Below are 112,210 nucleotides of genomic sequence, written 5' to 3'. Positions count from 1 at the left end.
GGACGATCTCACTCATGCTGGTCGACCTGAGTCCGGTTCCGGCCTCAGGACTCGTCGGGCTCGATGTCCTCGACGGTCAGCAGGTCGGCGTTGATCTCGCGCATCGCGATCGACAGCGGCTTCTCCTGGACCTGGGTCTCCAGCAGCGGGCCGACGTACTCCAGCAGGCCCTCGCCCAGCTGCGAGTAGTAGGCGTTGATCTGCCGCGCACGCTTGGCGCTGTACAGCACCAGCTTGTACTTGGAGTCGGCCTTCTCGAGCAGGTCGTCGATCGGCGGATTGGTGATACCGGCGGCGACCGAGCGCGTGGTGGACACAGAACCTCACAGGAGAACTAGGAGATGGAGCAGGGAAGCGGCCCCTCAGGGGCCGGAACGGAACAACTCTACCAAGGATCGGCACGCAGCCTCGACATCGGTGTTGACGATCGTCACGTCGAACTCGTCCTCGGCGGCCAGCTCCTCGCGCGCCGTGGCCAATCGCCTCGACCGTTGTTCGGCGTCCTCGGTGCCCCGGCCGAGCAGTCGTCGCTCCAGCTCCTCGAACGACGGTGGCGCCAGGAAGACCAGCAGGGCGTCGACCATCGACTCGCGGACCTGCCGGGCTCCCTGCAGGTCGATCTCCAGGAGGGCCGGGCGGCCGGCGGCCAACTGCTTCTCGACCGGCGCCCGAGGGGTGCCGTAGCGGGCGGCGCCGTGCACGACCGCCCACTCCAGGAGTCCGTCGTGCGCGAGGAGGTGGTCGAACTCCGCGTCGGAGACGAAGTGGTAGTGCACCCCGTCGACCTCCCCCGGCCGCGGCGGACGCGTGGTGACCGACACCGAGATCCAGATGTCGGGGTGGTCGCGGCGCACGCAGTCCGCGACGGTGCCCTTGCCGACGGCGGTGGGACCGGCCAGCACGACGAGCCTGGACCGCTGCAACGGGGCTCGGTCAGTCACGGTGGCCGAACTCGCGGAGCAGGGCCTGGATCTGGTTCGCCCCCAGCCCCCGCAGCCGGCGACTGTCGGCGATGCCGATGCGGTCCATGATCTCGCGGGCCCGGACCTTGCCGACGCCGGGCATCGACTGCAGCAGGTCGATGACGCGCAGCTTCGCGACGATCTCGTTGGCCCGGGACTCGGCGATGACGTCGGCCAGCGAGGCACCGGAGTGCTTGAGCCTGTTCTTGATCTCGGCCCGCAGCTGTCGTGCGGCGGCCGCCTTCTCCAGCGCAGCCCGACGCTGTTCCGGCGTCAGTTGAGGAAGTGCCACGAGAGGGACCTTTCTGTCGGTTCCGGCGACGCCGCGCCGGTCGGGTGGTTCATGAGAGGGTCACGCCGCACTCGTCGACGACGCTCGCGACGATCGCCTCGCGCTGGTCCGCCGTGTCGTTGAACGCCTGGTACGCCGCGTCGAGGTCCGCCAGCTGCTCGCTCGTCAACGGAGCGACCGCGGCCTGGTCGGTCATCTGCTCCAGCGGGACGCCGACCGCCGACTGCGCGTCGAGCACGGCCCGGGTGACGCTCTCCAGATCGGCGTAGTCGTCGGCGACGTCGTCGGGTGCGACCGCACCGATCGTCCGCAGGGTGTCGGCGTAGGTCGTGTACGCCTCCGTGGTGCGCTCGGCGCCGAACCCCGACAACGTGTCGAGGTCGGCCTCGACCGCTGCACAGTAGTCACCCGCGCCGCAGCCGGACACCAGGGCCAGACCGGTCGCCGCCGCGCCGACGGCGACAAGAGCACGACGCATGGTGACGGCTCCTTCCGGCGGGGACGAGAATGTCACGAGCCTACAAGTTCGGCATTGACCGAGGCGGCCGACGCACGGAGCGCCGCGACGTCGGGTCCGGCCGCCAGGACCTGTCGCGAGGTGGACGGGATGACGTGGTCGAGGACCGACCCGAACAGCCTCCGGATGTCGGCGACGGTCCCGCCCTGGGCACCGAACCCCGGCACGAGCAGGGGTCCGTTGATGTCGAGGTCCCAGTCGGCGTCGCCGATGGTGGCCCCGACGACGGCACCGAACGGACCCATCGGACGGGCGTCGCCGTTGAGGGCGCGGAGCCGCGCGAGCACGTCACCGGCGACCGTGGTGTCGCCACGACGGGCGTGCTGGACCTCGTGTCCGTCGGCGTTGGAGGTCAGCGCGAGGACGAACACCCCGGCGTCGTTGAGCTCGGCGACCTCGAAGAACGGGGTCAGCGACCCGAACCCGAGGAACGGGCTCACCGTGATCGCGTCGACGGCCATCGGTGCGTCCTCGTCGAGGTAGGCGTCGGCGTAGGCCCGCGCCGTGCTGTCGATGTCGCCTCGCTTCACGTCGAGGACGACGAGCGTGCCGGTGTGCCGCAGGTCGGCGACCGTGCGTTCGAGCACCGCCACCCCCCGGGCGCCGAACCGTTCGAAGAACGCCGACTGCGGCTTGACGAACGCCACCCGGCCGGCGAACGCCTCGACGCAGGTGGCGGCGAACCGCTCGAGTCCGTCGACGTCGTCACCGAGACCCCACTGCTCCAGCAGGTTGGCATGGGGGTCGATGCCGATGCAGGCAGGGCCGTAGGCCTGCATCGCCGCGGCGGCGCGTGACCCGAAGCTCACTCCCCCGACTCCGCCGGCACGGACCCCGGCTGCGCGGACTCCTCGACGCCCGGCTCCTCGACGGCCGGCTCCTCGTCGGCCTGGTCGGGCACCGTCGACCCTCCGGCGGGCGCGAGCTCCTCGCCGCGCATCAGGCGGGCCCAGTCCTGCAGCGACCGCACCCCGAGGCTGCCCTCCGTGAGGGCCTCGATCCCCTGGACGGCGGCGGCCAGTCCCTGCACCGTGGTGATGCACGGGATGCCCTCGGCCACGGCCGCGGTGCGGATCTCGTACCCGTCGACGCGCGCGTTCGCCCCGGAGGACACTCCGTGCGGTGTGTTGATGATCAGCTGCACGTCGCGCTCGCGGATCTTGTCGACGATCGTGCTGCGGGTGTCGCCCTCGAGCGGCTCCTCGGCCAGCTTGCGGATCTCCGAGGTCTCGACGCCGTGCCGCCGCAGCACCTGGGCGGTGCCCTTGGTCGCCAGGATCCTGAAGCCCAGGTCGGCCAGCCGCTTGACGGGGAAGATCATGTTGCGCTTGTCGCGGTTGGCGACCGACACGAAGACCGTGCCGGAGGTCGGCAGGCCGTTCTGCGCCCCGGCCTGGGCCTTGGCGAAAGCCGTCCCGAAGCTGACGTCGAAGCCCATGACCTCCCCGGTGGACCGCATCTCCGGCCCCAGCACGGTGTCGACGTAGGTGCCGTCGTAGGTGCGGAACCGGTTGAAGGGCATCACGGCCTCCTTGACCGCGATCGGGGCGGTGTCGGACAGCACTCCCCCGTCACCGCTGGCCGGCAGCACGCCCGCGGCCCTCAGGTCCGCGATCGACTCACCCAGCATGATCCGGGCCGCGGCCTTGGCCAACGGGGTCGCCGTGGCCTTGGAAACGAAGGGCACCGTGCGCGAGGCCCGCGGGTTCGCCTCGAGCACGAACAGCGTGTCCGAGCTGAGGGCGAACTGGATGTTGATCAGACCCAGCACCCCGACGCCGGCCGCGATCGCCTCGGTCGAGGTGCGGATGCGATCGATCTCGAGGGCCCCGAGGGTGATCGGCGGCAGCGAGCAGGCCGAGTCGCCCGAGTGCACCCCCGCCTCCTCGATGTGCTCCATGACGCCCCCGAGGAACAGCTCGGTGCCGTCGTACAGGGCGTCGACGTCGATCTCGATGGCGTCGTCGAGGAACCGGTCGACCAGCACCGGGTGCTCCGGAGAGATCTCCGTGGCCCGGTCGATGTACTCCTCCAGCGTCTGCTCGTCGTAGACGATCTCCATCCCGCGGCCGCCCAGGACGTAGGACGGCCGCACGAGAACCGGGTAGCCGATCTCGTCGGCGATCGCCTGGGCTCCCGCGAACGTGGTGGCGGTGCCGTGCTTGGGCGCCGGCAGACCCGCCTCGGCGAGCACGCGGCCGAACGCACCGCGCTCCTCGGCCAGGTCGATGGCCGACGGCGACGTGCCGACGATGGGCACGCCCTCGGCCTCCAGCGCGGCCGCCAGACCGAGCGGGGTCTGACCACCCAGCTGGACGATCACACCGGCGATCGGGCCCGCGGCGCGCTCCGCGTGGTAGATCTCGAGCACGTCCTCGAGCGTCAGCGGCTCGAAGTAGAGCCGGTCGGACGTGTCGTAGTCGGTGGAGACCGTCTCGGGGTTGCAGTTGACCATGATGGTCTCGTAGCCCACCTCGGACAGCGCCAGCGCGGCGTGCACGCACGAGTAGTCGAACTCGATGCCCTGCCCGATCCGGTTGGGGCCGCTGCCCAGGATGATCACCGCAGGCTTCTCGCGCGGCTCCACCTCGGTCTCGTCGTCGTACGAGGAGTAGTGGTACGGCGTCGTGGCCGCGAACTCCGCCGCGCAGGTGTCGACGGTCTTGTACACCGGCCGCACCCCCAGGGCGTGGCGCACCCCTCGTACGACGTCCTCCCGCAGGTCGCGGAGCTCACCGATCTGGGCGTCGGACAGGCCGTGCCGCTTGGCCCTGCGCATCAGCTCGGGGCGCAGGTCGACGGCCTCGTGGACCTCGGTGGCGACCTCGTGGACCGCGAACAGCTGGTCGACGAACCACGGGTCCATCGTCGTGGCGGACACCACCTCGTCGAGGGTCGCCCCGGCCCGGATCGCCTGCATCACCAGCTGGAGCCGACCGTCGTGCGGACGTCCGACCGCCGCGAGCAGCTCGTCCTTGTCGCCGACCGGACCGGTCCAGCTGAACCCCGCGCCCCGGCGTTCCAGGGAGCGCAGCGCCTTGCCGAGCGCCTCGGTGAAGTTGCGGCCGATCGCCATCGCCTCACCGACGGACTTCATGTGGGTGGTCAGCGTGGAGTCGGCCGCCGGGAACTTCTCGAAGGCGAAGCGCGGGACCTTCACGACCACGTAGTCGAGGGTCGGCTCGAAGCTGGCCGGTGTCTCGGCGGTGATGTCGTTGGGGATCTCGTCGAGGGTGTAGCCGATGGCGACCTTGGCGGCGATCTTGGCGATCGGGAAGCCGGTGGCCTTCGACGCGAGGGCGGACGACCGTGACACCCGCGGGTTCATCTCGATGACGACGATGCGACCGTCGACCGGGTTCACGGCGAACTGGATGTTGCACCCACCGGTGTCGACCCCCACCTCACGGATCACCCCGATCGAGATGTTGCGGAGTCGCTGGTACTCGACGTCGGTGAGCGTCATCGCGGGGGCGACGGTGATCGAGTCGCCGGTGTGCACACCCATCGGGTCGAGGTTCTCGATCGTGCAGACGATCACCACGTTGTCGGCGGTGTCGCGCATCACCTCCAGCTCGTACTCCTTCCAGCCGAGGATCGACTCCTCCAGGAGCACCTCGGTGGTGGGGCTGAGGGCCAGACCCGAACCGGCGATCCGGTGCAGGTCGGCCTCGTCGTAGGCCAGGCCCGAACCGCTGCCACCCATGGTGAAGCTCGGCCGGACGACCAGCGGGTAGCCGCCGAGCTCGTCGACGGCTGCGAGGCACTCGTCCATGGTGTGGCAGATGGCGGACTTGGCGACCTCGGCACCCCACTCGGCCGGCAGCTCCTCGACGATCCGCTTGAACGACTGCCGGTTCTCGCCCTTCTCGATCGCTTCGACGGACGCACCGATGAGCTCCACACCGTACTTCTCCAGGATGCCGTTCTCGTGCAGGCTGATGGCCGCGTTGAGCGCGGTCTGGCCGCCCAGGGTCGCGAGCAGCGCGTCGGGCCGCTCGTGCGCGATGACCTTCTCGACGAACTCCGGCGTGATCGGCTCCACGTAGGTGGCGTCGGCGAACTCGGGGTCGGTCATGATCGTGGCCGGGTTGGAGTTGACCAGGATGACCCGGATGCCCTCCTCCTGCAGCACCCGGCACGCCTGCGTGCCGGAGTAGTCGAACTCGCAGGCCTGACCGATGACGATCGGGCCGGAGCCGATGACGAGGATCGAGGAGATGTCGGTCCGCTTGGGCATCAGGCAGTCTCCTCGGGAGCGTCGGCGCCGACCGGGGTGTCGGCGTCCGTGGGGTCGGGGCTGGTGGGGTCGGGGCTGGCGGGGTCGGTGCCGGCGGTGCCAGTGACGTCCGCCTCGGTCGGTGGCGGGGGCGGCGGCGGGGAGGCCACGGGGGCGCGGTGGTGCTCCATCAGGTCCACGAACCGGTCGAACAGGTAGGCGGAGTCGTGGGGGCCGGCCGCCGCCTCCGGGTGGTACTGGACGCTGAACGCCGGCGCGTCGACCAGAGCGATGCCCTCCACGACCTGGTCGTTGAGGCCCAGGTGGGTCACGCGGCCCGGGCCGTACGGCGTCTCGAACCCGCCCTCGACCGGTGCGTCGACCGCGAATCCGTGGTTCTGGCTGGTGATCTCGACCCGACCGGTGGTGAGGTCCTGGACGGGCTGGTTGATGCCCCGGTGACCGTAGGTCAGCTTGTAGGTGCCCAGACCGAGCGCCCGCCCGAAGATCTGGTTGCCGAAGCAGATGCCGAAGTACGGGATGCCGGCCGAGAGGACCTGCCGCAGCACGTCCACCGCGTGGTCCGCGGCAGCGGGGTCTCCCGGGCCGTTGGACATGAAGACGCCGTCGGGGGCGATCGCGGTGACGTCCTCGAAGGTGGCCGAGCTCGGCAGGACGTGGACCTCGATGCCACGTTCGGCCATCCGGCGGGGGGTCATGCCCTTGATGCCCAGGTCGATCGCCGCGACGGTGAACCGCTTCTCACCCTGGGCGGGCACCACGTAGGACTCGCGGGTCGAGACCTCGGCGGACAGGTCCGCGCCGGCCATGGGAGGTGCTGCCAGGACCCGCTCGAGCAGCACGTCGCGGTGGGTGGTGATCGAGCTGATGCCCGCCCGCATCGCGCCCCGTTCGCGCAGGTGACGGGTCAGCGCCCGGGTGTCGACCCCGCTGATGCCGACCACGCCCTGCTGCACGAGGGCGTCGGCGAGGGTCCCCTCGGAGCGCCAGCTGCTCGGGATCCGAGCAGGGTCACGGACGACGTAGCCCGCGACCCAGATCTGGCCGGACTCCATGTCCTCGGAGTTGAAGCCCGTGTTGCCGATGTGTGGAGCCGTCTGCACCAGCAGCTGCCGGTGGTAGGACGGGTCGGTGATGGTCTCCTGGTACCCGGTCATCCCGGTCGCGAAGACGATCTCGCCGACGGTCTCCCCGATCGCTCCGTAGGCCTCGCCGCGGAACGTGCGGCCGTCCTCGAGCACCAGGATCGCCTCAGTGGTCAGACTCATCAGTTCGTCTCCTGCAGTTCGCCGTCACGGACGGTGGGGACGCCCCGCAGCCACGTGGCCACGACGCGGCCGGGCAGCTCGAGCCCGGCGTAGGGATTGTTGCGCGACAGCGAGGCACTGTCGGCCGCGGTGACGACCCGGGTCGCCTCCGGGTCGTGGAGGACGACGTGGGCGGCCTCGCCCACGGCGAGCGGCCGGCCGTGGCCCCCACCCACCCGGCTGATGCGGGCCGGCGCCGCGGACATCCGCTCGGCGACCTGGGCCCAGGTGAGGGCTCCGGTGTCGACCATCGTGTGCTGCACCACCGACAGCGCCGTCTCCAGCCCCAGCATCCCGAAGGCGGCGGCGGACCACTCACACTCCTTGTCCTCCATGGGGTGCGGAGCATGGTCGGTCGCCACGATGTCGATCGTGCCGTCGGCCAGGCCCTCCCGCACCGCGGCGACGTCGTCGGCGGTGCGCAGCGGGGGGTTGACCTTGTAGATCGGGTCGTACGAGCGGACCAGCTCGTCGGTGAGCAGCAGGTGGTGGGGGGTGACCTCGGCGGTGACGTCCCAGCCCTTGCTCTTGGCCCACCGGACGATCTCGACCGATCCGCGGGTCGAGAGATGGCACACGTGCAGCCGGGACCCGACGTGCGCGGCCAGCACGCAGTCGCGGGCGACGATCGCCTCCTCCGCGGCGGCCGGCCAGCCGGTGAGGCCGAGCTCGCCGGACAGCAGGCCCTCGTTCATCTGCGCACCCTCGGTGAGCCGGGGCTCCTGCGCGTGCTGGGCGATGACGCCGTCGAAGGCCTTGACGTACTCGAGGGCACGCCGCATGAGCACGGCGTCGGAGACGCACTTGCCGTCGTCGGAGAACACGCGCACCTGCGCGGCGGAGTCGGCCATCGCGCCCAGCTCGGCGAGCTGGCTGCCGCCCAGTCCGACCGTGACGGCACCGACCGGCTGCACGTCGCAGTAGCCACCCTCGCGGCCGAGCCGCCAGACCTGCTCGACCACTCCGGCGGTGTCCGCGACCGGGTCGGTGTTGGCCATGGCGTGCACGCAGGTGAATCCGCCCCGCGCGGCGGCGCGGGTGCCGCTCAGGACCGTCTCGGCGTCCTCGCGGCCCGGCTCGCGCAGGTGGGTGTGCAGGTCGACCAGCCCGGGGAGCGCGACCAGTCCGGTGGCGTCGACCTCGACGTGACCGGGCGCGTCCAGGTCGGGGCCGACGGCCGTGATGATGCCGCCGGACATCGCCAGGTCGGTGACCTCCTCGCCCAGCAGTCGGGCGCGGCGGATGACGTAGTCGCTCATGCGGGACCTTCCTCGGTGGTGGCGCCCCCGACGAGCAGGTAGAGCACGGCCATGCGGACCGCCACGCCGTTGGTGACCTGTTCGACGATGACCGAACGGCCGGAGTCGGCGACGTCGGCGGTGATCTCCATGCCGCGGTTCATCGGGCCGGGGTGCATCACGATCGCGTGCTCGGGCAGCCGGTCCATCCGGGCCGTGTCGAGCCCGTAGCGACGGCTGTACTCCCGTGCACTCGGGAAGTACGAGGCGTTCATCCGCTCGCGCTGGACCCGCAGCATCATGACCGCGTCGGCCTTCTCGAGGCTGTCGTCGAGCCGGTAGGACGTCTCGACCGGCCAGTGCTCGACACCGACGGGCAGCAGGGTCGGCGGTGCCACCAGGGTGACGTGCGCGCCGAGGGTGTGGAGCAGCAGGGCGTTGGACCGGGCGACGCGGCTGTGGAGGACGTCGCCGACGATGGTGACGTTCTTGCCGGCGAGGTCGCCGAGGTGGCGCCGCATCGTGAACGCGTCGAGCAGGGCCTGGGTGGGGTGCTCGTGCGTCCCGTCCCCGGCGTTGATCACGGCGCCGTTCGTCCACCCCGCCCCGGCGAGCCGGTGGGGCGCACCGGAGGAGTGGTGCCGGATGACGACCGCGTCGGCGCCCATCGCCTGCAGGGTCAGCGCGGTGTCCTTGAGGCTCTCGCCCTTGCTCACGCTGGAGCCCTTGGCCGAGAAGGTGATGACATCGGCGCTGAGCCGCTTCGCCGCGGCCTCGAACGAGATCCGGGTGCGGGTCGAGTCCTCGAAGAACAGGTTGACGACGGTGCGTCCGCGCAGGGTCGGCAGCTTCTTGATCGGCCGCTCAGCGATGCCGAGCATCTCCTCCGCGGTGTCGAGCACCCGGGACGCCTCGTCGCGGGCCAGGTCGGCCGCGCTCAGCAGGTGTCGCTTCATGAGGCGCCTCCGGCGATCGCCACGGAGTCCTCGACCTCGTCGGTCTCCCGCAGACGGACCCGCACCTTCTCGGTGAGAGCGGTCGGCAGGTTCTTGCCGACGAAGTCGGCGCGGATCGGCAGCTCGCGGTGGCCCCGGTCGATCAGGACCGCCAGCTGCACCGCCCGGGGTCGGCCGAGGTCGCCCAGAGCGTCGAGGGCGGCCCGGATCGTGCGGCCCGAGAACAGCACGTCGTCGACGAGCACGACGACCTTGCCGTCGACGTCGTCAGGGATGTCGGTGTGTTCGAGCGCGCGGGCCGGCTTGAGCCGCAGGTCGTCGCGGTACATCGTGATGTCGAGGGCGCCGGCGTGGACGGGACGCGACTCGACCTGGCTCATCCGGTCGGCGATGCGGCGGGCCAGGTGCACACCCCGGGTCGGGATGCCGACCAGGACCACCTCGCCGGCACCGTGGTTGCGCTCGAGGATCTCGTGGGTGATGCGCGTCAACGCCCGACCGATCTCGGCGGAGTCGAGGACCTGTCGCAGCGGCGCAGCATCGGGTTCGTCGGCACTGGACCCGTGCGATGACGTGACCATGGCTGACCTCCTTCTCCGCCTCACGGGACGGCCGTTAAAGGATGTCGGTTCGGCGATCACCCTAGCAGCGCCGCGACCCCGACGGGACGGGTGTTCGGTGGCGTCACGACCGGGGTCGATCGAGGGCCGAAGGGCCTGGGGCAGGGAGCACCCTTCACACCGGTAGCCCTTCGCTGGTTGAGGTGCGACGAGCTCTGCGAGGAGCCTCGAAACCTCGGTCATTCCAGCGAGAAACCTGCCGTAGACTCTTGTCATCGAACGTCTGTTCGAGTAGGGTGGAAGCATGGATTCGGGGACCGTCGCCGCCACGCTGCGTGGGGCTGCTGATGCGCTGACGCGTGGCGATGACCGGGAGGTCCTGGTCGCGATCCAGGCTGCGCAGGACGCGTTGGATGCGGCGAAGGTCCATCACCTGGCTGCGGTGCAACGGACGGCGGGTTTCGAGCTGGACGGTGCGTCGGCGATGTCGACCTGGGCCAGGACGCATCTGCGGTTGCCGGCACAGACCACCAGGAAGCTGTTGGCCGCCGACTCGACCCTGCGGGATCTGCCCGAGGCGGCCGAGGCCGGTCGGATCCGGGCCGATCACGTCGCGGTGTTCACCTACGGGATCCGCCACATCGGACGGTCCGTGGTCCGTGAGGCACAGAGCTGGCTGCTGGACGTCGCCGTCACCCACGAGCCGGTCGAGTTCCGCCGGGTCATGCAGCAGCTCCGCGAAGCCGTGTTCCCCGAGTCCCTCGACCAGGCCTGGGCCGATGGCATGGAGAAGGAAGATCTCCAGGTGAATCCCGTCCCGATGGGCTGGCACGTGAACGGCTTCCTGTCGACCGTCACCGGAGCGAAGCTCAGGGCGGTGCTCGACTCGATCGCCGCTCCCACCGACGCAGAGGACAGGCGCACCGGCGCCGAGCGACGCGTCGACGCCCTCGACACCCTGGTGTCGAAGGTGCTCGAGTCGGGGCTCCCGTCGGACAAGGGCATCCGCCCGCACCTGTCCGTGATCGCCGACGCCGACACCCTGGCCGCAGCCCGGGCCGGTGCCGGCCCGGCCGGGACTCCAGCCCAGCTGGCCGGATTCGGATCCATCGGACCGCAGCTGCTGTCCTACCTGGGCTGCATCAGCGATCTGACCGCGATCATGACCACCACCGGCGACCTCACCCAGGCCCGGGTCCTCAACGTCGGACGCACCCGCAGGCTCGCCACGCTCCAGCAACGCAGGGCGATCATCGCCCGCCAGGACGGTGTGTGCGCCGCACCCGGCTGCGCCAACACGCACCTGGAGATCCATCACGCGACCTGGTGGGAGAACGGCGGCCGCACCGATCTGGACCAGATGGTCGGCCTGTGCACGCGCTGCCACCACCTCGTCCACCGCAACCTGCTCCGCGTCGCCGCGAACGGCACCGGCCAGTTCGACTTCACCGACCACGACCACCGACCGCTGCATCGCGCCTACCGACAACGCGTCGCCGCCCACCGCGAGACAGCACGCATCCGGCGCACCCTCGCCACCATCAACACCCGCAGGGCCCCACGCAATCCGCCGCTCCGCGTCTGAGCGTCGGCGCAGCCGACCGGCTCTAGGCGCTGAAGGTCGGCTTGAGATCGACGACCTTCGACAGCACGCCGTTGACGAACGAGGCGGACTCGTCGGTCGACAGCTCCTGTGCCAGCGACACGGCCTCGCTCACCGCCACGGCGTCGGGGACGTCGTCGACGTAGAGGATCTCGTAGATGCCCAGCCGCAGCAAGTTGCGGTCGACCGCCGGCATGCGGTCCAGGGTCCACCCGTGGGCGTGCTCGGAGATGATCGCGTCGATGCGGTCGCGTGTCCCGGCGACCCCCTCGACGAGGGTCACCGTGTACGGGTTGATCGGAGGTTCGTTCGTGACCAGCCGTTCTGTCAACGACCCGCCGGCCTCGAGGCCCTGCAGCTCGGACTCGAACAGGACGTCGAGCGCCCGCTTGCGGTACTTGGTCCGAGCGCCCATCAGGCCTTCACGCGACCGAGATAGCTGGCGTCACGGGTGTCGACCTTGATCTTCTCGCCGCTGGTGATGAACAGCGGGACCTGGATCTCCTTGCCGGTCTCGAGCGTGGCCGGCTTGGTGCCGCCGCTGGAACGGTCGCCCTGCAGGCCCGGGTCGGTGTGCTCGACGGTCAGCTCGACCGAGGCCGGCAGCTCGACGTAGAGCACCTGACCCTCGTTGGTCGCCACCACCGCGTTCTGGTTCTCCAGCAGGAAGTCGACCGCCGACCCCATCGCCTCCGGCGGGATCTCGGTCTGGTCGAAGGTCTGGGTGTCCATGAACACGTAGGACGTGCCGTCGTTGTAGAGGTACTGCATGTCGCGCTTGTCGACCGTCGCGGTCTCGACCTTCGTGCCGGCGTTGAAGGTCTTGTCGATGACCTTGCCCGAACCGATGTTCTTGATCTTGGTCCGCACGAAGGCGGGGCCCTTGCCCGGCTTGACGTGCTGGAACTCGACGACGGACCACAGGTGTCCGTCGAGGTTGAGCACCATGCCGTTCTTCAGGTCGTTCGTGGTGGCCATCAGCCGATCTCCAAGAGTTCTGTGGGCGCCGGCGTGAGGACCTCGGGGGCACCCGGGGTCACGCAGACGGTGTCTTCGATCCGCACTCCCCCACGGCCGGCGAGGTAGACGCCGGGTTCCATCGTCAGGACGGTGCGGTCGGTCAGTCTACCGGGGTGCGTGGCGGCGAAGAACGGGTCCTCGTGGATCTGCAGGCCGACCCCGTGGCCGAGCCCGGTCGTGAAGTGCTCGAGCTGTCCGCTCGAGGCCAGGTCGGCCCGTACGGCGGCGTCGACCGCCGCGACCTCGGCCCCCTCGACCAGGGCGGCGACACCGAGCGCCTGCGCCTGACGGACGGCTCCGTGCACCTCCCGCTGCCAGTCGGCGGCGGGTCCGAGCACCATCGTGCGGGTGATGTCGGCGTGGTACCCGTCGACGCGGGCGCCGAAGTCGATCTTGAGCAGGTCGCCGGTGCCGAGGCGTCGGGCCGTGGGCGCGTGGTGCGGGATCGCGGAGTTCTCGCCGGCCGCGCAGATGGTGTCGAACCCCACCGCCTCCGCCCCCAGGTCGAGCATCCGGTTCTCGAGGTCACGGGCCACCTCGCGCTCGCTGCGGCCCACCAGCGGACCGTCCAGCAGGCCGGCCAACGCCTCCACCGAGATCGCACAGGCGCGACGGAGCGCGGCGATCTCGGCGTCGTCCTTGGTCTCCCGCGCCCGTTCGACCGGGCGTCCCGCCGGTTCGGTCGGGCCGACGTGCAGATCGCGCCACCGGGCGTGGGCGTCGACGCTCATCGTGTGGGTCTCGACCGCGACGCTGCGGCCCGTGACCCGCTCGGCCACGGCGGCCGGCAGGTCGCGTCGCACCACGACCTCCAGGTCGGGACACTCCGCAGCGGCCTGGTCGCGGTACCGCCCGTCGGTGAACAGCACGCCACCCCCGTCGCGCTCCAGGAGCACCGCCGCGTTGGACCCGGTGAACCCGGTCAGGTAGCGCACGTTGAACAGGGTCGACACGAGCAGCGCATCGGTCGCGAGCGCTCCCGCGACCCGGTGCCGCCTCGCCTCGGTGCTCATGCCGAGACGGCGCGATAGCTGTCCCGCAGCAGGTCCTCGTCCGGTGCCGCGAGGATCCTCGGCGACGCGAGGGCGTCGAGCACGACGAAGCGGATCGTCGACCCTCGCGACTTCTTGTCCAGCCGCATGGCCGGCAGCAGGTCGTCCCAGGCCTCGGCGCGGTAGCGGGTGGGCAGACCCACGAGCTCGAGCATCTCCCGGTGGACCTCGACGAGCGAGTCGTCGATCAGCCCGCTCCTGCGGGCCAGCTCGGCCACGAAGACCATGCCGACGCTGATCGCCTCGCCGTGTCGCACCTCGTACCCGGTGTGGCGCTCGATCGCGTGCCCCAGGGTGTGCCCGTAGTTGAGCGCCTCACGGCCGATGCCGCCGGACCCGTCGCCGCCGGACTCGTGCAGGTCGCCGGCCACGGTGCGCGCCTTGACCGTGATGCCCTTGGCGATCAGGGTCTCCAGCACCGCCGAGCCGGCGTCGAGCGCCGCCGTCGGTGCCGCCTCCACCAGCTCGAGGATCGACGGGTCGGCGATGAAGCCGCACTTGACGATCTCGGCCAGCCCGCTGCGCACCTCGGCCGCCGGCAGGGTGGCCAACGCGTCGAGGTCGCACACGACGGCGACGGGCTCGTGGAACGCACCCACCAGGTTCTTGCCCTGACCCGTGTTGATGCCGGTCTTGCCACCGACGGCCGCGTCGACCATGCCGAGCACGGTCGTCGGCGCGTTCACGAAGCGCACCCCCCGCAGCCAGCTGGCCGCCACGAAGCCCGCCAGGTCCGTCGTGGAGCCACCCCCGAGGCCCACCACCACGTCGGACCGGGTGAACCCCGACTCCCCCAGCACCCGCCAGCAGAACTCGAGCACCGCGGCGGACTTGGCCTGCTCGCCGTCGGGGACCTCCACCAGGTGCACCTCACGTCCGGCGTCCGCGAGCGCCACGCGCAGCTGCTCGGCCCGGTGTCGCAGCGTCGGAGGGTGGACGATCGCGACCCGCTGCGCGCTGTCGTCGATCGACGCGACCAGGTCCGCGTGCAGGCCGTGACCGATCACGACCTCGTACGGCCGTGCGGTCGGGACGGTCAGGCGGGTGCTCATCGGCGCTCCTCGATCAGGGTCCACACCTGCCGGGCGACCTCGGCCGGCGACAGGTGGTCGGTCACGACGGTCGCCACGGCGACGTCGGCGTACACCGGACGACGGTCGTCCAGCAGACGCTTCATCTGGGCCCGCACGTTGCCCAGCAGCAGCGGGCGCCCGGAGTCCATGCCGACCCGGCCGGCCGCCGCCGCAAGACCGACGTCGAGGAACACGACCGGCTGCCCGCGCAACCGGTCGCGGGTGGCCCGGCTCAGCACCGCCCCACCGCCCAGGGCCAGCACGCCGTCGTGCTCGGCCAGGGCGCGTTGCACCGCGCTCTCCTCCATCGCCCGGAAGGCCGGCTCGCCGTCGTCGACGAAGATCTCCTGCACCGACCGGCCGGCCTCGGTCACCACGTCCGCGTCGGTGTCGCGCAGCGTGGTGCCGCTGAGGCGGGCCAGCTCGGCCCCCACCGTGGTCTTGCCCGCCCCCGGCGGGCCGACGAGGACGACGACCGGACTCATGCGTCCACCACGCCGGTCACCGGAACGAGAGGTGGGAGAGGTAGCTCTCGACGTTCCGCCGGGTCTCGCCGACCGAGTCGCCGCCGAACTTCTCGAGCACGGCCTCGGCGAGGACGAGCGCCACCATCGCCTCGGCGACGATCCCCGCGGCCGGGACGGCGCACACGTCGGACCGCTGGTGGTGGGCCCGGGCCTCCTCGCCGGTGCTGACGTCGATCGTCCGCAGCGCTCGCGGCACGGTGGCGATGGGCTTCATGGCGGCGCGGACCCGCAGGAGCTCCCCGGTCGTCATGCCGCCCTCGGTTCCGCCGGAGCGGCCCGAGACCCGCCGGATGCCGTCGGCCGTCGGGACGATCTCGTCGTGGGCGAGCGAACCGCGGGTGCGGGCCAGCTCGAAGCCGTCGCCGACCTCGACCCCCTTGATGGCCTGGATGCCCATGAGGGCCGCGGCGAGCCGTGCGTCGAGCCGGCGGTCCCCCTGGGTGTACGAGCCCAGTCCGGGCGGGAGCCCGTCGACGACCACCTCGACGACGCCCCCGAGGGTGTCGCCGTCCTTGTGGGCGAGGTCGACCTCGGCCACCATCGCGGCGCTCGCCGCGGGATCGAAGCACCGGACCGGGTCGGCGTCGAGGGCCTCGAGGTCGGCGCGGGTGGGGACGACCCCGGCCGGCGCGACGGCCGTGCCCAGCGCGACCACGTGCGACACGATCGTGGCGCCGGTCGCCTGCTCGACGAACTGTGAGGCGATCTCGCCCAGCGCGACCCGCGCCGCCGTCTCCCGGGCGCTCGCGCGCTCCAGCACCGGACGGGCCTCGTCGAAGTCGTACTTCTGCATGCCCGCGAGGTCGGCGTGACCGGGCCGCGGCCGGGTCAGCGGAGCGTTGCGCTTCAGGCCGGCGAGCACCTCGGGGTCGACCGGGTCGGCGGACATGACCTGGTCCCACTTGGGCCACTCGCTGTTGCCGATGCGCAGCGCGATGGGGCTGCCCATCGTGACACCGTGGCGGACGCCGCCGATGATCTCCAGGGCGTCGGCCTCGAACGCCATGCGGGCCCCGCGCCCGTACCCGAGCCGGCGCCTGGCGAGTGCCGCGTCGATGTCCTTGCTGGTCAGCTGAACACCCGCCGGGATCCCCTCGAGGATCGCAGCCAGTGCGGGGCCGTGGGATTCGCCGGCCGTGGTCCATCGGAGCATGGCACCGATTCTCCCACGTCAGGCTCCGAGGACGTGCGGCCCCCAGACCGCGCCGACCACGGCTCCGGCCACCATGTACGGCCCGAACGCGAAACTGCGACGGTCGATGACCTTGGCCAGGGCCAGCCCCACCCCGAGCACGGCGCCGAGGAGGAAGCCGGCGTACAGACCCGCGGTGGTGGCGGCGACACCCAGCGGCCCCAGGACGAGCGCCAGCACCGCCGCCAACCGGACGTCGCCGTACCCCAGGGCTCCCCCCAGACGAGCTCCCACGGCGTGGAGCAGCCGGAACACCACGTAGACGACGACGTTCGCGACCAGTGCCTGCAGCAGAATCCTTGCGTCGGTCTCGACGATCGCGGCCACGCCGACCAGCAACCAGGTGGCCAGGTACAGGGGCGCCACGATGACGTACGGCAGCAGCCGCGTGCGCAGATCGACGTACGACAGCCACGCACCGACACCGCACACCAGGGCCCAGGCGGGAAGCAGGCCGGTCCGGTCGATGCCGGTGGCGACCAGACCGCCCGACACCGCGCCCACGAGCGCGAGGACCAGCACCAGACCCGTGCCCCCGGCCAGGTCGCGGTAGGCCGGCTTGTCGGGGTCGGGGTCGACGGGCTCGGGGATGCGCCGCAGCACCCACGGTCCCGCGGCGCCGACGAGTCCCGCGGCCGCGGCGGTCAGGGCGATCTCCACCCCGGCAGGCTACCGGTCACCGGGGTCGTCGGACGCCTCGTCCACAGCCGTCTCAGCGGCCGGTGAGCGCTCCGAGGGCCGCGTCGCGCAGGAGGGCCGGTCGGACGGTGCACCCGGTCATCAGGTGCACCTGCAGCGCGGCCTGGTGGGCCAGCAGGTCCAGCCCGCTGACCACGGGGACGCCGCGATCGGCGGCCGCGGAGGCCAACGGCGTGGGCCACGGGTCGTACACGGCATCGAACACGTACCGCGACGTCAGCGCATGGCCCGGGTCGACGGCCGCGGCCGGCACCGTCGAGACCAGCACGTCCACGTCGGCCCGTGGGCCGGGCCCGAAGGAGGTCGTCGTCGCCGCGATGCCGCACCGCCGCGCCACGTCGACCACCTCGGCGGCGCGGGCGACGTCACGGACGACCACCTCGACCTCCTGCAGGCCGAGGCGGCCCAGGGCGAGCAGCATCGACGCCGCCGTGGCCCCGCCGCCCAGGATCCGCGCCGAGCCGACCGTGGTGAGTCCAGCCTCGCGCAGCGCGCCGACCGCGCCGGGGACGTCGGTGTTGAACCCCACCCGCTGCTCGCCGATGACCACCGTGTTGGCGACCCCGAGGAAGGCGGCATCGTCGCTGACGTCGTCGAGCAGACCGACGAGCGCGCGCTTGAGCGGAGCCGTGACCGACAGGCCGCGCCAGGTGTCGTCGAGGCCGGCCAGGAACCCCGGCAGGGAGTCCTCGGTGAGCTCGACCGCGTCGTAGGTCCAGTCCAGGCCGAGGTCGACGTAGGCCGCGCGGTGCATCGCTGGTGACAGCGAGTGGGTGATCGGGGACCCGAGCACCGCGCAGCGACGTGTCATCAGCAGGAGAAGCCGGCCGCCAGGCAGGCCTGCTGGTGCTCGGCGTAGGTGTTGGTGAAGGTGGTCTCACCCGTCTCGGGGTCGGCCACGAAGTACATCCAGTCGCCGGCGGTCGGGTCGAGCGCGGCCTCCAGTGCCGCCTGGCCGGGCGAGCCGATCGGGCCCGGTGGCAGACCGGCGAACCGATAGGTGTTGTACGGCGAGTCGCTCTGGCGCTCCTCCGGCGTGGTGAAGATGTCCCCGGTCCGGCCGCTGATGAAGTGCACCGTGGAGTCCATCCGCAGGGCCTCGCCCACCTCGAGCCGGTTGTAGATGACCCGTGACGCCCGGCCGAAGTCGTCGGTGCCGCTGACCTCCCACTCCAGGATGCTCGCGATCGTGACGACCTCGCGCTCGGTGAGGCCCACCGCGGCCGCACGGCCCGCGAGGTCGACGGTCTGCGCCACCTCGACGCTCTTGGCGACCATCTGGGCGAGGACCTGCTCGGCCGTCGAACCCGGCTGCACCGTGTACGTGGCCGGGAACAGGTAGCCCTCGGGGTCGCCCTCCGCCGAGGCCGGCAGACCCAGCGCCTCGGGGTTGTCGACGGCGGCCTGGAGGGCCTCCATGGTGATGTCGGTGTTGGCGGCGATCGTCTCGATGACCTGAGGTACGCGGGCGCCCTCGGTGACGACGACGCGACCCTCGATGCGATTGGCCCGGTCCACCAGGGCGGTCAGGGCCGCCTCGGCGGACATCTGCGAGCGCAGGGTGTAGGTGCCCGCCTCGATCGCGGCTCCCCGGGAGTCCTCGAGAACGAGCTGGTAGAACGCCTCGGCACTCGCGACGACGCCGGCGTCGAACAGCAGGGTGGCGATGTCCTGACCGCTGGAACCCGAGGGGATGTCGACGACGACCTCACCGGTGCCCTGTCCGGTGAAGTCCTCGGGGCCGCTGAAGGCGTCCTGCACCTTGCCGTACGCCCAGGTGCCGCCTCCGACCAGCGCGGCGAGAAGCACCAGGACGAGCACGATCCGGCCCCACCGGGGACCCTTGCGCGGGGTCTCGGCGCGACGGTGCCCGGCCGTGCGGCGCGGCGGCTGACCGGAGGTGACGAGGTCGAGTCCGTCGTTGCTCATGCTTCTCCTTCGGTCGGCTCCCCCACGACGACCAGCTCGCCCGGGGCGTGGCCCCGGGTCCGCTCGGCGTCCAAGGCATTCTGCAAGATCACGACGGCTGCCGCTTGGTCGATCACCCGACGGGTCCCGCGGCCCGTGCGACCGCTGTCGCGGAGCTGGCTCCCCGCCGTGACGGTCGAGAGTCGTTCATCCACCAACCGTACGGGGCGGTCGGACATCGCAGCCAGCACCTGCACGAAGGCACGCACCTTGCCGGCCGCCGGGCCCTCCCGGCCCGACAGGGACAACGGCAGCCCCACCACGATCTCGACCACCTCGATCTCGGACGCGATCTGCAGCAGACGGGCGTGGGCCGCAGGGCCCGCCGGCACCGTCTCGACGGGGGTCGCGATCATGCCGTCGGGGTCGCACATGGCGACGCCGATGCGCACGTCACCGACGTCCACCCCGAGGCGGCGTCCTCGCCTCACCGGCCGTCCCTCATGGACGCAGGGCCGCCTCGACGGCCGCCACGGCGGCCTCCGCGCCGGCCGGGTCGGTGCCCCCACCCTGGGCCACGTCGTCCTTGCCGCCGCCCCGGCCACCGATCTGCTCGCCGGCGGCGCGGACCAGCGTGTTGGCCGACAGCCCCCGGTCGCGTCCTGCCTGGTTGACGGCCACGACGACGGCCGGCTTGTCGTCGACGACACCGACGAGCGCCACGACCGCCGGGCGATCTGCCGGGATGCGTCCGCGGACGTCCAACGCCAGGGTGCGCAGGTCACCACCACCCACGCCGTCGAGCCGGGCCCCGACGAAGGCGACCCCTCCGACGTCGACGGCTCCGTGCGCGAGGTCACCCGCGCCGGCCAGCAGCTCGGCGGCCTTGATCCGTTCGGCGGCCTTCTCCGCGGCCCGGAGCCGCTCCATCAGGTCCTGGACCCGGCTGGGGACGTCGTCCGGCTTGGCCTTCAGCAGGTCGGTCAGCTGGCGCACGACGTCCCGCTCCTTCGCGAGGTACTGGAACCCCTCGATGCCGACGAGCGCCTCCACCCGACGGTTGCCGGAGCCGACCGAGCCGTCGGACGTGATGACGACCGTGCCGATCTGCGACGACCGGTCGACGTGCGTGCCGCCGCACAGCTCGCGCGACCAGGGTCCGCCGATCTCGACGACCCGGACGTCCTCGCCGTAGGTCTCGCCGAACAACGCCAGGGCGCCCCACTCACGGGCCTCGGGCAGGGACATCGTCTGGGCGGTGACGGGCAGGTCGGCGCGCAGCGCCCGGTTGGACGCCTCCTCGACCCCCCGGAGCTGGTCGGGCGACAGCGCGCCGCTCCAGCCGTAGTCGAGCCGCAGGTAGCCGGGCCGGTTGTAGGAGCCGGACTGCAGGGCGGTCGGACCGAGCACCTCGCGCAGCGCCGCGTGCACGACGTGGGTGCCCGAGTGCGCCTGCCGGGCACCGAGGCGCCACTCGGGGTCGACGGCCGCCTCCAGCGGCGACTCCACGGTCAGCTCGCCGTCCAGGACACGCACCTGGTGCACGACGAGGCCGCGGACGGGTCGTTGGACGTCGAGCACCTCCGCCCGGCCCCCGTCCCACTGCAGGTGGCCGGCGTCGGCGTTCTGGCCGCCGGACTCGGCGTAGAACGGCGTCCGGTCGAGCACGACCTCGCCGACCGACCCGGCACCGATCGCCGGGACGGTCCGGCCCCCCGCGATCAGGGCCAGCACGCGGGACTCCGTCGTGAGGGTGGAGTAGGCCAGCCAGTCGGTCGGTCCACCGGCATCGAGTGCCGCCCGGTACACCGCGGTGTCGGCGTGCCCGCCCTTCTTGGACTTCGCGTCGGCCTTGGCCCGGGAGCGCTGCTCGGCCATGAGGGCCCTGAAGCCGTCCTCGTCGACGCTGAGACCCTGCTCGGACGCCATCTCGAGGGTGAGGTCGATGGGGAACCCGTAGGTGTCGTGCAACGTGAACGCGGCGTCGCCGCTGAGCCCGCTGCCGCCCTGCTGCTTCACCGCCGCGGCGGCTCCCTCGAAGATCTGCGTGCCCTTGCCGAGGGTCTGACGGAAGGCCTCCTCCTCGGCGTACGCGACCTGCTCGATGCGCGGGAAGTCGGCCTCCAGCTCGGGGTAGGACGCCTTCATCCGCTCCAGGCTGACCGGCAGGAGCAACGGCAGCGCCGGATCCTCGAAGCCGAGCAGCCGCATCGAGCGGACGGCGCGCCGCAGCAGCCGGCGCAGGACGTAGCCGCGAGCCTCGTTGCCGGGGGTGACGCCGTCACCCATCAGCATCAGGCCGCTGCGGACGTGGTCGGCGATGACCCGGAACCGGACGTCGTCGGCGTGGTCGCGGCCGTAGGTGCGGCCGGAGATCTGTGACGCGGTCTCGATGACGGGGTACACCTCGTCGATCTCGTAGAGGTTGCGCTTGTCCTGCAGCAGGTAGGCGACCCGCTCGAGGCCCATCCCGGTGTCGATGTTCTGGTGGGGCAGCGCGCCGACGACCTCGAACCGGTCCTTGGCGAGGACGTCGGTGATCTCCTCCTGCATGAACACCAGGTTCCAGATCTCCAGGAACCGGTCCTCGTCGACGACCGGTCCGCCGTCTGGTCCGAACTCGGGACCACGGTCGACGTAGATCTCGCTGCACGGACCGCCGGGGCCGGGCACGCCCATGTGCCAGTAGTTGTCGAGCAGACCACGGTCCTGGATGCGCTCGTCGGGCAGACCCGCGACCCGCTTCCAGATCTCCCGGGACTCCTGGTCCGAGTGCAGCACCGTGACCCAGATCGTGTCGGCGTCGATGCCGAGGCCGCCGTCGTTGATCGACCCCGTGATGAGGCGCCACGCGTGCGTGATGGCGCCCTCCTTGAAGTAGTCGCCGAAGCTGAAGTTGCCGTTCATCTGGAAGAAGGTGCCGTGCCGGGTGGTCTTGCCCACCTCCTCGATGTCGAGGGTGCGGACGCACTTCTGCACGCTCGTGGCGGTCGGCCACGGCGGCGTCTCCTGCCCGAGGAAGTACGGCTTGAACGGGACCATCCCGGCGTTGACGAACAGCAGGTTGGGGTCGTCCAGGAGCAGGGGCGCCGACGGCACGACCGTGTGGCCGGCGTTCTCGAAGTGAGCGAGGAAGCGACGCCGGATCTCCGCGGTGTCCATCAGGTGGGGTCCTTGTCGTGGTGGGTGTCGAGCGGGTGGGGGGTGGCGAGGAGCTGAGGCGTGCAGGCGCGTTCGTGGAGGCTGCGGAGGACGTCACGCTCGCGCTCGGCCATGCCCTCCTGCACCTCGGCGCTGAAGGCCCGCCATCCCGTGCCGAGCGCCGCGGCCTGGTCGACCAGGCCCGGCATGGAGAGCCGTTCGGCGGCACGTCGCGCCTTGACCGAGGCGTAGACGCCGGCCGCGGTGCCGGCCACGAACCAGACGACGCGCGGCCTCATCCGGCCGCCCGGTCGGGTCCGTCGCCGAGCCACGAGATCGGCGGTGGCGTGTCGAGCACCGCCTGGCGGGCGGCCTGGCGTGCCGCGCGCGCCCGCAGGCGTCGTCGGCGACGGTACTCCCGGCGCATGAGACCGCTGATCCTGTCGCGGCTCTCGGGTCGCAACGCGTGCGAGACGCCGTGGGCCCACACCGACAAGCGGGTGGCGGGGCGGCTGAGGGCCGTGGCGACGACCTGCTCGCTCGTCGGGGACACCACGATCCGGCCCTCCACGACCCGGGCGGGCGACGGGGACACCGGCCGGGCCACGAGGTCGACGGCCGAGCCGGGCAGGTCGACGCGCTCGGGTCGGTCCGGCGCGGCGGCCACGGGCGCCGGCACCCGCACCCGACGGGCGGCCCGCACCGCCACCACTGCTGCCGTCACCGCCACGACCGCGAGGACCGCGGTCGTGAGCAGGAGGATCAGCTCGACGGACATGCCTGCGAGCCTAACGGTCACCGCCCGCGGAGGATGGCCCGGATCCGGGCCAGACGGTCGGCGAGCGCCCCCTCGGCACCGTGTCCCGAGGGCCGGTAGTAGTCGGTCCCGTCGACATCGTCCGGGGCGTACTGCTGCGGCACGACGCCACGGGGGTCGTCGTGGGCGTACCGGTAGTCGTGCCCGTGGCCCAGCTTCTTGGCACCGGCGTAGTGCGCGTCGCGCAGTGCCGGTGGCACCGCACCCACCTTGCCGGACCGGACGTCGGCCAGGGCGGCGTCGATCGCGGTGATGACGGCGTTGGACTTCGGCGCCGTGGCGAGGTGGATCACGGCCTGGGCGAGCGGGATGCGGGCCTCGGGGAACCCGATCATGGCGACCGCCTGTGCCGTGGCCACCGCGACCGGCAGCGCCGTGGGGTCGGCCATGCCGATGTCCTCGCTGGCGTGGATCATCAACCGGCGGGCCACGAACCTGGCGTCCTCGCCGGCCTCGATCATGCGGGCCAGGTAGTGCAGGGCGGCATCGACGTCGGAGCCCCGGATGCTCTTGATGAAGGCGCTGGTGACGTCGTAGTGCTGGTCGCCCTGCCGGTCGTACCGGACGGCGGCCCGGTCGACGGCCAGGGCGGCGTCGTCGACCGTGATGGCGGTGCGGCCCTGGGAGGTCGTGGCGCCGGCCGCCGCCTCCAGGTAGGTGAGCGCCCGTCGTCCGTCCCCGCCGGCGAGTCGCACCAGGTGGTCGCGCGCGTCGTCGGTCAGGGTGACCGCCCCCGCGAGACCCCGCTCGTCGGCGACGGCACGGTCGACGACGGTGGTGACGTCGGCGTCGGTCAACGATTCCAGCGTCAGCAGCAGCGAGCGGCTCAGCAGGGGTGAGATGACGCTGAAGTGGGGGTTCTCGGTGGTGGCCGCGACGAGGGAGACCCAACGGTTCTCGACCCCGGGCAGCAGCGCGTCCTGCTGCGACTTGCTGAACCGGTGCACCTCGTCGACGAACAGCACGGTCTCGACCCCGTTGGTGAGCGCCCGGCGTGCCCCGGCGATGACGTCACGGACCTCCTTGACCCCCGCCGACACCGCGGACACCTCCACGAAGCGCCGGTCGGTGTGGGCACTGATGAGCGAGGCGATGGTCGTCTTGCCCGTCCCGGGAGGGCCCCACAGGATGATCGTGAGCGGCTGGTCGCCGTCGATCATCTGCCGCAGGGGCGAGCCTGCGGCCAGCAGACGCTCCTGACCGACCAGCTCGTCCAGCGTGCGGGGCCGCATCCGGACGGCCAGGGGGGCCGAGGCGTGGGAGCTGCCCGCGAGGCTTCCGCCGCCGGCGGGGTCGGACCGGGGCGCGGGAGCCCCCTCCATCTCGAACAGCCCGTCGTCGCTCACCTCGCCGAGCCTAGTTCCCCCCGCCCCCGCTGATTCCCAGGTGATCCCCCGAACCTGTCACCGTTGACAGGTTGCACCAGGGGTCCGGTGTCAGTTTTCTGGGTTCACCTGGGAATCAGCGGGCGGGGCGGGGCGCGCGTCGACCCCGGCCTCCTTGCGCTGCTGGGCCGTGATGGGCGCCGGCGCCGCGGTCAGCGGGTCGTAGCCGCCGCCGGACTTCGGGAACGCGATGACCTCGCGGATCGAGTCGACCCCGGAGAGCAGCGCGCACGTGCGGTCCCAGCCGAACGCGATGCCGCCGTGCGGGGGCGCACCGAAGCGGAACGCGTCGAGCAGGAAGCCGAACTTGTCCTCGGCCTCGGCCTCGTCGATCCCCATGATCGCGAACACCTGCTTCTGGACGTCCTCGCGGTGGATACGGACCGAGCCGCCGCCGAGCTCGTTGCCGTTGCAGACGATGTCGTAGGCCTGGGCCAGCGAGGTGCCCGGTTCGGCGAGCGTGGCCGGGTCCTGCGGGGCGGTGAACGCGTGGTGCACCGCCGTCCACTCACCGCCGCCCACCGCGACGTCGCCGGAGTCCAGCTCGTCGACGGCCTCGAACATCGGCCAGTCGACGACCCAGCAGAACGCCCAGGCCGACTCGTCGATCAAGTCGCAGCGTCGGCCGATCTCCAGGCGGGCGGCCCCCAGCAGCTGCCGGGTCGCCTTGGGCGCACCGGCACCGAAGAAGACGCAGTCGCCCGGCTGCGCGCCCACGTGCTCGGCGAGTCCGGCCCGCTCGGCGTCGGACAGGTTCTTGGCGACCGGCCCGCCGAGCTCGCCGTCCTCACCGAACGTGACGTACGCCAGGCCCCGGGCACCGCGCTGCTTGGCCCACTCCTGCCACGCGTCGAACTGACGACGGGGCTGCGACGCCCCACCGGGCATGACCACCGCGCCCACGTACGGGGCCTGGAACACCCGGAAGGACGTCTCGGCGAAGTAGTCGGTGCACTCCACCAGCTCCGTCGACAGCCGCAGGTCGGGCTTGTCCGACCCGTACCGTCGCATGGCGTCGGCGTAGGTGATGCGAGGGAACGGGGCCGGGAGCTCGACGTCGATCAGCCGCCACAGCGCGACGTAGATCTGCTCGGCCAGCGCCATCACGTCGTCGGCGTCGACGAAGCTCATCTCGATGTCGAGCTGGGTGAACTCCGGCTGCCGGTCGGCCCGGAAGTCCTCGTCGCGGTAGCAGCGGGCGATCTGGTAGTAGCGCTCCAGGCCACCGACCATCAGCAGCTGCTTGAACAGCTGCGGGCTCTGCGGCAGGGCGTACCAGCTGCCGGGCCGCAGACGCGCCGGCACCACGAAGTCGCGCGCGCCCTCGGGCGTCGACCGGGTCAGCGTCGGCGTCTCGACCTCGACGAAGTCGTGCTGGGCCAGCACGTCACGCGCCACGGCGTTGACCTTGCTGCGCAACCGGATCGCGGCGGCCGGACCGCTGCGACGCAGGTCCAGGTAGCGGTACTTCAGGCGCGCCTCGTCGCCCACCTCGACGTGCTCGTCGATCGGGAACGGCAGGGGTGCGGCGGCGCTGAGGATCTCGACGTCCTCGGCGACGACCTCGATGGCTCCCGTGGCGATGCCGTCGTTCTCGTTGCCGGCGGGCCGGCGCTGCACGATCCCCACGACCTTCAGGCAGTACTCGGCCCGGAGCTGGTGGGCGACCTCCTCGCGCACGACCACCTGCACGACGCCGGAGGCCTCGCGCAGGTCGATGAAGGCGACACCACCGTGGTCCCGGCGTCGGGCGACCCAGCCGGCGAGGGTGACCTGGTCACCGATGTGGTCGGCGGTCAGGGTTCCGGCGTCATGGGTGCGGATCACTGAGGGGTCTCCTTCGAGATGACCTGCGGTCGCAGGTCGCGGTGGTCGGGCGACCAGGTGTCGGCGTCGGCCGTCACCTGCTCGCCGCTGCGGATGTCCTTGACCTGGTCGCCGTCGGCGGAGCCGAACCAGACGAACGGGATGCCCCGGCGCTCCGCGTGGCGGATCTGCTTGCCGAACTTCGCCGCCGACGGTGCGACCTCGGTGGCGATGCCACGGGCGCGCAGGCGCGCGGCGGTGTCGGTGGCGGCAGCGCGGTCCTCCTCGTCGGCCAGGGCGACCAGGACCACCGACGGGACCGACCGTGAGGCCGTGAGTCCCCCGGCGAACAGCGGGGTGAGCAGTCGTGACACGCCCAACGAGATGCCCACGCCGGGGTACGTGCTGCGGTTGTCGCGTGCCAGCTGCTCGTAGCGCCCGCCGGAGCAGACCGAGCCGAGGTGCTCGTGCCCCACCAGACGGGTCTCGAAGACCGTGCCGGTGTAGTAGTCGAGCCCCCGCGCGATGCGCAGGTCGGCCTGCACCGTGACGTTCGGCGGGGTGCGGACCGCGGCGACCAGCCCGGCCAGCTCGTCGAGCCCCTCGGCCAGCATCGGATGGTCGACGCCGAGCGCCTGCACCTGCGCCACGAACGAGGTGTCAGGGGTGCAGATCGCGGCCAGGGCGAGACAGGCCTCCGCCTGGGCCGCGCCGAGCCCCTGCTCGACCAGCAGGGCGGTGATCCGCTCCCCCGGCAGCTTGTCGAGCTTGTCGACCACCTGCATCACGGCGGTGGGGTCGGCCACACCGAGTCCCAGGTAGAAGCCCTCGAGGATCTTGCGGTTGCTGACCTGCAGGACGGCGCCCGGGATGGGCAGTCCGCCGAGCGCCTCGGCCATGACCTGGGCGATCTCGACGTCGAAGTGCGCCGGCAGCGTGTCGCGCCCGACGATGTCGATGTCGGCCTGGGTGAACTCGCGGAAGCGACCCTGCTGCGGGCGTTCGCCCCGCCACACCTTCTGGACCTGGTACCGGCGGAACGGGAAGTCGAGCTCGCCGGCGTTCTCCACGACGTAGCGCGCGAACGGGACCGTGAGGTCGAAGTGCAGGCCCAGCCCGGCGTGGTCGTCCGTCTCCTCGGCGTGCAGCCGCCGCAGGAGGTAGACCTCCTTGTCGATCTCGCCCTTGCGCAGCAGCACGTCCATCGGCTCGACCGCCCGGGTCTCCACCGACGCGAACCCGTGCAGCTCGAACGTGGACCGCAGGTGGTCCAGCACCGACTGTTCGACGGCCCGCTCGGCCGGCAGGTACTCGGGGAAGCCCGACAACCTGCTCATGCGGTCGTCCTCATGCGTCGCCCTCGACGATCTGCACCAGGAACGGGTTGGTGACCCGCTCGCGGCCGACCGACGTCTGACCCCCGTGGCCGGGCAGGACGACGACGTCGTCGGCCAGGGGCAGGATGCGGTCCCGCAGGCTCTCGATCATGGCCGGGTGCGACCCGCCGGTGAGATCGGTGCGTCCGATCGATCCGGCGAACAGGAAGTCACCGGAGAACATGACCTGGCTGACGGCCTCGTCGTCGGGCCAGTCGATGCGGTAGAACACCGTGCCGGGCGTGTGACCGGGGACGTGGTCGACCGTGAAGGTCACCCCGTCGACGTCGAACGTCGCCCCGTCCGTCGCGTCACGGACGTCGGCCGGCTCGGCGAACTCCGGCAGGTCGTGCATCCCGAGCTGCTGGCGCAGCATCGCCGCCGACTCCCCAGAGATCGCCGCCATCGGGTCGCTCAGCAGGTGCCGGTCGGCCGGGTGGATCCAGACCGGGCAGCCGAACTCGGAGGCGACGTCCTGGGCGTTCCACATGTGGTCGAAGTGTCCGTGGGTCACCAGCACGGCCTGCGGGGTGAGGTCGTGCTCGGCGGCAGCGCGACGGACGCCGTCGAGGGAGTCCATCCCGGGGTCGACGACGGCGCAACCTGCTCCGCGGTCGCGGGCGACGAGATAGCAGTTCGCCTGCAGCGGGCCGGCGGGGAACGACGTGAGCAGCACGCCCGACAGGTTACGCGAGCCGGTGCGTCGGGCCGACAGCCCGTTCCTCCTAGGATGGGCCGCATGAGTTCCACGCCCGACCATCCCTGGGGTCGTCTCGACGCCGAGGGCAACGTCTACGTCCGCACCGCCGACGGCGAGCGGCTGATCGGGCAGTGGGCCGCCGGCGGTGACGCCCAGGAGGCGTTCGCGCTGTACGAGCGTCGCTTCGCGGGCCTGGAGGGCGAGGTCAACCTGCTCGAGCAGCGCATCGCGGCCGGTGCGCTCAGCCCCGACGACGCGGTCAAGGCAGTGGCCAAGGCGCGCGAGTCGATCACCGACGCCGCGGCCATGGGCGACCTCGCCGCGCTGCTGACCCGGCTCGAGGCGCTCGCGCCGGGCATCGAGAAGCAGCGCGAGGAGCGCAAGGTCGCCAAGCAGGCCAAGCAGGCCGAGGCGCTGGTCGCCAAGCAGCGGATCGCCGACGCGGCCGAGAAGATCGCCGCCGGTCGCGACTGGAAGTCCGGCTCCGACCGGCTCCGCGAGCTGCTGGAGGAGTGGAAAGCGCTCGCGCGGCTCGACAAGGCCACCGACGACGAGCTGTGGCACCGGTTCTCGGCCGCCCGCACCGCACACACCCGGCAGCGCAAGGCGCACTTCGCCGAGCAGTCAACGCTGCGCGACGCGGCCAAGGTCACCAAGGAGAAGCTCATCGCCGAGGCCGAGGCGTTGCAGACGTCGACCGAGTGGGGTCCGACGGCCGGCAAGTACCGCGACCTGATGGACCGGTGGAAGCAGGCCGGGTCGGCACCTCGCAACGTCGAGGACAAGCTCTGGAAGCGGTTCCGTGCCGCTCAGGACGTGTTCTTCGCGGCTCGCGAGGCCGTCAACGCCGAGATCGACGCGGAGTACGCCGTCAACGCCGAGGCCAAGGAGAAGCTCCTCGTCGAGGCGGAGGCGCTGCTGCCGATCACCGACCTGCCGGCAGCACGGCGCGCCATGAACGACATCGCCGACCGCTGGGAGGCGGCCGGCAAGGTCCCCCGCGACCGGATCAAGGAGCTCGAGGGCCGTCTGCGGACGGTCGAGCAGGCCGTGCGCGAGGCCGGTGACCAGGTCTGGAAGAAGAGCGATCCCGAGAAGTCGGCCCGCGCGGACGACATGATCGGCAAGCTGCAGCGCGCGATCGACGAGGTCGCCGCCAAGATCTCGGCGGCCGAGGCCAAGGGCGACGACCGCCGGGTCAAGGACCTGCAGGCCGACCTCGCCTCCAAGCAGGCCTTCCTCGACATGGCGCAGAAGGCCCAGGCCGACTTCTCCTGACCCGGGCCCGCCTACTGGGTCAGGCGGTAGACGTCGAACACACCCTCGACGGTGCGGACAGCCTGCAGCACGTGACCGAGGTGCTTGGCGTCGCCCATCTCGAAGGTGAACTTGATCTTTGCGACGCGGTCACGACCGGTGCTGAGCGCTGCCGACAGGATGTTGACGTGCTGGTCGGACATGACCCGCGTGATGTCGCTGAGCAGCCGCGGCCGGTCCAGCGCCTCGATCTGCACCGCCACGAGGAACGTGCTGGTCGAGCTCGGGGCCCACTGCACGTCGACCAGCCGCTCGGGCTCGGCCGTGAGCGCCTGCAGGTTGGAACAGTCGGCGCGGTGCACCGAGACGCCGGCCGTCCGGGTGACGAACCCGCGGATCGGGTCCCCCGGGACCGGCGTGCAGCAGCGGGCCAGCTTGATCATGACGTCGCCGTCGAGGCCCACCATCACCACACCCGCGTCACCCCGGGGTTCGACCCGACGCTGACCCTCGCGGATCGTGAGCGGCATCGACGTGGCCTCGGCGAGGTCCTCCTCGGCACCCGCCCGGCCGCCGGCGAGCGCCAGCACCCGCTCGACCACGTGCTGCGCACTGACGTTGCTCTCGCCCACGGCTGCGTACAGCGACGAGATGTCGGCCAGGTGCAGGTCGGCCGCCACGGCTTCCAGCGTCTGCTGCCGGAACAGCCGCACCAGCGGCAGGCTCTCCTTGCGCATCTGCTTGGCGATCAGGTCCTTGCCGCGCTCGATCGCCTCCTCACGCCGCTCCTTGGTGAACCACTGCTTGATCTTGTTGCGGGCCCGCGGGCTGGCGGCGAACTCCAACCAGTCGCGGCTGGGGCCGGCGTCCGGTGACTTGGAGGTGAAGATCTCGACGACGTCGCCGCTGTCCAGCGTGGACTCCAGCGACACCAGGCGTCCGTTGACCCGCGCACCGATGCACGCGTGCCCCACCTCGGTGTGCACGGCGTAGGCGAAGTCGACCGGGGTGGACTCCGCCGGCAGCTGGATCAGGTCACCACGCGGGGTGTAGGCGTAGACGCCGGCCTGCCGCATCTCGAAGCGCAGCTGGTCGAGGAAGTCGATGGAGTCCTCGGTCTCGGACTGCCAGTCCAGCAGCTCACGCAGCCACAGCATCTCCGAGCTGTCCGGCGGGGCGCCGCCGGCCCGACCGGACCGTCCCGAGGACGGGACGACCGCGTCCTCCTTGTACTTCCAGTGCGCGGCGACGCCGTACTCGGCCCGCCGGTGCATGGCCCGCGTACGGATCTGCAGCTCGACGGCCTTGCCCTGCGGTCCGATGACCGTCGTGTGCAACGACTGGTACATGTTGAACTTCGGGACGCTGATGTAGTCCTTGAACCGGCCGGGGATCGGGTTCCACCGTGCGTGCAGCACGCCCAGCACGCCGTAGCACTCCGCCACCGAGTCGACCAGGATCCGCACACCCACGAGGTCGAAGATGTCGCTGAACTCACGGCCCCGGACCAGCATCTTCTGGTAGATCGAGTAGTAGTGCTTGGGCCGTCCGGTGACGGTGGCCTTGATCTTGGTGGGCTTCAGGTCGGACTCGACGTCGTTGATCACCCGGTCGAGGAAGGTCGACCGCGACGGGGCCCGGTCGGCGACGAGACGGACGATCTCGTCGTAGACCTTGGGGTGCAGGGTCGCGAACGCGAGGTCCTCGAGCTCCCACTTGATCGTGTTCATGCCCAGGCGGTGCGCCAGCGGGGCGAAGATGTCGATCGTCTCGCGGGCGATGCGCTCCTGCTTGTCCTGCCGCAGGTACCGCAGGGTGCGCATGTTGTGCAGGCGGTCGGCGAGCTTGATGACGAGCACCCGGATGTCGCGGCTCATCGCCACGACCATCTTGCGGATCGTCTCGGACTGCGCCGAGTCGCCGTACTTCACCTTGTCGAGCTTGGTGACGCCGTCGACCAGCTGGGCGACCTCGTCGCCGAAGTCGACCCGGACGAGGTCGAGCGTGTACGGCGTGTCCTCGACGGTGTCGTGCAGCAGCGCCGCGCACAGGGTCGGCGCGGTCATGCCCAGCTCGGCGAGGATGGTGGCCACGGCGAGCGGATGGGTGATGTACGGGTCGCCGCTCTTGCGGGTCTGTCCGTCGTGCATCCGCTCGGCGATCTCGTACGCCTTCTGGATCGCGGTCACGTCACCCTTGGGGTGCGTCCCGCGGTAGATCTTCAGCAGGGGCTCGAGCACCGCGTTGGGCGACGTCGTCTTGCCACCGATCCGCGACAGGCGCGTGCGGACCCGCGCCGATGCCGGAACCGCGTCGGACTTCGGTTCCGGTGCCTCTGCCGGCTCGGTGACGGCCGGGGTGCGATCAGCCACAGGACCTCCTGCGGCCATGGTAGCCGCCGGTCGGGGGCGCGCCCGGGTGGTCCTGCGTCAGAACAGGCCGCTGATCAGCGACGCTGCGGTGCCGAGCACCAGCACGCTGACCAGCACGATGGCCACGATGCGTCGTTGCGATGCGTTCATGAGATCTCCTGGGGTGGGTCAGGGTCGTCGGTCAGAAGGTGTGCAGCGCGAGACAGGGCCGGCCGGTCAGCAGGTCCCGACCGCCGAGTCCGTCGATCTCGATCATCACGGCGGTGGCGAGCACCTCGGCGCCGACCCGGTTGACCAGGTCGATCGTGGCCTGCAGCGTGCCGCCCGTGGCGAGGACGTCGTCGACGACGACGACCCGTGCGCCGGGCTCCAGCGCGTCCGCGTGCATCTCGATCGTCGCGGACCCGTACTCCAGGTCGTAGGACGAGCTGACGACGTCGGCCGGCAGCTTGCCGGCCTTGCGGACCGGGATGAACCCGACCCCGAGGGTGCGTGCCACGGCGACCCCGAGCAGGAAGCCGCGCGCCTCGACCCCGAGCACGGCGTCGATCCGTCCGAGGTCGCCGATCTGCTCGCTCAGCTCGTCGACGACCTCCGCCCAGGCGGTGGCGTCACCCAACAGCGGGCTGATGTCGCGGAATACGACACCGGCCTGCGGCCAGTCCGGCACCGGGCGGACCAGCCGCTCGATGTGCCGGGCGGCGCCGCTCACCGGATCACTCGCTGAGGTCGACGTCGCACTCGTCGAGCGCGTGCTCCTCGATCGCCGTGAAGGCGGCCTGGGAGTCCTCGTTGGCGAGGTTGGCGTACGCCTCCTGGATCGCCGCGGTGGCGTCCTCGTCGAGGGTCGTCGGGTCGATGTCCTCGAGGTTGGCCAGGTCGAGGCCGGCATCCTCCAGCGCGCTCTGGAACCCCTCGAGGTTCGAGTCGACCGTCTCCCAGTCGTCAGCGACCTCGTCGGGGGCCGACTCGGCGAGCTGACCGAAGGCGGCGAAGACCTCTTCGGCCGTCTCGGACGTCAGCTCGGACGCACTGGCGAAGTCGTCCTGCAACGACTCGAGGTCCCCGCAGTAGTCGCCGGAGCCCCCGCCGCAGGCGGAGAGGGTCGTGACGCCGACCAGGACCGTCGCGGCCAGGGACAGGGACTTCTTCATGGGTACTCCTCAAGTCGGGTGAACGTGGACCACGCTATCGGTCCGGCGGTGACCGGAGGTCGCCACCTCATGGTTGACCGACGGTTCAGTCGGTGCGTCCGTCGACGTCGTCGTCGCTCGTCCGGTGCTCGTAGGGTTCCTCGGCCGGGTCGTCGACGACGCGGCCGACGGCCTGCCGGAGGATCTCGATCGTGACGCCGGGTGCGATCTCGACCTGCAGCCGGTCGTCGACGACGCCGGTGACGGTACCGAAGATCCCGCTGGCGGTCATGATCTCGCGGCCCGGTTCGATCGCCTGCTGGACGGCGGTGAACTCCTTCTGCCGCTTGCGAGCCGGTCGCACCAGCAGGAGCCAGAAGACCAGGGCGATCAGGACGAGGGGCAGGAAGTTGGCCACTGCTTCGTTCACGGGTCTCTCCAGGAGATCGACGGTCCCGCGGCACGGGATGGCCGGGCGGCCACCCGAAGTCTAGGGGGCGGCCGGTGGGGCACCACCGCTCAGGAGGGGTCGTCGGTGCCGAGCGTCAGCTGGTCGAGGCCGGCCGGGACGGCCATCCCCAGGTGCCGCCACGCCGCCGGCGTGGCGACCCGACCTCGCGGGGTCCGGGCGAGGAACCCCAATCGGACCAGGAAGGGCTCGGCGACCTCCTCGACGGTCTCGCGCTCCTCGCCGACCGCGACGGCGAGGGTCGACAGGCCCACCGGCCCGCCACCGAAGCTCGAGCACAGGGCGGTCAGCACGGCGCGGTCGAGCCGGTCCAGACCGATGGCGTCGACCTCGTAGAGGTCGAGGGCGGCCCGGGCCGCGGCCTCGTCGAGGACACCGCCGGTCCTGACCTCGGCGAAGTCACGGACCCGGCGCAGCAACCGGTTGGCGATCCGCGGGGTCCCGCGCGAGCGGGAGGCGATCTCGTGGCCGGCGGCGTCGGAGAGGTCGAGCGCGAGCAGGTCGGCCGATCGGCGCACGATGCGGTGCAGGTCGGCCGCGTCGTAGAAGTCGAGCTGGGCGGTGAACCCGAAGCGGTCGCGCAGAGGCCCGGGCAGCAGCCCGGCGCGGGTGGTGGCCCCGACCACCGTGAACGGCGGGATCTCCAGCGGGATGGCGGTGGCGCCGGGCCCCTTGCCGACGACCACGTCGACACGGAAGTCCTCCATCGCCATGTACAGCAGCTCCTCGGCGGGCCGTGACATCCGGTGGATCTCGTCGATGAACAGCACGTCACCCTCGCCGATGCCCGACAGGATGGCCGCGAGGTCGCCGGCGTGCTGGATCGCGGGCCCGCTGGTGATCCGCAACGGGGCCGCCACCTGGTGCGCGATGATCATCGCCAGGGTGGTCTTGCCCAGCCCCGGCGGGCCGGACAGCAGCACGTGGTCGGGGGTGCTGCCGCGGGCGATGGCAGCGTCGAGCACCAACGACAGCTGTTCGCGGACCCGGTCCTGACCGATCAGCTCGGTGAGGGTACGGGGCCGCAGCGCCGCCTCGAAGGCGCGGTCCTCGGCGCCCGCCACCGCGGTGACGACGCCGGACTCGTCGAACTGCTCGTCGTTCATCGGGTCCTCGCGAGCGACCGCAGGGCGTCGCGCAACAGGGTGGAGACGTCGGCCGCGGCGCCGGGATCGTCGGCGAGATCGGCCGCGACGTTGTCGACCGCGCGCTCGGCGTCGCGGGCGGGCCAGCCGAGGCCGAGCAGCGCCTCGTGCACCTGCTCGCGCCACGCGGGCGCACCGGTGGGGGCGGCGCTGCCGGCCAGGCCGACCCGGTCCTTCAGCTCGACGACGATCCGCTCGGCGCCCTTGCGTCCGATGCCCGGGACCGACATCAGGGTCGAGTGGTCGGCCTGCGCGATGGCCTGGCGCAACCGGTCGGGGTCGAGCACCGCGAGCATCGCCAGTGCCACCTTGGGCCCGACGCCGCTGGCGGTCTGCACGAGCTCGAACATGTCGCGCTCGGTGGCGTCGGCGAAGCCGTAGACGGTCATCGAGTCCTCGCGGACGACGAGCGTGGTGGCCAGCTGGGCCTCCTGGCCGATCCGCAGCCCGGCGATCGTGCCGGGGGTGCACCGGGTGAGGTAGCCGACCCCACCGACGTCGAGCACGACGGAGTCCAACGAGACCGCGGCGACGGTGCCGCGCAACGAGGCGATCACCGGCCGGCCGCCTTCGCGACGGCCTCGGCAAGGCGGTTCTGCGCTCCCCCGCGCCAGAGGTGACAGATCGCGATCGCGAGGGCGTCGGCGGCGTCGGCGGGCCGGGGTGCCTCGGTGAGCCGCAGCAGCCGGGTGACCATCTGGGTGACCTGCGCCTTGTCGGCGCGGCCGCTGCCGGTGACCGCCGCCTTGACCTCGCTGGGGGTGTGCAGGTGCACCTCGATGCCGTGGCGCGCCGCCAGCATCATCGCGACGCCGCTGACCTGCGCGGTGCCCATGACGGTGCGCACGTTGTGCTGGCTGAACACCCGCTCGACGGCCACGGCGTCGGGCCGGTGCAGCAGGAGCCGCTCCTCGATGCCGTCGGCCAGGATCCGCAGCCGTCGGGCCGGGTCGAGGTCGGCGGGGGTGCGCAGCACGTCGACGTCGAGCATCGTGAGCGGCCTGCCCACCGAGCCTTCGACGACGCCCAGCCCGAGCCGCGTGAGGCCCGGGTCGATGCCCATGACCCTGCGCGGGCCGCCCTGGAGAGAACGCATGTTCGAACCCTAGCCGAGCCCGCCGGCACTCCCCCGCCGACACACCCGACTTCCCGCTGGCAGTGACGTTTCGGCCCCGGATCGGCCGAATTCGGGGCCGAAACGTCACTGCCAGCGGGGACGGGGGGTCAGATCTGGGCGAGGACCTCGTCGGAGGCGTCGAAGTTGGCGAACACGTTCTGCACGTCGTCGCAGTCCTCGAGGGCGTCGATCAGCTTGAGCACCTTGGTGGCGCCGTCGACGTCGACCTCGACGTTGACCGACGGCACGAACGAGGCGTCGGCGGAGTCGTAGTCCAGGCCCGCGTCCTGCAGGGCGGTGCGCACCGCCACCAGGTCGGTGGCCTCGCAGATGACCTCGAAGGACTCGCCGTGGTCGTTGACCTCCTCGGCCCCCGCGTCGAGCACGGCCAGCAGGATGTCGTCCTCGGTGGTGGCCCCGCCCTCCTGCTCCGCGGGCACGATGATGACGCCCTTGCGCGCGAACATGTACGACACCGAGCCCGGGTCGGCCATCGTGCCGCCGTTGCGGGTCATGGCGGTGCGGACCTCCATGGCGGCGCGGTTGCGGTTGTCGGTGAGGCACTCGACGAGCATCGCCACCCCGTTCGGGCCGTAGCCCTCGTACATGATGGTGATGTAGTCCACCGCGTCGTCGCCCACGCCGCCGCCGCGCTTGACGGCACGGTCGATGTTGTCGTTGGGGACCGAGGACTTCTTGGCCTTCTGGATCGCGTCGTACAACGTGGGGTTGCCGTCGGGGTCGGGACCGCCCATCCGCGCCGCGACCTCGATGTTCTTGATCAGCTTGGCGAACATCTTGCCGCGCTTGGCATCGATCGCGGCCTTCTTGTGCTTGGTCGTCGCCCACTTGGAATGACCTGACATGGCGCGTCCCTCCTCCGGCTGGTGCTCTACGCAGAATCTCTACATCGTGCGAACGTGGTCGACGAAGAGTCCGTGCACACGGTCGTCGTGTCCCACCTCGGGGTGGAACGACGTGGCCATCAGGGCACCTTGTCGAACGGCGACGATCCTACCCGCGGCCTCCCCGGTGGGAACGGTGGCAAGCACCTCGACCGCCTCACCGACCTGCTCGACCCACGGCGCCCGGATGAACACGGCGTGCACGGGTGCGTCGAGCCCGGCCATGTCGAGGTCGCCCTCGAAGGAGTCGACCTGTCGGCCGAAGGCGTTGCGGCGCACCGTCACGTCGAGCCCGCCCAGCGTCCGCTGGTCGGTGGTGCCGTCGGTGATCCGGTCGGCCAGCAGGATCATGCCCGCGCACGTGCCGAAGGCCGGCATCCCGCCCGCGATCCGCTCCCGCAGGGGCTCGAACAGCTCGAACGTGACCGCCAGCTTGTGCATCGTGGTCGACTCGCCACCGGGCAGCACGATCGCGTCGCACTGCTCCAGCTCGGCTGGCCGGCGGACGGCGAGCGTGGAGGCGCCGAGCCGCCGGAGCGCGGCCAGGTGCTCCCGGACGTCACCCTGCAGGGCGAACACACCGATCGTGGGGGAAGCAGGCACCCCGCCACCGTAGTGGCGACGGGGTGATCCGCAGGACGACGGCTCAGGGGACGACCGTTCAGGGGTTGACGGTGCAGGACTTGTTGCCGATCCCGTTGCCCGGACCGAAGTCGAAGCTGACACTGCCCAATTCGGTACCCAGGGTCCGGGTGACCGTCACGACGCCCGAGCGGTTGTTGAACTGCGGCGAGGTCCACTGGCGCGCGTTGCCCAGCAGCGCGTCCGGCAGGCCCAGGGCCAGGCTGTTGCCGAGGTTGTTGGCGGACACGGTCCAGCCGAGCAGCGGGTTCTGCGCCGACACCCAGTCCAGACGGATGCCGAAGCCGCCGCCGATCGGCACCACGGTGCACGTGAGGACCTGGACGGGGGCCTGCTGCATCGAGAACGTCCCGGTCGTCACGGCTGCGTTGTCGACCCACGCGGCCGTGGTGGACGTCGTGCTGCCGACGCCGACCGCGGCGACGACCGCGACCATCGCCGCGAGCGTCATCCGACCCTTGCCCCGGCGCGCCGCCCGACCGCCGGACCGCCCCGGCTCGTCCGCAGGCGTGTCGTCCGCCTCGGTCGGTTCCACCGCGTCGGTGGGGCCGGGTCCCGCGCCGGGCCCCGGGGTGTGGTCGTCGTCGCGTCGGCGCGCGAAGACGGTGGTGAGCAGCAGACCCACCAGGAGTCCGCCCCCGAAGATGCCGGCGGGGCCGGAGAGTGCCGACACGACGTAGCCCAGCCGCGGTACGTCGAACAGGATCCGGTCCGCCGACTGCACCACGTACGGGTCGGCGTCGGGCACGGGATTCGCGTCGCCCTGCAGGACCAGGGTGGCCTCGGACCCGGAGGTCGTCAGCGAGACGATCCGGTGGGTCACCAGCACACCGCGGGCGTCACGGACGGTGACGACGTCACCGACGACCAGCTCGGACGCGTCGGTCGTGCGCGACAGCGCCAGGGCGCCGGTCTGGATCTCCGGCTCCATCGAGCCGGACCGGAAGATGACCGGCCGGACGTCGAAGGCCATCCCGGCCAGGGCGATGGTCAGACACAGCACGCCGAGCACCGCACCCGCGGTCAACGCCGTCTCGCGGCCGGCTCGCCTGAGGCGAGACGTGCGCGACGACGCGGGGGCGCGGTGCTGGGTCACGGAGCGACCTGCGTGGCCGTCAGGTTGAAGGTCGCGGTACCGGTGGTGCCGCCCTGCGTGATGGGGGTGTTCTGGTCGAGCGTGACGACGACGCAGAAGGTCTGCGACCCGCCGGGCGCCACCGTGGGCGGCGTCGCGATGACCGACTGGCCCGTCAACGCGGCCGGCCCCACCTGGGGCGTGCCTCCGGTGCAGCTGCCCACCCGGTTGTTGGCAGCCTGGGTGCCGATCGTGCCGGCCACGGCGTTGGTGCGCACCGTGAACCGCAGGTTCGGTCCGAGCACACCGGCTGCCGTGCCCGTGGCGGTGTAGGTGAAGCCGACCGAGCCGGCGTTGTTGACCGTGAAGCTCGCGGCCACGCTCTCGCCGGGCGCCAGGTTGAGCGCCGAGAGCTGGTTGGCGACGTACGGGGCGGGCTTGCCCTCGTTGGCACCGTCGACCCGCAGGTCGAGGGTGCCCGCGACGAATCCGCCGGTGCTGACCGTCGCGGTGTCGGTCCAGAAGGCCATCGTGCTGACGGCGCCGAGGCCGAGCACGATGCCCAGGCTGAGGACGGCGCGGACACGGCCCGACCGTCGGGGCGACCGACGGACGGTCCGGCGGGATGTCGCTCGGTGTTCAGACATGATCGTTCTCCTCCTGGCGGCGCCTGGACGTCGCGATGATGCCGCCGCCGAGCAGGGCGAGGCCGATGATGAGGGCGGGCAGCGGGGCGCCACCGGTGCCGGGCAGGACTCCGTCGTCGATGTCGACGACGCCGTTCGGGTCCTGGGTGAGCCGGACCCGGAAGTCCAGCTCGAGCTGCTTGGTCTGCGACTGGTTGACCGACTCCGGCGCGAAGGACACCTCGACGTCGACCCGGGTCACCTGACCGGAGGAGATCCCGAGGTCCTCGACCAGCCGCTGGGTACCGGTGGTGGAGATGTCGCGCCACGGACCGTCGGCGCCACGGGCCGAGATGGTGAGATCGCCGGTCTCCAGCAGCGAGTCGACCTCGCTGCCGAGGACGTCGATGCTCAGGAAGGCCGCCTCACCCGCCTGGTTGCGGACGAAGAACGACGAGCCGCGGGTGTCGCCGGGGACCCATCGCACCTCAGGGTCGTAGAGCGGCTGTGCCAGCCCCTGCCCGAAGGTGACCCCGTCGTTGCTGAGGCCGATGCGCGGATCCGCAGCGGCCGGTGACGACACCAGCAACGCCAGGACGAGGGCCAGCACCACGGTGGTGGTCGATCTGATCATCGCGGCGCTCCTTCCTCGGTCGAGATGTTCTGGTGGGTGGTGCTGCGGGTCGTGCGCCGGTCGCGCACCGCCCCGACGAACATGAATCCTGCGTAGCCGACCAGTGCGGTCGCGACGGCCACGGTCGCCACCTGTCGGGTGTCGTTCGAGATCTTGGTCGTGATGTGGCCGATGAACGGGATGGCGTACCACCGCTCCCCCCGGACCTGCACCGGCAGTACCGCGTCGGCGTCCGGGATGTCGTTCGCGTCGCCCTGCGTGATCAGTCTCAGCTCGCCGGTGAGGTCGTACTCGACGCCCACGACGCGGTGCGTCACGACCGTCGGTCGTCCCGACTCCAGCTGGTAGGTGATCACGTCGCCCACCCGGACCTCCTCGGCCTCCACCGGCCGGGTGACGACCAGCGTCCCCGGTGGCATGCCCGGCTCCATGGAGCTGGTCAACACGGTGTAGGGCGTCGCACCCGCGATGCGGGGCACGACGACCGCTGCCGCGACGACGAGACCGACTCCCAGGATGACCGTCCAGGCGATGACCTGGCCGATCCACCGCAGGGGTCCGATCGCGTCGAGCCGATGAGTGGTCATGGGCGGACCGCCGGACCTCGGGGCGGTTCCGTGGTGGAACCGCCCCGGGGGCCAGTGGCGATCAGTTCGGGTCGACCTGCGTCAGGGTGACCGTGAGGTCGTCCAGCGCGGCGGTGATGCCCTGGGTCAGGTTGCCGTTGACACCCGGGGTCGTCGGGGCCGCGGAGCCGAACGGGTCGTCCGCGGTGCCGTAGTCGATGTCGACGAGGAAGGTCACGACGACCTCCGCGCCGTCGTCGGCGGACGTGATCGTGTCGCCGTCGGCGGCCGGGTCGCCGCCGATCGTGTAGGTCGTGTCGACCGTGGCGGTGAGCACCTCGCCGCTGTCGGTCTCGAAGGTCACCGTGTCGGGGGCCGCGAGGAGGGCCTCGAGGTTGTCGCCGGTCGCACCGATCTCGAAGGTGCAGTCCTTGGTGACGATGTCGCCGGGCACGAACAGCACGACATCGTCGCCCTCGCTGGCCGCACCATCGGCGTACACGAACTCGGGATCGCAGGTGCCGTCGGTCAGGGTCAGGGTGCCCGCGGTGATGGAGCCGCCGTCGGCAACGCCGTCAGCGGTCCAGAAGGCGAGGGTGCCGGCGCCGCCGAGCAGGAGGGCAGCGGCCGCGCCCGCGGCGAGTGCGCCCTTGGTGGACTTCTTCATGAACTTCTCCTTGGATCGAAGGCTTGATCGCCATTCGATCCAAGCCCTTCGTCCAAAGAACGTCACACCCGGTGGTTCATGACGCAACTCGGAAGAAAGATTTCAAGAATCTTTTCCGTCTGCCGTACGCCGGCGTCGTTCCGGCGTCACCAGCCGCGGTCGGCCAGGCGGTGCGGCTCGGGGATGTCGTCGACGTTGATGCCGACCATCGCCTCGCCCAGACCGCGCGAGACCTTGGCGATGACGTCGGGGTCGTCGAAGAACGTGGTGGCCTGCACGATGGCCGCGGCGCGCTGCGAGGGGTTGCCGGACTTGAAGATGCCGGACCCCACGAACACGCCCTCGGCACCCAGCTGCATCATCATGGCCGCGTCCGCCGGGGTCGCGATGCCGCCGGCGGTGAACAGCACGACGGGGAGCTTGCCACTCTCGGCGACCTCCTTGACCAGCTCGTACGGCGCCTGCAGCTCCTTGGCGGCGACGAACAGCTCGTCCTCGCTCAGCGACTGCAGCCGGCGGATCTCGCCGCCGATCTTGCGCATGTGCATCGTGGCGTTCGAGACGTCGCCGGTGCCGGCCTCACCCTTGGAGCGGATCATCGCCGCGCCCTCGGTGAGCCGGCGCAGCGCCTCGCCGAGGTTGGTGGCGCCGCACACGAACGGGACGGTGAACTTCCACTTGTCGATGTGGTTGGTGTAGTCGGCCGGGGTCAGCACCTCGGACTCGTCGATGTAGTCGACGCCGAGGGACTGCAACACCTGGGCTTCGGTGAAGTGCCCGATGCGGGCCTTGGCCATGACGGGGATCGAGACGGCCTCGATGATGCCGTCGATCAGGTCGGGGTCGCTCATGCGCGCCACGCCGCCCTGGGCGCGGATGTCGGCGGGGACCCGCTCGAGTGCCATGACCGCGACCGCTCCGGCGTCCTCGGCGATCTTCGCCTGGGTCGCGTCGACGACGTCCATGATGACGCCACCCTTGAGCATCTCGGCCATGCCTCGCTTGACGCGGGAGGTGCCGGTGCTGACGGGGGTCGGGTCGTTGCTCACGTAGTTCTCCGGTATCGATCGCAGTGGTTCAGTGCACCCTCGATTCTACGCGCGCACCCCTGGCGTCGCCCCGCGGTCTCAGCGGATGAGCGAGCGGCGCTGACGCCGCGGCGCCGCAGCGGCGACTCGCAGGTCCGCGCGGTCGGTGAACCGCCGGGCCACACGACCGGCCGCGGCACCGTTCTCGCGTTCGGCACGCTCGATGCGTCGCCACCCGGCGAGGTCGATCGCGTCGGGGAACCGCTCGGTCACCAACCGGTCGAACGCCCGGGCGCTGCCGGTGGGCGCGGGCAGACGACCGCCCAGGAAGTCCTCCAGCAGGTGGTTGACCGTCTCGAGCGAGCACGACTTGTTGGTACCGATGAAGCCGCTCGGACCACGCTTGATCCACCCGGCGGCGTAGAGGCCACGCACGTGACCGCCGTCCGGCCCGTCGAGCACCCGACCCTCGAGGTTCGGGACCACGGCACGCTGCTCGTCGAACGGGACGCCGGCGACCGGGATCGACCGGTAGCCGACCGACCGCAGCACCAAGGACGTCTCCAGGGGTTCGGGCTCGCCGTCGGCGACGGCCCGCACTCCCCCGTCCGGGGTGGGCTCGAGCCGGTTGCGCACGACCTGGAGCCGCTCGACACGGCCGTCGCCCTCGAGGGCGACCGGTGAGGCGCAGAAGCGCAGGACGACGCGGCGGCGACCCTCGCCCCGCGGCGCCGGAACGGCTCGCAGCGCCTCGATCTTCTGACGGGTGACCAGGTCGGCGTCATCGGGCATCGCCAGCCCGCCCGGGTCGTCGACGACGACGTCGATGTCGTCACGGGACACCAGACTGACCAGCTCGGGCACGGTGAAGGCGGCCTGCGCCGGGCCGCGACGACCCAGCACCACGACCTCACGCACACGACTGGCGCGCAGCCGGTCCAGCGCCGGGTCGGCGATGTCGGTGCCGGCCAGTCGCTCGGGGTCGGTGGCCAGGATGCGGGCGACGTCGAGGGCCACGTTGCCGTTGCCGACCACGACCGCACGATCGGCGCTGAGGTCGATGTCGCGGTGGGCGTGGTCGGGATGGCCGTTGTACCAGGCGACGACGTCGGTGGCGGTCTCGCTGCCGGGCAGGTCCTCGCCGGGGATGCCGAGGCTGCGGTCGCGGGAGGCGCCGGTGGCGACGATGACCGCGTGGTGGTGGGCCAGCACCTCGTCGATGCCCAGGTCCGACCCGACCTCGACGCCCAGGTGGTACGAGAAGCCCCGTTGGGCCTCCACCTGGCCGAAGACCCGGGTGACCGAACGGGTGTCGGGATGGTCCGGTGCCACGCCGGCCCGCACGAGTCCGTAGGGCGTGGGAAGCCGGTCGAGCACCGACACCTCGACATCGGCCTGCTTCAGCAGCTCGTCGGCCGCGTACATGGCCGCCGGTCCGGCGCCGACGACGGCGACCCGCAACGTCTCGGCCCGGCTCCGGATGTCGACGACGGCCGGGACGGGGGCCTGCGGCGGGTAGGAGCGTGGCGGGTTGTGGAAGGCCGCGTTGATCTCCAGGAACGGCAGCTCGTGCTCACCCAGTTTGGTGTGCGGCACGATCGCGCCCACGGGGCATGCCCGGACGCACGCACCGCAGTCGACGCACGACACCGGGTCGATGTACAGCATCTCGGCGGTGCCGAAGTCGGGCTCGTCCGGCGTCGGGTGGATGCAGTTGACCGGGCACGCGAACGTGCACGAGGCGTCCGCGCAGCAGGACCGGGTGACGACGTGCGGCACGTCAGGCGGCTGCGCTGAGCTGCACGGGCGGCTCGCTGCGGTAGCGCGACGGACGACCGTCGATCTTCAGCCACGACCAGAGGCGGCGCGAGAACCTGGTCATCAGGCCGGACTCCTCGGCGAGCATGCGCACGTCGCTGAAGATCTCCGAGAGACGCTCGCGCGACTCCGGCGACCGCCAGTAGAGGTCCTTGATGACGTGCTTCGGGATGTCGAACTCGCGGCGGAACTCCTTGCCCGGCACGAGGATCGCGTCGCCCAGCACGCGCATGATGACCGGGTACAGAGCGGCCACGATCTGGCGCTCGATGCGCCCCAGCTTGTGGGCGTTGCGCTGGATGTACAGGTGCGCGAACGAGATGTGCCGCGCCTCCTCGGCGATGTGGATCTCCATCACCCGGCGCAGCACCGGCGGGCCCTCGGCCCCGGCTCGCATGACCTGCTTCTGGGTGTGGTCGATCGGCTCCTCGCCGGCCAGGACGCCGATGAAGAAGGCCAGCGGGAACGCCGAGCCGGCCCACGGCAGGAAGGTGGCGATCTTGCGCATCCAGAACGGCATGCCGGGCACGTCGACACCGATGCGGTTGACGCACTCCTGGAACATCTGCGTGTGGTGGCACTCCTCGGTCGCCTCGTGGGTGAGGTAGCGGTACTCGGCCGAGCCGTTGGGGCGGGTGAAGACGTACTGCATGATGCCGCGGATCAGGATGTTCTCGAACTGCAGGCCGACCTTCATGATGTTGGCCTGGCGCCACTGACCGATCTCGATCTGTCGGGCGACGGGCAGCGCCTGGTACCACGGGTGGCCGCCCAGCGGGTCGGCCCCGGCGGGCAGGATCCAGCGCGCGTCGTCGGGGTCGACGGAGAAGTCCGGGTGGTCCCACTGCACGTCGACGAACGCATCGAAGTGGCGGTCGACCGACGCCTGGGACAGTCGCTTCAGCGACTCCTCGTAGGTCTCGCGGGTCGCGGTGGGCTCGATCGTCTGCGTCATGAATCCTCCTGGGGAGTGGCTCTCCCTCGAGCCTGCTCCATACCGGCAGTATGTGTCAAGACCGATGTTACATGTCGACTGTCACATCGTGCCGGTCGGATCCGTTCAGGGCGTGTCGGGATCGCCCAGCGGCCGCCCGACCGCCTGCCGGTGGACGATCACCATCCGCTGGAACACCGTGACGAGGCTGGCCAGGGCCAGCGCCCACAGGGTGATCTCGGTGAGGAACGGCGCGCCGAACAGACCGTTGAGCCCGGTCATCACCAGGATGGCCACGAGGCGGTCGGCCCGTTCGGCGATGCCGCCCTTGGCCTGCATGCCGAGACTCTCGGCCCGGGCGCGGGCGTAGGAGGTCAGGTTGCCGAGCACCAGGCAGGCCAGGCTGAGGCCCAGGTAGATCTCGGGGTCACCGAGCTGCGACTCGGCGTCGACGGTCGCGTAGTAGAGGACCAGACCGCCGAAGATCGCGGCGTCGCCGACGCGGTCCAGGGTCGAGTCGAGGAACGCACCCCACTTGGACGACTGACCCGACGCCCGGGCCATGTAGCCGTCCATGATGTCGCTGAACACGAAGGCCGTGATGACCAGCACCCCGACGAAGAACTCGCCGCGGGGGAAGAACCACAGCGCGCCGGCGCTGACGCCGAGCGTGCCGACGATCGTCACCTGGTCGGGGGTCACCCCCAGCTTGAGCAACAGGTTGGCCAACGGCGCCCACACGTTGGTCCAGAACTGCCGGAATCGTTCGAGCATCAATCCTCCTGGGGCCACGCGTCGCGCAGCAGGTCGCACGTGTCCTCGAGCAGCTGGGGCATCATCTTGGTGTCGCCGAGCACGGTCATGAAGTTGGCGTCGCCGGACCATCGCGGCACGACGTGCTGGTGCAGGTGGGCCGACAGCGAGCCTCCGGCGACCCCGCCCAGGTTCAGTCCCACGTTGAACCCGTGCGGATGGCTCACGGAGCGGATCGCCACGAGCGCCTGCTGGGTCAGCTGGGCGACCTCGACGGTCTCCGCCGGCGTCAGCTCCGTGTAGTCGGCGACGTGGCGGTCGGGGACGACCATGAGGTGGCCGGGGTTGTACGGGTAGAGGTTCAGCACCACGAAGGCGGTCTCGCCTCGCGTCACGACGATGTCGGAGCCCACGCCGCCCTCGGCCATGCGACAGAACGGACACCGGTCGTCGGGTGCGGGCTCTGCGCCCCGAACGTAGGACATCCGGTGCGGCACCCACAGCCGCTCCAAGCGGTCCTCGTGATCCACACCGGCCACCCTAGCCATCGCCCACCCTCCACCGCCCCGGGGCGGTAGGTGAGCAACCCTTCCCTCATGACGGCGGTGGGTGAGGTACCGAATCAGCCCTCCATTCGGTTGCTCACCTACCGCCCGTGACCGAACCACGGCGGATGTCCACAGGTTTGCCGGTGCGACAGCGTGTCCACCGACCTCGTCCGCCCTGTGGCGACCGGCCGTCGAGATGTCGAGGCTGGCGCCATGCCACGTCGCCCCTGCATCCCGGACGCCCTGATGGTGCGGCCCTTCACCCGCGGCGAGGCCCTCGCCCTCGGCCTGACCGCTCGCCAGCTGCAGGGACGCGAGTTCCGGCAGCTCTTCCCCCGTGTGTGGGTGTGGACCGGGCTGGCGATGAGCGAGCTCGACTGGATCGTGGCCGCGGACCTGTCCATGCCCGACCACGCCCACCTCAGCCATGCCACCCGCCTGCACCGCCTGGGACTCGACGTCGGGCCGCGCCGCCCCCTTCACTTCACCGCGGTCGGCGACCTGCATCGCACCCACGACGACATCTTCCTCCACCGGGCCGTGGTCCTGCCTCCCCCCGACGAGCACGGGGTGACCCCGACGGCGGCCTTCATCGGGCTCGCGTCCACCGCCCGGGTGCTGGACCTGGTGGTAGCCGGCGACTGGCTCCTGCACCACGGTCACATGACGCTTCCTGGCCTGCGCGAACTCGCCCGTCACCACGACTGGCGTCCGGGAGCTGCGGCTGCCGCGGCCGTGACCACACACCTCGACGGACGGTCCCGGTCGCCCAAGGAGTCGGAGTCCCGGGCCGTCGTCCGGTTCGCCGGCCTGCCCGATCCCGTCGTGAACGCGCGACTGGACGACGACCCGGCCGGACCGATCGGCGATCTCTGGTGGCCGCGGTGGCGCACCGTCCTGGAGTACGAGGGTCGTCAGCACATCGGGGACGTCGGCCAGTTCAACACCGACATCGCCCGGTACGCATGGATGCGTCGTCATGACGTCGCGTACCTGCAGGTGACCCACGAGATGCTGCGTCACCCGCGGGCACTCGCCACCGCCGTGCACCAACTCCTGCGCACCCGCGGCTACCCGGGGCTTGCGCCGGTGTTCGGCGACCATTGGGACTCGCTGTTCCAGCCATCGAGGCGCCCCACGTCGCGTCGTCACCCCCACTCGGTCGGCGGTAGGTGAGGTACCGAATCACTCCTCCATTCGGTTGCCCACCTACCGCCGCACCAGCGGAAGGGTTGCTCACCTACCGCCCGCGGGGGTGGGGTCAGACCTGGACGCGGTCGCGCACTGCGGCCACGATCCGTTCGATCGCCTCGTCCAGCGCGACACCGTTGTCCTGCTCGCCGTTGCGGTAGCGGAACGACACGGCGCCGCCGTCGATGTCGTTGTCGCCGGCGAGCAGCATGAACGGCACCTTCTGGGTCTGGGCGTTGCGGATCTTCTTCTGCATCCGCTCGTCGGAGTGGTCGACCTCGGCGCGGATGCCGAGGGCCCTGAGCCGGGCCGTCAGGTTCACCAGGTAGTCGGCGTGCCGCTCGGCCACCGGGATCCCGACGACCTGGACCGGCGCCAGCCACGGAGGGAACGCGCCGGCGTAGTGCTCCACCAGCACGCCCATGAACCGTTCGATCGAGCCGAACTTCGCGGAGTGGATCATCACGGGCTGCCGGCGCGAACCGTCGGCCGCCACGTACTCCAGGTTGAACCGCTCGGGCGACGGCTGGTTGAAGTCGTACTGGATCGTCGACATCTGCCAGGACCGACCGATCGCATCGCGGGCCTGCACCGAGACCTTCGGTCCGTAGTAGGCCGCTCCGCCCGGGTCGGGGACGAGCTCGAGCCCGCTCTCGAGGCACACGTCCTCCAGCACCTTCGTGGCGGTCGCCCAGTCCTCGTCGGAGCCGATGAACTTGTCCTTGCTGGCGTCGCGTGTCGAGAGCTCGAGGTAGAAGTCGTCGAGACCGAAGTCACGCAGCAGGCTGAGCACGAACTGCAGCAGGTGCCGGATCTCGCCGGGCGCCTGCTCGGGGGTCACGTACGAGTGGGAGTCGTCCTGGGCGAAGCCGCGGACGCGGGTGAGCCCGTGGATGACGCCGGACTTCTCGTTGCGGTAGACGTGCCCGAACTCGAAGAATCGCAGCGGCAGCTCACGGTAGGAGCGGCCGCGCGAACGGAAGATCAGGTTGTGCATGGGGCAGTTCATGGCCTTGAGCCGGTAGTCGCTGCCGTCGACATCGAGCGCCGGGAACATGCCCTCGCCGTAGTACGGCAGATGGCCGGAGGTGTGGAACAGTCCCTCCTTGGCGATGTGGGGGGTGCCGACGTACTCGAACCCCTCCTCGATGTGCCGGCGGCGGACGTAGTCCTCCATCTCACGCTTGATCACCCCGCCCCGGGGGTGGAACACCGGCAACCCCGAGCCGATCTCGTCGGGGAAGCTGAACAGGTCCAGCTCGGTACCGAGCCTGCGGTGGTCGCGGCGCTGCGCCTCCTCGATGCGGAACAGGTGCGCCTCGAGCGCCTCCTTGGTCGGCCACGCGGTGCCGTACAGGCGCTGCAGCTGCTTGTTCTTCTCGTCGCCGCGCCAGTACGCGGCCGCCGATCGCATCAGCGTGAACGCCGGGATGCGCTTGGTGGTCGGCAGGTGGGGCCCGCGGCACAGGTCTCCCCAGGCGACCGAACCGTCGCGCTTAAGGTTGTCGTAGATCGTCAGTCCGCCCTCGCCGACCTCGACGCCCGCACCCTCGGCGACGTCGCCGGCGGTGGACTTGAGCCCGATCAGCTCCAGCTTGTACGGCTCGTCCGCCAGCTCGACCCGGGCCTGGTCGTCGGTGACCTCGCGGCGGTCGAACTTCTGTCCCTCCTTGATGATCTTCCTCATCCGGGACTCGATCTTGACCAGGTCCTCGGGGACGAACGGCTCGGCGACGTCGAAGTCGTAGTAGAAACCGTCGGTGATCGGCGGACCGATGCCGAGCTTGGCCTCCGGGAACAGCTCCTGCACGGCCTGGGCCATCACGTGGGCCGTGGAGTGACGCAGGATGTCGAGTCCGTCGGGGCTGTCGATCGCGACCGCCTCGACCACGTCGCCCGCCTCGAGCTCGCGCGAGAGGTCCCGCAGCTCGCCGTCCACCCGGGCGGCGACGACGTCGGGCTCGTCGGCGAACAGCTGCCAGATCCGCGTGCCGGGCTCCACCGTCCTGGCGTCGTCTCCTGCGGCGGACCGGACGTGGATGTCGAGCTCGGACACGGGTGTTCCCTTCGATCGTGGCGGCCCCGACGGCTGGGTCGCTCTGCTTGCCCCGATGCTAACGGTCCGGACCCGCGGCTACAGGGGTCGGTGCATCACGTGCAGGCCGACGCGCCCGTGCCGCGGATGCTCGAACGCCTCCGGCACCGTGCCGATGATCGCGAACCCGAGCGAGGTCCAGAGCGCCACCGCCGCGGTGTTGGTCTCGACCACCGCGTTGAACTGCAGCGCGGCGAAACCGTCGGCACGCGCGGCCCGGACGACGTGCTCGCCGAGTGCCCGGCCGACACCCTGACCGCCGGCCCCGGGCGCGACCACGAAGCTGGCGTTGGCCACGTGGGCGCCTCGGCCGATCCGGTTCGGGCCGAAGTCCGCGACCCCCAGGACGGCTCCGTCGTCGGTCGTGGCCACGACGGTGCGCCAGCCGGGGTTCTCCACCCACATCGCCCGCAGCTGCGGCTCGCTGATGTCGGCGGGCCAGTCGTAGGTCTCGCCCTGCTCGGCCACCGATCGCAGGATCGCGTGGACTGCGGGCCAGTCGTCCGCGACCAGGTCACGCAGGATCATGCCTCGACGGTATCGGCCTCCCGCGTCCCGACCGGGCGGACCGTGGGCATCGGCAGGAGGAGCGCCGCGGGGGCACCCGCCGGCACCACCGGGCTGACCGGCGCCACCGGGTCGACGCGCCGGTAGGGCTCACCCAGTGCAGGCCGACTGTCGGCCTCGCCGCGGTTGGGCCACAGCGCCGTCGCCCGCTCGGCCTGGGCCGTGATGGTCAACGACGGGTTGACGCCGAGGTTCGCGGAGATGGCCGACCCGTCGGTGACGTGCAGCCCCTCGTAGCCGAAGACGCGCTGGTACGGGTCGATGACGCCCTCCTCCGCGGAGGTGCCGATGACGCAGCCACCGATGAAGTGGGCGGTCATCGGGATGCCGGCCAGGTCTGCGGTCGAGCTGCCCGCGTTGCCACCGATCCGTGCGGCGAGGTCGCGCGCGACCCGGTTGGCCATCGGGATCCAGCGGGGGTTCGGCTCGCCGACACCCTGCTTGCTGGTCATCCGCCGGCCGAACAGCCCGCGCTTGAGATAGGTGGTGATCGAGTTGTCCAGGGTCTGCATCACCAGCACGACGATGGACTGCTCGGCCCAGCGGCGGGGGTTGTGGATGGCGATCGCCCGGCGCAGGCCGAGCGCCCGGTAGGCCTTCCACACCGCACGCAGCTGCGAGCCCCCGTGGCCTCCGTCGACCAGCGGCGCGTTGATCAGGCCCAGGGCGCTCGAGCCGTTGCCGTACCGGCAGACCTCGACGTGGGTGTGTTCGTCGGGGTGGAACGACGCCGTGATGGCGACGCCCGGGGTGAAGTCGGCGTCCTTGTTCATCGAGCGGGCGGTGAGGACGGCCTCGGAGTTGGTGCGGCTCTGCTCGCCGATCCGCGCGGAGAGCCGCGGCAGGGAGGAGGCCCTCAGGCGGTGCAACAGCTGCTGGGTGTTCAGCGCGTTGCCCGCGAACACCACCTGCTCCGCCGTGATCGTGCGGCGCCGCAGCGGGTTGCCGGTGCGGCGGGTCCGCACGTCGTAGCCGCCGCCCGGGCGTGGCCGGACGTCGGTGACCGTCGTCATCGCGAGCACCTCGGCGCCGGCGGACTCCGCCAGGTGCAGGTAGTTCTTGACCAGGGTGTTCTTGGCGTTGTGCCGGCAACCCGTCATGCAGGCGCCGCAGTCGATGCAGGCGTTGCGGTCAGGACCGACGCCACCGAAGAACGGGTCGGAGACCGGCGCACCGGGGTCCACGCCGTGGTCGTGGCCGAAGAGCACGCCGACGTCGGTCGTGTGGAACGTGTCCTCGACCCCGTAGTCACGCGCCAGCGCCCGCAGCTGGTCGTCGGCCGGGGTCGAGCCCCGGACAGTCGTCACGCCGAGCATCTTCTTGGCCTGCGCGTAGTGCGGGGCGAGCTCGCTCTTCCAGTCAGTGATGTGGGCCCACTGCCGGTCGCGGTAGAAGGGGTCGAGCGGCTCGTAGAGCGTGTTGGCGTAGCCCAGCGAGCCGCCGCCCACGCCGGTGCCGCTGGCGATCAGCACGTTGCGCAGCAGGGTGATCCGCATGATCCCGAAGCACCGCGCCCAGGGCGCCCACAGGTACTGGCGGGCGCGCCAGTTGTTCTTGGGCAGCTCGTCGTCGGCGAACCGGCGTCCGGCCTCGACCACCGCGACCCGGTAGCCCTTCTCGGTCAACCGCAGGGCGGCGACACTGCCGCCGAAGCCCGAACCCACCACCAGGACGTCGTAGTCATGCGTGCTCATGACACGCACCCTACCCCGTTGTTGACACTCTGCCAATAGCCGGTCATGATCGGTCCATGCCCCCTGCTTCCGCCGGCACGGTCCGTGACGCCGTCCGCCACCGCCTCGAGCCGGAGACCCGGCAGCGCCAGATCATCGAGGCGGCCCGCGGCCTGTACGCCGAGCGGCCCTACGACGAGATCTCGATGACCGAGCTCGCTGCCGCCGCCGGAGTGGCCCGCGGCCTGATCAACCACTACTTCGGCTCCAAGCGTGAGCTGTTCCTGGCCGTCATGCGCGACTCCATCTCCATGCCCGAGCGCGAGCTGCCCGAGATGGAGGGTCTCGACCTGCCGGCACGGGTTCGCCTCACGATCGACTGGATCCTGGAGGCCGCCGCCACCTACGGCCACGCGTGGGTCAGCGTGTCGGGCGCCGTCAACCTGCACGGCAGCGACGACCTGCAGGCCGTCGTCGACGAGGCCGACGACCGGGCGGCCCGGCTCACCCTGGACGCCCTGGGCCTGCCCGACGACGCCCACCTGCGGGCGCGCCTGCGCCCGATCGCCGCGCTGACCAAGGCCGTCTGCCGCGAGTGGCTGCAGCGCGGCACCATGACGCGCGACGAAGCCCTCGACCTGCTCAGCGACACCGTCATCCTCGTGGTCGGAAAGGACCGTCAATGACCTCCATCGGCATCATCGGCTCGGGATTCGGGGCCATCGGCACCGCCGTCGAGCTCACCCGCGCCGGCCACGACGACGTGCGCCTGTGGGAGCGGTCCGACGACCTGGGCGGCGTCTGGCGCGACAACACCTACCCGGGGGCCGGCTGCGACGTGCCCTCCCCGCTGTACTCCTACTCCTTCGCGGTCAACACCGCGTGGTCGCGCCGCTACGCCCTGCAGCCGGAGATCCACGACTACCTCGCGCGGGTCGCCGACGACTTCGGGATCCGGCCGTGCATCCGCTTCGGCCACGAGGTCGTGTCGGCGCACTGGCAGGAGGCCGACTCGCAGTGGGAGGTCGGTTTCGCCTCCGGCGCCACCGAGCGGGTCGACATCCTCATCAGCGCCGTGGGCCAGCTGTCCGAACCGCGCCTCCCGGCGATCCCGGGCATCGAGGACTTCGCCGGCACCTCGTTCCACTCCGCGCGCTGGGACCACGACGCCGATCTGGACGGCAAGCGGATCGCCGCCGTCGGCATCGGCGCCAGCGCGATCCAGTACGTGCCGCACCTGGCCGAGCGGGCCGAGCAGCTGACCCTGTTCCAACGCTCGGCGAACTACATCCTGCCCAAGCCCGACGGCCCCCTCCCCCGCTGGTACCGGGCGATGACCCGCCTGGAGCGCGGCGTCTGGTGGTTCTTCGGCGAGCAGTTCTCCCGCGGGCTCGACGACCACTCCCGCGTGGGTCGGGTCAACCGCAAGGTGGCCCTCGAGCACCTGCGACGGGGCGTGCCCGACCCGGAGCTGCGGCGGACGCTGACGCCGGACTACCCCATCGGCTGCAAGCGAATCCTGTTCTCCAACAACTTCTACCGGACCGTCAGCCGCCCGGACGTCGACGTCGTGGGTGACCGCATCACCCGGATCACCCCGACCGGCGTGGAGACCGCCGACGGCACGCACCACGAGGTCGACGCGATCGTCTACGGCACCGGCTTCGACGCCCAAGACTTCCTGTCGTCGATCGACGTGATCGGTCCCGGCGGTCGGAGGCTGGCCGAGCAGTGGTCCGAGGGCGCGCACGCCTACCTCGGCATGTACGTCCCCGGCTTCCCCAACCTGCTCGTCTCCTACGGCCCGAACACCAACCTCGGCGGCGGGTCGATCATCTACATGCTGGAGGCCCAGGCACGACACATGCGCCAGGTGGTCGACCGTCTGGTCGCCGAGCGACACCGAACGGTGGAGGTGCGCGCCGAGGTCGAGGCCGAGTTCGACCGGTCGCTGCAGGCACGCCTCGCCACCTCGGTCTGGGGCAACTGCGACAGCTGGTACCGCCACCCGTCGGGGCGCATCACCTCGAACTGGCCCGGCGCGACCCACCCGTACGCCCGCCGCACCCGTCAGCTGGAGCCCGAGGAGTTCGCATGGACGTGACCTACCCCGCAGAGCCGTGGCACCTCGTCGGCACCAACGCCGTCGGCGTGTTCCTGCTGCCGACAGGCGTCGCCCCTCCGCCCCACTCGCCCCGCACCAAGCCGCTGCGGGTCTTCGGGCGGTGCATCGTCGGGGTCGCGTTCTTCCGGTACGAGGAGCCCAGCCCGCTGACCTACGGCGAGATCATGTCGACCGTGCTCGTCCGTGACGGGTGGAGGCTGCGGGTGTCGATCACCCACATCTGGGTCGACTCCCCCGCGTCGATGGCCGGCGGTCGAGAGCTGTGGGCCATCCCGAAGGACCTGGCGCCGTTCGAGATCGACCCCGAGCGCCGCTGGACATCACCGGAGATCGCGAGCCTCGACGTCGACCGGGTGCGCAGGGCCCCGTTCGCCGTCCCGGTCGCCTTCACGATCGGTCAGGACCGTGACGGCGAGCTGCTCGTCACGCCCGTGTCGGGCCGGGCCCGGCTCGCCCTGCACCGCGGCACCTGGTCGTTCCGGACCGACGGCCCGCTCGGGTTCCTCGCCGGCCGGCGACCGCTGGTCTCGCTGGCGATGTCACCGTTCCGGCTGCGTTTCGGCCGGAACTGATCAGGTCGAGCGGCGACACGGCGGCTCGAAAGGACCACCTTCGACGGCGTTCGTCCATACCGCCCTGATCAGTCCCAGCGCTCTGCCAGTCTCCGACGGACACCCACCCATCGGAGGAACCATGACCGCTGCACCCCCGCCCCCGCCCGGCCAGCCGTACGCCCAGCCCGCGAAGAAGCGCCGCACGGGACGGACGATCCTGTTCGTCCTCCTCGGCCTCATGGCCTTCGGGCTGGTCAGCTGCGTCGCGTTGGCCGCGGTGTTCGTGAACGAGGTCGACGAGGTCGTGCAGGAGTCCGAGGCCCAGGACGCCGCTCCCGGCGGACCCGACAACCCTCTGGCGATCACGCCCGGTGAGGCGTTCTCCGTGGCGGGCTTCGACTACCAGCCCGGGTGGAGCGTCGGGGCGGACGTCTTCGGCCTCATCGAGATCCGCGACCTGCGGGTCCAGAACAACCGCCCCGACCAGGACGGGGCGATCGTGGAGGTCCGGTTCATGCGCGGTCAGGAGGTGGTCGGTCTGAGCAACTGCACGACCGAGCAGATCCCGGTCGGACAGATCACGTCGCTCTCGTGCCTCAGCGGCGACGACTTCACCGACGCCTACGACACCATCACGATCCGCGACACCTTCTGATCGCGGACGACGACGGCGGACCGGGCCAGTGGCCCAGTCCGCCGTCGTGGCTCACCCAACCGGGAGAGATCAGTTGCCGTCGTCACCCGAGGTGGTGTTGACGGTGATCGTGGCGATCCCGACGAGCAGGTCCTCGGTGACCGCGTCGGTGCCGAAGGTCGAGTTCAGCAGTCCGGCGGCGACCGGGCTGACGTAGACCTCGGTGCCCTGGAGGACGGCGGTGTCCCCCTGCACGTCGAGCGGGTTCAAGGTGCTGCCGTTCAGGGTGAAGATGTAGGCGCTGGACGCGACGAGCTCACCGTTGACCGACACGTCGCCGTAGACGCGCGAGACGCCCGGATCGACGTTGAGGTTGGTGATCTCGACCGTGATGTCACCGGCCGACAGGGAGAAGCCGGATCCCTCGTGCTGGACCTGACCGATGACGTACGGCGAGGCGGTGCCCGGGGTGAAGTAGGTGACGTTGCCGCCGGTGATCGGGAAGACGAGCGAGCCGTCGACCAGCTCACCGTCGCCCACCGTGCCGGGGGTCAGACCGAGGCTCTCGAGCGCACCGGCGAACCCGGCGTCCAGCAGGACGGCGGTGTCCTCACCGGTGAGCGCGGTGATCTCGGCGACGACCTCGGACGAGTTCGACACGGTCGCGTCGTCGCCATCGTCGGAGGAGCTGCAGGCCGCCAGCGGCAGCGATGCGATCGCGGCGACGGCGATGCCCGCGAAGACCTTCTTGCGTGAGGTGAATGTACTCATGGTGAGTCCCTTCTCTTTCTGATCATGTGGGCGTCTTGCCACTGGTACTTCGCCACGGCCGGGGGGCAATGATGGGTCGCCTTCACGGGGAGGGCGCCCCCGAACCCGTGGAACCCCTGCGATGCGAGTCAGGAAGTTGCACCAAGAAACTTTTTCGTCGGGCCCGACGAGCGGCCTCGCGGTCACGCGACTCACCACGGTCGAACGCATGTTCTACTAGGGAGATGGATCTGCCCCCCGGCACCCGGGCCGGCCATGCGGCGAACCCCACCGACCCGCCGGCCGTCGAGGTCCCCGGGCTGCCCAGGACCTACCACGTGTGGGTCAACCTCGACGGTCACGTGTCCCGGCGGCCGACCGTCGAGTACCCGGGACTGGTGCTGGCGTGGCGCCGCGGCGGCCGGGCCGGCTGGGAGGCCCAGGTCATCTGGGTGACGCCCGGCCCGGCCAGGTCGTCGGACTCCGCGCACCTCGGCTGGCTGCCGGTGCACCAGATCCGGCCCGGCTGAGCGCGGTACCGTCGTCCCACGGTGCGAACGGCGCCGCCGGACGAGGACGACCCGTACCCGGACAGCGACAAGACGGGCCGCGAGGAGTTCGTCATGGCCTGGATCGTGCTCATTGTCTCGGGAGTGCTGGAGGCGGTGTGGGCCACCGCGCTCGGCCGCTCGGAGGGCTTCACCCGGCTCGCCCCCAGCGCGGTCTTCGCCGTCGCGCTGGCGCTCAGCATGGCCGGGCTCGCCTGGGCCATGCGCGACATCCCCGTGGGGACGGCCTACGCGGTGTGGGTCGGCATCGGCGCGTCGCTGACGGTCGTCTGGTCGATGTCGACCGGCGGGGAGACCGTGTCGGCGGTCAAGATCGCCCTCGTGCTCGGCCTCGTGGGCTGCGTCGTCGGCCTCAAGCTGGTCGGCGACCCGCACTGAGGCGGCGGAGCTGCTGGGTGGGCGTGGTGGTGCGCTCGTCCGCCAAACTTGGCAGCGAGGATGCGGTCGGGTACGGGGCGTGTATGGAGGAACAGCCTGACAATCAGGGGTCAAAGCACAACCGTTATGAAAAATGCGCCAGCAAGCAGCCCGACGGCAACAACGGCGGCCCTTCGCCGGGTTCTTGCCGTAGTCGAGATCGGCTGGCGTCCCATCGGTGGCACTGGTTGCTGATCTTCTCCAGAAGAAGGTCAGGGACTTGGCCGCGAGATCGACCACTGCTTCGGCTCGACGCGTCTCTCAAAAGTGGTGCCATTGAAGGTCACCGATCGCAGGCCCACCTGGACCGCCTTCGCAAGGACGGCCACCAGAATGAGCAGCGAACCCAGAGTGGAGATTATTGAACCTGCGAGAATGTTGGCAACGCCGTCGTCCGAGTAGCCCTGGTCGACGAAATCCACTCCAGCGGCGATGAAGAATCCGCCAACAATGACGAGCACTAGCCCGCCAATGAACCAAACTGAGAGCCAAGTGGCAACATTCGTGAGCTTTGCGGGTCGAGCGTTCACACTAGGTAGCGAGCCCTCCGGTTCGGCCGTACCTGACTTAACGGCCCAGTCCGGTCGCAGCGTCCTCCTTGAATCACGCGCCTTTCGGTAGCCCAGAACCGCGCCAGCCACTATCGACGGCAGTACCACCAAAGCAGCCAAAATCTCGATCGTGGTCACGCCGAGCAGTTCGGATGGGTCTACGCGAAAGGATGCCAACAGAACGTCGATCGGAAGCGCGATGAGAGTTCCGGCAATCCATCCCACCAATGCGCCGACGACAGCGAAGATGAGCCGCTTCATGGCCGCCACTGTATCCGTCGCGTTCCTTCCGCGGCTGCGCTCTGCGCAAGCCGCGCAAGGGTCGCGGCCTGGGCAGGTCCGAGCGGGAGCCGTTCGCTGTTCGTCGGCCGTTCGGCAACAGTCAGCGTGTGACGCGTACGTGGATCGAGGGCTGACCGCGGGCTGTTGCCTCGGGTGGCACCTGCTCACTCCCACCAGTCGGGCAGGACGGCGATAGTTGGATTTCCGGCGACTCAGGGGTCCTCTGAACGATCAGGGGACCCGTTCTGCCGGAGCGGCGCTGCGACGCAGGCTTGACCACCAGAGGAGCTGGTCTCTGTTCGGGCGCACCAATACCGACGCAGAATCGATGACGACAACCGCACCGTGGGATTCGAGTACGGGACTTCGTGGGTCACGAGACACATGTGCCGCAAGCCGCAGGCAGGCCTGCGTTTCTTTGCCGTTGCCGCACATGAAGAAGGACTCGAGGTGTCAGAGGTGGAGTCGTAAGACCCGCTGCAAGCAAGGAATCGATGGGGCCGCAAGGGGTGGCCGATTGCAGGCGCGCCCCCCGACTGGGAGATCTTGCCCTCCGAGATCGACCGGGAAGTCGAAGCCGAGCTCTCAGACAGCGATGTCCATCGCGACGTCGGGACTGGCCAGAGACTTGCCATGCGCCGACAGATCGCGGTCTAGCTGCCACTGGGAGTCGGTTCGCTGCATCCGAGCGTGGCGCGTCACAGAGTTCGCGTTCGGCCGCCGGTGCTGGCCGTCACCAGTCGTGCCGACGCCGCACCCGGTGGGGCAGTGGATGGCGCTCATAGCAGTCTCCTCTTCTCGTTTGCTGTTGCACGTGGCCAGAAACGAGAACAGTCCCTGACCGCGTTTCCGCTGGTCAGAGACTGTTTCTGCTGGGTGGGCGATACTGGGTTCGAACCAGTGACCTCTTCGGTGTGAACGAAGCGCGCTACCACTGCGCCAATCGCCCCTGCGGGGCAACATTAGCCCACCTCGGCCGGTCGCCGTGGCACGGGCCCCGGTCGCGCTAGGGGTCCGTCGAGCGGGCGGCCTCGCGGGCCCAGATCTCCTGCGCCTGCCGGGTGACCGGACCCGGCGCGGCCAGCTCGCGGTCGTCGACCCGGGCGATGGCCTGCACGTCACGGGTCGTCCCCACCAGGATCACCTCGTCGGCAGCCTGCAGGACCTCGACCGGCGCGTCGACCTCGGCCACGTCGAGCTCTCCCGCGCACCACTGCAGCACCAAGGCACGCGTGACTCCCGCCAGGCAGCCGGAGGCGAGCGTCGGGGTGATGAGCCGCTCCCCCACCACGTAGAAGATGTTCGACCCGGTCCCCTCGCAGAGCAGCCCCTGCGTGTTCGGCATGACGGCTTCGGAGGCGCCGTGCCGGCGGGCGTGCTCCACCATCACCGCGTTCTCGGCGTACGACGTGGTCTTCAGGCCGGCCAGCGCGCCTCGCTCGTTGCGCGGCCACCCGACGGTGACGAGGGCGCTGACCGATGGCGGCCGCTCGCAGGGCTCGGTGACGACGATCAGGGTGGGTCCGGCGTCTCCACGGGGTGATCCCAGCGGCCCCGGTCCCGAGGTGACGGTGATGCGGATGCGACCGAACGGCAGGTCCTGGCCGTCGAGCGTCGCGGCGACCCCCTCACGGACGGCTCCGAGGTCCGGCGGGTCGATCCCCAGACCACGCGCCGAGCGCTCCAGACGGTCGAGGTGACGGGTCAGCGCGAACGGCTCGCCCGACTCGACCTTGACCGTCTCGAACACGCCGTCACCCACCACAAGACCGTGGTCGAGCACCCCGATCGCCGGGCGCTCCGGCGATTCCAACCGCTCCCCGTTCACCCATGCCAACATGGCGTCACGGTACGCCCACCCCGGTTTGAACGGCCGTCGTCGCGTGGGCTATCGTTTCGTGTCGCCCCGATTTCGGGGCAGTGCGGACATAGCTCAGTGGTAGAGCATCACCTTGCCAAGGTGAGGGTCGCGAGTTCGAATCTCGTTGTCCGCTCGGAGAGGGTTCACACCCATCCTGCGGTGGGTTGGCCGAGAGGCGAGGCAACGGACTGCAAATCCGTGTACACGGGTTCAAATCCCGTACCCACCTCGAATGTCACAACTTCACAGCACGGGCGATTGGCGCAGCGGTAGCGCGCTTCCCTGACACGGAAGAGGTCACTGGTTCAAACCCAGTATCGCCCACCACCATGAAGCCCCGGAATCCTCAGGATTCCGGGGCTTCGACGTGGAGTCAGCGGGCGAGGACCTCGAGATCCAGCGGGTTGCCCGGGGCGATCGACGCGCAGTTGTCCGGCGCCGGGATCGAGGTGAACCGCGTCGTGAGCCAGGCCAAGGCCTCCGGCAGCCACACCGCGACGGCCGTGAAGTGGCTCAGCAGGTCGTACTGGCGGTACTGCACCGTCGTGCCGTCCTCGCAGAACTGGCGGGCCAGGGTCCGCACGTCGCCGGCGATCATGACGCCGTCGCCCGGACCGATGCCGGCGGGCCCGGCCGGCGTCCCCTCGAGGATCCCGTTGGCCGCCTGGCCGATGAACATCGGGATGCCCGGGGAGTCCGCCGCTCCACGGTTGACGGCGTTGACCGACGTGACGAACTCGGGGATCGAGTTGGGGTTCACGAACTCCGGCTTCACCAGGTCCGCCCAGGTCAGGCCGGGATAGGCGCCCAGCACCTCGGCGATGGAGTCGTCCTGGATGTCCTGCAGCAGGGTCGAGCCCCGCTCGTTCAGGTAGGGCTCGAAGTCGACGTCGAACGCCCGCCCGATCCCGGCGACGGCCATGGGCGCGACGCCGGCCCAGATCGTGCTGCCCTCGATGTAGCGCAGGTTGTGCGCCGGAGCGACGAGCACGCCACCCTCGGCAGCACCGACGAGGTTGCCGGAGAGCTCGGGGGCGTAGTCCGGCTGGAGCTGGGCGGCCCAGCCGGTCGCGATGGAACCGCCGGAGTACCCGATCATCCCGACCTTGGTCCGCGCGGACAGGCCCGTCGCGGCCGTGGCCAGGGATGCCCGGATCGAGTCGAGGGTGACCGCGCCGTACTCGCGACCGGCGGCGAAGTTGGCCGTCTGCCCCTGGGTGTCGGGGATGATGACGGTGAACCCCTGCAGGAGCAGGGGGGCGATCAGCAGGGTCTCGACGTTGACGATCGCGCCGCCCGGGAACCGCTGGTTGCCGGCGATCACGCGGGACGGCTGGTCGGCAGGGTTGAGCGAGTCGTAGAACGACTGGTAGGAGACCGCCCTGCGAGGCCCGAGGGCCAGCAACGGCTGGACCACGGAGGTGACGCCCGCCGACGGCCGACCCTGCTGGTCGGTCGTGCGGAACATCAGCTGGACGGTCCTCAGCGGCAACGGGATGCCCGCGAGCCGGTAGAAGACGGTGCGGGTCTTGAAGACCTCGCCCGGCTCCGCGTCCGCGATCTCGGCGGCGGACGGCTGGGGGAACCAGTCCGTCTTCGCCGTGGCGGACGGTGCCGCGCCCATCAACCCGACGACGAGAACGACCGACAACAACCCCGCGCGCAGACGACGCATGACATCTCCCTCGTGATGTGGTGCCCGAAGGCTACTCATCAGTAGGCAGGGGGTCAATGGTCGGCGAGCCGCAGGTCCCGCGGCCCGGAACGCGCCTCGCGTAGGGTCAGGCGCGTGAACGAGCCCCGCGACGAGACCTTCGCCGAGACCCGCTACGACACGCCGCAGGTGATCCGCAGCTTCGACCTCGCCGCGAAGGCCGTCCTCATCGTGCTGCTGGCGATGGCCATCTCCAGCCCCGACCTCGGCAACATGGAGGACAAGGGGGCCGGCGCCCGGGCCGTCGGGTACCCGCTGATCTCGTTCACGATCCCGGCCCTCTGGTACGTCTTCTGGCGCGACCGGGCCTCGTTCCCCTGGATGGCGGACCTGCTCATCACCGTCACGTGCTTCACCGACATCCTCGGCAACCGCCTCGACCTGTACGACCGGGTCGTGTGGTTCGACGACTGGATGCACTTCATGAACACCGGGCTGCTGGCCGCTGCCGTCATTCTGCTGACGATGCACCACACGTCGACCCGGGTCGCCGTCGTCGAACGCGGCCTCGCCTTCGGTGTCACGGCGGCGCTGGTGTGGGAGGTCGCGGAGTACTACGCGTTCCTGAGCGTCTCTCCCGAGCGCATGAGCGCCTACGGCGACACCCTGGCCGATCTCGTCCTCGGCGGTCTCGGGTCACTCACGGCGGCGGTGGTCATCCACCTGGCGTGGCAGCGTGGGCGGCTCGTCTCGGCCGCCCCCCAGCTGGAACTGCGGTTCAGTCCGACCCGGTGACCTCGGCGCGCGGGTGGCGCAGCTCGTCGATCGCCGCGTTGATCGCGGCACCGATCAGCACCGAGATCGACAGCACGTACAACAGCAGCAGCACCGCGATGGGTGCCGCCAACGGACCGTAGATCGACGTTCCGCCGCTGCTGAACCCCAGCGCCCACCGCACGAAGTAGGCCCCCAGCACCCACATGAGCAACGTGAACGCGGCCCCGGGCAGCCCGGCGGCCCAGCTCTTCCGCTCGGGCACGGCCCAGTGGTAGAGCGAGGCGAGGAACCCCACCGACATCAGCAGCACGGCCGGCCAGTACAGGGCCGTCATGAAGGTGGCCTCGTCGGGGACCAGGGCCCGCACCACCTCCGGCCCCGCCAGCACGAGGGGAACCAGCACGATCCCGATGACCAGCGCCACCGCGTAGAGCCCGAACGACAGGGCGCGGGTCTTCACGATCCCCCGCCTGCCGCCGAGTCCGTACATGATCGTGATGGTGTCGATGAACACGTTGAGGGCGCGCGAGCCCGACCAGAGGGCCAGGACGAACCCGATGGACACCACGTCGAACCGGCCGCCCTCGAGGACCTCGTCCAGGGTCGGCGCGATCACCTGGTCCACCGTGCTCGGGGTGAGGGCCTGCGACGCCAGCTCGAGCACGCGGTCCTTGAACACCTCGACCTGCGCCACCCGGTAGCGCTCGGCGACGAACCCGATCGTGCCGGCCAGGCCGAAGATCAGCGGCGGCAGCGACAGGATCGCGAAGAACGCCGCCTCGGCCGCCAGACCGGTGACCCGGTGCCGCAGACACGTGGACACCGTGTGGGCCGCCACCTGCGCCCCGTGGTCTCGGAGGGCCGGGCGCCCGGCGCGCTCGACCGACATGGCTCCACCGTAGCGACAGCGGGCCGCTCCTCCCGGTACCTCGACGCCGCGTCCCACGTCGCGGCGACCCCGCCCCGCGTGACCGGCGGCGGTATCGTCGCCCCCACCCGCCCATCCCACCGCAGTCCTGACCGGAGGCCGACGTGCGCCCACTCGTGTTCGGAGCCGTCTCGGCCGCCGTCCTCACCTTCACCACCGCCCTCGCCCTCAGGGCGGGTGACGTCGCGTCGGCCGTGCTCGCCGTCGCCGCGGTGACCGCGCTGTTCGGCTGGCTGGCGACGTTCCACCACACCCCCGACCAGTCCGGACTCGCCCTGTCAGGACCGTCCGCAGCCCTGGCGCTCGCCGTGGTCCGCCGCTACCGGTGGTCGGCGTTGCTGCCGCTCGTGACGGCCCAGGTGGTGGGCGCCGTCCTGGGCGGGCTGGGTGGTCTCGCGGTGGCCGACGAATGGGGCCCGGTCGCCATCATCGCGCCGCCCACCCTCGTCGTGGCCGGCGTCTCCGCTGCCCTGGTCGGACTGATCGGCACCTGGGTCGTCTTCAGCGTCGACGGGGACGGTCCCGCCGGGCTGTTGGTGGTCCCGCCCGTCGTGGCCGGAGCCGTCGCGCCGCTGAGCCTGGTCGCGATGGCCCACCCCGCCGCGGTCCTCGGCCTCGCCACGGCCGACGCCCTGCCGTGGGACGTGGCCGCCGTCGCCGCGGGAGCCGGACTGCTCGGCGCCGGCGCCGGCGCCTACCTGATGGGTCTGCTCGTCCCCGCTGAATGACGAGGTGTGACCCAGCCCACATCGGCGTCGTCGTTCCAGGGATTTCACCGTCCTCGTCTCACCATCCAGACAGCCGTCTCATTCCATGGGATTCCATGTTGTGGTCACGGAACGCGCGGCCGACACTGAAGCCATGCTGACGGCGCAGACGATCTGGCTCGTGGAACGACTCCACGTCGATCTCGGTCGCGCCCGCACCATGCTCTGTTCGTAGGTCGCATCCGTCCTGACGACCCCGATGCGCTCGAATCCCTCCCGTGCCGGGACGGGGTCGCGCACGCACCTGAAAGCGAACCATGGCTGACTCCCCCGCAATCGCCCGCCGCCCCCGCCCGTCCCGCGGTGAGGGCCAGTGGGCCCTGGGCTACCGCGAGCCGCTGACGGCCAACGAGCAGATCAAGAAGGACGACAACCCGCTGAACGTGCGGGCGCGCATCGAGAACGTCTACGCCCACCGCGGCTTCGACTACATCGACAAGGCCGACCTGCGCGGACGGTTCCGGTGGTGGGGTCTGTACACCCAGCGCAAACCCGGCATCGACGGCGGCAAGACGGCCACGTTGGAGCCCGAGGAGCTGGAGGACTCCTACTTCATGCTGCGGGTGCGCATCGACGGCGGACAGCTGAACGTCGAGCAGCTGCGGACCATCGCCGGCATCTCGACGGAGTTCGGGCGCGACACCGCGGACCTGACCGACCGCCAGAACGTCCAGCTGCACTGGATCCGGGTCGAGGACATGCCGGAGATCTGGCGCCGCCTCGAGGCCGTCGGACTGCACACGCAGGAGGCCTGCGGCGACTGCCCGCGCATCATCCTGGGCTCCCCCGTGGCCGGCATCGCCGCGAGCGAGATCATCGACGGGACCGAGGTGATCCGAGAGATCGAGTCCCGCTACATCGGTGACCCCGAGCTGTCGAACCTGCCGCGCAAGTTCAAGACAGCCGTCAGCGGCAACCCCGACCACGACACCGTCCCGCAGATCAACGACATCGCGTTCGTCGGGGTGGAGCACCCCGAGCACGGTCCGGGCTGGGACCTGTGGGTCGGCGGCGGCCTGTCGACCAACCCGATGCTCGCCCAGCGGCTCGGCGTGTGGCTGAGCTCCGAGGAGGCCCCCGAGGTGTGGGCGGGCGTCGCCCGCGTCTTCCGCGACTACGGCTACCGCCGCCTGCGGACCCGGGCCCGGATCAAGTTCCTCATCGCCGACTGGGGCGTGGAGAAGTTCCGTCAGGTGCTCGAGGACGAGTACCTGGGACGCCGGCTCACCGACGGCCCCGCCCCGGCGCTGCCGGAGACGCCCGGGGACCACGTCGGCGTGCACCCCCAGAAGGACGGCAAGTTCTACCTCGGGGTGGCGCCTGCTGTGGGCCGCGTGTCCGGCGCCGTGCTGGGTCAGGTCGCCGACATCGCCGAGCGCTACGGCACCGACCGCATCCGCACGACCGCTCACCAGAAGCTCGTCGTGCTCGACATCGACGAGACCGACATCGAGCCGGCCGTGGCCGATCTCGCCGCCGTCGGCCTCGAGGCGCGCCCCTCGGCCTGGCGCCGCAACACCATGGCGTGCACCGGCATCGAGTTCTGCAAGCTCGCGATCATCGAGACCAAGCAGCGCGGCGCCGACCTCATCACCGAGATGGAGAAGCGCGTCCCCGAGCTGGACACGCCGATCACCGTCAACGTCAACGGATGCCCCAACTCCTGCGCCCGGATCCAGGTCGCGGACATCGGCCTGAAGGGCATGCTCGTCATGGACGCGTCCGGCGAGCAGGTCGAGGGCTTCCAGGTGCACCTGGGCGGCGCCCTGGGGCTCGAGGCCGGCTTCGGCCGCAAGCTGCGGGCCCACAAGGTCACCGGCGAGGACCTCCCGGACTACGTCGAGAAGCTGACCCGGGGCTACCTGACCGACCGCACGGAGGGCGAGTCCTTCGCCCGGTGGGTGGCTCGCGCCGACGAGGCGGTCCTGCGATGAGCGGGCGCGCCGCACCCTTCCACTGCCCGTACTGCGCCGACGAGGACCTGCACCCGCACGGCGACACGCACGGCGCCTGGGAGTGTCGCAGCTGCCTGCGCGCGTTCAAGCTCAGCTTCATCGGCCAACTGAACCCCCCCTCGCCCCGCCCCGGGGCCGAGCCCACCGGAAGGAGGAATGCACCATGACCGCCCCTGCTCTCATCGCACTGGCGCACGGCAGCCGCGACCCCCGCTCGGCCGCCACCATCACCCACCTCACGGAGATGGTCGCGTGCATGCGTCCCGACCTCCGCGTGGCACCGGCGTTCCTCGACCTGAGCGAGCCGTCGCTCGACGAGGTGGTCGACCGGCTCGTCGCCGAGGGCCACGGGGAGATCGTCGTGGTCCCCCTGCTGCTCACCGAGGCGTACCACGCCAAGGTCGACGTGCCTGCCGCCGTCGCGTCGGCCCAGGACCGGCACGACGGCCTGCGGATCGAGATCACCCCCGTCCTCGGCATCGAGGCTGCGATCTTCCGTGTGCTGGACCGCCGGTTGCGCGAGGCCCTCAAGCAGCACCGGGTGCGCGAGCTCGACGCCCTGGTGCTCGCCGGCGCCGGATCCACCGACGCCGCGGCGAACGCGAGCATCGCCCGTGCCGCCCGGGTGTGGGGAGCCCACCACAAGCTGCCCGTCATCGCGGCGTTCGCGTCCAGCGCCCCACCGGCTGCTGGTGAGGCCGTGCGCGCCCACCGGGCCGACGGACGTCGTCACATCGCCGTCGGGATGCTGTTCCTCGCTCCCGGGCGGCTGCCCGACCGCGTCACCGAGCTGGCCCTGGAGGCCGGCGCCGTGGCCGTCGCCGAGCCGCTCGGTGTCGACGAGGAGATCGCATCGCTCTTCCTGGCCCGCTACGCCGTCGGTGCGGTCGGCCTGGTGTCCCTCGACGACCTCTTCGCCCCCGCCTGACCCGTCCCCTCCTCACCTCCCAGCCTCCCCGCCTTCCCGCTGGGCGTGACGTTTCGGCCCTGAATTGCGCCGATCCGGGGCCGAAACGTCACTCCCAGCGCGAGGGTGGGTGGGGTCGCCCAGCGCGAGGGTGGGTGGGTGCGGCTCAGCGGGAAGCGGCGAGGCGAGCCTGCTCGGCGGCCACGTCGAAGTCTGCCGGCGGCCACTGCAGGTCGAGTCCACGCAGCGCATCGAGCAGCATCACCCCCACCGCCCAGTTGCGGTACCACTTGCGTCCGGCCGGCACCACGTGCCACGGCGCGGCGTCGGTGGAACAGCGCTCCAGCGCGATCTCGTAGGCCTGTTGGTACTCCGCCCACAGGGCACGCTCGTCGAGGTCGCCCGGGTTGTACTTCCAGTGCTTGGTGGGGTCCTCGAGCCGCTCGGCCAGGCGCTCGGCCTGCGTCTCGGCGTCGACGTGAAGGAAGCACTTGACGATCACCCCGCCGGAATCGACGAACTGCTGCTCGAACTCGTTGATGGCGCCGTACCTGCGCTCGATCTCCACGTCGTCGGCCAACTGCCGGACCCGACCGATCAGGACGTCCTCGTAGTGGGACCGGTCGAACACGCCGACCATCCCCGGCTGCGGGAGCCGAGGTCCGATCCGCCACAGGAAGTCGTGCTGCAGCTCTTCGTCGGTGGGCTTCTTGAACGCCGTGACCGTCAGGCCCTGCGGGTCCATGAGTCCGGCGACCTTGCGCAGGGTCCCGCCCTTGCCCGCGGTGTCCATACCCTGCAGCAGCAGGAGGACCCGGCGCTCCGTGGTCCCCGCGCGCCCTCCGGCGAAGAGCCGCTCCTGCAGATCGGCCAGCTCGGGCTCCAGCTGGGCCGTGGCGGCGAGCGCGGCGTCCTTGTCGTCGTCGAAGCCGGGGGTGGACCGTGCGTCGATCGCGGCAAGGTCCACCGGACCGGTCGTCCGCAGCAGATCGGTCACGGAGGAGGCCATGGCGATCACTATGTCAGGCTTCCGGACATGGATCGCGACCTCCGAGACCGCCTGTACGCCTACCCCGACACCGACCGCCCGTGGGTGCGGATGAACTTCGTCGCCTCGGTCGACGGGTCGGCCACCGGGGCGGACCACCGGTCGGGCGACCTCGGCGGTGAGCCGGACCGCGCCGTGTACCTGCACCTGCGGTCGGTCTGCGACGTGGTCCTCGTCGGCGCCGGTACCGCACGGGACGAGGACTACGGTCCGGTGCGGCTGGATGCGGACCAACAGCAGCGCCGCACCGCCGCCGGCCAGCGACCGGTCCCCGTGCTCGCGCTGGTGACGCGCCGTCCGGACCTCCCCGACGCACTCCGCCGGGACGGAGTCGTGGTGGTGACCACCGCACGGGCCGCCGCGGACCTGGACCTCGGCCCGGTGGAGGTGATCGGGCACGGCGACGACGAGATCGACTGGACGGCCGTGCTCGAGGAGTTCGGGCGGCGCGGATGGAACCGGGTGCTGGGCGAGGGCGGGCCCAGCCTCTTCGCGTCGCTCACCGAGCTCGATCTGGTGGACGAGCTGTGCCTCACCGTGGCGCCGACCCTCACCGCGGGCGACGGGCCGCGGATCACCCACGGTGACGCTGCGGTCGACCGTCCGCTCACCCTGGCCCACGCCGAGGTGGACGACGGCGTCCTGCTGACCCGGTGGCTGCGGCGCCGCGACGGGTCCGACGCGGAGTAGGGTCGGGACAACGACCGAAGGGGACGACCATGTACACCGTCGCGCTGCTGATCGAACGCCCGCTGTCCGCCCTCGACGCCGACCAGGTCGTGGCCCTGCACGAAGGTCTCGACGAGCCGGTGACCTACCAGGTGCTGATGCCCGTGCCCAGCACGCCCCACCTGATGGCGATGTCGCTGGGCAGCCTTGGGGCCGGCCAGGTCGTGCCGCCCACGTCGGCCGAGGTCATCCAGGAGGCCGGCGACGAGGCACGGGCCGAGGCCGAGGAGGGTCTGTCCTCCAGCGCCCGCCTGTTGCTCGACCGTCGCCAGCAGGTCGAGACGACGCTGACCCACGACGAGCCGGTGCACGCGCTCACCGAGCTGGTCGCGCGCACCGGCGCCGCCGAGGCGATCATCATGACCGAGCCGCACTTGGTGCAGGAGTTCTTCCACCTCGACTGGACGTCGCGGGCCAAGCGCCACCTCGACGTACCGACCCTGCACCTGCTCGAGCAGGTCCCCTTCTCGGGTCAGGCGCTCTGAGGCGAGCCGGGTTCAGCGGTCCCCCGTAGGCTGGACGCATGGCATACGACGTCTCCAAGACCGATGACGAGTGGCGCGAGGAGCTGAGCTCCGCGGAGTTCCACGTCCTGCGCAAGGCCGGCACCGAGCGGCCGTTCAGCAGCTCCTACGAGACCGACCCGACGGTGGGTGTGTACGCCTGCCGCGCCTGCGGGGCCGAGCTGTTCCGCAGCGAGACCAAGTTCGACGCCCACTGCGGGTGGCCCGCGTTCTACAGTCCGCTCGCCGGCGACAGCGTCGAGTACGTCGAGGACAAGTCGATGTTCCGCACCCGCACCGAGGTGCGCTGCGCGACCTGCGGGTCCCACCTGGGGCACGTCTTCGAGGGCGAGGGCTTCGACACCCCCACCGATCAGCGGTACTGCATCAACGGCATCGCCCTGCAGCTGCGACCCGACGAGGGCTGAGCCGCCGGTCCACCGTCCGGCTCAGGGCCAGAGCGCGGTGAGCTCGGCGACCGTCCACCGGCGCCCCGTGTAGAACGGGATCTCCTCGCGGACGTGCCGGCGCGCCCGGCTGGCGCGCAGGTCGCGCATGAGGTCCACGATGCGGTGCAGCTCGTCGGCCTCGAAGGCCAGCATCCACTCGTAGTCGCCCAGCGCGAACGACGCGACGGTGTTGGCACGCACGTCGGGATACGGCCGCGCCTGCATGCCGTGCTCCTTCAGCATGTCGCGCCGCTCGTCCTCGGGCAGCAGGTACCACTCGTAGGACCGCACGAACGGGTACACGCAGACCCAGTCGCGCACCGTCTCGTCGGCCATGAAGGCCGGCACGTGGGAACGGTTGAACTCGGCCGGCCGGTGCAGGGCCATCTGCGACCACACCGGCGCCATCCGCGCACCGAGAGCGGTCCGGCGGAAGGCGTTGTACGCCGCCTGCAGCGCGTCGGCCGTCGGTGCGTGCCACCAGACCATGAGATCGGCGTCGGCGCGCAGGCCCGACACGTCGTAGAAGCCGCGCACCACCACGTCGTCGCTCGCGAGGTCGGCCACGAGGGACTCGACCTCGGCGGCCTCCGCCGCACGGTCGGCGTCACCCAGCGGGGTGTCGAGACGGAACACCGACCACATCGTGTAGCGGATGGTCTCGTTGATCTCCTTGGCGATCTTGCCCTGGTTCGGCACGCGCTCAGTCATGCCCTCATTCTCCCGGGTCGGCCAGCAGACGCGCGACGGCGGCCTCGGCCGAGTCGATCACGGCGGGGATGCCGACCCCTCGGTAGGCGGCTCCACACACCTCGAGCCCCCGGACGCCGGCGACGGCCCGGTCGACGGCGTCGATCCGGGCCCCGTGCCCGACGTCGTACTGCGGGAGGCCGCCACCCCACCGTTGCACGTGCCGGTCCGCCGGATCCGGGAGGTCGGGGCAGGCCTCCGCCAGCGCCGACCTCAGGTCCGACAGCGCTCCGTCGGCGAGCGTGCGGTCGTCCGCCAGCAGGGTCGTGCTCTCGCCGGCCCGCCCCAGCGACGTCCGGACGACGGTGCGACCGGACGCCGCGGTCCAGTCCCACTTCGACGACGAGAACGTCGCCGCCTTGATGCGGGTGCCGTCGACGGGCGGCACGAGGAAGCCGGAGCCCGGAAGCTCGAACGACTCCTCCCACACCATCGTGACCAGGGCGACCGATGCGTACTCGACGGCGGCCAGGGCGAAGGCTGCCTCGGGCGCGACGGTCGTCAGGAGCCGCGACGCTGCGGGGGCCGGCACGGCCAGCACCACCGCATCCACGTCGAGGGTCTCGATCGACGACACCGGACCGAGGAGCAGTCGCCAGCCGTCGCCCTCGGGCGCGACGGAGCGGACGGTCACCCCCGTGCGGATCGTCGCGCCGGACGCCGCCGCGACCGCCGCCGGCAACCGGCCGACTCCGCCCCGGACCCCGGCGAAGACCGGCGAGGTGTCGGCCGGGCCGGAGCGCGCGGCGGCCGCCGAGGCCAGGAGGTCGGGTGCCAGAGCGGCGATCTGCGGCGCAGCGGCGAACAGCGAGAGCCGGTCCGCGTGTCCGGCGTAGACGCCGCCGAGGAGGGGCTCGACGAGGCGGTCGACCACCTCGCGGCCGGCGCGCTCGGCCACGAAGGCCCCGACCGAGACGTCATCGGCGGGCAGGGCTGCCGGTGCACCCCCGACCGGTCCGGTCACGATCCCCGACGCCGTGAGTGCGTCCAGATCGGACGGAACCCCCATGACGGTGGGCGGCATCGGCCGCAGCCGGCCACGGGTCCACACCGATGCCGAGGCCGTCCGGGGATGGACCAGGTCGTCGCCCAGACCGACCTCGCGGATCAGGCCGGTGGCCTCGGGCCGGCGCGCGAGCACCGACTCCGCCCCCAGGTCAAGGGTGACTCCACCGACCTCACCGAGCAGCAGCTTGCCACCGATCCGCGGCGATCCCTCGAGCACGACGACGTCGTGACCGGCGGACCCCAGACGAAGGGCCGCCGTCAGCCCGGCCATGCCCGCTCCGACGACGGCGACGTGCACGGTCAGGCCGAGGGGTAGGCGTGGACGAAGTCCACGAGACGTGCCAGGGCGTCGGGATCGGTGGCCGGCAGGACTCCGTGGCCGAGGTTGAAGATGTGCCCCTGCGCCGCACGGCCCGCCTCGATGACCCGCGCCGCCTCGGCGTGCACCACCTCGGTGGGCGCGAACACCACGGTCGGATCGAGGTTGCCCTGCACTGATCGCCCGGGACCGACACGGCGGACGGCCTCGTCGAGCGGGACCCGCCAGTCGACCCCGACGACGTCGGCACCGGCCTCACCCATCGAGCCGAGCAGCTCGCCCGTGCCGACACCGAAGTGGATCCGCGGCACGCCGAGATCGGCGACGGATTCCAGCACGGCCGCGGAGTGCGGCCGGACGTACCGCTCGTAGTCAGCCAGGGACAGCGCACCGGCCCACGAGTCGAACAGCTGGACCGCCGACGCGCCGGCCTCGACCTGCAGCCGCAGGAACTGGCCGGCGATCGCGGCGATGCGTCCGAGCAGCGCGTGCCACAGCTGCGGCTCTGCGTACATCATCTGCTTGGTGAGCCGGTGGTCGCGCGACGGACCTCCCTCGATCAGGTAGGACGCCAGGGTGAACGGCGCACCGGCGAAACCGATGAGCGGGGTGGATCCCAGCTCTCCCACCAGAGCCGTCACGGCGTCGGTGACGGCCGTGACGTCATCGGGTTCGACGTCCCGCAGCTGGGCGAGCTGCTCGGGACGCCTGACCGGCTCGGCCACGACCGGCCCCGTGCCCGGCACGATGTCCAGGTCGACACCGATCGCCTTCAGCGGAACGACGATGTCGGAGAAGAAGATGGCAGCGTCGACGCCGTAGCGACGGACCGGCTGCAGGGTGATCTCCACGACCATGTCGGTGCGGAAGCACGACTCCAACATCGGCACTCCCTCGCGCAGCGCGAGGTACTCCGGGAGGGACCGTCCGGCCTGACGCATGAACCACACCGGGGTGTGGTCGGGCTGCTCACCGCGGGCGGCGCGGAGGAACGGGCTGTCGATCAGGGTCGTGGTCACGGGCCCAGTCTTTCAGGTGCTCCGGTACCGCGACCGGAGTGTCGGACCGGGCCGTTGCCACCGGGCCCACCTACCATCACTGTGTGGGAGTCCGCAACGAAGTCGATCCTGTCCCGGCGCAGTTCACCGCCGCCGTGGAACAGATCGGACTGGCGGCGCTCCGGCCCGAGGTCACCGTCGACCAGATGCCGGCGCCCCGGCGCATCGCCCCGCACGCCCACGCCGTCACCGGTGACGTGCTGGTCGGCGACGACGAGCTGGCGACCGGACGGTTCATCCTCCTGCACGACCCGGCCGGCAACGACACCTGGGGAGGCACCTTCCGGTGCGTCACCTTCGCCCGGGCGGACATCGAGTTCGACATGGCCGCCGATCCCGTCCTCCCGGGCGTCGGCTGGAGCTGGTTGTCCGACGCCCTCGCGTCACGGGGCGCTGAGCTCACCGCGGCCAGCGGCAGTGTCACCGTGGTGCACACCGAGGCCTTCGGCGACATGGTCGACAACGGCACCGACGCCCAGATCGAGGTCAGGGCGTCGTGGACACCCACCACGGGGGTCGCCGACCACGTCGGGGCGTGGACCGACCTGCTGTGCATGCTCGCCGGTCTGCCACCGCTGTCCCCGGACGTCGTACCGCTCCCCCGCCGCACCTGGGGCGGCCGATGAACCAGCACAATCCTGAGTTCATCTCGCCGCAGTCGGCGCCGCGGCAGGCCCCACCCTCGTCGGTCGACAGCGAGTCGGACCAGAACCCTGCACCGGACCAAAAGCCTGTGCCCGACCAGAACCCCGTGCCCGACCGCCCGGTGGAACCGCCGGCTCCCCCGTCGCCTCCTCTGACGCTCCGCGACCCGCTGCCACCGGTGGTCGACACCGCGGCAGCCCTGGCCGAGACGTGCGCGGCCGTCGCACGCGGGTCCGGACCGGTCGCCCTCGACGCGGAGCGGGCCTCGGGCTACCGCTACTCCCAGCGGGCCTACCTGGTGCAGCTGCGGCGCGAAGGGTCGGGCACCCACCTGGTCGACCCGATCGGCTTCGGTGGTCTGGAGGACCTCGACGACGCCATCGGCGACGCCGAGTGGATCCTGCACGCCGCCACCCAGGACCTGCCGTGCCTGGCCGAGATCGGGCTGAGGCCGCGGGCGCTGTTCGACACCGAGCACGCCGGGCGTCTGCTCAACCTGCCACGCGTCGGCCTGGCGACCCTGGTCGAGCATTTCCTCGGCCGCAGTCTGGCCAAGGAGCACTCAGCCGCCGACTGGTCGACCCGTCCGCTGCCGGAACCGTGGCTCGTCTACGCCGCTCTCGACGTCGAGGTGCTCGTCGAGCTGCGCGACCTGCTCGATGCCGAGCTGCGCGAGGCGGGAAAGCGGGAGTGGGCCGCCCAGGACTTCGAGGCCCTGCTGTCGTTCACGGGACCGCCGGAGAAGACCGAGCGGTGGCGCCGCACCTCCGGCATGCACCGGGTGCGGGGTCGCCGCACCCTCGCCCTGGTACGGGCCCTCTGGCTGACCCGCGACGAGATCGCCGAGCACCGCGACACCACCCCTGGCCGCATCCTCCCCGATGCCGCCCTGGTCGAGATCGCGACGGCGGCACCTCAGGACATGGCCACGCTCAAGGGTCTGCGCGGCCTGCGCGGGCAGGGTCCGCGCCGGTACCTGAGCCAGTGGCACGACGCGGTCGAGAACGCCTTGGCCCTGCCGGAGGCCGACCTGCCGACCGTCGGCCAGCGCACGGACGGTCCCCCGCCCCCGAGAGCCTGGGTCGACAAGTTCCCCGAGGCCGCCGCGCGACTCGCGCGGTGCCGTGACGCCGTCACCGGACTGGCCGAGGAGCACGACCTGCCCACGGAGAACCTCATCAGCCCGCACCTGGTCCGAGCGCTCGCGTGGGAGCCACCGGCCGAGGTCAGCACCGCGACCGTGTCGTCGGTGCTCCGCGACGGCGGCGCCCGACCCTGGCAGATCGATCTGGTCGGCGACCCCCTGGTCGAGGCCCTGGTCTAGGCGGCCGGGTGGAGTCCGCGGCTACGGTGGTCCCGTGAGCCAACCCGTCGTCGACCCCCGTCTCGCCGGCGTCGCCGAGCTGCTGGCCGACGGCGTCGCCGACGGCCGTGAGCGCGGTGCGTCCCTCTGTGTCATCCAGGACGGCGAGGTGCTGCTCGACACTTGGGCCGGCTGGTTCGACGAGGAACGCACCGTCCCGTGGACGCACGACACCCTGACGCCGGTCTGGTCGATCAGCAAGGTCATGGTGAACCTCGCTGCGCTCGTGCTGCACGACCGGGGCGAGCTCGACGTCGACGCGCCGGTCGCCGACTACTGGCCCGAGTTCGCCGCCGCCGGCAAGGAGCACGTGACCGTCGCCATGCTGCTGTCGCACGCGTCGGGCGTCTCCGGGTGGGACCAGCCCGTCCAGGTCGACGACCTGTACGACTGGGAGCGGTCGACGGCCGCACTCGCGGCCCAGGCGCCGTGGTGGACGCCCGGGACGGCCACGGGCTACCACCTGCTCAACCAGGGCCACCTCGTCGGAGAGGTCGTCCGACGGGTGTCGGGACGGACTGTCGGCAGGTTCGTCGCCGAGGAGATCGCCGGCCCCCTGGGCGCCGACTTCCACCTGGGTCTCGGGCCGGACGACGACCACCGGGTCTCGCCGGTCACGCCCCCGCAGATGATCGACGTCGACATGACCGGGCTCGACGCCACGCACCCGTTCGTCCGCACCTTCACGGGGCCCTTCGTCCCCGCGCACGAGGCCAATACCGAGCGGTGGAGGCGGGGCGCGATCCCCGCGGCCAACGGGCACGGGAACGCCCGGTCGGTGGCGCGGATCCAGTCGATCGTGTCCCACGGAGGCGAGCTCGACGGCGTGCGCCTGCTCTCGCCCGCCACGATCGACCGCATCCTGCGCCCGGTCAGTGACGGCTGGGACCGCGTCCTCGACGTCCCGTTGACCTTCGGGCTCGGGTGGGCGCTGCCGGACGACCGCATCATGCCGTCGGTCCCGGCCGGGCGCCGCTGCTACTGGGGCGGTCTCGGCGGATCGGTGGTCGTCAACGACCTCGAACGCCGCCGCACGGTGGCCTACGTGATGAACCGGATGATCTTCGAGCCCGTGCCGGGACACGCCGTCGCCCGCATCCGGCCCTGCGGCGACTCCCGCTCCGACGCCTACCTCGCGGCCGTCGACGAGGCGTTGCGATGACGGCTCGGACATGAACGACTTCCGTCGCCCGTCTCTGCCCGGCCCGCTGCTGTTCGAGGCGCAGGAGGGTGGTCACGACCCGGCGGAGGCGGCCGCGGCGGGACACCGCATCGCCGCGCTGCTCGTGCGGGGTCCGAACAACCCCACCGACGCCGGGCTGGTCGACCGCGTCACCCGGCTCGCCGACACCGAGGGGCTCGGCGTGATCGCCGAGCTCTGGGCCACCGCACCGGCCGACACCGTCGCCGGGTCGCTGTGGCGCCTCTACCTGCTCCGCACCTGGGTGCACCGCCAGCCTGCCCAGGCAGCGCGTGAGTTCGCCGCGGGACGCACGTGGGCGCCGGTGGCCGACGCGCTCGCGGGCCTGGTCGACCCGCCGTCCCCCGACGACGTGGTGCGCCTGGTCGACACAGTGGTCGGCGGCATCGTGCGGTCCGACTTCGACGTCATCCTCGACCGCGCGGCGGCCTTCGCCCAGGTCGTCGCGGTCGGGCGGGGCCACCTGGACTCCGGCGATCCGGTCAGCGCTGCCCGCTTGTTCGACCTCGCCACCCAGCTGCGTCATGCGGCCGCCCTGGAGCGCAGGTCACAGCTGCACTGATCCGCTCCGAGCACGCCACGGAGCACGTGCGGGCTGGGCCGACTCCGTTAGACTGACCGGGCGTCGGGCTGCGGTAGCCCCGGGTCCCAACATCAGCCGCCACGAGCGGCCACGCGCCGTGAGGCGCTCCCAGCCCGACGCCCCACTCTCCTCACGCAGGGGCGAAGGTCGTGTACGACTGCGAGGGTGCCCCGAGCCGGTCGAGCTCAGCCCGGTCGTCCTCCGACGGCTCCCAGCCGGCGGCGCTGACGTTCGCCGCGACCTGCTCCGGACGCGAGACCCCGGCGATGACGCTCGACACCGCCGGGCGGGAGGCGAGGCCTCCGATCGCGACCTGCAGGAGCGACAGCCCGCGCTGGTCCGCGTAGTCGGTCAACGCGTCGATCCGGTCCCAGTCGGCGCCCTCGAGCCGGGGCCGCTGCCGCTGCACCGAGAGGCGACTGCCCTCCGGCGGTTCGGCGCCGCGCTCGTACTTGCCGGTCAGCAGGCCGTACGCGAGCGGGAAGTACGGCAGGATCCCGACGTCCAGCGACGTACAGGCCGGGACCAGCTCCACCTCGGCCGTGCGGTTGTACAGGGAGTACTCGTTCTGGGCGGTGGCGAACCGGGCGAGTCCGCCGACGCGGCTCGTCCAGTCCGCGTCGACGACCTGCCAGGCCTGCAGGTTCGAGCTGCCGATCGCCCTCACCAGGCCGGCCCGGACCAGCTCGTCCAGGGCTCCCAGGGTCTCCTCGACGGGCGTGGCCGGGTCGGGGGTGTGCAGCTGGTACAGGTCGATGTGGTCGGTACCCAACCGGCGCAGGCTCGCCTCGACCGCCGTCCGGACGTAGGTGGCCGAACCGCGCCGCCCGCCGTCGTCGCCGTTGACGCCCTGCATGTCCATCCCGAACTTCGTCGCGACGACCACCTCGGAGCGCCGACGGCCCAGGGCCGCACCGAGCAGTTCCTCGCTGCGACCCCCGGCGTACACGTCCGCGGTGTCGAAGAAGGTGACCCCGTGGTCGAGGGCTGCATCGACCACCTGCTGCACCTCCTCGGCCCCGATGCGGTCACCGAACGCGTTGCACCCGATCCCCACCGTGGACACCTCGATGCCGCTGTGTCCCAGGCGCCGGCCATGAAGTCGCTGTGTCATGCCACCAGCCTAGGTCGGGCAGGAGGGACTGCACCGTATGCTGCGTGAGGCGCATCTCCCGGTCGACCGGGGCGCCCGCATCCACCCGCCGAGGAAAGCTGCTCGATGAGATTCACGTCCACCACCTGGCGCGCCCTGGCCGCGCTCGCCGTGATCGCCGGTGTGCTCGCCCTGGCGTTCACCCAGCCGGCCCAGCTCGGGCTCGACCTGCGCGGCGGCACCCAGATCGTCTTCGAGACCCAGAGCACCGACCGGGTCGAGGCCGACGCGGAGTCGACCGACCGGGCCCTGGAGGTCATCCGTGGTCGTGTCGACGCGCTCGGCGTCGCCGAGCCGAGCATCGCGCGGTCGGGCGAACGCCGGATCATCGTCGAGCTGCCCGGTCTGCAGGACCCGCGTGAGGCGGCCGAGACGATCGGCCAGACCGCCCAGCTGAGCTTCCACGAGGTCATCCAGCCCGTGGCACCGGGACAGGGCGCCCCCGAGGGCCAGCTCGTCGTACCCGACGAGCAGGGAACCCGTCTGCTGCTCGGCCCAGTGGCGGTCGACGGCGAAGGGGTGTCCGATGCGGCCGCCACGACCGTGCAGCAGGGTCTCGGCGAGTGGGTCGTGAACGTCGACTTCGCCGGCCCGGGTCGTGACGGCTGGAACCAGCTCGTCGCCGCCGCCTGCGCCAACACCGCCGGCGGACAGCGCGTCGCAATCGTCCTGGACGACCAGATCATCTCGTCACCAGCCGTGCAGCCCAGCCTGTGCGCCTCCGGCGGCGGCAACAGCACCCAGATCACGGGCAACTTCACGCAGGAGACTGCCGAGGACCTGTCCGTGCTCATCAAGGGTGGAGCGCTGCCGGTCCCCCTGGAGCTCATCGAGCAGCGCACGGTCGGAGCGACCCTCGGCGAGGCCGCGATCGACGCCTCGATCGAGGCCGCGATCATCGGCATCATCCTGACGGGTCTGTTCATCGTGCTCGTCTACCGCGTCATCGGGTTCCTCGCCACGCTCGCGCTCGCCTCGTACGCCCTCATCGCGTTCGGCCTCCTCGTCGGCATCGGGGCCACCCTGACCCTGCCGGGCCTGGCCGGTTTCGTGCTGGCGATCGGCCTGGCGATCGACGCCAACGTGCTGGTGTTCGAGCGGGCCCGCGAGGAGTACACCGAGCACCCCGACCACGGCCTGGCTCCTGCGTTGAAGACCGGGTTCTCCAAGGCCTGGTCAGCGATCCTCGACTCCAACGTGACCACCCTGATCGCAGCAGCGCTGCTGTTCTTCCTCGCCTCCGGACCCGTGAAGGGCTTCGGCGTGACCCTCTCGATCGGTGTCATCGCGTCCATGGTCTCGGCGCTCGTGATCGCCCGGGTCCTGACCGAGTTCGCCGTCAAGCGGTCGGTCCTGCGATCCAACCCCGGCGTCAGCGGCATCTCCCGCACCGGACGGATCCGGCAGTGGCTGACCGAGAGCGGCCCGGACCTGATGAGGCGCAGCGGCACGTGGCTCGCGATCACCGCAGCCGTGGCAGTCGTGTCGATCGGCGGCATCGTCGTCCGTGGCCTCGACCTCGGTGTGGAGTTCACCGGCGGCCGGTTGCTGGAGTACTCGACCGGGTCGCCGGTCGACGTCGAGGTCGCCCGCGAGGCCGTGAGCGACGCCGGGTTCCCCCGGGCCATCGTGCAGGAGTCCTCCAGCGACGGCGTCACCGAGAACATCACCGTCCGGGTGGAGGAGATCTCCGACGACGAGGCGGTCGCGATCGAGGAGGCCGTCGGCGAGGTCGGTGACGGGTCCACGAAGATCCGTGACGAGCTGCTGACTGCGAGCCTGGGCCAGGAGCTGCGCAACAAGGCGCTGATCGCCTTCGCGATCGCGATCTCGGCGCAGATGTTGTACCTGTCGTTCCGGTTCCGCTGGACCTATGCCGTCGCCGCCCAGGTGTCGATGGTGTCGGTGGTGCTGACGGTCGTCGGCATCTTCGCCTGGTGGGGCAAGCCGATCGACGGTGTCTTCCTCGCGGCCGTGCTGTCGATCATCGGTCTGGCGGTCAACGACACGATCGTGATCTTCGACCGGATCCGAGAACGCACCGCCGAGAACGTGACCCGGCCCCTGCGTGAGGTGGTGAACTCCGCCATCCTGCAGACGATCCCGCGGACCATCAACACCGGTCTCGGCGCGATCTTCATCCTCGCGGCCCTGGCCGTGCTGGGTGGCGACTCCCTGAAGGACTTCGCCATCGCCCTGATCCTCGGGCTGTCGATCGGCATCCTCTCGACGATCTTCACCGCCTCGGCGTTGGCCATCGTGCTGGAGGAACGGTGGCCTTACGATCCCGAGGCACAGCCCGAGAAGGCTGCCGATCCCTACGCCCACATCGATGACGGGCGCAGCGACGGGGCCGTGATCTAGGCCGGACTCTCACGCGAGGTTCGCCTCGCTCCGCTCACGCCCTCGTTCCTCGGGCTGGCGGACGCACCCCGGTGGTCGCCAGGGAGCGCAGCGACCGTGAGGGCGGAGCCCGAGGCGACCCTCACGCGAGGTTCGCCTCGCTGCGCTCACGCCCTCGCAAGCTCGGGCTGGCCAACGCAACCCTGCGGTCGCCAGGTAGCGGAGCGACCGTGAGGGCGAGGAACGAGCCCGAGGCGACACTCGCGCAAGGTTCGCCTCGCTGCGCTCACGCCCTCGCAAGCTCGGGCTGGCGAACACCTGGCCGCGACTGCCCGGTGGTTGAGGTGCTGCGAGGAACGAGCAGCCTCGAAACCACACACCCCTGTGGTCGCCGAGGAGCGCAGCGACCGTGAGGGCGAAGCCCGAGGCGACCTCACGCGAGGTTCGCCTCGCTGCGCTCACGCCCTCGTTCCTCGGGCTGGCGAACGCAACCCTCGCGGTCGCCAGGGAGCGCAGCGACCGTGAGGGCGGAGCCCGAGGCGCCCCTCACGCGAGGTTCAGTGACCCGCCTCGTGCCACGTGCGGCCCACCCCGACCGAGACGTCCAGCGGCACGGACAGGTCGGCGGCGGCCGCCATCTGCTCGCGGACGAGCGCCTCGAGAGCGTCCCGCTCCCCCGGAGCCACCTCCAGGACGAGCTCGTCGTGCACCTGCAGCAGCATGCGCGAGCCGAGGCCCGCGTCGGCCAACGCGCGGTCGACCCCGAGCATCGCCACCTTGATCAGGTCGGCCGCCGAACCCTGGATGGGGGCGTTGAGGGCCATCCGCTCGGCCATCTCCCGCCGCTGGCGGTTGTCGCTCTGCAGGTCCGGCAGGTACCGGCGGCGGCCCAGGATGGTGGCGGTGAACCCCGTCTGGCGCGCCTCGTCGACGACTCCGTGCAGGTAGTCGCGGACACCGCCGAAGGTCTGGAAGTAGTCGTCCATCAGCACCTGGGCGTCGCCGGGACTGATGCCGAGCTGCTGACCGAGCCCGTACGAGGAGAGCCCGTACGCCAGCCCGTAGTTCATGGCCTTGATGCGGGCCCGCAGCCCACCGTCGATGTCGCCGGGATCGCGGTCGAAGACCTTGGCCGCCATGACGGTGTGGAAGTCCTCGCCCGTGCGGAACGCCTCGATCAACCCGGCGTCCTCGGACAGGTGCGCCATGATGCGCATCTCGATCTGGCTGTAGTCGGCGGTGAGCAACGTCTCGAACCCCGGCCCGACGCAGAAGGCCTCACGGATACGCCGCCCGGACTCCGTGCGGATCGGGATGTTCTGCAGGTTCGGGTCGGCCGAGCTGAGCCGGCCCGTGGCGGCGATGGTCTGCGCGTAGGTGGTGTGGATGCGACCGTCGGGTGCCACGGTCTTCTGCAGTCCCTCGACGGTCTGCCGCAGCCGGGTCACGTCGCGGTGGGCGAGCAGGTGCTCCAGGAACGGGTGCTGGGTCTTGGCGAACAACCCCTGGAGGGCATCGGCGTCGGTCGTGTAGCCGGTCTTGGTGCGCTTGGTGCGCGGCATGCCCAGCTCGTCGAACAGGACGACTTGCAGCTGCTTGGGCGATCCGAGGTTCACCTCCCGGCCGATGACGGCGTACGCCTCCTGCGCGGCGCCGAGCATCCGCTCGGTGAACTCCGCGTGCAGAGTGTCGAGGTGGTCGGTGTCGACCGCGATGCCGGTGGACTCCATCGTCATCAGCACGTCGACGAGCGGCAGCTCGAGGTCGGCCAGCAGGCTCATCGAGTCGCTGGCCTCGAGCTCGGCGCCGATGACGGCCCAGAGGTCCAGCGCGGCGCGGGCGCGCTGGACGGCCACGTCGGCGCCCGTGTCGACCTCCTCGAACGCGAGCTGGCCGGTGTCGGCGCCGGTGGTCACGAGCTCACGGTGCAGGTAGCGCACCGAGAGGTCCGCGAGGTCGTACGCCCGCTGGTCAGGACGCACCAGGTAGGTGGCGATGGCCGTGTCGGCGACCAGGCCCCGCACCGTCCATCCCTGCGCGGCGAGCGCGTGCAGCTGGCCCTTGGCGTCGTGCAGGACGACCGGTCGCTCGGCGTCGGCGAGCCAGCCGGCGATCGCTGCCTCGTCGTCCGCGTCGAGCGTGTCGACCCCCACCCAAGCGGCGTGACCGTCGGCGGTGGCGATCGCGAGGGCACGGGCGCGGGCGTCGGTGGGGGTGGTGTCACCGTCGACCTCCAGCCCCACCGGGTCTGCCCCGACGTGCTCGGACAGCCACGCTGCGACGCCGCCGGCCGGCACCACGGTGAGCTCGACGTCGACGGCAGCGTCTGCGGCGACCGACTCGTCGCCACCTCCGAGGTAGCTGAAGAGTCGTTCGCGCAGGGCGGCGAACTCCAGGGAGTCGAACACCGTGTGGATCGCCTCGCGGTTCCACTTGGTGCTGAACGCCAGATCGGCCGGTACCGCGTCGAGCGAGAGGTCACGGACGAGCGCATTGATGCGCCGGTTGCGCAGCACCGAGTCCAGGTGCTCCCGCAGGGACGCCCCCGCCTTGCCCGGCACCTGGTCGACCTCGGCGACCAGTGACTCCAGGGAGCCGTAGGTGGCGATCCACTTGGCGGCCGTCTTGGGTCCCACGCCGGGCACTCCCGGCAGGTTGTCGCTGGTCTCGCCGACCAGCGCCGCGAGCTCGGGGTACTGAGCCGGGTCGACGCCGTACTTCTCGCGCACGACCTCCGGCGTCATCCGGGCCAGGTCGGACACCCCCTTGCGCGGGTACAGGACGGTCGTGGTGTCGGTGACCAGCTGGAGGGCGTCACGGTCGCCGGTGCAGATCAGCACCTCCATCCCGGCCTCCTGGGCCTCCCGGGTCAGGGTGCCGATGATGTCGTCGGCCTCGAAACCGTCCTTCTCGAAGGTCCGGATGCCGAGGGCGTCGAGGACCTCCTTGATGAGCGGGATCTGACTCTTGAACTCGTCAGGGCTCTTGCTGCGGTTGCCCTTGTACTCCGCGTACTCCTCGGTGCGGAACGTGCGCCGGGAGACGTCGAAGGCGACCGCGACGTGGGTCGGCGTCTCGTCCCGCAGCACGTTGATGAGCATCGAGGTGAAGCCGAACACCGCGTTGGTGTGCTGGCCGGTGGTCGTCGCGAAGTTCTCGACGGGCAGGGCGAAGAAGGCTCGGTAGGCGACCGAATGGCCGTCGATCAGCAGGAGTCGGTCCACGTCGATCACCCTAGCCGCCGACGCTGACGCCCCGACGGGTGTGCGACGCGGCCAGGCGGCCGCCAGGGAGCGCAGCGACCGTGAGGGCGGAGCCCGAGGCGACCCTCGCGTGGGGTTCGCCTCGCTGCGCTCACGCCCTCGTTCCTCGGGCTGGCGAACGGTGCCTGCGGTCGCCAGGGAGCGCAGCGACCGTGAGGGCGAAGCCCGAGGCGACACTCACCCAGGGTTCGCCTCGCTGCGCTCACGCCCTCGTTCCTCGGGCCGGCGAACGCATGGTCGCGACCGTGAGGGCGGAGCCCGAGGCGACACTCACGTGGGGTTCGCCTCGCTGCGCTCACGCCCTCGTTCCTCGGGCTGGCGAACACGAAGCCCGAGGTGTTTGCCTCGCTACGCTGACGCGAACGGCTCAGGCGGTCGGCCGTGCGCCCTGGCGCCGGCGCAGGGTGCGCCGCACCGCGATCATCCGACCCGTCTCGCGGGAGTGGGTCGACCGGGCGGTCAGTCGTGACCGCAGCTTGCTGGCCTGGATCGCCCGCAGCACCGCCACCTGGCTGAACCCGACCTTGGTGAGGTAGCGGTGCGGCTCCCGCGCCTGCGCGGGGATGCACGCCAGCACGACCTCGCAGTCGTGGTCGTCACCGTGGTCGGCGACGGCGGACAGCAGGGCCCAGGCCACGCCGCGGCGTCGGTGACGGGTCGAGACCTGCAGGTCGGTGACCACCAGGACCCGGGTCGGCGTGATCGGGGTGAGGGTCGTGATCTGGCAGACCGTCGCACCCACGATCTCGTCGTCGACCAGCGCCACGATCACCCGACTGCCCGAGCGGGACTGGTGCTCGGTCAGGGTGAGCGACGCCTCGTCGACCGTCGGACGCCGCCACAGGGACTGCTGCTGGCCGGCGTCGGCGTCCAGACCGGCCGCCACCCCGTCCTCCCAGAGCTCGATCAGGGCGGCCGCATCGGCGAGACCGGCGTCCCGCAGCACGACCGGTGACCTGGCGGCCATGACGCTCCTCGACGGTGGGCGGGTGGGGAAGGACCCGCGGCACGGCCCGTGGCCGCGACGCAGTGACAGACTACGCGCTGGTGGCGGCCCCAGGAGGGGAAGCCGGGAAGGACCACCATGTTCATCGGCATCGGCACGCTCACCAACGTGGTGACCGTGCTCGTGGGCGGCGGGCTCGGCCTGCTGATCGGTGGTCGCCTCGACGAGAGGATCCGCTCGACCGTCACCACGGCGCTCGGGCTGGTGACGCTGCTGATCGCTGCCGACGCCGCCGTCGCCGTCGGCGACCCGGCCCTCACCGATGCGGTCGGCACCAGCGCGCCGATGCTGATCGTCCTGGGATCGCTGCTGATCGGCGGCATCGTGGGGTCCTGGTGGCGACTCGAGGACCGCCTGACGGCCGTGGGCGGCTGGTTGCAGCGGCGCCTCGTCCGGCGGGACGCCGGCGAATCCCCCGACACCGACGGCGTCGACCGGCGGGCGCGGTTCGTCGAGGGATTCGTGATCAGCTCCCTCGTGTTCTGCGTCGGCCCGCTCACCATCCTCGGCTCCTTCCAGGAGGGCATCGGCAACGGGCCCGACCAGTTGTGGCTGAAGTCCCTGCTCGACGGGTTCGCCGCTCTGGCGTTCGCCGCGTCCCTCGGGGTCGGGGTGCTCGCATCCGCGCTGGCGGTGGCCGTCGTCCAGGGCGGCCTGACCCTCGTGGGGGTCGCGGCCGGCTCGGTGCTGCCGGAGGCTCACCTCGCCGCCATCACGGCGACCGGCGGACTCATCCTCATCGGCGTCGCGCTGCGGCTGCTGGACCTCAAGTCCTTCCCGGTCGCCGACCTGCTCCCCGCCCTGCTGGTGGCTCCACTCCTGACCGCCGTCGTCCTGTCGTTCTGACGGCGCGCTACCCCTCGGGAGAACGTCGGACGACGCCGGGGCGAACGGTCCGACACCGATTTGTTACCTGTGGGGTTCGCCCACAGCCTGCGCACGACCCCGCTCCCGAACTATGCTCACGCCAGACGTGGTGACCCCCACGCCCGGAAGTGACTGGTCCGCCCCACCCCAGGAGTCACGTGTGCAACGCCGACTGACGGCCCTCTTCGCTGCTGTGGCGATCCTCATGCTGGTGGCTCCGACCGCCGCGTTCGCCGAGGAGAGCCCGGACCCGACCCCGTCGCCCACGGCCTCCGCGCCGGCAGCGCCCGCCACCCCGCCCGACGGGCCCTCCATCGGTGTCCTGCTGCTCGACAGCACCGGCGACGGCGACAGCAAGCCCGTCCCCGACGCCACCCTCGTGGTGACCGACGAGGACGGCGACGAGGTGGGCGAGGGTGAGACCGGACCCGAAGGTCGCGTGTTCATCGCGGTGCCCGAGCGGGGCACCTACACCGTGACCATCGACACCGACACCCTGCCGGACGGCGTGGAGCTCAGCGGCGAGGAGGAGAGCCGCACCGTCCAGGTCGTGCTCGACGGCCCGACGTTCGCGCAGTTCCAGATCGGCGTCGACGCGATCGAGGCCGTGCCGTTCTCGGACCGGTTCATCGAGGCCATGGTCTCGGGCATCAAGTTCGGCCTGATCGTGGCGCTGGCCGCCCTCGGGCTCTCGTTGATCTTCGGCACCACCAAGCTCACCAACTTCTCGCACGGCGAGCTGATCACCTTCGGTGCGATCGCCACCTACGTGGCCAACCGCGGCCTCGGCCTGCCGGTCGTCTTCGCCGGCATCGCCGCCGTCGCGGCCTCCGCGCTCTTCGGGTACCTGCAGGACAAGATGCTGTGGAAGCCGCTGCGCAACAAGGGCGTCGGCATCATCGCCATGATGATCGTGTCGATCGGTTTCGGGCTGTTCCTGCGCAACGTCTACCAGTACACCTTCGGTGGATCGCGCCGCTCGCTGTCGGAGTACGTCAGCCAGGGTCGGGACGACTACGGTTTCGTCTCCCTGGCGCCCAAGGAGATCGCGATCATGGGCATCGCGCTCGTGACCCTGGTGGTCGTGGTCACCGCACTGATGACCACCCGGCTGGGCAAGGCCATGCGGGCGGTGTCGGACAACCCGGCCCTGTCGGCGTCGTCGGGCATGCGCGTCGACGGCGTGATCTCGTCGGTCTGGGTGCTCGGCACCGCCCTCACGGGGCTCTCCGGCGTCCTGCTGGCCGTCAACAGCCAGGTCAACTTCCTCATGGGGTTCCGCCTGCTGCTGCTGGTCTTCGCGGCCGTCACCCTCGGCGGGCTCGGCACCATCTGGGGCGCACTGGTCGGATCGATGATCATCGGCATCATGGTCGAGGTCGGTCCGCTGTTCGGTGTGCCCACCTCGATCAAGGAGGTGGGCGCCCTCGTGGTGCTCATCCTCATCCTGCTGGTCAGACCACAAGGAATCCTCGGCCGCCGCGAGCGGATCGGGTAAGGGGCCACCATGGACTTCGGATCGATTCTCAACGCCGCCCTCTCGTCGGCCCTCGGGCCGGACGCGATCGTGTTCGCCCTCGCCGCGATCGGCCTCAACATCCACTTCGGCTACACCGGACTGCTGAACTTCGGCCAAGCCGGGTTCATGGCGGTCGGCGCCTACGGTCTGGCCGTCAGCGTCGTCACCTTCGACATCCCGTTCTGGTGGGCGATGTGCATCGCGATGCTCGCCCCGGTGCTGCTGGCCCTCGTGCTCGGCGTGCCGACCCTGCGCCTGCGGGCCGACTACCTCGCCATCGCGACGATCGCCACCGCCGAGATCCTCCGGCTGGTCTTCGGGTCGGTCGAGATGAGCGACACCCTCGGCGGCTCGAACGGCCTCACGGGGTACGCCAGCACCTTCCAGGACCTCAATCCGTACACGACGGGGCTGGACCTCGGCATCGTGTCGTTCCGGCGTGGTGACCTGTGGTCCCTCACCGTCGGGTGGATCCTGGTCGCCCTGTCGTGCCTGCTGGTCTGGTTGCTGATGCGCAGCCCGTGGGGCCGGCTGCTGCGGTCGATCCGTGAGGACGAGGACGCCGTCCGCTCGCTGGGCAAGAACGTCTTCGCGTACAAGATGCAGGCGCTCGTGCTCGGCGGCGTCTTCGGCGGCATGGCCGGCATCTTCCTGGCCCTCAAGCAGGCGTCGGTGATCCCCACCGGGTTCTCGACCAACGTGACGTTCTTCGCCTACACGGCACTGCTCATCGGCGGCGCCGCCCGGGTGCTGGGTCCGGTCATCGGATCGATCATCTTCTGGTTCCTCATGGCCGGCATCGGCGCCTTCTTCAGCCAGGCCACGTCAGGCCTGGATCCCCTCATCCCCGACTTCCTGATGACCAACACCCAGGCCAGCCTGGTCCGGCTCGTGCTCGTCGGGCTGGGTCTGATGCTGCTGATGATCTATCGACCACAAGGAATCTTCGGCGACCGCAAGGAGTTGGCCATCGATGCCCGCTGACACCACACCCGGGGCCGCTGCCGCCACCGCCTCGCTCGCGGGGATCCAGAACGTCCCCGGTGTCCCGAAGCCCGACCCGATCCTCGTCGGGTCCTCGATCTCGCGCTCGTTCGGTGGCCTGAAGGCCGTCGACGTCGAGCACCTCGAGGTGCAACGAGGCGTCATCACCGCTCTCATCGGACCCAACGGCGCCGGCAAGACCACGCTGTTCAACCTGCTGACGGGCTTCGACGTCCCCGACTCCGGGCAGTGGCAGCTCAACGGCAAGCCGTTGCACAAGGTGCCGGCGTACAAGGTGGCCCGCCGCGGCATGGTGCGCACCTTCCAGCTCACCAAGGTGCTCTCCAAGCTGACCGTCATGGAGAACATGCGCCTCGGCGCCACCGGGCAGCGGGGCGAGAAGTTCTGGTCCGCCCCCTTCCGCAGTCTCTGGAAGACCCAGGAGGACGAGATCACGACCCGGGCCGAGGACCTCCTGACCCGGTTCAAGCTCGACGCCAAGAGCGAGGACTTCGCCGGGTCGTTGTCCGGCGGCCAGCGCAAGCTGCTGGAGATGGCGCGCGCGCTGATGGTCGATCCTGAGCTCATCATGCTCGACGAGCCGATGGCCGGGGTGAACCCGGCGCTCAAGCAGTCGCTGCTCGGGCACGTCAAGTCCCTGCGGGACGAGGGGCGCACGGTGCTGTTCGTCGAGCACGACATGGACATGGTCCGCGACATCTCCGACTGGGTCGTCGTCATGGCCCAGGGCACGATCGTCGCCGAGGGCACCCCGCAACAGGTGATGGCCGACCAGGCCGTCATCGACGCGTACCTCGGCACGCACCACGACACCGACATCAGCGAGGCGGACGAGACCGAGGTCGAGGCCGCCGCCGACGCCGAGCTCGACCAGGAGGCCGACCGTGGCTGACGACACCAGCACCCAGTCCGCCGAGCTGCAGGGCGAGCGTGACAAGCACGCCGCCGGCGCCGACGGCGCGGTCCTGCGGGCCGACAACCTGATCGCCGGGTACCTGCCGGGGGTGAACATCCTCAACGGCGCCGACCTGTACTGCCAGCCCGGAGAGCTGGTCGGCATCATCGGCCCCAACGGCGCGGGCAAGTCGACGCTGCTGAAGGCCCTGTTCGGTCTCGTGACGGTGCACAGCGGCACCGTCACGCTCAAGGGCCGCGACATCACCAACCTGCGGGCCGACCAGCTCGTGTCGGCCGGGATCGGCTTCGTGCCGCAGACCAACAACGTGTTCCCGAGCCTGACCATCGAGGAGAACCTCGAGATGGGCTGCTACCAGGAGCCCAAGAAGTACACCGAGCGGTTCGCCTTCGTGACCGACATCTTCCCCCGGCTCGGCGAGCGCCGCAAGCAGCGAGCCGGCTCGCTGTCGGGCGGCGAACGTCAGATGGTGGCGATGGGCCGGGCCCTCATGATGGATCCGTCCGTGCTGCTGCTCGACGAGCCGTCGGCCGGCCTCTCCCCCGTCCTGCAGGACGAGGTGTTCGTGCAGACCCGCAACATCAACAAGGCCGGCGTCTCGGTGGTCATGGTCGAGCAGAACGCCCGCCGCTGCCTGCAGATCTGCGACCGCGGCTACGTGCTCGACCAGGGTCGCAACGCCTACTCCGGCACCGGCCGGTCGCTGGCGAACGACCCGAAGGTCATCGCCCTCTACCTCGGCACCCTCGGCCAGAAGGCCGCGGAGGACTGAACCCCCGCACGACGAAGGGCCCCACCGCACCGGTGGGGCCCTTCGTCGTCGTTCGTCGGCTCGTCCGGTCCGGCGCACACGTCAACGGCCCCGGACTCGGGTGAGTCCGGGGCCGCTGACGATCAGCAGGAACAGATCAGATGTTGCCCGCGATGTAGTCGATCGCGGAGATCTTGTTCAGCGCGTCGTACTGGTAGATGCCGATCGACGCAGCGGTCGGGCTACCGGTGTCACCGAGCTCGATCGGACCGGAGACACCGTCGTAGTCGATGTCCTCACCGGCCTCGAGCAGCTCGACGCAGTCGGCGAACGTGGTGCACTTCTCGCCACCGGTCGTGACCTCGACGATCTCCTCGGCGACGTCGCGACCCGCGTCGCTGTCGGCCGCGATGGCCGCGAGGGCCGTCACGATGACCGCGTCGTAGGACTCACCGGCGTACGAGAAGTTCGTCAGCGACGGATCGACCCCGAGCAGACGGTCCTGGAAGTCACCGGCCGCCTCGGCACCGGGGATGGTGCCCTTGGTGCCCTCGAGCGTGCCGTCGGGCAGGGTCGCGGAGTCACCGGCTCCGTAGCCGGCGGTGTTGCCGTCCACGAAGTAGGTGGGCACGTCCTGCGGGCCGACGCCGGCCTGGATCAGCTGCGGGACGATCGTGGTGGTCTCCTCGAAGGCGACCAGCACGACCGCGTCGGGCGAGGAGTTCGCGATCTCGGCGACCTGCGAGTCGAACGACTGCGCCGTCTCGCCGTAGAACGTCGTGGTGGCCACGGTGCTGCCGGCCGCCTCGACGCCCTTGCCGATCTCCTCGGCGAGCGTCTCGCCGTAGGCGTCCTGGCGGGCCAGGATGGCGATGTTCTGACGGCCGTCCTGGATCAGCAGGTTCGACAGCACGGCACCCTGCAGGATGTCCGACGGAGCCGTGCGGAAGTACAGGTCCGGCTCGGCGAAGTCGCCCTCGTCGAACGCCGTCGACGTGTTGGCCGGGCTGAACATGATGGCTCCGGCCGACATGATCTTGTCGATGACCGTCAGCGAGACGCCCGAGGACGCGGCACCGACGATGACGTCGGATCCGGCGTCGAGGAGCTGGTCGGTCTCGGCCGGGGCGATGCCGGAGTCGGCGTCGCCGGAGTCGCCGCGCACGTGCACGACGTCCTCACCGAGCACGCCGCCGGCGGCGTTGATCTCCTCGACCGCGAGGTCGACACCCGCGAACTCCGGCGGGCCGAGGAACGACAGGCTGCCGGTCTGCGGCAGGAGGGTTCCGACGGTCAGGACGCCGTCGGCCGTCGACGCGGCCGAGCTGTCGTCGCTGCCGGCGTCGTCGTCGGAGTCACTGCCGCACGCGGCGAGTACCAGGGCACTCGCGGCGGCGACAGCGGCCAGACGCATCGTCGTGGTGCTGCGCTTCATCAATCCTCCGGGGGGTTTCTGGGCGAACAACAGATGACGAGTCCCGCCATCGTTAGGTGGAAACCTAGCCCGAATACGTGTCAGTTGTGTGTCCCCCGACACGCAGGTCGCAGTTGTAGCCGATTTGTAACCAATCCCCCTCGGGGTCAGCCACGGGCGATGTCGGTGCCCTTGTCGATGACCTGCTCGGCGACCTCGCGCATCGACAGTCGCAGGTCCATGGCCGCCTTCTGGATCCACCGGAACGACTCCGCCTCGGAGATGCCGAACGACTCCTGCAGCAGCGACTTGGCCCGCTCCACCGCCTTGCGGGCGGCGAGCTGCTCGGTGAGGTCGTCGACCTCGCCAGCCAGCGCCGTGATCTCGGCGAACCGGCTCCTGGCCATCTCGATCGCCGGCGGGAGGTCGGACTGCTGGAACGGCTTCACCAGGTAGGCCATCGCCCCGGCCTCACGCGCCCGGTCGACGAGCTCGCGCTGGCTGAAGGCGGTCAGCAGCACGACCGGGGCGAGCCGGCGACCGGCGATCTGTGCCGCTGCCTCGATACCGTCCAGGCGCGGCATCGTGATGTCCATCAGCACGACGTCGGGCAGCAGCTCCGCGGTGAGCGCGACGGCCCGCTCCCCGTCGCCGGCCTCGCCGACGACGTCGTACCCCTCGTCGCGCAGCATCTCGACCAGGTCGAGACGGATCAGGGCCTCGTCCTCGGCCACCACGACCCGCGGTGCGCCGGGCGGGGTCATCGTCTGCTCGTCGGAAGGCACGTGAGAAGGTTATACGGCTTCGCCGGGGGCGGGCCGAGATGGCGGAATGGTAGACGCGATGGTCTCAAAAACCATTGTCCGAAAGGGCGTGCGGGTTCGAGTCCCGCTCTCGGCACCCGGTGGTCCTACTCGGGCTGCAGGTCCCCGTAGGCAGGGACCACCAGGTTGATCGCATCGCCCATCCGGTGGATCCGCAGCGCGTTGGTCGAACCCGGGATGCCGGGGGGTGCCCCGGCCACGATGACGACCTCCTCGCCCTCACCGCACCGTGCGGCCTCGAGCAGGGCCCGGTCGACCTGCATGACCATCTCGTCGGTGTGCCGGACCTCCGGCACGAGGAACGTCTCGACACCCCAGGTCAGGGCCAGCTGCCGCCGGACCTCCTCGTGGGGCGTGAAGGCCAGCACGGGGATGGGCGAGCGGTACCGCGCCATGCGCCGGGCCGAGCCGCCCGTGGTGGTGAAGGCGACGACGTACTGCGCGTCGATCGCCTCCGCGACCTGGGAGGCGGCCTTGCAGACGATGCCGGTGCGGGTCTTGGCCACCCACGTGTAGGCCGCCATGCGCGGGAGCCCGTGGTCCTCGGTGGACTCCACGATGCGCGCCATCGTCCGCACCGTCTGCAAGGGGTACTCACCGACGCTGGTCTCGCCCGACAGCATCACCGCGTCGGCGCCGTCGAGCACGGCGTTCGCGACGTCGGAGGCCTCCGCGCGGGTCGGGCGCGGTGCCGTGATCATCGACTCCAGCATCTGGGTGGCCACGATGACCGGCTTGGCGTTGCGCCGGGCCTTCTCGACGATCAGCTTCTGCACGATGGGGACGTCCTCGAGCGGCAGCTCGACGCCCAGGTCGCCGCGGGCGACCATGAAGCCGTCGAACGCGTCGACGATGTCGTCGAGGTTGTCGATCGCCTGCGGCTTCTCGATCTTGGCGATGATCGGCCGGTGGATGCCCTCCTCGCGCATGATGCGACGGACGTCCTCGGCATCACGGGCGCTGCGCACGAACGACAGCGCCACCAGGTCGACCCCTTCACGCAGCGCGAACCGCAGGTCGTCGATGTCCTTCTCGCTCATCGCCGGCACGCTGACGGCCACACCGGGAAGGTTGACGCCCTTGTTGTTGCTGAGCAGGCCGGCCGTCTCGCACATGGTGAGCACGTCCGTGGAGGTGACCTCGAGCGCCCGCAGCCTCACGCGCCCGTCGTCGATGAGGATCTCGTCACCCGGGGACACGTCACCCGGCAGCCCCTTGTAGGTGGTGGAGCACCGGGTGGCGTCACCGGCGACGTCGTCGACGGTGATGGTGAACCGGTCGCCGACCCCGAGCTGCACGGGCCCGTCGGCGAACCGGCCGAGCCGGATCTTGGGACCCTGCAGGTCCGCCAGGACCGCGATCGCCTTGCCGGTCCTCTCCGCCGCCGCCCGCACGTGGGCGAGGCTCTGGCGGTGGTCGGACTGGTCGCCGTGGCTCATGTTGAGCCGGGCGACGTCCATCCCCGCCTCGGCGAGCTGGAGGATGCGTTCGGCCGACGCGACGGCTGGTCCCAGGGTGCACACGATCTTGGCTCTCCGCACTCCCCCACCCTAACGACCGGCGGACCCTACCCGCGAGTCACGGCCGGTCAGACGGTGAGCGGGCGAGCCGTGGGCGGGATCGGCACCGGCAGCGTGGTCGAACCCGTGAGGTACCGGTCGACACCGGCGGCAGCACCCCGACCCTCGGCGATCGCCCACACGATCAGGGACTGACCGCGACCGCAGTCGCCGGCGACGAAGACCCCCGGGACGCTGGACATGTAGTCGAGGTCGCGCTTGACGTTGCCGCGCTCGTCGAGCTCGACGCCGAGCTGGTCGACCAGACCCTCGGTCTCGGGGCCGGTGAAGCCCATCGCGAACAGCACCAGCTGCGCCGGGATGACCTCCTCGGTGCCCTCGACCTCGACGAACGACCCGTCCTTCATCTCCACCTGGACGATGCGCAGACCGCTGACGTTGCCGTCGTCGTCACCCACGAACTCCTTGGTGGACACGGCGTACTTGCGGTCGCCGCCCTCCTCGTGGGCCGATGCGACGCGGTACAGCATCGGGTAGGTGGGCCACGGCTGGTTCTCGGGCCGGCCCTCCCCGGGCTGCGGCATGATCTCCAGGCTCGTGATCGACCGGGCCTTCTGCCGGATCGACGTGCCGAGACAGTCGGCGCCGGTGTCGCCGCCGCCGATGATGATGACGTCCTTGCCGGTCGCGAGGATCTGCTCCGACCCGTCGGTCGTCGGGTCCTCGCCCAGGGCGGCGCGGTTGGCCTGCGGCAGGAAGTCCATCGCCTGGTGCAGTCCGCCGAGCTCGCGGCCGGGGGCCGGGAGGTCGCGACGCACGGTCGCTCCGACGGCCAGCACCACGGCGTCGTACCGGTCGCGCAGCTGCGAGCCGGTCAGGGTCTCGCCGACCTGCACCCCCGTGCGGAACACCGTGCCCTCACGCCGCATCTGCGTGATGCGGCGGTCGACCTGGATCTTCTCCATCTTGAACTCCGGGATGCCGTACCGCAGCAGGCCCCCGGGCTTGTCGTCGCGCTCGTACACCGCGACGGTGTGGCCGGCCCGCGTGAGCTGCTGGGCCACCGCGAGTCCGGCGGGCCCCGACCCGATCACCGCGACCGTCTTGCCGGTCAGGAACTCCGGCGGCTCGGGACGGACCGACCCGGACTCCCAGGCCCGGTCGATGATCGAGACCTCGACGTTCTTGATGGTCACCGCGTCGCGGTTGATCCCCACGACGCAGGCCGTCTCGCACGGGGCCGGGCAGAGCCGGCCGGTGAACTCCGGGAAGTTGTTGGTGCGGTGCAACGCCTGGATCGCGTCGTCCCAGTCGTCGCGCCAGACGAGGTCGTTCCACTCCGGGATGAGGTTGCCCAGCGGGCACCCCGAGTGGCAGAACGGGATGCCGCAGTCCATGCACCGCCCCGCCTGCTCGCTGATGATCGGGAGCAGGGCCTTGCCCGCACCTCCCGGGTAGACCTCTTTCCAGTCGTTGACCCGCTCCTCGACGGGACGCCGTTCGGCGACCTGACGGGGCGTCGTGATGAATCCGCGGGGATCAGCCACGAGCGGCCACCTCCATCATGCGTGCTGTGGTTTCTTCGTCGGACAGTCCGTCGGCCTCGGCCGCCGCGCGTGCCTCGAGCACACGTCGGTAGTTGATCGGCATGATCTCGGTGAAACGCTCCACCGAGGCGTCCCAGGACGACAGGAGCTGGTCGGCCACGGCCGACCCGGTCTCCTCCCGGTGCTTGCGCACCAGCTCGTGCAGCTCCTCGAGGTGCTCGGCCGCGACCGGTCGGGTCTCGACCATCTCGCGGTTGACCAGCGACTCGTCGAGGTCCAGGACCCAGGCGGTGCCGCCGCTCATGCCGGCCGCGATGTTGCGTCCGGTCGGTCCGAGCACGACGACCCGTCCACCGGTCATGTACTCGCAGGCATGGTCGCCGACGCCCTCGACGACGGCGCTGGCGCCGGAGTTGCGCACGCAGAACCGTTCGCCGACCTTGCCCCGCAGGAAGATCTCGCCGCCGGTGGCGCCGAACCCGATCACGTTGCCCGCGACGATGTTGGCCTCGGCGGTGAAGGTCGCCTCCCGCGGCGGGCGCACGATGATCCGGCCGCCCGACAGACCCTTGCCGACGTAGTCGTTGCCGTCACCCTCGAGCCGCAGGGTGATGCCCCGCGGGACGAAGGCGCCGAACGACTGTCCGGCAGCGCCCACGAACGTCAGGTCGATGGTGTTCTCGGGCAGCCCCTCGCCGCGGTACCGCTTCGTGACCTCGTGACCGAGCATCGTGCCGACGGTGCGGTTGACGTTGCGGATGGCCAGCTGGGCCCGCACCGGTTCGCCCCGCTCGAGGGCGTCGGCGCTGAGCCGGATCAGCTCGACGTCGAGGGCCGCGTCCAGACCGTGGTCCTGGGTGGTGGTGCAGTGCAGCGCAGCGCCCTCCGGGAGCTCCGGGACGTGGAAGATCGGTGACAGGTCCAGACCCTGAGCCTTCCAGTGGTCGATCGCCTCCCGGGACTCCAGCACCTCGGCGTGGCCGACGGCCTCCTCGATCGACCGGAACCCGAGGGCCGCGAGGTACTCACGGACCTCCTCGGCGACGAACTCGAAGAAGTTGACGACGTACTCGGCCTTGCCGGAGTACTTCTCGCGCAGGGACTTGTTCTGCGTCGCCACACCCACCGGACAGGTGTCGAGGTGGCAGACCCGCATCATGATGCAGCCGCTGACCACCAGGGGTGCGGTCGCGAAACCGAACTCCTCGGCGCCCAGCAACGCGGCGATCACCACGTCGCGACCGGTCTTCAGCTGACCGTCGCACTGCACCACGATGCGGTCACGCAGCCCGTTGAGCAGCAGCGTCTGCTGCGTCTCGGCCAGACCCAGTTCCCAGGGCCCGCCGGCATGCTTGAGCGACGTCAGCGGCGAGGCGCCGGTCCCCCCGTCGTGACCGGAGATCAGCACGACGTCGGCCTTGGCCTTGGAGACGCCGGCCGCGACCGTGCCCACGCCCACCTCGGACACGAGCTTGACGTGCACGCGGGCGGAGGGGTTGGCGTTCTTGAGGTCGTGGATCAGCTGCTTGAGGTCCTCGATCGAGTAGATGTCGTGGTGCGGCGGCGGACTGATCAGTCCGACGCCCGGCGTGGAGTGACGGGTCTTGGCGACCCAGGGGTAGACCTTCGGGCCGGGCAGCTGGCCACCCTCACCGGGCTTGGCGCCCTGGGCCATCTTGATCTGGATGTCGTCGGCGTTGGACAGGTACTCGCTGGTGACGCCGAACCGGCCGGACGCGACCTGCTTGATCGACGAGCGACGCTCGGGGTCGTAGAGCCGCTCGGGGTCCTCGCCGCCCTCGCCGGTGTTGGACTTGCCGCCGAGGCGGTTCATCGCGACGGCCAGCGTCTCGTGGGCCTCCTGGCTGATCGAGCCGTAGCTCATGGCACCGGTGGAGAACCGCTTGACGATGGCCGAGACCGGCTCGACCTCGTCGAGCGGGACGGGCGGGCGCACGCCTTCCTTCATCGCGAAGAGGCCACGCAGCGTCATCAGCCGAGCGGACTGGTCGTCGACGCGCGAGGTGTACTGCTTGAACACGTCGTAGCGGCCGGTGCGGGTGGAGTGCTGCAGCCGGAACACCGTCTCGGGGTCGAACAGGTGCTCGGGACCGTCCCGACGCCAGCGGTACTCGCCACCGACGTCGAGGCGTCGGGGACCCGCGATGCCGCTGGTGGGGTAGGCGGTCGCGTGCCGGGCAGCGCACTCGGCCGCGAGCACGTCGAGCCCGACGCCCCCGAGCTTGCTGGAGGTGCCGGTGAAGTAGGCGTCGACGACCTCGTGGGAGAGGCCGACCGCCTCGAAGATCTGCGCACCCGTGTACGACGCGACGGTCGAGACACCGATCTTGCTCATGACCTTCAGCACGCCCTTGCCCAGGCCGTACACGACGTTGCGTGCCGCCTTCGACGGCTCGACGCCGGTGACGTACACCTCCTCGCGCGCGAGGTCCTCGGCGCTCTCCAGCACCAGGTACGGGTTGACCGCGGTCGCGCCGTAGCCGATGAGCAGCGCCACGTGGTGCACCTCGCGCACGTCGCCGGCCTCGATGATGAGTCCGGCCTGGGTCCGCAGCTTCTCCCGGACCATGTGGTGGTGCACCGCGCCGGTCAGCAGCAGCGACGGGATCGGTGCCAGGTCTGCGTTGGAGTGCCGGTCCGACAGCACGATGATGCGGGCGCCCTCGGCGACGGCGCGGGACACATCGGCACAGATCTCGTCCAGGCGGGTGCGCAGGGCCTCCCCGCCCCCCGCGACCTCGTAGAGACCACGCACGACGTGCACGCTGAACCCCGGCATGTCGCCGTCCTTGTTCATGTGCCGGATCTTGGCGAGCTCGTCGTTGTCGATGACGGGGAACGGCAGCTGCAGCATGCGGCAGCTCGCCGGCGTGGGGTCCAGGAGGTTCTTCTCGGGCCCGATGGTGCCCGCGAGCGACGTGACGACCTCCTCACGGATGGCGTCCAGCGGCGGGTTGGTGACCTGGGCGAACAGCTGGCTGAAGTAGTCGAACAGCTGGCGTGGCCGGTCCGAGATCGCCGCGATGGGCGTGTCGGTGCCCATCGACCCGATCGCCTCGGCGCCGGTGCGCGCGAGCGGGACCACGAGCGTCCGCAGCTCCTCCTCGCTGTAGCCGAAGACCTGCTGGCGCCGGGTGACCGACGCGTGGGTGTGCACGATGTGCTCGAGGTCGGGGAGGTCGTCGAACCGGACGAGGCCGGAGTACAACCACTCGTCGTAGGGGTGCTCCGACGCCAGGGACCCCTTGATCTCCTCGTCCTCGATGACGCGGTGCTCGTCGAGGTCCAGCAGGAACATCTGGCCCGGCTCGAGTCGGCCCTTGCGGGTGATCGTCGCGGGGTCGATGTCCAGGACCCCGGCCTCGGAGGCCAGCACCACGAGCCCGTCGTCGGTGATCCAGTACCGACCGGGGCGCAGACCGTTGCGGTCCAGCACGGCGCCGATCTGCGTGCCGTCGGTGAAGCACACCGCTGCGGGACCGTCCCAGGCCTCCATGACCGAGGAGTGGAACTCGTAGAACGCCCGCCGGGCGGGGTCCATCTCGGTGTCGTTCTCCCAGGCCTCGGGAATCATCATCATGACCGCGTGGGGCAGGGAGCGGCCGCCGAGGTGCAGCAGCTCGAGCACCTCGTCGAAGGACGCCGTGTCGCTGCCCTCGGGGTCGCAGATGGGGTACAGCCGGGTCAGGTCGCCCGGGATCACGTCGCTGGCCAGCAGCGCCTCGCGGGCCCGCATCCAGTTGCGGTTGCCGCGCGCGGTGTTGATCTCGCCGTTGTGCGCCACGAACCGGAACGGGTGGGCCAGCGGCCAGCTGGGGAACGTGTTGGTCGAGAACCGGCTGTGCACGATCGCGAGCGCCGACTCGATCCGCTCGTCGAGCAGGTCGGGGAAGAACGCGTCGAGCTGTTCGGTGGTCAGCATGCCCTTGTAGACGAAGGTGCGGGCCGACAAGGACGGGAAGTACACCCCGACCTCGTGCTCGGCCCGCTTGCGCAGGCCGAAGGTCAGCCGGTCGAGGTCCAGACCGGCGGCGGCAGCACCGGGGGCCGCCACGAAGAAGGTGGAGAAGCTCGGCATCGCGCCACGCGACATGGACCCCAGGATGGTGGGGTCGACCGGGACGTCGCGCCAGCCCAGCACCTCCAGGTCCTCCTCGCGTGCGATCGCCTCGACCGCCAGCCGCGCTGCGGCCGCCTCGTCGGGATCGACCGGCAGGAACGCGATACCGGCGGCGTAGTGCCCCGCGGCGGGCAGCTCCGTGCCCGCCACCGCGCGCAGGAAGGCGTCGGGCACCTGCAGCAGGATGCCCGCACCGTCACCGGTGTCCGGCTCGCCGCCGACGGCGCCGCGATGGTCCAGGTTGCGCAGGGCGGTGAGCCCCTTCGCGACGATGTCGTGGCTGGCGACGCCGCTGAGGTCGGCCACGAAGGCGACGCCGCACGCGTCGTGCTCCTGGCTGGGGTCGTAGAGGCCCTGGGCCGCGGGAAGCGTCGAGAACTCGGAGTGGGCTGACACGGGTACCCCTTCAACGTCGTCGGATCGAGCAGGACCGGGGACGACATTGGCCTCGGACAGCCTACTCAGATTACACCGGACCGGGGCGATCGTCGAAGCGGCCGGCCCGTCCTGTCGTCGTCACCCGATGCGGGACCCGATCGCCTCGCCGATCAGGTAGGTGAGGCCGGCCGCCGCACCGCCGAGGACCAGCTGCCGCACGCCGCCGAACCACCAGGAACGACTGGTGATGCGCGTGACGACGGCGCCGCAGGCGAACAGCGCCACCAGCGAGAGTCCGATCGTCGGCCAGGACGACGTGACCCCCAGCATGAGGGGCAGCAACGGGATGAGCGCCCCGACCGCGAAGGCGAGGAACGACGAGAACGCTGCCGTCCACGGTGACGCGAGCTCGTCGACGTCGATCCCCATCTCCTCCTGCGCGTGCACCGCGACGGCCGTCTCCGGGTCCCGGTGGATCTGCTGGGCGACGACCCGCGCGACGTCCTCGTCGACCCCCTTGTCGACGAACATCGCGGCCAGCTCGGCCTCCTCGGCCCGCCCGTTGTCGCGGATCTCGCGGCGCTCGGCCGCGACCTGCTCCTCGGCCAGCTCGCGCTGGCTGGCGACCGAGGTGTACTCACCCGCCGCCATCGAGAAGGCGCCGGCCGCCAGACCGGCCAGGCCGGCGATCACCACCGGCTCGGGATCGGTGGTGCCACCGGTGACGCCCATGATGAGCGCGAAGTTCGACACGAGGCCGTCCATGGCACCGAACACGGTGGGTCGCAGCCAGCCTCCGGTCACGTCGGGATGCTCGTGGCGCACGCCCTCGGCGTCGGGGAGCTCCTCGGGGATCTGCAGGTCGTCCATGCGAGAAAGGTAGGGCCGCCGACACGATTCGTCATCGCAGGCCTGCCTCACCTTCCCGGCCCGGGAGCCGTCGTAGCGTGTCGCCATGAGCGCCGTCCCTCCCCCACCACCCCCGCCGCCGACCCACCCCCACCGTGACGCGTCGGAGCAGCCGTCGTCGCGGGCCACGTGGGCCCTGGTCCTGGCGATCATCCCGCTCGGCATCACCTGGGTGGTCGCGGCGATCCTCGCCGTGCAGGTGCTGCTCGAGGGTCGCCGGGACGGACGGGTCAAGGCGTTCGTCGCCCTGGGCGTCGTCGGACTGTGGTCGGTCGTCGTGGCCGTCGCCGGACTGGTCGCGATCGTCGCGGTCGCCGAGGACGAGCAGTCGACGTCGGCGGGCGGCACCCTCGTCGACATCGCCGAGATCGCGCCCGACGACTGTCTGGCCGAGACCCCGCCCGACAGCGCCGACGCCCTCGAGGTCGTGCCGTGCGACGAGCCGCACCGGGAGCAGGCCTACGGCACGTTCGACCTGCCGGCCGGGACGTACCCCGGCGAGGACCAGGTGATCGACGCCGCCGAGTCCGGATGCCTCGAGCTGTTCGAGCCCTGGGTCGGGGAGTCGTACGACGACTCGGTGCTGGACTTCTCGTTCTTCTACCCCGTCGAGCAGAACTGGCCCGAGGACCGCGAGGTCCTGTGCATCGCCATCAGCTTCGACGAGGTGACCGAGAGCCTCAAGGGGTCCAGGAGTCGCTGACCCCCGGGTGGCGGGGCCACCAGAACCGTTCGCCGATCAGCGTCGCGAGCGACGGCACCAGCAGGGTCCTGACCAGCAGCGTGTCCAGCAGGACGCCGATGCCCACGATGATGCCGATCTGGGTCAGGGTGATCAGCGGCAGCACGCCCAGCACGGCGAACACCGCCGCCAGCAGGACGCCGGCGCTGGTGATCACCCCGCCGGTCACCGCCAGGGCCGACGTCATGGCGCCCGCGACCGGCTGCCGGGCGGCCTCCTCGCGCGCCCGGGTCGCCAGGAAGATGTTGTAGTCGACACCCAGGGCCACGAGGAACACGAAGGCGAACAACGGGACCGTCAGGTCCAGCGCCGGGAACCCGAACAGCAGGTCCGACACCCACCAGCCTGCCCCGAGGGCGGCCACGTAGGTGGCGGCCACCGTCGTCACCAGCACCAGGGCGGCGACCACGGACCTCAGCAGCACGAGCAGCACCCCCACGACCACCAGGATCACCAGCGGGAAGATGACCAGCCGGTCCGACGACGCCGCGGCGGCCGAGTCGAGGTCCTGTGCGTCCGGGCCGCCGACCAGGTCGTCGGCGCCGAGCGCCGCGCGCAGGCCCTCGACGGTGTCGAACGCCCGGACGGACCCCTGCTCGGCGTCCAGGACCACGTCGAGCGTGGCCCACCGGTCGTCGGAGCGCCCCGGTCGGACCTCGGCGACGCCGTCGACGTCCGCGACGGTCCGCAGCACCTCGTCGACCCGGTCCGGTGATGTGAGCACCGTGGTGGGCTCGGCCGCTCCGGCCGGGAAGGCCTCGGCCAGACGCTGCTGCCCCACCACCGCCTCGGGCACCTCCCGGAACTGCTCGTTCTGCGTCAGGCCGACGTCGACACCGGTCGCGCCGACGGCGAGCACCGCGATCACCGCCAGCGCACCGGCCATGAACGCGGCCGGCCGGCGGACGACCCGGCGGCCGATGCGGGCCCACACCCCGGTGAGTGCAGGGTCGTCCTGACCCTGCCGGGGCACGAAGGGCCAGAACAGGCGGCGCCCGAACAGCAGGAGGGCCGCCGGCAGGAACACCAGCCCGTACAGCATCGCGACGCCGATGCCGAGCGAAGCGGAGTAGCCCAGCGCCCGGGTGGACGGGGTGTCGGCGAAGCTGAGCATCAGCAGGGCGAGGACCACCGTGCCGCCGCTGGCCAGGACCGCCGGGGCCGTGCTGCGCCAGGCGGCACCCATGGCGACGTGCCGGTCGTCGTGCCTCCGGAGCTCCTCGCGGTACCGCGCGATCAGCAGCAGCGCGTAGTTCGTGCCGGCACCGAACACCAGCACGGACGTGATGCCGACGGTGGAGCCGTCCACGTCGTAGTCGAACAGCCGGGTGGCCCCGGCCACCACGATGGTCGCGACCCGGTCCCCCACCGCCACGACGACGAGCGGCACCAGCCACAGCCACGGGCTGCGGTAGGTGATCAGCAGCAGCAGGGCGACGATCGTGGCCGTGGCCACGAGCAGGCGGACGTCGGCACCGGCGAAGACCTCCGACAGGTCGGTGGCGAAGGCCGGGGCCCCCGTCACCTGGGCGCTCAGTCCGTCGGGCAGCTCGGCGGCGACGACGTCCCGCAGCTCGTTGACCTGCTCCTCCGCGGGGGCGTCGGTGGTGGGCACGACCACCAGGCCCACGCTCCCGTCCGGCGAGGTCGACGCGACGGCCTCGGTACCCAGCGCCTCACCCAGGGAAGTTGCCAGGTCGTCGAGGACCGGCCGGTCGGCCGGCTCGAGCCCCGCGTCACCGCGGGAGACGACCACCACGGCCGGGGCCGACCCCTCCGTCGGCAGGGTCGCGACGATCCGGGCCACCTCGGTCGACTCGGCGGAGTCCGGCAGGCCACCAGGCCCCCCGGGCACCTCCTGGGGCGTCAGGCCCGAGCCGAGCGCCGCGCCGGAGGCCACGACGAACAGTGCAGCGAGCAGCCAGGCCCCTCGTCGTCGCAGGACCGGCTCGGTGGACCGGGAGGAGCTTTTAGTTCCGCCATCGAATGATTCCATGATGGAAGTGTAAGGTGGGCGGATGGAACGCGCAGCAGCGGGTGACGACCTCGTGCGGGAGCTCCGCACCTTCGCGGGCGAGATCGAGCACTACATCGGCGAGATGAGTCACCACCACACGATGCACCGCAGCGACCTCACCGCCCTGGCCCACGTGATGGACGGTCACGAGGTGACGCCGAAGGACGTGAGCGAGGCGCTCGGGCTGAGCGCGTCGGCCACCAGCGCCCTGCTGGACCGCCTCGAGCGCGCCGGTCACGTGACCCGCTCACGCTCCACCGTCGACCGCCGCTCGATCCACCTCGAGGTCACCGACACCGCGCGGGAGGTCGGGTCCAGCATCTTCACCCCGCTCGCGATGCACGTCCGTCAGGTGCTCGCCCGGCACGGGACCGACGAGCTGGAGCGCACGGCCGCGCTGCTGGCCGAGCTCAACACCGCCGTCAGGGCCGCCCGACGCGACGTCCGTGCGATGGACCCGCCGCAGGAGCGCTGAGTCAGACGGCGAACGGCTCGAGCTGGTGCGCCAGCTCCGCTGCCACGAGCGCCGTGACGTGGGTGCCGTCGCCCTCGTGCTCGATCGACTCGATCTCGCCGGTGGCATGGATCTGGTTCAGCAGGTCGCCACGCGCGTAGGGCAGCACGACCTCGATCCGCGAGGCCGGCCGCGGCAGGTCGGCCTCGATCGCGTCGAGCAGCTCGTCGATGCCCTCCCCGGTGCGAGCGCTGACGACCACGGCGTGCGGCTCGCGGGCCAACAGCTGCCGGATGACCGTCGGATCGGCGGCATCGGCCTTGTTGACGACGATGATCTCCGGCACCCCGAGCGCGTCGACGTCGGCGAACACCTCGCGGACCGCCGCGATCTGCCCGGCCGGATCAGGGTGCGACCCGTCGACCACGTGCAGGACCAGGTCGGACTCGGCGACCTCCTCCAACGTCGAGCGGAACGCCTCGACCAGCTGGTGCGGCAGGTGCCGGACGAAGCCGACGGTGTCAGACATCGTGTAGACCCGCCCGTCGGAGGTCTGGGTCCGGCGGGTGGTCGGGTCGAGGGTCGCGAACAGCGCGTCCTCGACCAGGACTCCTGCGTCGGTGAGCCGGTTGAGCAGACTCGACTTGCCCGCGTTGGTGTACCCGGCGATGGCGACCGAGGGGATCTGGTGGCGACGCCGGTTGGCCTTCTTGGTCTCGCGCGTGACGCTCAGCATCTTCAGCTCACGCCGCAGCTTGGCCATCTTGGCCTGGATGCGGCGCCTGTCGGTCTCGAGCTTGGTCTCACCGGGACCGCGGCCGCCGATGCCCTCGCCACCGGCGGCACGGCCGCCGGCCTGCCGGGACAGGTTGCCGCCCCAGCCGCGCAGCCGCTGGGTCTGGTACTGCAGCTGCGCGAGCTCGACCTGGGCCTTGCCCTCGGCGCTCTTGGCGTGCTGGGCGAAGATGTCGAGGATCAGGGCCGTGCGGTCGACCACCTTGACCTTGACCCGGTCCTCGAGGTTGCGCAGCTGGCTGGGCGCGAGCTCGCCGTCGCAGATGACGGTGTCGGCCCCGGTGGACTCGACCACCGCGTGCAGCTCCTCGACCTTGCCGCTGCCGATGAAGGTCGCCGGGTCGGGCTTGGGCCGCCGCTGGATGAGGGCGTCGAGCACCTCCGAACCGGCCGTCTCGGCGAGCAGCTTGAGCTCGGCGAGCGAGTTCTCGGCGTCCTCGACCGAGCCCTCGGTCCAGACCCCCACGAGCACCACGCGCTCCAGCCGCAGCTGGCGGTACTCGACCTCGGTGATGTCCTGCAGCTCGGTGCGCAGGCTGGCAACGCGACGCAGGGAGTTGCGCTCCTCCAGCTCCAGGCCGTCGGTGCCCTGGGTCTCGGTCATGCGATCCACTCCATCTCGCCGCGCGCGACGATCTCCGCCGGACCGGCGAGAGCCACGGCGCCGTCCGGTCCCCGGGTGACCCACACCGTGCCGCCCGGCACGTCGACCCGGCAGGTGGACCCGACGGGCGACGGGTGGTCGAGGCCGTGCGCGACTGCTGCGGCACAGGCACCCGTCCCGCAGGAGCGGGTCTCGCCCGAGCCGCGCTCGTGGATGCGGATCGCGATGTGGTCGGCACCGAGGCGGCGCACGAACTCGATGTTGACGCCGTCGGGATACACGACCTCGTCGTACTCGGGCTGGGCCGTCAGGGCGCCCGCCTCGGCGAGGTCGTCCACGAACGCGACGGCGTGCGGGTTGCCCGTGCGGACGTCCTGCGCCTCCCACACGTGGTCGTCGACCGTGACCTTGGTGGTGCCGCGCACCTCGGCGACGCCCATGTCGACCGTGACGAGGTCGCCGTCGACGGTGATCTGCTTGTCGCCGTCGCGGGTGCCGACGAGGAAGGGCCCGGACGGGTCGACCAGGCCCTCCTGCACCAGGTGGAGCGCGAAGACCCGGATGCCGTTGCCGCACATCTCGCTGGTGGATCCGTCGGCGTTGCGGTAGTCCATGAACCACTCGGCCGCGCTGGGCAGGCCGGTCGCGGCGGACCGGACCACCCGCAGCACGCCGTCGGCCCCGATGCCGCGCCGGCGGTGGCACAGGGCCGCCACGAAGGTCGGGTCGAGATCGCCGTGGACCGTGCCGTCATGGTCCGGGAGCAGCACGAAGTCGTTCTCCGTGCCGTGCCCCTTGAGCCATGAAAACGTCATGCATTCCAGTCTACGGCGGTGAGCACACCGTCGAGCAGGTGCGGGTCGTCGAACGCGGACCAGCGGACGCGCGGATCCTTGCCGAAGAGCTTCTCCTGGCGGCGCGCGAACCGGCGGGTGCCCCGCAGGGTGTCGGCACGGGCCTCCTCCTCGCTGCACTCGCCCCGCAGCTGGGCCAACGCCTGCACGTAGCCGAGGGCCAGCGGGGCCGTACGGCCCCGCTCCAGCCCGCGGGCCCGCAGCTGCTCCACCTCGGCGACCAGACCGGCCTCCCACATCGCGTCGACCCGACGCTCCAGCCGGTCGTCGAGCACGGCGCGGTCCGCCCGCAGGCCCACCAGGTGCACCGGCCCGATGACGGAGGCATGGGGCGGCATCGTGGCGACGAACGGAGCGCCCGTGAGCTCGATGACCTCGAGCGCCCGGACGATCCGGCGGCCGTTCGTGGGCAGGATCTGCCGGGCGGCAGCCGGGTCCCGGCGGCCGAGCTCGGCGTGCAGTGCGGCGGGGCCGACCCGCTCCAGCTCGGCGGCCCATCGTTGCCGGACGACCGGGTCGGTCCCGGGGAACTCCAGGTCGTCGACCACGGCCCGCACGTACAGCGACGATCCTCCGACCACCACGGGACTGCGACCCCGCGCGAGGCAGTCCCGCACGGCGTCGCGCGCCCAGCGCTGGAACTCGGCGACGCTCGCCGACTCGTCGACCTCCAGGACGTCGAGCAGGTGGTGCGGCACGCCTCGCCGATCACCCGGCGGCACCTTGGCCGTGCCGATGTCCATCCCGCGGTAGAGCTGCAGGGCATCGGCGTTGACGACCTCGCCGTCGATGCGCTCGGCGAGGTCGATCGCGAGGTCGGACTTGCCCACCCCGGTGGGCCCGACCAGCACGATCACGCGTGGGCGAGGCATGGCCGCATCCTCCCACTACGATCGCGAGGAGCGGGACCGCCGTGGTCCCCCGTCGACGAGGAGATCGGTCATGGGCTTCCTGGACAAGCTGAAGAAGCGAGCACCTGAGCTGAAGGACAAGGCGGCCGACCTGGCCCGCGAGCACGGCGACAAGATCGACCAGGGCATCGACAAGGCGGCCGGACTGGCCGACAAGGCCACCAAGGGCAAGCACACCGACACGATCGACTCGGCCGCCAAGAAGGCCAAGGACGCCGCCGACCAGCTCGGTGAGGAGCCGGGCGGACCGAAGCCCCGCTAGACCTCGGTCCCGGCCGACCAGTCGGCCACCCAGTACCCGACACCCAGCGGTGCCCCGGCGTAGCCGAGCCGCGCCGTCCACCGCGGACCGGACGGCGCGGCCAGCACCTCGGCCATGGCACGCAGGGTGGTCGCACCGCCGACCATGAGCTCGGCAGCGGTCGCGAGGTCGAGGTCGGCCAGTGCCGCGACGTCACCGGTCGCCAGCGCCGTCTGGACCGTGCGGTCGAATCCTTCGGCGCGCGGGTCGAGGTGGCCGGGCGCGCGGTCGCTGCGGCGGGCCGATCCGTCGGCGAGCACGAGCAGCGCGACCCGGCCGTCGAGCGGTTCCGGGGGCGAGCCCGCGTGCAGTCGGGGGCCGGTCCATCCGGCGCGGTCCAGCAACCAGGCCCCGATCGTGTGCGCGTACGGGAGCACGAGGTCGTCGCCGCCCGCCCGCACGTCGACGCCGAAGCCGTGGAGCGTTCCGCCCGCGAGTCCGTCCTTGGGCTCGTCGTCGATGCCCGGGGCCAGCACGACGACCAGGTCGGGCTCGCCGGCCACCAGACGAGCCACGGCCGCGTGGCTGGCCGACCGCACCGGTTCGAGGTCCGGGGCCGACCCACCCGTGACCTCGGGCACGAGCACCGGGGTCGGCGGACACACCGCCACGGCAACGATCACCCTCCGAGCGTAGGCGAATCGCGACACCTCGCCACGCGAGCGGTCCTCGGGCCCACCGTGGGACGATGACGGGGTGACCGCGCCGCTGCCTCCGTACCCGCCACGGGAGGACGCCTGGCGGTTCCCTCCCCCTCCCGTGCACCGGGGCTGGGGCTGGTTGGCGGCCGGAGCCGCCGCCGTGGCTGCCGCCGTCCTGACCGTCGCGGCGGTCGTGCTGGTCCGTCTGGGCGACGCCGACTTCCCCGCGGTCATCCAGGACGAGGAGGTGATCGCCGTGGCGCAGACGGAGTGCGAACGACTCGAGTCCGTGCTGGTGGCGCGGCCCGTCGGGGCGGACGACGCGTCACGCAGCGAGGTCGTCGTGGAGCAGAACGACGCCGTGCGGGCCTTCGTCGCCGGGGTACGGACGGTCGACCCCGATCGGCGCGCCGCGGACTCACCCGTCGACGACTGGCTCGAGGACTGGGTGCGGCTGGTCGACGCCCGGACCGCGTACGTCGAACGGCTCGCCACCGATCCGAACGCCGGCTTCACCGAGCCCGCGGTCGACGGGCAACCGCTGTCCGCGCGGATGGACGCCGTGGGCGGCCTGCTGTGCGCCGTGCCCGGGGCCCTGCTGGAGCCCGACGAGGGGACGTCGCAGGCCGTCTAGGACTCCCGGGCCGCCTGCTTGACCTTCTGCTTGTGCGCCCGGACCTTGGCCAGGGACTCGGCGTCCACGACGTCGGCGACCGACCGGTACCCGACCCGGCCGTAGTCGCCCGTGACCAGCGTCCACCCCCGCGGCTTGACGCCCAGCTGCTTCGCGAGCAGCGCGGCGAAGATCGTCGCCTTCTGGTCACCGAAGCCGGGCAGCGCGCGGAGCCGGTCGACGAGCGCCCGGCCGGTCCGTGCGCCGGTCCAGATCGACGACGCGTCGCCGTCGTACTCGTCGGCCACGACGCGGGCCAGGGCCTGCACGCGGGCCGCCATCGACCGGCCGTAGCGGTGGATGGCCGGCGGGGTCGCGCAGAGGTCGGCGAACGCGTCCGGGTCGGCTGCGGCCACCGCCCCCGGCTCCAGGGTCCCGAACCGGTCGAGGATCTTCGCCGGTCCGGCGAAGGCGCGCTCCATCGGGAACTGCTGGTCGAGGAGCATGCCCACCAGGAGGGCGAAGGGATCGTCGTTCAGCACGCGGTCGGCGTGGTCGTCCTGGGCGATCTGCAGAGCCATGGCGTCATCGTGCCACCGCGCGTGCGGGGGCGCCCGACGCGTCCCGGCGATGTGAGGTGGGCCGCATCGCAGATGCGTTGACGGGTTCGATACACAAACGTATCCTTTCGGGAATGTCGAACCTTCTCTACGCCCTCGGTCGCTGGGCCTTCCGGCACCCGCGTCGCGTGCTCGCCGCTTGGATGGCCGTGCTCGTGCTCGCCGGCGTCGCCGCCCTCGGACTCGGGGACGGGACGAAGAACTCGTTCGACATCCCGGGGACGGAGTCCCAGGAGGCCATCGACGGGCTCGGACGCACCTTCCCCGAGCTGAGCGGCGCCTCGGCCTTCGCCGTCGTGGTGGCACCGGAGGGCGGGACCGTCACCGACGACCGCACCCGGGGCCTGCTCGCCGACTCGATCGAGCAGATGGAGCAGGTCAGCGGCGTCACGTCGGTGGTGTCGCCCTTCGACGAGCTCAACCCGGTCGGTGTCACCGACGACGAGGGCGCGGCCCGGGTGCTCGTGCAGTTCGAGGGCGACCTCACGTCGGTGACCCCCGACGAGCAGGACGACCTCATCGCGACCGGCGAGGCCCTGCGTTCCGCCGGCTACACCGTCGCCTTCGGCGGAGACATCTTCACCAACACCGGCCCCCAGCTGTCGATCATCGAGCTCATCGGCGTGATCGTCGCCTTCGTCGTGCTCTACCTGATGTTCCGGTCGCTGCGAGCCGCCGTCATGCCGATCGTCACGGCCGTGCTCGGCGTCCTCGTCTCGATGTCGCTCATCATCGCCGCGACCGGCTTCCTCACGATCTCGTCGACCGCGCCGTTGCTCGCCCTCATGATCGGGCTGGCCGTCGGCATCGACTACGCCCTGTTCATCGTCGCCCGCCACCGCGAACAGCTCGCCGAGGGCATGGAGCCGGAGGAGGCCGCGGCCCGGTCGGTCGCCACCGCCGGCTCGGCCGTCGTGTTCGCCGGGGTGACGGTCGTCATCGCCCTCCTCGGCCTGGCCATCGCCCGGATCCCCTTCCTCACCGTGATGGGAGCAGTGGCGGCCCTGGCCGTCGTCATCGCCGTCGCCGTGGCCCTGACCGTGCTGCCGGCGCTCCTGGGGCGCGCCGGAGCCTCCCTCACCCCGAGCGCCGAGCACCCGACGGGCGGCTTCTCGCGACGCTGGGTGCTGGCGATGATCCGCCGGCCCATGCTCGCGATCGTCGTCGTCGTGATCGGGCTGGCCATCGCGACCGTCCCGGCCAAGGACCTCCGCCTGGCCCTGCCCGACAACGGCACCGCCCCCGCCGGCAGCAGCCAGCGGGTGGCCTTCGACATCGTGGCCGAGGAGTTCGGGCCGGGGTTCAACGCTCCCCTGCTGGTGACGCTCGACATCATCTCGACCACCGACCCGGTCGGGGTCGTGTCGGCCGTGGCCGACGACCTGCGCGCCATGGACGGCGTCGCGGCCATCGGGCTGGCCACGCCCAACCCCACGGCCGACACCGGCATCGTGCAGGTCATCCCGACGACCGCGGCCACCGACGAACGGACGAACGACCTGGTCGAGCGGATCCGCGACCGGGCCGACGGGTGGAAGGACGAGCACGGCACCGACGTGGCCGTCACCGGTCTCACCGCGGGCGGCATCGACGTGTCGGAACGGCTGTTCAGCGCCCTCCTCCCGTTCGGGCTCATCGTGGTCGGACTCTCGGTGCTGCTGCTCATGATCGTGTTCCGGTCGTTCGTCGTCCCGCTCAAGGCGACCCTGGGCTTCGTGCTGTCGACCGGGGCCTCCTTCGGGGCCGTCGTGGCGGTCTTCCAGTGGGGTTGGCTGATGGACCTGCTGCACGTGGAGCAGACCGGGCCGCTCATCAGCTTCCTGCCGATCATCCTGATGGCGGTGCTGTTCGGCCTGTCGATGGACTACGAGGTCTTCCTCATGGCACGGATGAAGGAGGAGTACGTCCGGACGGGCGATCCGCGCCGCGCCGTCGTCGACGGCTTCGTCGGCAGCTCGCGGGTCGTCACGGCGGCAGCGCTGATCATGCTCGCGGTGTTCGCCGCCTTCGTGCCCGAGGGCGACCCCAACATCCAACCGGTCGCGTTCGCCCTGGCGATCGGGGTGTTCGTGGACGCCTTCCTGATCCGCATGCTCTTCGCACCGGCGGTGCTGGAGCTGTTCGGACGCCGGTCGTGGATCCTGCCCGCCAGGGTCGAGCGTCAGCTCCCCCACATCGACGTCGAGGGTGAGGGCCTGCACCGCCGCGTCGAGCTGCAGGCCTGGCCCCGTCCCGGGTCGACCGCCGCGGTCACCGCCGCCGGGCTCACCGCCGACGGACCCGACGGGCTGGTGTTCAACGACGTGTCGTTCGAGATCTGGCCCGGCGACCGCCTCGTGGTCCACGGCCCGAGCGGCTCGGGCAAGACGGCGCTGCTGCTCACCCTCGCCGGACGGATGGACTTCGACCACGGCCGGCTGCGGGTCGACGGTCGCCTCCTGCCGCAGGAGTCCGCTGCCGTCCGCCACGTGGTGGCGCTCGCCGAGGTCAGCGGCATCAACGACCTCGACGACAACCTGTCGGTGGACCAGCACATCGCCGAGCGGCTGTCGATCCGTTCGTTCGGCCTGTGGGTCGGCCGTCAGCGGCTCGCCCCGGTCCTGCGCTCGATGAACGACGCGCTCGCCGAGGCCCACCGACGAGCCGGTGTCCCGTTCGAGCCGGTCGAGGGCTCTGCCCTGGTGTCGAGCCTCGACCGGCTCGAACGCAAGGTGCTCGGCGTGACCCTCGCACTCGTCGGCGAACCCCGGCTGGTCGTGCTCGACGACGCGGACGACCTGCGCTCCGCCGAGCTGATCGACCTGCTGTGGACCGCCGTCGACCACCTGCTGGACGCGCGCGGCGTCACGCTGCTGGCCAGCGTGCAGTCGCCGAGCGCCGCTCCCGCCCCGTCCGACCGGCTCCACCTGGTGGAGCTGTCCAGTGTTCGCGCTCCCCACGAGGTGCTGCTGTGATGATTCCCTCGCCCGCACTCCCCTGGTTCGAGCTGGCACGGTTCCGCCGCAGCCGGCTGACCCGCGCAGCCGTCGTCGCCGTCATGGTCGTGCCGCTGTTCTACGGCGGGCTCTACGTGTGGGCCAACCTGGACCCCACCGACCGGCTCGACCGTGTGCCGGCGGCCGTCGTCAACCAGGACCAGCTCGTGGAGGTCGAGGGGCCGGACGGGGAGACCCAACCGGTGGCCGTCGGCCGGCTCCTGGCGGCCAACCTGCTTTCGGACGACTCCTCGGAGAACTTCGACTGGGTCCTCACCGACGCCGACGACGCCAGCCGTGGCCTGACCGACGGCAGCTACCAGGCCGTCCTGACGATCCCGGAGAACCTCTCCGCCGCGGTCACGTCGACCCAGGGCGATCCGGCCGGCGCGGTGCAGGGACGGCTCGAGCTGCAGACCAACGACGCGGTCAACTACCTCGGCGGCACGATCGCCCAGACCATCGGGACCGCGGCCCGCAACGCCCTGAACGCCCAGGTGACCGAGACCTACCTCGACAACGTGTACCTCTCCCTCGGCGACCTCAAGATCGCGCTCGGCGAGGCCGCCGACGGCGCCTCCGAGCTCGCCGACGGCGCCGACCAGCTCGCCGGGGGCATCGGTCAGCTCGCCGGAGGAGCCGCGCAGCTCGCGGACGGTGCCGGCGCCCTGGCGGACGGCAACCGTCGCCTCGCCGACGGGGTGTCCCAGCTGGACTCCGGCGCCCGTGCCCTGGCCTCGGGCCTCACCGAGCTCGAGACCGCGACCTCGACCCTGCCCGGTGACGCGCGCCGCCTCGCCGACGGGGCACGCCAGGTGGCCGACGGGACCGCCGAGGTGGACCGTCAGGTCACCGCGATCACCTCGGCCATCCTGGCGGCCACGGCGGGCGCCGACGCCGACATCGACCAGCTCGCCTCCGTGCTGCGCGGCCTCGCCGACCAGTGCCGCGCCGATCCGCCGGCCGGGATCGACTGCGCGGCCATCGACGCCGTCGCCGGTCAGAGCGAGGCGCTGAAGGCCTTCGTGGACGACGTCCGCAGCCAGGCCGGTGCCGCCGGCGAGCAGACCGGGCTGCTGGCCGACGGCGCCGCCCAGGTCGCCGGCGGCGCCGACCAGCTCGCCGCCGGGGTGCCCACCCTGGTCGGGGCTGTC

At 71.1% G+C, this 112,210-nt stretch carries 107 protein-coding genes, 5 tRNA genes and 1 riboswitch (1 of these 113 only partly in view); of the genes, 36 read left to right on the top strand and 76 right to left on the bottom strand.

Annotation, left to right across the window (positions count from 1 at the left end; translation table 11 throughout):
• The 11 genes in view from coaBC to pyrR are tightly spaced (at most 49 nt apart) and all read right to left on the bottom strand, a layout consistent with a single transcriptional unit that may run on beyond the window.
• Positions 1–16, bottom strand: partial view of a bifunctional phosphopantothenoylcysteine decarboxylase/phosphopantothenate--cysteine ligase CoaBC gene (coaBC, locus tag HMPREF0063_RS05385; RefSeq protein WP_007077638.1) — the beginning only. Its footprint begins 1,187 nt before the window's first position; only the first 16 of its 1,203 coding nucleotides appear in the window; it begins with the start codon at positions 14–16; its stop codon lies off the left edge, out of view.
• A gap of 28 nt (positions 17–44) precedes the next feature.
• On the bottom strand, positions 45–317 hold the full coding sequence (rpoZ, locus tag HMPREF0063_RS05380; RefSeq protein ID WP_007077637.1) for a DNA-directed RNA polymerase subunit omega: 273 nt from the start codon (positions 315–317) through the stop codon (positions 45–47).
• 45 nt (positions 318–362) lie between these two features.
• The gene (gene gmk, locus HMPREF0063_RS05375; protein WP_156794045.1) at positions 363–941 is read right to left on the bottom strand and encodes a guanylate kinase; all 579 of its coding nucleotides are present in this window, start codon (positions 939–941) and stop codon (positions 363–365) included.
• Positions 934–1,254, bottom strand: a complete 321-nt coding sequence (gene mihF, locus HMPREF0063_RS05370; protein ID WP_007077635.1) for an integration host factor, actinobacterial type — start codon at positions 1,252–1,254, stop codon at positions 934–936. Before mihF ends, gmk begins: the two co-directional genes overlap by 8 nt.
• A gap of 49 nt (positions 1,255–1,303) precedes the next feature.
• Positions 1,304–1,732: a hypothetical protein gene (locus HMPREF0063_RS05365; RefSeq protein WP_007077634.1), complete on the bottom strand. Its 429-nt coding sequence runs from the start codon at positions 1,730–1,732 to the stop codon at positions 1,304–1,306.
• Between the two features lie 32 nt (positions 1,733–1,764).
• On the bottom strand, positions 1,765–2,580 hold the full coding sequence (gene pyrF / locus HMPREF0063_RS05360; RefSeq protein ID WP_007077633.1) for an orotidine-5'-phosphate decarboxylase: 816 nt from the start codon (positions 2,578–2,580) through the stop codon (positions 1,765–1,767).
• Entirely contained in the window at positions 2,577–6,011 is a 3,435-nt protein-coding gene (carB, locus tag HMPREF0063_RS05355) for a carbamoyl-phosphate synthase large subunit (protein ID WP_007077632.1), read from the bottom strand. Before carB ends, pyrF begins: the two co-directional genes overlap by 4 nt.
• A complete protein-coding gene (gene carA, locus HMPREF0063_RS05350; RefSeq protein WP_007077631.1) occupies positions 6,011–7,279 on the bottom strand; it encodes a glutamine-hydrolyzing carbamoyl-phosphate synthase small subunit in 1,269 nt (422 codons plus the stop codon). Before carA ends, carB begins: the two co-directional genes overlap by 1 nt.
• On the bottom strand, positions 7,279–8,577 hold the full coding sequence (locus HMPREF0063_RS05345) for a dihydroorotase (protein ID WP_007077630.1): 1,299 nt from the start codon (positions 8,575–8,577) through the stop codon (positions 7,279–7,281). The genes carA and HMPREF0063_RS05345 overlap by 1 nt, the downstream gene beginning before the upstream one ends.
• Positions 8,574–9,512, bottom strand: a complete 939-nt coding sequence (locus HMPREF0063_RS05340) for an aspartate carbamoyltransferase catalytic subunit (RefSeq protein WP_007077629.1) — start codon at positions 9,510–9,512, stop codon at positions 8,574–8,576. The genes HMPREF0063_RS05345 and HMPREF0063_RS05340 overlap by 4 nt, the downstream gene beginning before the upstream one ends.
• Positions 9,509–10,093, bottom strand: a complete 585-nt coding sequence (gene pyrR, locus HMPREF0063_RS05335) for a bifunctional pyr operon transcriptional regulator/uracil phosphoribosyltransferase PyrR (RefSeq protein WP_007077628.1) — start codon at positions 10,091–10,093, stop codon at positions 9,509–9,511. The genes HMPREF0063_RS05340 and pyrR overlap by 4 nt, the downstream gene beginning before the upstream one ends.
• Before the next feature lie 283 nt (positions 10,094–10,376).
• Between pyrR and HMPREF0063_RS05330 the strand changes: the two genes are divergently transcribed.
• On the top strand, positions 10,377–11,657 hold the full coding sequence (locus tag HMPREF0063_RS05330; protein WP_007077627.1) for an HNH endonuclease signature motif containing protein: 1,281 nt from the start codon (positions 10,377–10,379) through the stop codon (positions 11,655–11,657).
• 22 nt (positions 11,658–11,679) lie between these two features.
• Here the strand turns inward: HMPREF0063_RS05330 and nusB are convergent, their stop codons facing one another.
• The 17 genes from nusB to HMPREF0063_RS05245 all read right to left on the bottom strand — a co-directional run bounded on the left by nusB (position 11,680) and on the right by HMPREF0063_RS05245 (position 28,347).
• Entirely contained in the window at positions 11,680–12,090 is a 411-nt protein-coding gene (gene nusB, locus HMPREF0063_RS05325; RefSeq protein WP_007077626.1) for a transcription antitermination factor NusB, read from the bottom strand.
• Positions 12,090–12,656, bottom strand: a complete 567-nt coding sequence (efp, locus tag HMPREF0063_RS05320) for an elongation factor P (protein WP_425358304.1) — start codon at positions 12,654–12,656, stop codon at positions 12,090–12,092. The genes nusB and efp overlap by 1 nt, the downstream gene beginning before the upstream one ends.
• A complete protein-coding gene (locus tag HMPREF0063_RS05315) occupies positions 12,653–13,708 on the bottom strand; it encodes a M24 family metallopeptidase (RefSeq protein ID WP_007077624.1) in 1,056 nt (351 codons plus the stop codon). The genes efp and HMPREF0063_RS05315 overlap by 4 nt, the downstream gene beginning before the upstream one ends.
• Positions 13,705–14,799: a 3-dehydroquinate synthase gene (aroB, locus tag HMPREF0063_RS05310; protein ID WP_007077623.1), complete on the bottom strand. Its 1,095-nt coding sequence runs from the start codon at positions 14,797–14,799 to the stop codon at positions 13,705–13,707. Before aroB ends, HMPREF0063_RS05315 begins: the two co-directional genes overlap by 4 nt.
• Complete coding sequence (locus tag HMPREF0063_RS05305; RefSeq protein WP_007077622.1) at positions 14,796–15,305, bottom strand: shikimate kinase; 510 nt, start codon at positions 15,303–15,305, stop codon at positions 14,796–14,798. The genes aroB and HMPREF0063_RS05305 overlap by 4 nt, the downstream gene beginning before the upstream one ends.
• A 16-nt stretch (positions 15,306–15,321) precedes the next feature.
• Positions 15,322–16,500, bottom strand: coding sequence for a chorismate synthase (gene aroC, locus HMPREF0063_RS05300; RefSeq protein ID WP_007077621.1), 1,179 nt, complete (start codon positions 16,498–16,500; stop codon positions 15,322–15,324).
• 18 nt (positions 16,501–16,518) lie between these two features.
• Positions 16,519–17,199, bottom strand: coding sequence for a prepilin peptidase (locus HMPREF0063_RS05295; protein WP_007077620.1), 681 nt, complete (start codon positions 17,197–17,199; stop codon positions 16,519–16,521).
• A 52-nt stretch (positions 17,200–17,251) separates the two neighbouring features.
• On the bottom strand, positions 17,252–18,049 hold the full coding sequence (locus HMPREF0063_RS05290) for a shikimate dehydrogenase (RefSeq protein WP_040320120.1): 798 nt from the start codon (positions 18,047–18,049) through the stop codon (positions 17,252–17,254).
• On the bottom strand, positions 18,049–19,167 hold the full coding sequence (gene mltG / locus HMPREF0063_RS05285) for an endolytic transglycosylase MltG (RefSeq protein ID WP_007077618.1): 1,119 nt from the start codon (positions 19,165–19,167) through the stop codon (positions 18,049–18,051). Before mltG ends, HMPREF0063_RS05290 begins: the two co-directional genes overlap by 1 nt.
• Complete coding sequence (gene ruvX / locus HMPREF0063_RS05280; protein WP_040320119.1) at positions 19,164–19,637, bottom strand: Holliday junction resolvase RuvX; 474 nt, start codon at positions 19,635–19,637, stop codon at positions 19,164–19,166. The genes mltG and ruvX overlap by 4 nt, the downstream gene beginning before the upstream one ends.
• 10 nt (positions 19,638–19,647) lie before the next feature.
• Positions 19,648–22,308: an alanine--tRNA ligase gene (alaS, locus tag HMPREF0063_RS05275; protein WP_007077616.1), complete on the bottom strand. Its 2,661-nt coding sequence runs from the start codon at positions 22,306–22,308 to the stop codon at positions 19,648–19,650.
• Positions 22,308–22,586, bottom strand: coding sequence for a DUF6167 family protein (locus HMPREF0063_RS05270; protein ID WP_007077615.1), 279 nt, complete (start codon positions 22,584–22,586; stop codon positions 22,308–22,310). Before HMPREF0063_RS05270 ends, alaS begins: the two co-directional genes overlap by 1 nt.
• Positions 22,583–23,065, bottom strand: a complete 483-nt coding sequence (locus HMPREF0063_RS05265) for a hypothetical protein (protein WP_007077614.1) — start codon at positions 23,063–23,065, stop codon at positions 22,583–22,585. The genes HMPREF0063_RS05270 and HMPREF0063_RS05265 overlap by 4 nt, the downstream gene beginning before the upstream one ends.
• Positions 23,066–23,082: 17 nt before the next feature.
• Positions 23,083–24,450, bottom strand: a complete 1,368-nt coding sequence (locus tag HMPREF0063_RS05260) for a replication-associated recombination protein A (protein WP_007077613.1) — start codon at positions 24,448–24,450, stop codon at positions 23,083–23,085.
• Positions 24,451–24,540: 90 nt separating this feature from the next.
• Positions 24,541–26,316: an aspartate--tRNA ligase gene (gene aspS, locus HMPREF0063_RS05255; protein ID WP_007077612.1), complete on the bottom strand. Its 1,776-nt coding sequence runs from the start codon at positions 26,314–26,316 to the stop codon at positions 24,541–24,543.
• Positions 26,313–27,632 carry a histidine--tRNA ligase gene (gene hisS, locus HMPREF0063_RS05250; RefSeq protein ID WP_007077611.1) on the bottom strand — a complete coding sequence of 440 codons (1,320 nt, stop codon included), beginning with the start codon at positions 27,630–27,632 and terminating at the stop codon, positions 26,313–26,315. The genes aspS and hisS overlap by 4 nt, the downstream gene beginning before the upstream one ends.
• A gap of 10 nt (positions 27,633–27,642) precedes the next feature.
• Entirely contained in the window at positions 27,643–28,347 is a 705-nt protein-coding gene (locus HMPREF0063_RS05245; protein WP_040320118.1) for an MBL fold metallo-hydrolase, read from the bottom strand.
• Between the two features lie 63 nt (positions 28,348–28,410).
• Here HMPREF0063_RS05245 and HMPREF0063_RS05240 point away from each other — a divergent pair, with 63 nt between their 5' ends.
• Entirely contained in the window at positions 28,411–29,649 is a 1,239-nt protein-coding gene (locus HMPREF0063_RS05240) for a DUF349 domain-containing protein (protein ID WP_040320117.1), read from the top strand.
• A gap of 11 nt (positions 29,650–29,660) precedes the next feature.
• Here HMPREF0063_RS05240 and HMPREF0063_RS05235 read toward each other — a convergent pair whose 3' ends face one another.
• From HMPREF0063_RS05235 to HMPREF0063_RS05145, 19 genes are all read right to left on the bottom strand, one after another.
• Positions 29,661–32,018 carry a RelA/SpoT family protein gene (locus HMPREF0063_RS05235; RefSeq protein WP_083788858.1) on the bottom strand — a complete coding sequence of 786 codons (2,358 nt, stop codon included), beginning with the start codon at positions 32,016–32,018 and terminating at the stop codon, positions 29,661–29,663.
• A 163-nt stretch (positions 32,019–32,181) separates the two neighbouring features.
• Complete coding sequence (locus tag HMPREF0063_RS05230) at positions 32,182–32,712, bottom strand: adenine phosphoribosyltransferase (RefSeq protein ID WP_007077608.1); 531 nt, start codon at positions 32,710–32,712, stop codon at positions 32,182–32,184.
• Between the two features lie 4 nt (positions 32,713–32,716).
• Entirely contained in the window at positions 32,717–33,154 is a 438-nt protein-coding gene (locus HMPREF0063_RS17075; RefSeq protein ID WP_007077607.1) for a hypothetical protein, read from the bottom strand.
• 85 nt (positions 33,155–33,239) lie between these two features.
• On the bottom strand, positions 33,240–33,563 hold the full coding sequence (yajC, locus tag HMPREF0063_RS05220) for a preprotein translocase subunit YajC (protein WP_169309969.1): 324 nt from the start codon (positions 33,561–33,563) through the stop codon (positions 33,240–33,242).
• An 89-nt stretch (positions 33,564–33,652) separates the two neighbouring features.
• Positions 33,653–34,708: a Holliday junction branch migration DNA helicase RuvB gene (gene ruvB / locus HMPREF0063_RS05215; RefSeq protein WP_007077605.1), complete on the bottom strand. Its 1,056-nt coding sequence runs from the start codon at positions 34,706–34,708 to the stop codon at positions 33,653–33,655.
• Entirely contained in the window at positions 34,705–35,304 is a 600-nt protein-coding gene (ruvA, locus tag HMPREF0063_RS05210) for a Holliday junction branch migration protein RuvA (RefSeq protein ID WP_007077604.1), read from the bottom strand. Before ruvA ends, ruvB begins: the two co-directional genes overlap by 4 nt.
• Positions 35,301–35,810 (bottom strand): crossover junction endodeoxyribonuclease RuvC, encoded by a 510-nt coding sequence (gene ruvC, locus HMPREF0063_RS05205; protein ID WP_007077603.1) that lies wholly within the window; start codon positions 35,808–35,810, stop codon positions 35,301–35,303. The genes ruvA and ruvC overlap by 4 nt, the downstream gene beginning before the upstream one ends.
• 161 nt (positions 35,811–35,971) lie before the next feature.
• The gene (locus HMPREF0063_RS05200; protein ID WP_007077602.1) at positions 35,972–36,730 is read right to left on the bottom strand and encodes a YebC/PmpR family DNA-binding transcriptional regulator; all 759 of its coding nucleotides are present in this window, start codon (positions 36,728–36,730) and stop codon (positions 35,972–35,974) included.
• 39 nt (positions 36,731–36,769) lie between these two features.
• A complete protein-coding gene (pdxT, locus tag HMPREF0063_RS05195; RefSeq protein ID WP_040320114.1) occupies positions 36,770–37,372 on the bottom strand; it encodes a pyridoxal 5'-phosphate synthase glutaminase subunit PdxT in 603 nt (200 codons plus the stop codon).
• A gap of 58 nt (positions 37,373–37,430) precedes the next feature.
• The gene (locus HMPREF0063_RS15675) at positions 37,431–38,507 is read right to left on the bottom strand and encodes a signal peptidase I (protein WP_007077600.1); all 1,077 of its coding nucleotides are present in this window, start codon (positions 38,505–38,507) and stop codon (positions 37,431–37,433) included.
• Entirely contained in the window at positions 38,504–39,133 is a 630-nt protein-coding gene (locus HMPREF0063_RS15670; RefSeq protein ID WP_050760908.1) for a TasA family protein, read from the bottom strand. Before HMPREF0063_RS15670 ends, HMPREF0063_RS15675 begins: the two co-directional genes overlap by 4 nt.
• Positions 39,126–39,746 (bottom strand): hypothetical protein, encoded by a 621-nt coding sequence (locus HMPREF0063_RS05180; RefSeq protein WP_007077598.1) that lies wholly within the window; start codon positions 39,744–39,746, stop codon positions 39,126–39,128. The genes HMPREF0063_RS15670 and HMPREF0063_RS05180 overlap by 8 nt, the downstream gene beginning before the upstream one ends.
• A complete protein-coding gene (locus tag HMPREF0063_RS05175; RefSeq protein ID WP_007077597.1) occupies positions 39,743–40,333 on the bottom strand; it encodes a signal peptidase I in 591 nt (196 codons plus the stop codon). Before HMPREF0063_RS05175 ends, HMPREF0063_RS05180 begins: the two co-directional genes overlap by 4 nt.
• A gap of 61 nt (positions 40,334–40,394) precedes the next feature.
• Complete coding sequence (locus HMPREF0063_RS05170; protein WP_007077596.1) at positions 40,395–40,979, bottom strand: alternate-type signal peptide domain-containing protein; 585 nt, start codon at positions 40,977–40,979, stop codon at positions 40,395–40,397.
• A 146-nt stretch (positions 40,980–41,125) separates the two neighbouring features.
• Positions 41,126–41,974 carry a pyridoxal 5'-phosphate synthase lyase subunit PdxS gene (gene pdxS / locus HMPREF0063_RS05165; protein WP_211208793.1) on the bottom strand — a complete coding sequence of 283 codons (849 nt, stop codon included), beginning with the start codon at positions 41,972–41,974 and terminating at the stop codon, positions 41,126–41,128.
• A gap of 132 nt (positions 41,975–42,106) precedes the next feature.
• Entirely contained in the window at positions 42,107–43,786 is a 1,680-nt protein-coding gene (locus HMPREF0063_RS05160; RefSeq protein ID WP_007077594.1) for an FAD-dependent oxidoreductase, read from the bottom strand.
• 1 nt (position 43,787) lies between these two features.
• Positions 43,788–44,780, bottom strand: a complete 993-nt coding sequence (locus HMPREF0063_RS05155; RefSeq protein WP_007077593.1) for an AurF N-oxygenase family protein — start codon at positions 44,778–44,780, stop codon at positions 43,788–43,790.
• Between the two features lie 105 nt (positions 44,781–44,885).
• Positions 44,886–45,533 (bottom strand): phosphatidylinositol phosphate synthase, encoded by a 648-nt coding sequence (pgsA, locus tag HMPREF0063_RS05150; RefSeq protein WP_007077592.1) that lies wholly within the window; start codon positions 45,531–45,533, stop codon positions 44,886–44,888.
• Positions 45,533–46,060 carry an HIT family protein gene (locus HMPREF0063_RS05145; protein WP_007077591.1) on the bottom strand — a complete coding sequence of 176 codons (528 nt, stop codon included), beginning with the start codon at positions 46,058–46,060 and terminating at the stop codon, positions 45,533–45,535. Before HMPREF0063_RS05145 ends, pgsA begins: the two co-directional genes overlap by 1 nt.
• A gap of 213 nt (positions 46,061–46,273) precedes the next feature.
• On the opposite strand from HMPREF0063_RS05145, the gene HMPREF0063_RS05140 reads away from it, so the two are divergent.
• Positions 46,274–47,236, top strand: coding sequence for a hypothetical protein (locus HMPREF0063_RS05140; RefSeq protein WP_040320113.1), 963 nt, complete (start codon positions 46,274–46,276; stop codon positions 47,234–47,236).
• 85 nt (positions 47,237–47,321) lie between these two features.
• On the opposite strand, the gene thrS is transcribed toward HMPREF0063_RS05140, so the two are convergent.
• The 3 genes from thrS to HMPREF0063_RS05125 form a co-directional block, all read right to left on the bottom strand.
• Positions 47,322–49,307 (bottom strand): threonine--tRNA ligase, encoded by a 1,986-nt coding sequence (gene thrS, locus HMPREF0063_RS05135; RefSeq protein WP_007077589.1) that lies wholly within the window; start codon positions 49,305–49,307, stop codon positions 47,322–47,324.
• Positions 49,308–49,385: 78 nt separating this feature from the next.
• Positions 49,386–49,874 carry a GNAT family N-acetyltransferase gene (locus HMPREF0063_RS05130; RefSeq protein WP_007077588.1) on the bottom strand — a complete coding sequence of 163 codons (489 nt, stop codon included), beginning with the start codon at positions 49,872–49,874 and terminating at the stop codon, positions 49,386–49,388.
• Positions 49,871–51,607 (bottom strand): FAD-dependent oxidoreductase, encoded by a 1,737-nt coding sequence (locus HMPREF0063_RS05125; protein ID WP_007077587.1) that lies wholly within the window; start codon positions 51,605–51,607, stop codon positions 49,871–49,873. The genes HMPREF0063_RS05130 and HMPREF0063_RS05125 overlap by 4 nt, the downstream gene beginning before the upstream one ends.
• Before the next feature lie 56 nt (positions 51,608–51,663).
• On the opposite strand from HMPREF0063_RS05125, the gene HMPREF0063_RS05120 reads away from it, so the two are divergent.
• The 4 genes from HMPREF0063_RS05120 to HMPREF0063_RS05105 all read left to right on the top strand — a co-directional run bounded on the left by HMPREF0063_RS05120 (position 51,664) and on the right by HMPREF0063_RS05105 (position 54,920).
• The gene (locus HMPREF0063_RS05120) at positions 51,664–52,272 is read left to right on the top strand and encodes a TetR/AcrR family transcriptional regulator (protein WP_007077586.1); all 609 of its coding nucleotides are present in this window, start codon (positions 51,664–51,666) and stop codon (positions 52,270–52,272) included.
• Entirely contained in the window at positions 52,269–53,690 is a 1,422-nt protein-coding gene (locus HMPREF0063_RS05115; RefSeq protein ID WP_007077585.1) for a flavin-containing monooxygenase, read from the top strand. The genes HMPREF0063_RS05120 and HMPREF0063_RS05115 overlap by 4 nt, the downstream gene beginning before the upstream one ends.
• Positions 53,681–54,283: an acetoacetate decarboxylase family protein gene (locus HMPREF0063_RS05110; protein ID WP_007077584.1), complete on the top strand. Its 603-nt coding sequence runs from the start codon at positions 53,681–53,683 to the stop codon at positions 54,281–54,283. The genes HMPREF0063_RS05115 and HMPREF0063_RS05110 overlap by 10 nt, the downstream gene beginning before the upstream one ends.
• A 121-nt stretch (positions 54,284–54,404) precedes the next feature.
• The gene (locus HMPREF0063_RS05105; protein WP_007077583.1) at positions 54,405–54,920 is read left to right on the top strand and encodes a hypothetical protein; all 516 of its coding nucleotides are present in this window, start codon (positions 54,405–54,407) and stop codon (positions 54,918–54,920) included.
• 69 nt (positions 54,921–54,989) lie between these two features.
• Here HMPREF0063_RS05105 and HMPREF0063_RS05100 read toward each other — a convergent pair whose 3' ends face one another.
• Positions 54,990–55,670, bottom strand: a complete 681-nt coding sequence (locus HMPREF0063_RS05100) for a hypothetical protein (RefSeq protein WP_007077582.1) — start codon at positions 55,668–55,670, stop codon at positions 54,990–54,992.
• Between the two features lie 224 nt (positions 55,671–55,894).
• On the opposite strand from HMPREF0063_RS05100, the gene HMPREF0063_RS05095 reads away from it, so the two are divergent.
• Complete coding sequence (locus HMPREF0063_RS05095) at positions 55,895–56,179, top strand: hypothetical protein (RefSeq protein WP_007077581.1); 285 nt, start codon at positions 55,895–55,897, stop codon at positions 56,177–56,179.
• Positions 56,180–56,197: 18 nt separating this feature from the next.
• Positions 56,198–56,261, top strand: a riboswitch (guanidine-III (ykkC-III) riboswitch).
• An 11-nt stretch (positions 56,262–56,272) separates the two neighbouring features.
• On the top strand, positions 56,273–56,596 hold the full coding sequence (locus HMPREF0063_RS05090) for a DMT family transporter (RefSeq protein ID WP_040320556.1): 324 nt from the start codon (positions 56,273–56,275) through the stop codon (positions 56,594–56,596).
• Positions 56,597–56,847: 251 nt separating this feature from the next.
• Here HMPREF0063_RS05090 and HMPREF0063_RS16550 read toward each other — a convergent pair whose 3' ends face one another.
• From HMPREF0063_RS16550 to HMPREF0063_RS05070, 4 genes are all read right to left on the bottom strand, one after another.
• Positions 56,848–57,447 (bottom strand): hypothetical protein, encoded by a 600-nt coding sequence (locus HMPREF0063_RS16550; protein WP_156794043.1) that lies wholly within the window; start codon positions 57,445–57,447, stop codon positions 56,848–56,850.
• 606 nt (positions 57,448–58,053) lie between these two features.
• Entirely contained in the window at positions 58,054–58,251 is a 198-nt protein-coding gene (locus HMPREF0063_RS05080; RefSeq protein ID WP_007077578.1) for a hypothetical protein, read from the bottom strand.
• A 94-nt stretch (positions 58,252–58,345) separates the two neighbouring features.
• Positions 58,346–58,417, bottom strand: a tRNA-Val gene (locus HMPREF0063_RS05075).
• 57 nt (positions 58,418–58,474) lie between these two features.
• Positions 58,475–59,308, bottom strand: coding sequence for an aminotransferase class IV (locus tag HMPREF0063_RS05070; RefSeq protein WP_007077577.1), 834 nt, complete (start codon positions 59,306–59,308; stop codon positions 58,475–58,477).
• 82 nt (positions 59,309–59,390) lie between these two features.
• Here HMPREF0063_RS05070 and HMPREF0063_RS05065 point away from each other — a divergent pair.
• From HMPREF0063_RS05065 to HMPREF0063_RS05055, 3 genes are all read left to right on the top strand, one after another.
• A tRNA-Gly gene (locus HMPREF0063_RS05065) sits at positions 59,391–59,462 on the top strand.
• A 25-nt stretch (positions 59,463–59,487) separates the two neighbouring features.
• Positions 59,488–59,558: transfer RNA gene (locus tag HMPREF0063_RS05060), tRNA-Cys, on the top strand.
• Positions 59,559–59,581: 23 nt separating this feature from the next.
• Positions 59,582–59,656 (top strand) — tRNA-Val (locus HMPREF0063_RS05055).
• A gap of 46 nt (positions 59,657–59,702) precedes the next feature.
• Here the strand turns inward: HMPREF0063_RS05055 and HMPREF0063_RS05050 are convergent.
• Positions 59,703–61,004, bottom strand: a complete 1,302-nt coding sequence (locus tag HMPREF0063_RS05050; RefSeq protein WP_007077576.1) for a lipase family protein — start codon at positions 61,002–61,004, stop codon at positions 59,703–59,705.
• Positions 61,005–61,118: 114 nt separating this feature from the next.
• On the opposite strand from HMPREF0063_RS05050, the gene HMPREF0063_RS15665 reads away from it, so the two are divergent.
• Complete coding sequence (locus HMPREF0063_RS15665; RefSeq protein WP_007077575.1) at positions 61,119–61,778, top strand: DUF2238 domain-containing protein; 660 nt, start codon at positions 61,119–61,121, stop codon at positions 61,776–61,778.
• On the opposite strand, the gene HMPREF0063_RS05040 is transcribed toward HMPREF0063_RS15665, so the two are convergent.
• Positions 61,762–62,649 (bottom strand): YihY/virulence factor BrkB family protein, encoded by an 888-nt coding sequence (locus tag HMPREF0063_RS05040; RefSeq protein ID WP_007077574.1) that lies wholly within the window; start codon positions 62,647–62,649, stop codon positions 61,762–61,764. The genes HMPREF0063_RS15665 and HMPREF0063_RS05040 overlap by 17 nt on opposite strands.
• 143 nt (positions 62,650–62,792) lie before the next feature.
• Here HMPREF0063_RS05040 and HMPREF0063_RS05035 point away from each other — a divergent pair, with 143 nt between their 5' ends.
• The 3 genes from HMPREF0063_RS05035 to HMPREF0063_RS05025 all read left to right on the top strand — a co-directional run bounded on the left by HMPREF0063_RS05035 (position 62,793) and on the right by HMPREF0063_RS05025 (position 66,338).
• On the top strand, positions 62,793–63,416 hold the full coding sequence (locus HMPREF0063_RS05035; RefSeq protein WP_156794042.1) for a hypothetical protein: 624 nt from the start codon (positions 62,793–62,795) through the stop codon (positions 63,414–63,416).
• A gap of 296 nt (positions 63,417–63,712) precedes the next feature.
• Positions 63,713–65,389: a nitrite/sulfite reductase gene (locus HMPREF0063_RS05030; RefSeq protein ID WP_007077572.1), complete on the top strand. Its 1,677-nt coding sequence runs from the start codon at positions 63,713–63,715 to the stop codon at positions 65,387–65,389.
• Between the two features lie 184 nt (positions 65,390–65,573).
• Positions 65,574–66,338, top strand: coding sequence for a sirohydrochlorin chelatase (locus HMPREF0063_RS05025; protein ID WP_007077571.1), 765 nt, complete (start codon positions 65,574–65,576; stop codon positions 66,336–66,338).
• Positions 66,339–66,483: 145 nt separating this feature from the next.
• Here the strand turns inward: HMPREF0063_RS05025 and HMPREF0063_RS05020 are convergent, their stop codons facing one another.
• On the bottom strand, positions 66,484–67,326 hold the full coding sequence (locus HMPREF0063_RS05020; protein WP_040320555.1) for a PPK2 family polyphosphate kinase: 843 nt from the start codon (positions 67,324–67,326) through the stop codon (positions 66,484–66,486).
• Positions 67,327–67,353: 27 nt separating this feature from the next.
• Here HMPREF0063_RS05020 and HMPREF0063_RS05015 point away from each other — a divergent pair, with 27 nt between their 5' ends.
• Genes HMPREF0063_RS05015 through msrB form a run of 3 tightly spaced genes read left to right on the top strand, consistent with a single transcriptional unit; the run spans position 67,354 to position 69,025 of the window.
• Complete coding sequence (locus tag HMPREF0063_RS05015; RefSeq protein ID WP_007077569.1) at positions 67,354–68,055, top strand: dihydrofolate reductase family protein; 702 nt, start codon at positions 67,354–67,356, stop codon at positions 68,053–68,055.
• Between the two features lie 29 nt (positions 68,056–68,084).
• Entirely contained in the window at positions 68,085–68,579 is a 495-nt protein-coding gene (locus HMPREF0063_RS05010; RefSeq protein WP_007077568.1) for a hypothetical protein, read from the top strand.
• A 38-nt stretch (positions 68,580–68,617) separates the two neighbouring features.
• Positions 68,618–69,025 carry a peptide-methionine (R)-S-oxide reductase MsrB gene (gene msrB / locus HMPREF0063_RS05005; protein ID WP_007077567.1) on the top strand — a complete coding sequence of 136 codons (408 nt, stop codon included), beginning with the start codon at positions 68,618–68,620 and terminating at the stop codon, positions 69,023–69,025.
• A gap of 21 nt (positions 69,026–69,046) precedes the next feature.
• Here msrB and hemQ read toward each other — a convergent pair whose 3' ends face one another.
• Genes hemQ through hemE form a run of 3 tightly spaced genes read right to left on the bottom strand, consistent with a single transcriptional unit; the run spans position 69,047 to position 72,142 of the window.
• Positions 69,047–69,757, bottom strand: coding sequence for a hydrogen peroxide-dependent heme synthase (hemQ, locus tag HMPREF0063_RS05000; RefSeq protein ID WP_007077566.1), 711 nt, complete (start codon positions 69,755–69,757; stop codon positions 69,047–69,049).
• 4 nt (positions 69,758–69,761) lie between these two features.
• Positions 69,762–71,075 (bottom strand): protoporphyrinogen/coproporphyrinogen oxidase, encoded by a 1,314-nt coding sequence (locus HMPREF0063_RS04995; protein WP_040320553.1) that lies wholly within the window; start codon positions 71,073–71,075, stop codon positions 69,762–69,764.
• Positions 71,076–71,104: 29 nt separating this feature from the next.
• Positions 71,105–72,142 carry a uroporphyrinogen decarboxylase gene (gene hemE, locus HMPREF0063_RS04990; protein ID WP_007077564.1) on the bottom strand — a complete coding sequence of 346 codons (1,038 nt, stop codon included), beginning with the start codon at positions 72,140–72,142 and terminating at the stop codon, positions 71,105–71,107.
• Positions 72,143–72,225: 83 nt separating this feature from the next.
• Here hemE and HMPREF0063_RS04985 point away from each other — a divergent pair, with 83 nt between their 5' ends.
• The 4 genes from HMPREF0063_RS04985 (at position 72,226) to HMPREF0063_RS04970 (ending at position 75,952) form a co-directional block, all read left to right on the top strand.
• Positions 72,226–72,807 carry a DUF3000 domain-containing protein gene (locus HMPREF0063_RS04985; protein WP_040320110.1) on the top strand — a complete coding sequence of 194 codons (582 nt, stop codon included), beginning with the start codon at positions 72,226–72,228 and terminating at the stop codon, positions 72,805–72,807.
• 125 nt (positions 72,808–72,932) lie between these two features.
• Positions 72,933–74,150 carry an HRDC domain-containing protein gene (locus HMPREF0063_RS04980; RefSeq protein ID WP_245527738.1) on the top strand — a complete coding sequence of 406 codons (1,218 nt, stop codon included), beginning with the start codon at positions 72,933–72,935 and terminating at the stop codon, positions 74,148–74,150.
• A 34-nt stretch (positions 74,151–74,184) separates the two neighbouring features.
• Entirely contained in the window at positions 74,185–75,351 is a 1,167-nt protein-coding gene (locus HMPREF0063_RS04975; protein WP_007077561.1) for an EstA family serine hydrolase, read from the top strand.
• A gap of 10 nt (positions 75,352–75,361) precedes the next feature.
• Positions 75,362–75,952 (top strand): hypothetical protein, encoded by a 591-nt coding sequence (locus HMPREF0063_RS04970; protein WP_007077560.1) that lies wholly within the window; start codon positions 75,362–75,364, stop codon positions 75,950–75,952.
• 151 nt (positions 75,953–76,103) lie between these two features.
• Here HMPREF0063_RS04970 and HMPREF0063_RS04965 read toward each other — a convergent pair whose 3' ends face one another.
• A complete protein-coding gene (locus tag HMPREF0063_RS04965; protein WP_007077559.1) occupies positions 76,104–77,087 on the bottom strand; it encodes an aldo/keto reductase in 984 nt (327 codons plus the stop codon).
• Between the two features lie 105 nt (positions 77,088–77,192).
• On the opposite strand from HMPREF0063_RS04965, the gene secD reads away from it, so the two are divergent.
• Positions 77,193–79,490 carry a protein translocase subunit SecD gene (gene secD / locus HMPREF0063_RS04960; protein WP_007077558.1) on the top strand — a complete coding sequence of 766 codons (2,298 nt, stop codon included), beginning with the start codon at positions 77,193–77,195 and terminating at the stop codon, positions 79,488–79,490.
• Positions 79,491–80,026: 536 nt separating this feature from the next.
• Here the strand turns inward: secD and polA are convergent.
• On the bottom strand, positions 80,027–82,702 hold the full coding sequence (gene polA / locus HMPREF0063_RS04955; RefSeq protein ID WP_007077556.1) for a DNA polymerase I: 2,676 nt from the start codon (positions 82,700–82,702) through the stop codon (positions 80,027–80,029).
• 397 nt (positions 82,703–83,099) lie between these two features.
• On the bottom strand, positions 83,100–83,699 hold the full coding sequence (locus HMPREF0063_RS04950) for a GNAT family N-acetyltransferase (RefSeq protein ID WP_007077555.1): 600 nt from the start codon (positions 83,697–83,699) through the stop codon (positions 83,100–83,102).
• A 117-nt stretch (positions 83,700–83,816) separates the two neighbouring features.
• Between HMPREF0063_RS04950 and HMPREF0063_RS04945 the strand changes: the two genes are divergently transcribed.
• The 5 genes from HMPREF0063_RS04945 (at position 83,817) to HMPREF0063_RS04925 (ending at position 88,817) form a co-directional block, all read left to right on the top strand.
• Complete coding sequence (locus tag HMPREF0063_RS04945) at positions 83,817–84,584, top strand: DUF554 domain-containing protein (protein WP_007077554.1); 768 nt, start codon at positions 83,817–83,819, stop codon at positions 84,582–84,584.
• A gap of 181 nt (positions 84,585–84,765) precedes the next feature.
• A complete protein-coding gene (locus HMPREF0063_RS04940) occupies positions 84,766–86,103 on the top strand; it encodes a branched-chain amino acid ABC transporter permease (RefSeq protein ID WP_007077553.1) in 1,338 nt (445 codons plus the stop codon).
• A 9-nt stretch (positions 86,104–86,112) separates the two neighbouring features.
• On the top strand, positions 86,113–87,108 hold the full coding sequence (locus HMPREF0063_RS04935; RefSeq protein WP_007077552.1) for a branched-chain amino acid ABC transporter permease: 996 nt from the start codon (positions 86,113–86,115) through the stop codon (positions 87,106–87,108).
• A complete protein-coding gene (locus HMPREF0063_RS04930; RefSeq protein WP_007077551.1) occupies positions 87,098–88,021 on the top strand; it encodes an ABC transporter ATP-binding protein in 924 nt (307 codons plus the stop codon). Before HMPREF0063_RS04935 ends, HMPREF0063_RS04930 begins: the two co-directional genes overlap by 11 nt.
• The gene (locus tag HMPREF0063_RS04925; RefSeq protein WP_007077550.1) at positions 88,014–88,817 is read left to right on the top strand and encodes an ABC transporter ATP-binding protein; all 804 of its coding nucleotides are present in this window, start codon (positions 88,014–88,016) and stop codon (positions 88,815–88,817) included. The genes HMPREF0063_RS04930 and HMPREF0063_RS04925 overlap by 8 nt, the downstream gene beginning before the upstream one ends.
• Positions 88,818–88,953: 136 nt before the next feature.
• Here HMPREF0063_RS04925 and HMPREF0063_RS04920 read toward each other — a convergent pair whose 3' ends face one another.
• Together HMPREF0063_RS04920 and HMPREF0063_RS04915 are read right to left on the bottom strand one after the other, a co-directional pair.
• Entirely contained in the window at positions 88,954–90,231 is a 1,278-nt protein-coding gene (locus HMPREF0063_RS04920; RefSeq protein WP_007077549.1) for an ABC transporter substrate-binding protein, read from the bottom strand.
• Positions 90,232–90,377: 146 nt separating this feature from the next.
• Positions 90,378–90,995, bottom strand: coding sequence for an ANTAR domain-containing response regulator (locus HMPREF0063_RS04915; protein ID WP_007077548.1), 618 nt, complete (start codon positions 90,993–90,995; stop codon positions 90,378–90,380).
• Positions 90,996–91,027: 32 nt separating this feature from the next.
• Between HMPREF0063_RS04915 and HMPREF0063_RS04910 the strand changes: the two genes are divergently transcribed.
• Positions 91,028–91,110, top strand: a tRNA-Leu gene (locus tag HMPREF0063_RS04910).
• A gap of 10 nt (positions 91,111–91,120) precedes the next feature.
• Here HMPREF0063_RS04910 and pyk read toward each other — a convergent pair.
• The 4 genes from pyk to HMPREF0063_RS04890 all read right to left on the bottom strand — a co-directional run bounded on the left by pyk (position 91,121) and on the right by HMPREF0063_RS04890 (position 99,490).
• Positions 91,121–92,575, bottom strand: a complete 1,455-nt coding sequence (pyk, locus tag HMPREF0063_RS04905; RefSeq protein WP_007077547.1) for a pyruvate kinase — start codon at positions 92,573–92,575, stop codon at positions 91,121–91,123.
• Positions 92,576–92,622: 47 nt separating this feature from the next.
• The gene (locus HMPREF0063_RS04900; protein WP_007077546.1) at positions 92,623–94,101 is read right to left on the bottom strand and encodes a glutamate synthase subunit beta; all 1,479 of its coding nucleotides are present in this window, start codon (positions 94,099–94,101) and stop codon (positions 92,623–92,625) included.
• Positions 94,094–98,638 (bottom strand): glutamate synthase large subunit, encoded by a 4,545-nt coding sequence (gene gltB, locus HMPREF0063_RS04895; protein WP_007077545.1) that lies wholly within the window; start codon positions 98,636–98,638, stop codon positions 94,094–94,096. The genes HMPREF0063_RS04900 and gltB overlap by 8 nt, the downstream gene beginning before the upstream one ends.
• A 120-nt stretch (positions 98,639–98,758) precedes the next feature.
• A complete protein-coding gene (locus HMPREF0063_RS04890; protein ID WP_040320107.1) occupies positions 98,759–99,490 on the bottom strand; it encodes a VIT1/CCC1 transporter family protein in 732 nt (243 codons plus the stop codon).
• Positions 99,491–99,575: 85 nt separating this feature from the next.
• Here HMPREF0063_RS04890 and HMPREF0063_RS15660 point away from each other — a divergent pair, with 85 nt between their 5' ends.
• Complete coding sequence (locus HMPREF0063_RS15660) at positions 99,576–100,232, top strand: septum formation family protein (RefSeq protein WP_050760907.1); 657 nt, start codon at positions 99,576–99,578, stop codon at positions 100,230–100,232.
• Here HMPREF0063_RS15660 and HMPREF0063_RS04880 read toward each other — a convergent pair.
• Positions 100,210–102,267, bottom strand: a complete 2,058-nt coding sequence (locus HMPREF0063_RS04880) for an MMPL family transporter (protein ID WP_007077543.1) — start codon at positions 102,265–102,267, stop codon at positions 100,210–100,212. The two genes, HMPREF0063_RS15660 and HMPREF0063_RS04880, sit on opposite strands and share 23 nt — an antisense overlap.
• A 22-nt stretch (positions 102,268–102,289) precedes the next feature.
• On the opposite strand from HMPREF0063_RS04880, the gene HMPREF0063_RS04875 reads away from it, so the two are divergent.
• Entirely contained in the window at positions 102,290–102,763 is a 474-nt protein-coding gene (locus HMPREF0063_RS04875; protein WP_007077542.1) for a MarR family winged helix-turn-helix transcriptional regulator, read from the top strand.
• A 1-nt stretch (position 102,764) separates the two neighbouring features.
• On the opposite strand, the gene hflX is transcribed toward HMPREF0063_RS04875, so the two are convergent.
• The 3 genes from hflX to miaA are packed head-to-tail and all read right to left on the bottom strand — an operon-like array spanning position 102,765 to position 105,867.
• Positions 102,765–104,141 carry a GTPase HflX gene (gene hflX / locus HMPREF0063_RS04870; protein WP_007077541.1) on the bottom strand — a complete coding sequence of 459 codons (1,377 nt, stop codon included), beginning with the start codon at positions 104,139–104,141 and terminating at the stop codon, positions 102,765–102,767.
• Complete coding sequence (gene dapF / locus HMPREF0063_RS04865) at positions 104,138–104,956, bottom strand: diaminopimelate epimerase (RefSeq protein WP_007077540.1); 819 nt, start codon at positions 104,954–104,956, stop codon at positions 104,138–104,140. The genes hflX and dapF overlap by 4 nt, the downstream gene beginning before the upstream one ends.
• Entirely contained in the window at positions 104,953–105,867 is a 915-nt protein-coding gene (miaA, locus tag HMPREF0063_RS04860) for a tRNA (adenosine(37)-N6)-dimethylallyltransferase MiaA (RefSeq protein ID WP_007077539.1), read from the bottom strand. Before miaA ends, dapF begins: the two co-directional genes overlap by 4 nt.
• 70 nt (positions 105,868–105,937) lie before the next feature.
• Between miaA and HMPREF0063_RS04855 the strand changes: the two genes are divergently transcribed.
• Positions 105,938–106,168, top strand: a complete 231-nt coding sequence (locus HMPREF0063_RS04855; RefSeq protein ID WP_007077538.1) for an antitoxin — start codon at positions 105,938–105,940, stop codon at positions 106,166–106,168.
• Here the strand turns inward: HMPREF0063_RS04855 and HMPREF0063_RS04850 are convergent.
• Positions 106,165–106,830, bottom strand: a complete 666-nt coding sequence (locus tag HMPREF0063_RS04850) for a class III extradiol ring-cleavage dioxygenase family protein (RefSeq protein WP_040320106.1) — start codon at positions 106,828–106,830, stop codon at positions 106,165–106,167. The two genes, HMPREF0063_RS04855 and HMPREF0063_RS04850, sit on opposite strands and share 4 nt — an antisense overlap.
• Before the next feature lie 73 nt (positions 106,831–106,903).
• Here HMPREF0063_RS04850 and HMPREF0063_RS04845 point away from each other — a divergent pair, with 73 nt between their 5' ends.
• Complete coding sequence (locus tag HMPREF0063_RS04845) at positions 106,904–107,482, top strand: hypothetical protein (RefSeq protein ID WP_040320105.1); 579 nt, start codon at positions 106,904–106,906, stop codon at positions 107,480–107,482.
• Here the strand turns inward: HMPREF0063_RS04845 and HMPREF0063_RS04840 are convergent.
• Positions 107,479–108,042 (bottom strand): HhH-GPD-type base excision DNA repair protein, encoded by a 564-nt coding sequence (locus tag HMPREF0063_RS04840; RefSeq protein ID WP_007077536.1) that lies wholly within the window; start codon positions 108,040–108,042, stop codon positions 107,479–107,481. The two genes, HMPREF0063_RS04845 and HMPREF0063_RS04840, sit on opposite strands and share 4 nt — an antisense overlap.
• A gap of 113 nt (positions 108,043–108,155) precedes the next feature.
• Here HMPREF0063_RS04840 and HMPREF0063_RS04835 point away from each other — a divergent pair, with 113 nt between their 5' ends.
• Both HMPREF0063_RS04835 and HMPREF0063_RS16770 read left to right on the top strand, forming a co-directional pair.
• Positions 108,156–111,035: an MMPL family transporter gene (locus HMPREF0063_RS04835; RefSeq protein WP_007077535.1), complete on the top strand. Its 2,880-nt coding sequence runs from the start codon at positions 108,156–108,158 to the stop codon at positions 111,033–111,035.
• On the top strand, positions 111,035–112,210 hold a 1,176-nt coding region (locus HMPREF0063_RS16770; RefSeq protein WP_211208755.1), incomplete at its 3' end, for a YhgE/Pip family protein. The genes HMPREF0063_RS04835 and HMPREF0063_RS16770, both read left to right, overlap by 1 nt.

Source organism: Aeromicrobium marinum DSM 15272 (assembly GCF_000160775.2).
Lineage (GTDB): Bacteria > Actinomycetota > Actinomycetes > Propionibacteriales > Nocardioidaceae > Aeromicrobium > Aeromicrobium marinum.
This window is presented reverse-complemented; position numbering and strand designations above follow the sequence as displayed.

Excerpts from the sequence above, each read along its gene's own strand:
- HMPREF0063_RS05365 (WP_007077634.1), bottom strand. The coding sequence starts at position 1,732 with ATGCGTCGTGCTCTTGTCGCCGTCGGCGCGGCGGCGACCGGTCTGGCC.
- carB (WP_007077632.1), bottom strand. The coding sequence starts at position 6,011 with ATGCCCAAGCGGACCGACATCTCCTCGATCCTCGTCATCGGCTCCGGC.
- carA (WP_007077631.1), bottom strand. The coding sequence starts at position 7,279 with ATGAGTCTGACCACTGAGGCGATCCTGGTGCTCGAGGACGGCCGCACG.
- HMPREF0063_RS05345 (WP_007077630.1), bottom strand. The coding sequence starts at position 8,577 with ATGAGCGACTACGTCATCCGCCGCGCCCGACTGCTGGGCGAGGAGGTC.
- HMPREF0063_RS05340 (WP_007077629.1), bottom strand. The coding sequence starts at position 9,512 with ATGAAGCGACACCTGCTGAGCGCGGCCGACCTGGCCCGCGACGAGGCG.
- pyrR (WP_007077628.1), bottom strand. The coding sequence starts at position 10,093 with ATGGTCACGTCATCGCACGGGTCCAGTGCCGACGAACCCGATGCTGCG.
- HMPREF0063_RS05330 (WP_007077627.1), top strand. The coding sequence starts at position 10,377 with ATGGATTCGGGGACCGTCGCCGCCACGCTGCGTGGGGCTGCTGATGCG.
- nusB (WP_007077626.1), bottom strand. The coding sequence starts at position 12,090 with ATGGGCGCTCGGACCAAGTACCGCAAGCGGGCGCTCGACGTCCTGTTC.
- HMPREF0063_RS05315 (WP_007077624.1), bottom strand. The coding sequence starts at position 13,708 with ATGAGCACCGAGGCGAGGCGGCACCGGGTCGCGGGAGCGCTCGCGACC.
- aroB (WP_007077623.1), bottom strand. The coding sequence starts at position 14,799 with ATGAGCACCCGCCTGACCGTCCCGACCGCACGGCCGTACGAGGTCGTG.
- HMPREF0063_RS05305 (WP_007077622.1), bottom strand. The coding sequence starts at position 15,305 with ATGAGTCCGGTCGTCGTCCTCGTCGGCCCGCCGGGGGCGGGCAAGACC.
- aroC (WP_007077621.1), bottom strand. The coding sequence starts at position 16,500 with ATGCTCCGATGGACCACGGCCGGCGAATCCCACGGCCCCGCACTGGCT.
- HMPREF0063_RS05290 (WP_040320120.1), bottom strand. The coding sequence starts at position 18,049 with ATGACACGTCGCTGCGCGGTGCTCGGGTCCCCGATCACCCACTCGCTG.
- mltG (WP_007077618.1), bottom strand. The coding sequence starts at position 19,167 with ATGAGCAACGACGGACTCGACCTCGTCACCTCCGGTCAGCCGCCGCGC.
- alaS (WP_007077616.1), bottom strand. The coding sequence starts at position 22,308 with ATGGACACCGCGGAGATCCGGCGTCGCTTCCTCGCTCACTTCGAGAAC.
- HMPREF0063_RS05270 (WP_007077615.1), bottom strand. The coding sequence starts at position 22,586 with ATGAGGCCGCGCGTCGTCTGGTTCGTGGCCGGCACCGCGGCCGGCGTC.
- HMPREF0063_RS05265 (WP_007077614.1), bottom strand. The coding sequence starts at position 23,065 with ATGTCCGTCGAGCTGATCCTCCTGCTCACGACCGCGGTCCTCGCGGTC.
- hisS (WP_007077611.1), bottom strand. The coding sequence starts at position 27,632 with ATGAGCAGGTTGTCGGGCTTCCCCGAGTACCTGCCGGCCGAGCGGGCC.
- HMPREF0063_RS05240 (WP_040320117.1), top strand. The coding sequence starts at position 28,411 with ATGAGTTCCACGCCCGACCATCCCTGGGGTCGTCTCGACGCCGAGGGC.
- HMPREF0063_RS05235 (WP_083788858.1), bottom strand. The coding sequence starts at position 32,018 with ATGGCCGCAGGAGGTCCTGTGGCTGATCGCACCCCGGCCGTCACCGAG.
- HMPREF0063_RS17075 (WP_007077607.1), bottom strand. The coding sequence starts at position 33,154 with ATGAAGAAGTCCCTGTCCCTGGCCGCGACGGTCCTGGTCGGCGTCACG.
- ruvB (WP_007077605.1), bottom strand. The coding sequence starts at position 34,708 with ATGAACGACGAGCAGTTCGACGAGTCCGGCGTCGTCACCGCGGTGGCG.
- ruvC (WP_007077603.1), bottom strand. The coding sequence starts at position 35,810 with ATGGGCATCGACCCGGGCCTCACGCGGCTCGGGCTGGGCGTCGTCGAA.
- HMPREF0063_RS05200 (WP_007077602.1), bottom strand. The coding sequence starts at position 36,730 with ATGTCAGGTCATTCCAAGTGGGCGACGACCAAGCACAAGAAGGCCGCG.
- HMPREF0063_RS15670 (WP_050760908.1), bottom strand. The coding sequence starts at position 39,133 with ATGTCTGAACACCGAGCGACATCCCGCCGGACCGTCCGTCGGTCGCCC.
- HMPREF0063_RS05180 (WP_007077598.1), bottom strand. The coding sequence starts at position 39,746 with ATGATCAGATCGACCACCACCGTGGTGCTGGCCCTCGTCCTGGCGTTG.
- HMPREF0063_RS05175 (WP_007077597.1), bottom strand. The coding sequence starts at position 40,333 with ATGACCACTCATCGGCTCGACGCGATCGGACCCCTGCGGTGGATCGGC.
- HMPREF0063_RS05170 (WP_007077596.1), bottom strand. The coding sequence starts at position 40,979 with ATGAAGAAGTCCACCAAGGGCGCACTCGCCGCGGGCGCGGCCGCTGCC.
- pdxS (WP_211208793.1), bottom strand. The coding sequence starts at position 41,974 with ATGGCCGAGATGCTCAAGGGTGGCGTCATCATGGACGTCGTCGACGCG.
- HMPREF0063_RS05155 (WP_007077593.1), bottom strand. The coding sequence starts at position 44,780 with ATGACGCAGACGATCGAGCCCACCGCGACCCGCGAGACCTACGAGGAG.
- pgsA (WP_007077592.1), bottom strand. The coding sequence starts at position 45,533 with ATGCTCGAACGATTCCGGCAGTTCTGGACCAACGTGTGGGCGCCGTTG.
- HMPREF0063_RS05145 (WP_007077591.1), bottom strand. The coding sequence starts at position 46,060 with ATGGCTAGGGTGGCCGGTGTGGATCACGAGGACCGCTTGGAGCGGCTG.
- HMPREF0063_RS05140 (WP_040320113.1), top strand. The coding sequence starts at position 46,274 with ATGCCACGTCGCCCCTGCATCCCGGACGCCCTGATGGTGCGGCCCTTC.
- HMPREF0063_RS05130 (WP_007077588.1), bottom strand. The coding sequence starts at position 49,874 with ATGATCCTGCGTGACCTGGTCGCGGACGACTGGCCCGCAGTCCACGCG.
- HMPREF0063_RS05125 (WP_007077587.1), bottom strand. The coding sequence starts at position 51,607 with ATGAGCACGCATGACTACGACGTCCTGGTGGTGGGTTCGGGCTTCGGC.
- HMPREF0063_RS05120 (WP_007077586.1), top strand. The coding sequence starts at position 51,664 with ATGCCCCCTGCTTCCGCCGGCACGGTCCGTGACGCCGTCCGCCACCGC.
- HMPREF0063_RS05115 (WP_007077585.1), top strand. The coding sequence starts at position 52,269 with ATGACCTCCATCGGCATCATCGGCTCGGGATTCGGGGCCATCGGCACC.
- HMPREF0063_RS05110 (WP_007077584.1), top strand. The coding sequence starts at position 53,681 with ATGGACGTGACCTACCCCGCAGAGCCGTGGCACCTCGTCGGCACCAAC.
- HMPREF0063_RS05105 (WP_007077583.1), top strand. The coding sequence starts at position 54,405 with ATGACCGCTGCACCCCCGCCCCCGCCCGGCCAGCCGTACGCCCAGCCC.
- HMPREF0063_RS05100 (WP_007077582.1), bottom strand. The coding sequence starts at position 55,670 with ATGAGTACATTCACCTCACGCAAGAAGGTCTTCGCGGGCATCGCCGTC.
- HMPREF0063_RS05095 (WP_007077581.1), top strand. The coding sequence starts at position 55,895 with ATGGATCTGCCCCCCGGCACCCGGGCCGGCCATGCGGCGAACCCCACC.
- HMPREF0063_RS05090 (WP_040320556.1), top strand. The coding sequence starts at position 56,273 with ATGGCCTGGATCGTGCTCATTGTCTCGGGAGTGCTGGAGGCGGTGTGG.
- HMPREF0063_RS16550 (WP_156794043.1), bottom strand. The coding sequence starts at position 57,447 with ATGAAGCGGCTCATCTTCGCTGTCGTCGGCGCATTGGTGGGATGGATT.
- HMPREF0063_RS05080 (WP_007077578.1), bottom strand. The coding sequence starts at position 58,251 with ATGAGCGCCATCCACTGCCCCACCGGGTGCGGCGTCGGCACGACTGGT.
- HMPREF0063_RS05070 (WP_007077577.1), bottom strand. The coding sequence starts at position 59,308 with ATGTTGGCATGGGTGAACGGGGAGCGGTTGGAATCGCCGGAGCGCCCG.
- HMPREF0063_RS05050 (WP_007077576.1), bottom strand. The coding sequence starts at position 61,004 with ATGCGTCGTCTGCGCGCGGGGTTGTTGTCGGTCGTTCTCGTCGTCGGG.
- HMPREF0063_RS05040 (WP_007077574.1), bottom strand. The coding sequence starts at position 62,649 with ATGTCGGTCGAGCGCGCCGGGCGCCCGGCCCTCCGAGACCACGGGGCG.
- HMPREF0063_RS05030 (WP_007077572.1), top strand. The coding sequence starts at position 63,713 with ATGGCTGACTCCCCCGCAATCGCCCGCCGCCCCCGCCCGTCCCGCGGT.
- HMPREF0063_RS05025 (WP_007077571.1), top strand. The coding sequence starts at position 65,574 with ATGACCGCCCCTGCTCTCATCGCACTGGCGCACGGCAGCCGCGACCCC.
- HMPREF0063_RS05020 (WP_040320555.1), bottom strand. The coding sequence starts at position 67,326 with ATGGCCTCCTCCGTGACCGATCTGCTGCGGACGACCGGTCCGGTGGAC.
- HMPREF0063_RS05015 (WP_007077569.1), top strand. The coding sequence starts at position 67,354 with ATGGATCGCGACCTCCGAGACCGCCTGTACGCCTACCCCGACACCGAC.
- HMPREF0063_RS05010 (WP_007077568.1), top strand. The coding sequence starts at position 68,085 with ATGTACACCGTCGCGCTGCTGATCGAACGCCCGCTGTCCGCCCTCGAC.
- msrB (WP_007077567.1), top strand. The coding sequence starts at position 68,618 with ATGGCATACGACGTCTCCAAGACCGATGACGAGTGGCGCGAGGAGCTG.
- hemQ (WP_007077566.1), bottom strand. The coding sequence starts at position 69,757 with ATGACTGAGCGCGTGCCGAACCAGGGCAAGATCGCCAAGGAGATCAAC.
- HMPREF0063_RS04995 (WP_040320553.1), bottom strand. The coding sequence starts at position 71,075 with ATGGCCGGGCTGACGGCGGCCCTTCGTCTGGGGTCCGCCGGTCACGAC.
- HMPREF0063_RS04970 (WP_007077560.1), top strand. The coding sequence starts at position 75,362 with ATGAACGACTTCCGTCGCCCGTCTCTGCCCGGCCCGCTGCTGTTCGAG.
- HMPREF0063_RS04965 (WP_007077559.1), bottom strand. The coding sequence starts at position 77,087 with ATGACACAGCGACTTCATGGCCGGCGCCTGGGACACAGCGGCATCGAG.
- secD (WP_007077558.1), top strand. The coding sequence starts at position 77,193 with ATGAGATTCACGTCCACCACCTGGCGCGCCCTGGCCGCGCTCGCCGTG.
- HMPREF0063_RS04950 (WP_007077555.1), bottom strand. The coding sequence starts at position 83,699 with ATGGCCGCCAGGTCACCGGTCGTGCTGCGGGACGCCGGTCTCGCCGAT.
- HMPREF0063_RS04945 (WP_007077554.1), top strand. The coding sequence starts at position 83,817 with ATGTTCATCGGCATCGGCACGCTCACCAACGTGGTGACCGTGCTCGTG.
- HMPREF0063_RS04935 (WP_007077552.1), top strand. The coding sequence starts at position 86,113 with ATGGACTTCGGATCGATTCTCAACGCCGCCCTCTCGTCGGCCCTCGGG.
- HMPREF0063_RS04930 (WP_007077551.1), top strand. The coding sequence starts at position 87,098 with ATGCCCGCTGACACCACACCCGGGGCCGCTGCCGCCACCGCCTCGCTC.
- HMPREF0063_RS04920 (WP_007077549.1), bottom strand. The coding sequence starts at position 90,231 with ATGAAGCGCAGCACCACGACGATGCGTCTGGCCGCTGTCGCCGCCGCG.
- HMPREF0063_RS04890 (WP_040320107.1), bottom strand. The coding sequence starts at position 99,490 with ATGGACGACCTGCAGATCCCCGAGGAGCTCCCCGACGCCGAGGGCGTG.
- HMPREF0063_RS15660 (WP_050760907.1), top strand. The coding sequence starts at position 99,576 with ATGAGCGCCGTCCCTCCCCCACCACCCCCGCCGCCGACCCACCCCCAC.
- HMPREF0063_RS04880 (WP_007077543.1), bottom strand. The coding sequence starts at position 102,267 with ATGGAATCATTCGATGGCGGAACTAAAAGCTCCTCCCGGTCCACCGAG.
- HMPREF0063_RS04875 (WP_007077542.1), top strand. The coding sequence starts at position 102,290 with ATGGAACGCGCAGCAGCGGGTGACGACCTCGTGCGGGAGCTCCGCACC.
- hflX (WP_007077541.1), bottom strand. The coding sequence starts at position 104,141 with ATGACCGAGACCCAGGGCACCGACGGCCTGGAGCTGGAGGAGCGCAAC.
- dapF (WP_007077540.1), bottom strand. The coding sequence starts at position 104,956 with ATGACGTTTTCATGGCTCAAGGGGCACGGCACGGAGAACGACTTCGTG.
- miaA (WP_007077539.1), bottom strand. The coding sequence starts at position 105,867 with ATGCCTCGCCCACGCGTGATCGTGCTGGTCGGGCCCACCGGGGTGGGC.
- HMPREF0063_RS04855 (WP_007077538.1), top strand. The coding sequence starts at position 105,938 with ATGGGCTTCCTGGACAAGCTGAAGAAGCGAGCACCTGAGCTGAAGGAC.
- HMPREF0063_RS04840 (WP_007077536.1), bottom strand. The coding sequence starts at position 108,042 with ATGGCTCTGCAGATCGCCCAGGACGACCACGCCGACCGCGTGCTGAAC.
- HMPREF0063_RS04835 (WP_007077535.1), top strand. The coding sequence starts at position 108,156 with ATGTCGAACCTTCTCTACGCCCTCGGTCGCTGGGCCTTCCGGCACCCG.